100 protein-coding genes, 1 tRNA gene, 1 other RNA gene and 2 riboswitches (2 of these 104 cut by a window edge) are annotated in these 115,343 nt (G+C 46.4%); of the genes, 14 read left to right on the top strand and 88 right to left on the bottom strand.

Features of this window, described 5'->3' with window-relative positions:
- Positions 1–166, bottom strand: partial view of a LysE family transporter gene (locus tag LCM10_RS10655; protein WP_224876243.1) — the 5' portion only. Its footprint begins 464 nt before the window's first position; the window shows 166 of its 630 coding nt (coding positions 1–166); its start codon is at positions 164–166; its stop codon lies beyond the left edge, outside the window.
- A 168-nt stretch (positions 167–334) separates the two neighbouring features.
- On the opposite strand from LCM10_RS10655, the gene LCM10_RS10650 reads away from it, so the two are divergent.
- Complete coding sequence (locus tag LCM10_RS10650; protein ID WP_412103387.1) at positions 335–973, top strand: spore coat protein; 639 nt, start codon at positions 335–337, stop codon at positions 971–973.
- Positions 974–1,011: 38 nt separating this feature from the next.
- On the opposite strand, the gene LCM10_RS10645 is transcribed toward LCM10_RS10650, so the two are convergent.
- From LCM10_RS10645 to LCM10_RS10610, 8 genes are all read right to left on the bottom strand, one after another.
- Positions 1,012–2,301: an MFS transporter gene (locus LCM10_RS10645; RefSeq protein WP_224876242.1), complete on the bottom strand. Its 1,290-nt coding sequence runs from the start codon at positions 2,299–2,301 to the stop codon at positions 1,012–1,014.
- On the bottom strand, positions 2,298–2,918 hold the full coding sequence (locus tag LCM10_RS10640; protein ID WP_224876241.1) for a TetR/AcrR family transcriptional regulator: 621 nt from the start codon (positions 2,916–2,918) through the stop codon (positions 2,298–2,300). Before LCM10_RS10640 ends, LCM10_RS10645 begins: the two co-directional genes overlap by 4 nt.
- Positions 2,919–3,218: 300 nt before the next feature.
- Positions 3,219–3,512, bottom strand: coding sequence for a cytochrome aa3 quinol oxidase subunit IV (qoxD, locus tag LCM10_RS10635; RefSeq protein WP_224876240.1), 294 nt, complete (start codon positions 3,510–3,512; stop codon positions 3,219–3,221).
- Positions 3,512–4,123: a cytochrome aa3 quinol oxidase subunit III gene (gene qoxC, locus LCM10_RS10630; RefSeq protein WP_224876239.1), complete on the bottom strand. Its 612-nt coding sequence runs from the start codon at positions 4,121–4,123 to the stop codon at positions 3,512–3,514. Before qoxC ends, qoxD begins: the two co-directional genes overlap by 1 nt.
- Before the next feature lie 2 nt (positions 4,124–4,125).
- Positions 4,126–6,093, bottom strand: a complete 1,968-nt coding sequence (gene qoxB, locus LCM10_RS10625; RefSeq protein ID WP_224876238.1) for a cytochrome aa3 quinol oxidase subunit I — start codon at positions 6,091–6,093, stop codon at positions 4,126–4,128.
- A gap of 18 nt (positions 6,094–6,111) precedes the next feature.
- Positions 6,112–7,131 carry a cytochrome aa3 quinol oxidase subunit II gene (gene qoxA / locus LCM10_RS10620; protein ID WP_224876237.1) on the bottom strand — a complete coding sequence of 340 codons (1,020 nt, stop codon included), beginning with the start codon at positions 7,129–7,131 and terminating at the stop codon, positions 6,112–6,114.
- Positions 7,132–8,210: 1,079 nt separating this feature from the next.
- Positions 8,211–10,316, bottom strand: a complete 2,106-nt coding sequence (locus LCM10_RS10615; RefSeq protein WP_224876236.1) for a heavy metal translocating P-type ATPase — start codon at positions 10,314–10,316, stop codon at positions 8,211–8,213.
- Between the two features lie 15 nt (positions 10,317–10,331).
- Complete coding sequence (locus tag LCM10_RS10610; protein ID WP_224876235.1) at positions 10,332–10,694, bottom strand: ArsR/SmtB family transcription factor; 363 nt, start codon at positions 10,692–10,694, stop codon at positions 10,332–10,334.
- A 157-nt stretch (positions 10,695–10,851) separates the two neighbouring features.
- On the opposite strand from LCM10_RS10610, the gene LCM10_RS10605 reads away from it, so the two are divergent.
- Positions 10,852–11,769: a YIEGIA family protein gene (locus LCM10_RS10605; RefSeq protein ID WP_224876234.1), complete on the top strand. Its 918-nt coding sequence runs from the start codon at positions 10,852–10,854 to the stop codon at positions 11,767–11,769.
- A gap of 6 nt (positions 11,770–11,775) precedes the next feature.
- The gene (locus tag LCM10_RS10600) at positions 11,776–11,982 is read left to right on the top strand and encodes a capping complex subunit for YIEGIA (protein ID WP_224876233.1); all 207 of its coding nucleotides are present in this window, start codon (positions 11,776–11,778) and stop codon (positions 11,980–11,982) included.
- Between the two features lie 54 nt (positions 11,983–12,036).
- On the opposite strand, the gene aspA is transcribed toward LCM10_RS10600, so the two are convergent.
- From aspA to LCM10_RS10560, 8 genes are all read right to left on the bottom strand, one after another.
- Positions 12,037–13,467 (bottom strand): aspartate ammonia-lyase, encoded by a 1,431-nt coding sequence (aspA, locus tag LCM10_RS10595; protein WP_224876232.1) that lies wholly within the window; start codon positions 13,465–13,467, stop codon positions 12,037–12,039.
- Positions 13,468–13,623: 156 nt separating this feature from the next.
- A complete protein-coding gene (locus LCM10_RS10590; RefSeq protein ID WP_224876231.1) occupies positions 13,624–14,415 on the bottom strand; it encodes a LysM peptidoglycan-binding domain-containing protein in 792 nt (263 codons plus the stop codon).
- Between the two features lie 135 nt (positions 14,416–14,550).
- The gene (locus tag LCM10_RS10585) at positions 14,551–15,198 is read right to left on the bottom strand and encodes a glycosyltransferase (RefSeq protein WP_224876230.1); all 648 of its coding nucleotides are present in this window, start codon (positions 15,196–15,198) and stop codon (positions 14,551–14,553) included.
- Positions 15,199–15,243: 45 nt separating this feature from the next.
- Positions 15,244–16,104, bottom strand: coding sequence for a dTDP-4-dehydrorhamnose reductase family protein (locus LCM10_RS10580; protein ID WP_224876229.1), 861 nt, complete (start codon positions 16,102–16,104; stop codon positions 15,244–15,246).
- Positions 16,101–17,093 carry a polysaccharide biosynthesis protein gene (locus LCM10_RS10575; RefSeq protein WP_224876228.1) on the bottom strand — a complete coding sequence of 331 codons (993 nt, stop codon included), beginning with the start codon at positions 17,091–17,093 and terminating at the stop codon, positions 16,101–16,103. The genes LCM10_RS10580 and LCM10_RS10575 overlap by 4 nt, the downstream gene beginning before the upstream one ends.
- 174 nt (positions 17,094–17,267) lie before the next feature.
- On the bottom strand, positions 17,268–17,579 hold the full coding sequence (locus LCM10_RS10570; RefSeq protein ID WP_224876227.1) for a hypothetical protein: 312 nt from the start codon (positions 17,577–17,579) through the stop codon (positions 17,268–17,270).
- A gap of 172 nt (positions 17,580–17,751) precedes the next feature.
- On the bottom strand, positions 17,752–18,072 hold the full coding sequence (locus tag LCM10_RS10565) for a hypothetical protein (protein ID WP_224876226.1): 321 nt from the start codon (positions 18,070–18,072) through the stop codon (positions 17,752–17,754).
- 95 nt (positions 18,073–18,167) lie between these two features.
- Positions 18,168–19,358 (bottom strand): glycosyltransferase, encoded by a 1,191-nt coding sequence (locus LCM10_RS10560; RefSeq protein WP_224876225.1) that lies wholly within the window; start codon positions 19,356–19,358, stop codon positions 18,168–18,170.
- A 145-nt stretch (positions 19,359–19,503) separates the two neighbouring features.
- Here LCM10_RS10560 and LCM10_RS10555 point away from each other — a divergent pair, with 145 nt between their 5' ends.
- Positions 19,504–20,787, top strand: a complete 1,284-nt coding sequence (locus tag LCM10_RS10555) for a glycosyltransferase (RefSeq protein WP_224876224.1) — start codon at positions 19,504–19,506, stop codon at positions 20,785–20,787.
- Positions 20,788–20,884: 97 nt separating this feature from the next.
- On the opposite strand, the gene LCM10_RS10550 is transcribed toward LCM10_RS10555, so the two are convergent.
- Positions 20,885–22,783 carry a hypothetical protein gene (locus LCM10_RS10550; protein ID WP_224876223.1) on the bottom strand — a complete coding sequence of 633 codons (1,899 nt, stop codon included), beginning with the start codon at positions 22,781–22,783 and terminating at the stop codon, positions 20,885–20,887.
- 259 nt (positions 22,784–23,042) lie between these two features.
- Here LCM10_RS10550 and LCM10_RS10545 point away from each other — a divergent pair, with 259 nt between their 5' ends.
- A complete protein-coding gene (locus LCM10_RS10545) occupies positions 23,043–23,366 on the top strand; it encodes a hypothetical protein (RefSeq protein WP_224876222.1) in 324 nt (107 codons plus the stop codon).
- Positions 23,367–23,820: 454 nt separating this feature from the next.
- On the opposite strand, the gene LCM10_RS10540 is transcribed toward LCM10_RS10545, so the two are convergent.
- The 5 genes from LCM10_RS10540 to LCM10_RS10520 form a co-directional block, all read right to left on the bottom strand.
- A complete protein-coding gene (locus LCM10_RS10540; protein WP_412103386.1) occupies positions 23,821–24,168 on the bottom strand; it encodes a hypothetical protein in 348 nt (115 codons plus the stop codon).
- Positions 24,169–24,452: 284 nt separating this feature from the next.
- Positions 24,453–24,713: a hypothetical protein gene (locus tag LCM10_RS10535; protein ID WP_224876220.1), complete on the bottom strand. Its 261-nt coding sequence runs from the start codon at positions 24,711–24,713 to the stop codon at positions 24,453–24,455.
- A 16-nt stretch (positions 24,714–24,729) separates the two neighbouring features.
- Positions 24,730–25,953 carry a helix-turn-helix domain-containing protein gene (locus LCM10_RS10530; RefSeq protein WP_224876219.1) on the bottom strand — a complete coding sequence of 408 codons (1,224 nt, stop codon included), beginning with the start codon at positions 25,951–25,953 and terminating at the stop codon, positions 24,730–24,732.
- A 324-nt stretch (positions 25,954–26,277) separates the two neighbouring features.
- On the bottom strand, positions 26,278–30,456 hold the full coding sequence (locus LCM10_RS10525; RefSeq protein WP_224876218.1) for a S8 family serine peptidase: 4,179 nt from the start codon (positions 30,454–30,456) through the stop codon (positions 26,278–26,280).
- 320 nt (positions 30,457–30,776) lie between these two features.
- Positions 30,777–32,036, bottom strand: a complete 1,260-nt coding sequence (locus LCM10_RS10520) for a helix-turn-helix transcriptional regulator (protein ID WP_224876217.1) — start codon at positions 32,034–32,036, stop codon at positions 30,777–30,779.
- Between the two features lie 309 nt (positions 32,037–32,345).
- On the opposite strand from LCM10_RS10520, the gene LCM10_RS10515 reads away from it, so the two are divergent.
- On the top strand, positions 32,346–32,753 hold the full coding sequence (locus LCM10_RS10515; RefSeq protein WP_224876216.1) for an LAGLIDADG family homing endonuclease: 408 nt from the start codon (positions 32,346–32,348) through the stop codon (positions 32,751–32,753).
- A gap of 358 nt (positions 32,754–33,111) precedes the next feature.
- On the opposite strand, the gene ssrA is transcribed toward LCM10_RS10515, so the two are convergent.
- The 4 genes from ssrA to LCM10_RS10495 all read right to left on the bottom strand — a co-directional run bounded on the left by ssrA (position 33,112) and on the right by LCM10_RS10495 (position 37,552).
- Positions 33,112–33,452, bottom strand: a transfer-messenger RNA (tmRNA) gene (gene ssrA, locus LCM10_RS10510).
- Positions 33,453–33,597: 145 nt separating this feature from the next.
- A complete protein-coding gene (smpB, locus tag LCM10_RS10505; RefSeq protein WP_224876215.1) occupies positions 33,598–34,071 on the bottom strand; it encodes an SsrA-binding protein SmpB in 474 nt (157 codons plus the stop codon).
- Between the two features lie 346 nt (positions 34,072–34,417).
- A complete protein-coding gene (gene rnr / locus LCM10_RS10500) occupies positions 34,418–36,778 on the bottom strand; it encodes a ribonuclease R (RefSeq protein WP_224876214.1) in 2,361 nt (786 codons plus the stop codon).
- A 27-nt stretch (positions 36,779–36,805) separates the two neighbouring features.
- The gene (locus LCM10_RS10495) at positions 36,806–37,552 is read right to left on the bottom strand and encodes an alpha/beta hydrolase (RefSeq protein WP_224876213.1); all 747 of its coding nucleotides are present in this window, start codon (positions 37,550–37,552) and stop codon (positions 36,806–36,808) included.
- A gap of 283 nt (positions 37,553–37,835) precedes the next feature.
- On the opposite strand from LCM10_RS10495, the gene LCM10_RS10490 reads away from it, so the two are divergent.
- On the top strand, positions 37,836–37,985 hold the full coding sequence (locus LCM10_RS10490) for a hypothetical protein (RefSeq protein WP_224876212.1): 150 nt from the start codon (positions 37,836–37,838) through the stop codon (positions 37,983–37,985).
- 33 nt (positions 37,986–38,018) lie between these two features.
- On the opposite strand, the gene secG is transcribed toward LCM10_RS10490, so the two are convergent.
- From secG to LCM10_RS10440, 10 genes are all read right to left on the bottom strand, one after another.
- Positions 38,019–38,246: a preprotein translocase subunit SecG gene (secG, locus tag LCM10_RS10485; protein ID WP_071619674.1), complete on the bottom strand. Its 228-nt coding sequence runs from the start codon at positions 38,244–38,246 to the stop codon at positions 38,019–38,021.
- A gap of 765 nt (positions 38,247–39,011) precedes the next feature.
- The gene (gene eno, locus LCM10_RS10480; RefSeq protein ID WP_224876211.1) at positions 39,012–40,304 is read right to left on the bottom strand and encodes a phosphopyruvate hydratase; all 1,293 of its coding nucleotides are present in this window, start codon (positions 40,302–40,304) and stop codon (positions 39,012–39,014) included.
- A 330-nt stretch (positions 40,305–40,634) separates the two neighbouring features.
- On the bottom strand, positions 40,635–42,170 hold the full coding sequence (gpmI, locus tag LCM10_RS10475; protein WP_224876210.1) for a 2,3-bisphosphoglycerate-independent phosphoglycerate mutase: 1,536 nt from the start codon (positions 42,168–42,170) through the stop codon (positions 40,635–40,637).
- Positions 42,163–42,924, bottom strand: coding sequence for a triose-phosphate isomerase (gene tpiA / locus LCM10_RS10470; protein ID WP_224876209.1), 762 nt, complete (start codon positions 42,922–42,924; stop codon positions 42,163–42,165). The genes gpmI and tpiA overlap by 8 nt, the downstream gene beginning before the upstream one ends.
- A 35-nt stretch (positions 42,925–42,959) precedes the next feature.
- Positions 42,960–44,144: a phosphoglycerate kinase gene (locus tag LCM10_RS10465; RefSeq protein ID WP_224876208.1), complete on the bottom strand. Its 1,185-nt coding sequence runs from the start codon at positions 44,142–44,144 to the stop codon at positions 42,960–42,962.
- 157 nt (positions 44,145–44,301) lie between these two features.
- Complete coding sequence (gene gap / locus LCM10_RS10460; protein WP_224876207.1) at positions 44,302–45,309, bottom strand: type I glyceraldehyde-3-phosphate dehydrogenase; 1,008 nt, start codon at positions 45,307–45,309, stop codon at positions 44,302–44,304.
- 57 nt (positions 45,310–45,366) lie between these two features.
- Positions 45,367–46,389: a sugar-binding transcriptional regulator gene (locus LCM10_RS10455; protein ID WP_224876206.1), complete on the bottom strand. Its 1,023-nt coding sequence runs from the start codon at positions 46,387–46,389 to the stop codon at positions 45,367–45,369.
- 161 nt (positions 46,390–46,550) lie between these two features.
- Positions 46,551–46,796: a glutaredoxin family protein gene (locus LCM10_RS10450; RefSeq protein ID WP_224876205.1), complete on the bottom strand. Its 246-nt coding sequence runs from the start codon at positions 46,794–46,796 to the stop codon at positions 46,551–46,553.
- A gap of 171 nt (positions 46,797–46,967) precedes the next feature.
- Positions 46,968–48,290 (bottom strand): RNA polymerase factor sigma-54, encoded by a 1,323-nt coding sequence (gene rpoN, locus LCM10_RS10445; RefSeq protein ID WP_224876204.1) that lies wholly within the window; start codon positions 48,288–48,290, stop codon positions 46,968–46,970.
- Positions 48,291–48,547: 257 nt separating this feature from the next.
- A tRNA-Arg gene (locus tag LCM10_RS10440) sits at positions 48,548–48,619 on the bottom strand.
- A gap of 244 nt (positions 48,620–48,863) precedes the next feature.
- Between LCM10_RS10440 and clpP the strand changes: the two genes are divergently transcribed.
- Complete coding sequence (gene clpP / locus LCM10_RS10435) at positions 48,864–49,460, top strand: ATP-dependent Clp endopeptidase proteolytic subunit ClpP (protein ID WP_224876203.1); 597 nt, start codon at positions 48,864–48,866, stop codon at positions 49,458–49,460.
- Between the two features lie 435 nt (positions 49,461–49,895).
- Here the strand turns inward: clpP and LCM10_RS10430 are convergent, their stop codons facing one another.
- The 15 genes from LCM10_RS10430 to LCM10_RS10360 all read right to left on the bottom strand — a co-directional run bounded on the left by LCM10_RS10430 (position 49,896) and on the right by LCM10_RS10360 (position 68,668).
- Positions 49,896–52,757 (bottom strand): ATP-binding protein, encoded by a 2,862-nt coding sequence (locus LCM10_RS10430; RefSeq protein WP_224876202.1) that lies wholly within the window; start codon positions 52,755–52,757, stop codon positions 49,896–49,898.
- On the bottom strand, positions 52,744–53,115 hold the full coding sequence (locus tag LCM10_RS10425; RefSeq protein ID WP_224876201.1) for a response regulator transcription factor: 372 nt from the start codon (positions 53,113–53,115) through the stop codon (positions 52,744–52,746). Before LCM10_RS10425 ends, LCM10_RS10430 begins: the two co-directional genes overlap by 14 nt.
- Position 53,116: 1 nt before the next feature.
- A complete protein-coding gene (locus LCM10_RS10420; protein ID WP_224876200.1) occupies positions 53,117–56,347 on the bottom strand; it encodes a hypothetical protein in 3,231 nt (1,076 codons plus the stop codon).
- Complete coding sequence (locus tag LCM10_RS10415; RefSeq protein ID WP_224876398.1) at positions 56,344–57,756, bottom strand: glycosyltransferase family 2 protein; 1,413 nt, start codon at positions 57,754–57,756, stop codon at positions 56,344–56,346. Before LCM10_RS10415 ends, LCM10_RS10420 begins: the two co-directional genes overlap by 4 nt.
- Positions 57,756–58,796 (bottom strand): HEAT repeat domain-containing protein, encoded by a 1,041-nt coding sequence (locus tag LCM10_RS20770; protein ID WP_224876198.1) that lies wholly within the window; start codon positions 58,794–58,796, stop codon positions 57,756–57,758. Before LCM10_RS20770 ends, LCM10_RS10415 begins: the two co-directional genes overlap by 1 nt.
- Positions 58,797–58,800: 4 nt before the next feature.
- Positions 58,801–60,411: a diguanylate cyclase gene (locus LCM10_RS10405; RefSeq protein ID WP_224876197.1), complete on the bottom strand. Its 1,611-nt coding sequence runs from the start codon at positions 60,409–60,411 to the stop codon at positions 58,801–58,803.
- 332 nt (positions 60,412–60,743) lie between these two features.
- Complete coding sequence (locus tag LCM10_RS10400) at positions 60,744–61,001, bottom strand: HPr family phosphocarrier protein (protein WP_224876195.1); 258 nt, start codon at positions 60,999–61,001, stop codon at positions 60,744–60,746.
- Between the two features lie 24 nt (positions 61,002–61,025).
- Positions 61,026–61,973: a DNA-binding protein WhiA gene (gene whiA, locus LCM10_RS10395; protein ID WP_224876194.1), complete on the bottom strand. Its 948-nt coding sequence runs from the start codon at positions 61,971–61,973 to the stop codon at positions 61,026–61,028.
- Between the two features lie 56 nt (positions 61,974–62,029).
- Positions 62,030–62,983: a YvcK family protein gene (locus LCM10_RS10390; RefSeq protein WP_318247486.1), complete on the bottom strand. Its 954-nt coding sequence runs from the start codon at positions 62,981–62,983 to the stop codon at positions 62,030–62,032.
- A gap of 5 nt (positions 62,984–62,988) precedes the next feature.
- The gene (rapZ, locus tag LCM10_RS10385; RefSeq protein WP_224876192.1) at positions 62,989–63,885 is read right to left on the bottom strand and encodes an RNase adapter RapZ; all 897 of its coding nucleotides are present in this window, start codon (positions 63,883–63,885) and stop codon (positions 62,989–62,991) included.
- 103 nt (positions 63,886–63,988) lie between these two features.
- Positions 63,989–64,447 carry an 8-oxo-dGTP diphosphatase gene (locus LCM10_RS10380; protein WP_224876191.1) on the bottom strand — a complete coding sequence of 153 codons (459 nt, stop codon included), beginning with the start codon at positions 64,445–64,447 and terminating at the stop codon, positions 63,989–63,991.
- Positions 64,448–64,897: 450 nt separating this feature from the next.
- Positions 64,898–65,614 carry a GDSL-type esterase/lipase family protein gene (locus LCM10_RS10375; RefSeq protein WP_224876189.1) on the bottom strand — a complete coding sequence of 239 codons (717 nt, stop codon included), beginning with the start codon at positions 65,612–65,614 and terminating at the stop codon, positions 64,898–64,900.
- Between the two features lie 187 nt (positions 65,615–65,801).
- Complete coding sequence (locus tag LCM10_RS10370) at positions 65,802–67,172, bottom strand: glycosyltransferase family 2 protein (RefSeq protein WP_224876188.1); 1,371 nt, start codon at positions 67,170–67,172, stop codon at positions 65,802–65,804.
- A 4-nt stretch (positions 67,173–67,176) separates the two neighbouring features.
- Positions 67,177–68,007 carry a family 16 glycosylhydrolase gene (locus LCM10_RS10365; protein WP_224876186.1) on the bottom strand — a complete coding sequence of 277 codons (831 nt, stop codon included), beginning with the start codon at positions 68,005–68,007 and terminating at the stop codon, positions 67,177–67,179.
- Between the two features lie 346 nt (positions 68,008–68,353).
- A complete protein-coding gene (locus LCM10_RS10360; RefSeq protein ID WP_224876185.1) occupies positions 68,354–68,668 on the bottom strand; it encodes a MerR family transcriptional regulator in 315 nt (104 codons plus the stop codon).
- Between the two features lie 169 nt (positions 68,669–68,837).
- Here LCM10_RS10360 and LCM10_RS10355 point away from each other — a divergent pair, with 169 nt between their 5' ends.
- On the top strand, positions 68,838–68,984 hold the full coding sequence (locus LCM10_RS10355; RefSeq protein WP_224876184.1) for a hypothetical protein: 147 nt from the start codon (positions 68,838–68,840) through the stop codon (positions 68,982–68,984).
- A 38-nt stretch (positions 68,985–69,022) separates the two neighbouring features.
- Here LCM10_RS10355 and trxB read toward each other — a convergent pair whose 3' ends face one another.
- The 34 genes from trxB to serC form a co-directional block, all read right to left on the bottom strand.
- Entirely contained in the window at positions 69,023–69,970 is a 948-nt protein-coding gene (gene trxB, locus LCM10_RS10350; protein ID WP_224876183.1) for a thioredoxin-disulfide reductase, read from the bottom strand.
- 115 nt (positions 69,971–70,085) lie between these two features.
- On the bottom strand, positions 70,086–71,594 hold the full coding sequence (locus tag LCM10_RS10345) for a tetratricopeptide repeat protein (RefSeq protein WP_224876182.1): 1,509 nt from the start codon (positions 71,592–71,594) through the stop codon (positions 70,086–70,088).
- Positions 71,595–72,162: 568 nt separating this feature from the next.
- Positions 72,163–72,801: a bifunctional phosphoribosyl-AMP cyclohydrolase/phosphoribosyl-ATP diphosphatase HisIE gene (hisIE, locus tag LCM10_RS10340; RefSeq protein ID WP_224876177.1), complete on the bottom strand. Its 639-nt coding sequence runs from the start codon at positions 72,799–72,801 to the stop codon at positions 72,163–72,165.
- A complete protein-coding gene (gene hisF / locus LCM10_RS10335) occupies positions 72,798–73,556 on the bottom strand; it encodes an imidazole glycerol phosphate synthase subunit HisF (RefSeq protein ID WP_224876176.1) in 759 nt (252 codons plus the stop codon). The genes hisIE and hisF overlap by 4 nt, the downstream gene beginning before the upstream one ends.
- Positions 73,550–74,290, bottom strand: a complete 741-nt coding sequence (gene hisA, locus LCM10_RS10330; protein WP_224876175.1) for a 1-(5-phosphoribosyl)-5-[(5-phosphoribosylamino)methylideneamino]imidazole-4-carboxamide isomerase — start codon at positions 74,288–74,290, stop codon at positions 73,550–73,552. The genes hisF and hisA overlap by 7 nt, the downstream gene beginning before the upstream one ends.
- The gene (hisH, locus tag LCM10_RS10325; RefSeq protein WP_224876173.1) at positions 74,287–74,925 is read right to left on the bottom strand and encodes an imidazole glycerol phosphate synthase subunit HisH; all 639 of its coding nucleotides are present in this window, start codon (positions 74,923–74,925) and stop codon (positions 74,287–74,289) included. Before hisH ends, hisA begins: the two co-directional genes overlap by 4 nt.
- Positions 74,926–74,928: 3 nt before the next feature.
- Positions 74,929–75,516 (bottom strand): imidazoleglycerol-phosphate dehydratase HisB, encoded by a 588-nt coding sequence (gene hisB, locus LCM10_RS10320; RefSeq protein ID WP_224876172.1) that lies wholly within the window; start codon positions 75,514–75,516, stop codon positions 74,929–74,931.
- A 62-nt stretch (positions 75,517–75,578) separates the two neighbouring features.
- On the bottom strand, positions 75,579–76,853 hold the full coding sequence (gene hisD, locus LCM10_RS10315) for a histidinol dehydrogenase (protein ID WP_224876171.1): 1,275 nt from the start codon (positions 76,851–76,853) through the stop codon (positions 75,579–75,581).
- Between the two features lie 33 nt (positions 76,854–76,886).
- Positions 76,887–77,513 (bottom strand): ATP phosphoribosyltransferase, encoded by a 627-nt coding sequence (gene hisG / locus LCM10_RS10310; RefSeq protein ID WP_224876170.1) that lies wholly within the window; start codon positions 77,511–77,513, stop codon positions 76,887–76,889.
- A complete protein-coding gene (locus LCM10_RS10305; protein ID WP_224876169.1) occupies positions 77,510–78,703 on the bottom strand; it encodes an ATP phosphoribosyltransferase regulatory subunit in 1,194 nt (397 codons plus the stop codon). Before LCM10_RS10305 ends, hisG begins: the two co-directional genes overlap by 4 nt.
- Positions 78,704–79,224: 521 nt before the next feature.
- The gene (locus tag LCM10_RS10300; protein ID WP_224876168.1) at positions 79,225–80,403 is read right to left on the bottom strand and encodes a MalY/PatB family protein; all 1,179 of its coding nucleotides are present in this window, start codon (positions 80,401–80,403) and stop codon (positions 79,225–79,227) included.
- 233 nt (positions 80,404–80,636) lie between these two features.
- The gene (locus LCM10_RS10295) at positions 80,637–81,176 is read right to left on the bottom strand and encodes an acyltransferase (protein ID WP_224876167.1); all 540 of its coding nucleotides are present in this window, start codon (positions 81,174–81,176) and stop codon (positions 80,637–80,639) included.
- Complete coding sequence (ppaX, locus tag LCM10_RS10290; protein WP_224876165.1) at positions 81,173–81,823, bottom strand: pyrophosphatase PpaX; 651 nt, start codon at positions 81,821–81,823, stop codon at positions 81,173–81,175. Before ppaX ends, LCM10_RS10295 begins: the two co-directional genes overlap by 4 nt.
- Positions 81,795–82,760: a nucleoside recognition domain-containing protein gene (locus LCM10_RS10285; RefSeq protein WP_224876163.1), complete on the bottom strand. Its 966-nt coding sequence runs from the start codon at positions 82,758–82,760 to the stop codon at positions 81,795–81,797. Before LCM10_RS10285 ends, ppaX begins: the two co-directional genes overlap by 29 nt.
- A gap of 115 nt (positions 82,761–82,875) precedes the next feature.
- Positions 82,876–83,712, bottom strand: a complete 837-nt coding sequence (lgt, locus tag LCM10_RS10280) for a prolipoprotein diacylglyceryl transferase (protein ID WP_224876162.1) — start codon at positions 83,710–83,712, stop codon at positions 82,876–82,878.
- 119 nt (positions 83,713–83,831) lie between these two features.
- Complete coding sequence (hprK, locus tag LCM10_RS10275; RefSeq protein WP_224876160.1) at positions 83,832–84,767, bottom strand: HPr(Ser) kinase/phosphatase; 936 nt, start codon at positions 84,765–84,767, stop codon at positions 83,832–83,834.
- Positions 84,768–85,117: 350 nt separating this feature from the next.
- On the bottom strand, positions 85,118–85,771 hold the full coding sequence (locus tag LCM10_RS10270; protein ID WP_224876158.1) for an alpha/beta hydrolase: 654 nt from the start codon (positions 85,769–85,771) through the stop codon (positions 85,118–85,120).
- Between the two features lie 112 nt (positions 85,772–85,883).
- Complete coding sequence (locus tag LCM10_RS10265; protein WP_224876157.1) at positions 85,884–86,240, bottom strand: phage holin family protein; 357 nt, start codon at positions 86,238–86,240, stop codon at positions 85,884–85,886.
- Positions 86,240–86,443: a PspC domain-containing protein gene (locus tag LCM10_RS10260; RefSeq protein ID WP_224876156.1), complete on the bottom strand. Its 204-nt coding sequence runs from the start codon at positions 86,441–86,443 to the stop codon at positions 86,240–86,242. Before LCM10_RS10260 ends, LCM10_RS10265 begins: the two co-directional genes overlap by 1 nt.
- 177 nt (positions 86,444–86,620) lie before the next feature.
- Positions 86,621–87,736 carry a DUF4097 family beta strand repeat-containing protein gene (locus tag LCM10_RS10255; protein ID WP_224876154.1) on the bottom strand — a complete coding sequence of 372 codons (1,116 nt, stop codon included), beginning with the start codon at positions 87,734–87,736 and terminating at the stop codon, positions 86,621–86,623.
- A gap of 88 nt (positions 87,737–87,824) precedes the next feature.
- The gene (locus LCM10_RS10250; RefSeq protein WP_224876153.1) at positions 87,825–88,139 is read right to left on the bottom strand and encodes a DUF4870 domain-containing protein; all 315 of its coding nucleotides are present in this window, start codon (positions 88,137–88,139) and stop codon (positions 87,825–87,827) included.
- A 409-nt stretch (positions 88,140–88,548) separates the two neighbouring features.
- Positions 88,549–88,980, bottom strand: a complete 432-nt coding sequence (locus LCM10_RS10245) for a hypothetical protein (protein ID WP_224876152.1) — start codon at positions 88,978–88,980, stop codon at positions 88,549–88,551.
- Positions 88,981–89,142: 162 nt separating this feature from the next.
- Positions 89,143–93,726, bottom strand: coding sequence for an FtsX-like permease family protein (locus LCM10_RS10240; protein ID WP_224876151.1), 4,584 nt, complete (start codon positions 93,724–93,726; stop codon positions 89,143–89,145).
- Positions 93,723–94,415 (bottom strand): ABC transporter ATP-binding protein, encoded by a 693-nt coding sequence (locus tag LCM10_RS10235; protein ID WP_224876150.1) that lies wholly within the window; start codon positions 94,413–94,415, stop codon positions 93,723–93,725. The genes LCM10_RS10240 and LCM10_RS10235 overlap by 4 nt, the downstream gene beginning before the upstream one ends.
- A 580-nt stretch (positions 94,416–94,995) precedes the next feature.
- On the bottom strand, positions 94,996–96,198 hold the full coding sequence (locus LCM10_RS10230; RefSeq protein ID WP_224876149.1) for a M20 family metallopeptidase: 1,203 nt from the start codon (positions 96,196–96,198) through the stop codon (positions 94,996–94,998).
- Positions 96,199–96,211: 13 nt separating this feature from the next.
- Positions 96,212–97,048, bottom strand: a complete 837-nt coding sequence (locus LCM10_RS10225; protein WP_224876147.1) for a MetQ/NlpA family ABC transporter substrate-binding protein — start codon at positions 97,046–97,048, stop codon at positions 96,212–96,214.
- 11 nt (positions 97,049–97,059) lie between these two features.
- Positions 97,060–97,722, bottom strand: coding sequence for a methionine ABC transporter permease (locus LCM10_RS10220; protein ID WP_224876146.1), 663 nt, complete (start codon positions 97,720–97,722; stop codon positions 97,060–97,062).
- Positions 97,712–98,737, bottom strand: coding sequence for a methionine ABC transporter ATP-binding protein (locus tag LCM10_RS10215; RefSeq protein WP_224876145.1), 1,026 nt, complete (start codon positions 98,735–98,737; stop codon positions 97,712–97,714). Before LCM10_RS10215 ends, LCM10_RS10220 begins: the two co-directional genes overlap by 11 nt.
- Before the next feature lie 121 nt (positions 98,738–98,858).
- Positions 98,859–98,963: riboswitch (SAM riboswitch) on the bottom strand.
- A 353-nt stretch (positions 98,964–99,316) separates the two neighbouring features.
- A complete protein-coding gene (gene uvrA, locus LCM10_RS10210; RefSeq protein WP_224876143.1) occupies positions 99,317–102,190 on the bottom strand; it encodes an excinuclease ABC subunit UvrA in 2,874 nt (957 codons plus the stop codon).
- Positions 102,191–102,197: 7 nt separating this feature from the next.
- Entirely contained in the window at positions 102,198–104,180 is a 1,983-nt protein-coding gene (gene uvrB / locus LCM10_RS10205) for an excinuclease ABC subunit UvrB (protein WP_224876142.1), read from the bottom strand.
- A 445-nt stretch (positions 104,181–104,625) separates the two neighbouring features.
- Positions 104,626–104,889 (bottom strand): CsbA family protein, encoded by a 264-nt coding sequence (locus tag LCM10_RS10200; protein WP_224876140.1) that lies wholly within the window; start codon positions 104,887–104,889, stop codon positions 104,626–104,628.
- 40 nt (positions 104,890–104,929) lie between these two features.
- Positions 104,930–105,568 (bottom strand): HD domain-containing protein, encoded by a 639-nt coding sequence (locus LCM10_RS10195; protein ID WP_224876139.1) that lies wholly within the window; start codon positions 105,566–105,568, stop codon positions 104,930–104,932.
- A gap of 204 nt (positions 105,569–105,772) precedes the next feature.
- Positions 105,773–106,945 carry a phosphoglycerate dehydrogenase gene (locus LCM10_RS10190; RefSeq protein WP_224876138.1) on the bottom strand — a complete coding sequence of 391 codons (1,173 nt, stop codon included), beginning with the start codon at positions 106,943–106,945 and terminating at the stop codon, positions 105,773–105,775.
- Between the two features lie 89 nt (positions 106,946–107,034).
- Positions 107,035–108,111: a 3-phosphoserine/phosphohydroxythreonine transaminase gene (serC, locus tag LCM10_RS10185; protein WP_224876136.1), complete on the bottom strand. Its 1,077-nt coding sequence runs from the start codon at positions 108,109–108,111 to the stop codon at positions 107,035–107,037.
- A gap of 331 nt (positions 108,112–108,442) precedes the next feature.
- Here serC and LCM10_RS10180 point away from each other — a divergent pair, with 331 nt between their 5' ends.
- Genes LCM10_RS10180 through LCM10_RS10170 form a run of 3 tightly spaced genes read left to right on the top strand, consistent with a single transcriptional unit; the run spans position 108,443 to position 110,974 of the window.
- The gene (locus LCM10_RS10180; RefSeq protein WP_224876134.1) at positions 108,443–109,330 is read left to right on the top strand and encodes an ABC transporter permease subunit; all 888 of its coding nucleotides are present in this window, start codon (positions 108,443–108,445) and stop codon (positions 109,328–109,330) included.
- Complete coding sequence (locus tag LCM10_RS10175) at positions 109,327–110,367, top strand: ABC transporter permease subunit (RefSeq protein ID WP_224876133.1); 1,041 nt, start codon at positions 109,327–109,329, stop codon at positions 110,365–110,367. Before LCM10_RS10180 ends, LCM10_RS10175 begins: the two co-directional genes overlap by 4 nt.
- Positions 110,360–110,974 (top strand): hypothetical protein, encoded by a 615-nt coding sequence (locus tag LCM10_RS10170; protein WP_224876132.1) that lies wholly within the window; start codon positions 110,360–110,362, stop codon positions 110,972–110,974. Before LCM10_RS10175 ends, LCM10_RS10170 begins: the two co-directional genes overlap by 8 nt.
- Positions 110,975–111,015: 41 nt before the next feature.
- Here the strand turns inward: LCM10_RS10170 and LCM10_RS10165 are convergent, their stop codons facing one another.
- Positions 111,016–112,338 carry a TrkH family potassium uptake protein gene (locus tag LCM10_RS10165; protein ID WP_224876131.1) on the bottom strand — a complete coding sequence of 441 codons (1,323 nt, stop codon included), beginning with the start codon at positions 112,336–112,338 and terminating at the stop codon, positions 111,016–111,018.
- 3 nt (positions 112,339–112,341) lie between these two features.
- The gene (locus tag LCM10_RS10160; RefSeq protein ID WP_224876130.1) at positions 112,342–112,998 is read right to left on the bottom strand and encodes a potassium channel family protein; all 657 of its coding nucleotides are present in this window, start codon (positions 112,996–112,998) and stop codon (positions 112,342–112,344) included.
- Positions 112,999–113,196: 198 nt separating this feature from the next.
- Positions 113,197–113,396, bottom strand: a riboswitch (cyclic di-AMP (ydaO/yuaA leader).
- 714 nt (positions 113,397–114,110) lie between these two features.
- Between LCM10_RS10160 and LCM10_RS10155 the strand changes: the two genes are divergently transcribed.
- Together LCM10_RS10155 and LCM10_RS10150 are read left to right on the top strand one after the other, a co-directional pair.
- Positions 114,111–114,968 carry a DUF1206 domain-containing protein gene (locus LCM10_RS10155; protein WP_224876129.1) on the top strand — a complete coding sequence of 286 codons (858 nt, stop codon included), beginning with the start codon at positions 114,111–114,113 and terminating at the stop codon, positions 114,966–114,968.
- A 152-nt stretch (positions 114,969–115,120) separates the two neighbouring features.
- Positions 115,121–115,343 carry the 5' portion of a cell wall-binding repeat-containing protein gene (locus LCM10_RS10150; RefSeq protein ID WP_224876127.1) on the top strand. It continues 1,064 nt past the right edge of the window, so 223 of the gene's 1,287 nt are visible here — the first part of the coding sequence; the start codon lies at positions 115,121–115,123; the stop codon falls past the right edge of the window.

The following is a 115,343-nucleotide window of genomic DNA, read 5'->3' as shown; positions in this document are numbered from 1 at the left end:
AGATCAGGAGCATGAAGACGGCGTCCGCTGCCATGCCGCCTACGCCTACGAGCCAGGCATGCCAGAATCCGAACCGTATGCCCTTGTCCAATTGCAGGGCGTTGATTGGTCCCATCGGTGCCGACAGCGATAACCCCAACAGAATATAACTGATGAATACACTCATTTTTTAACCACCTCACGGATTTCTCCCCCTATTATATTCGGACTGTCCCTGATGTATTAAAGTCAATCTCAATCCCATCAACTTTTTTCCATGGGCAAGACGTACATGAATCATCTTCAAAAGGGGATTCTAACTACGATGTCAACGACTATTTAGGAGGGAAACATCATGTTCAATCAGCAAAATCAACCACAACAGCCAGGAAATCAAATGGCCAATAAACAAGCCTATGGGATGAATCAGAACCATGGCGGACACGAATTATTCGATGCCCACGAAATCATTGCAGGCATCATCAGCATGCTGGATCAATATCAAATGTATGATCAACATATAAAGGACCCGGAATTGAAAGACATCGTCAAGCGCCAGACCGATTTCGTGACAACGATGTACAATACGATCGTCGGAACCTTTTCGACAGGACAAGACCCACAGGTACCGACACAACAATATAAAATGAACCAAAACAACGATGCCGTATATGGAATCAAACCGGGGCAACCGAAAAAACCGAACCAATCGGTCAATGAACTGTCAGACAAAGGCCTTTCCGCTTATATGCTGGGGCAGACCAAGTCACTCGCGACGCTCCTTGCGATGACCGCCCTGGAAATGACCAATCCCATCCTGCGTCGGGTCGTCGCAGACAGTGTGCCGAATTTCATCGAGATGAGCTACGAAATATTCCTGTATCAGAATAAGCACGGCTACTATCAAGTACCGCAGTTGAATAATCAGGATATGACGGCGATGCTGCAAAGCTACACAACAGTCCCGCAACCACCTGGGAACATGCCACATTAACGTTGAGAAGACGCGAGGACATCCCCCCGCGTCTTTTTTTACGATGAAACCGACGTTTTCACTTCAGTTACTGCAGGTGTACCGGATTGCAGTGATTTCGTAATGAGATAGTACAAGAATGAGCCCGTGACTCCGAAGAACAGGAGGATGCCACCCATCATGACCGGACTGATCCATTCTCCGATGATGATCAATAGGGACGCGATGATCATCGCCCCGTAAAAGGTGAGGCTGTAAAACGCCATATACGTGCTGCGGGCGTTCGCCGGAGCCAAATCCCCGATCATCGCCTGCTTGATCGGCACATACATCAACTCTCCGATCGTCCCCACAAAGATCAGGATAAAGAGTAGGATGATACTGTTTGTAAACGCAAGTGCAGCGAAACAAACCGAGAAGACCATCATTCCTGTGACGAGCGTCCAGCGGTCCTTCCATTTTTTAAATAGGAATAACACAACCGTGGACAGTAGGACAACGAGCAGCGTGTTTTCTGTTTTCAGGAATCCAAGCATCTTCGTTCCGTCCAGGGTAAAATCAAAGCCCAATAAGGAAGCGCTTTGTTCGGGAATATCCCTTTCAAGGCGAATCCCAACATAATTGGACAATGATTGCTCCAAGGTGAAGATGAAAATGGCCCCTACGATATAGAACATGAATAGCTTATCTTTCAATACGGCCACGTAGCCGTGAAGCATGCCTCGTGATGAAGTGGCGGATGGAGCGGTCGAGCGGCTGGTAGAAGGCTCGGGTGTGTAGGTCTCGGTGATGAAGTAAAGAGTGACCAGGACGGATAGAAGTGATATGAATGATACCCCGATGAATAGTTCAAATAGATAGGATTTAAATAGAAATGCCCCGATGATGCCTCCGAGGGCGGTCGCAAGATTTCCAAGCCAATAGCTGATGGTGAACACAAGCTTTCTTGATTCGGAGTCCGTCACATCAATGATCATCGCCTGTGCCGCAGGCTGGAACATCCCGCCACAGAACATATTGATGACAAAGAAGGCGGCGGAAACATAAGGGAGATCGAACCAAGGTGAGTTACAGAGTGCAATCAGGATATATGAAGCCGCTATTCCTGCCTCTGCATAGATCATGATCTTCCTCCGACCCACTCGGTCCGAGATATGCCCGCCTAGAAATCCCCCGATCACCCCGCTGACGACAATCAAGATGAGGATGATCCCGGTCGCAGTCGACCCGATTTTCCCTGCAAAGTAGATGGCAAGGAACGGGATGACCGCCATTGTGATAAGTCCTCCAAGGAATTGCATCACGAGCCTCAATTTGATATTAGGATGAATCTCTCTCAGTTTCATCATGATTCCTCCCATTCATTATGTGCAGGACCAAAGAGTCTCAGCGCCTGGATCTTCATATCCATCCAGAATAGATTGGTGTATTCGTCGATGAATGTCAGCCTCATTCCGTTGATCAGGGAAAGATAGGACTGTGCGATGAGGGCAGGTGAACCTTTGTAAAAGACGCCTTCCTCCTGCCCCTTTATGATGATGGGAGCGAGACGGTCAATGAACACATTCACAAAGTCATCGAGTTCCTTGAAGAGATCGGGATATCGATCGGGCCTTGCCAGTACCTGCTGAATGAGGCGCAAATATTCTTTTCTCTTGGAAAACAGCTCGACCTGGCAGAGAATCATTCCCTTTACCTTCTCCAATGGGCTGCCGCTATAACGCTCTTCTATGTCGTAAAAATAAGGCTTGATTTCTTCGAGTGGTTCCAAGATGGTAGCATGGAAAAGCACTTCCTTTGTTTCAAAGTACGTAAACACGGTCCCAAAGCTGACTCCAGCCTCTTTGGCAATGGCAGCGACAGGCGTTTCAGCGAAGCCATTCTCACTGAATAATTTCACCGCCGCTTGAAGGATCGCGGTTCTTTTTCGTTTCTTTTTTTCATGGACTGAAAGTGAAGCAGGCATGTTGTTGACCCCCAATTCAAAATTGATTGATTAATCAATCATTATTTTATTGTAAGTTTATTCCAACGTCAATCACTTTTTTCTCCTAAGATTCGACATGAGCCCGCTGATTTCGTTGAATATGGAATATAACCATCTAATTGGATCTGTATGTACGATGGGCTTACTAAATAATTATTGAATAGACGATCCTTATGGAATAAAACCCTCTTCAACTAAAAAAGGAAGCTTCCCTTTTTGGAAGCTTCCTTTTCATATTCTGTATCACTGGGACAGTGAACCTGTCCCCATGTCCCACTCTTAGTGCATGCTGCTCATGACCCAGACGGATCCGGCTACGATGACGATGGCGATGAAGCTTGCTGAAAGCATCTTCCCTACCTGCCATTTGCCTTCTCCTTCTGTTACGTGCATGAACATAAACAACTGGATTGCCGCTTGCAGGAAAGCAAGGACGAAGACAATCGCGACGATCGTACCGTACGCAAGATCTGTGTAAAGTCCCCACCAGACAGCAAGGAACGTCAATCCTACCGACAAAATAAATCCAATGACTTGAGTCCAAGGTATACGGCTGTGGTTGTTATGTGACATTATCCCACCATCCCTAGTAAGTACACGCTTGTAAACACGAAAATCCAGACGAAGTCAAGGAAGTGCCAGTACAAGCTGGATACAAATAGTTTTTTAGCAGTATCAGGGTTCAATCCCTGTTTCTTCACTTGGAACATCACAAGTAAGATCCACATGATCCCCATAGATACGTGAAGTCCGTGCGTACCTGTCAACAGATAGAACGATGACCAGTATGCGTTGGTCCCCATGGCAGCTCCTTCATGGATCAAGTGGATGAACTCCGAGATCTCCATGTAAAGGAACCCTGCGCCGAAGAGCAATGTGATGATCAACCAGACCATCATCCCTTTGACGTTTCTTCTTCTTAATTCATTGATCGATAAACCAGACGTAAAACTACTGATCAATAGTAGCATCGTCATGATGATCGTATTCGTAAGATCAAACACTTCACCAGGCATCGGTCCGTCGACGTTTCCACCTTTTAAGGCGAAGAATGTCGCGAAAATGGTCGCGAACAGCGCCATTTCCGCTCCGAGGAAGATCCAGAAGCCGAAGATGTTCAGCTTCCCGATTTCCGATTGATATTCCAGTGGCGTGTTTGGATCTACATTTGTGCTATGTGCCATATTCACGCCTCCCTCTTAAAGCGATTTTCAGTTTCTTCGATTTCTTCCACGCTTACATAGTACCCTTTATCGTATTCGTGTGAAGTGAGTGAGCGCTGAGCCATCGTTCCAAGGATACCGATTAGGCCAAGGATCGCCATCCACCATAATTCGAATACGAGTCCGAATCCTGCGACAAAGAAGAAGCCGGACATGATGAATGGTGCCCCCGCATTGTGCGGCATATGGATTGGCTTATAATCAGCCTTCTCACTGCTTTTAGCCGTATCTTTTCGTTCTTGCTTCATGTAATAGAAAGCATCGACACTCTTCACCTCAGGCACATGCGCGAAGTTGTAGTGAGGCGGAATCGCTGAGCTAGTCGCCCATTCAAGTGTGCGTCCGTCCCAAGCGTCGCCAGACACTTCTCTTTCAGAGTAACGGTAGCTGTAGTACACGTTGTAGACGATGACCATGAATCCGATACCCATCGCTGCCGCTCCGACAGATGAGATGACATTGAGTGCTGTCCATCCATCTTCAGGACCATACGTGTACACACGTCTTGGCATACCCGCAAAACCTAATACGAATTGCGGAAGGAAACATACGTTGAATCCGATTGAGAATAACCAGAATGCCCATTTTCCGATGCGTTCGTTCATCTTGATACCGAACATCTTCGGATACCAGTAGACAAGACCTGCGAAGCAGGCAAATACGACACCGGCAATCAGCGTATAGTGGAAGTGAGCCACTAGGAAATAGTTATTGTGATATTGGAAGTCAGCTGCGGCCATACCTAGCATGACCCCAGTCACCCCACCGATCAGGAATGTCGGGATGAATGCGACCGACCACATCATAGGGGTCGTGAATTCGATCCTTCCCTTATACAGGGTCCCGAGCCAGTTGAATATCTTGATCCCGGTCGGTATGGCGATCGCCATGGTCGTGATCGAGAATACACTGTTCACTGCAGCACTTCCGCCCATCGTGAAGAAGTGGTGGACCCACACGACGAAGCTTAGTAGTGAAATGGCAGCAAGTGAGATGATCATAGATTTATAACCAAATAATGTCTTTCTTGCAAATGTAGCAATGATCTCTGAGAAAATACCGAAAGCAGGCAAGATGACGATATATACTTCCGGATGTCCCCATAACCAGAAAAGGTTCGACCAAAGCATGGCGTTCCCGCCGTCCGTCAGCGTGAAGAAATGCGTTCCGAACAAACGGTCAAATGACATAAGAGCAAGTGTTACTGTCAAGATCGGGAAAGCAAACACGATGATGAACGCCGTGATCAATGTCGTCCATGTGAACATCGGCATGCGAAGAAGCGTCATGCCTGGTGCACGCATCTTGATGATGGTTACGACAAAGTTGATCCCCGTCATCAGCGTACCGATCCCTGAGATCTGCAGACCAAGCAGGTAATAGTTGATTCCAGGTCCAGGGCTTCCTTCGACTGCAAGCGGTGCGTAGTTCGTCCAGCCGGCATCCGGTGAGCCACCGAATACGAATGACATATTGAACAAGATCGCACCGAACATGAACGACCAGAAGCTCAGGTTATTCAAGTACGGGAAGGCAACGTCCCTCGCACCGATTTGCAATGGTACGACAACGTTCATCAATCCGATCAAGAATGGCATCGCCATGAACAGGATCATGATCGTACCATGAGTCGTAAAGATTTCATTGTAGTGATGCGATGTTAAGAACTCGTTATTCGGGACCGTTAATTGGGCCCTCATCAGTAATGCATCGACCCCTCCACGGAAGAGCATGATCAATGCGGCAATGATATACATGATACCTATCTTTTTATGGTCAACACTCGTGATCCAGTCGTTCCAGAGCCATTTCCATTTCTTGAAGTACGTCAGGGACGCGACAATCGCGATGACGGTAAAGACGATGGAAATATTCGCCCCGATGATCAATGGATCATTGAGAATGAGATTATCTTTAATGAAATCAAACATGTTGAATGCCCTCCTTTCTTAGTGGTCATGTCCTTCGTTGGATTCATGTTGCTCGTGGCTATCTTCATGGTCCTTATCCATATCATGACCTTCGTGGCTTCCGTGGTCACCGTGTCCGCTATGGCCTGATTCTGCATTCACATCAGCACCATGGGATTTTTCAGTGACACCGTATTTATCACGGATCGCATAAGCGTATTCTGGATTCTTTCCGTGATCCACGATGGAAAGATGCGTGGATGAGAAGGTCATTTTTTCAACAGTGCCAGGGAGCATCAGCTTTTCATACGTCTTTTCATCGAGCTTCGGCTCACTGTCCTGGACGTCTTCCACCCAGTCTTCATACTTTCCTTCTTCCATCGCCACGAAATCGAACTTCTGGTGCGTCATGCCTTCACCCGTGAAGTTGGAGTTTCGCCCAGCATACGTACCAGGCTCATCAGCCTGTAAGTATAAGTCGTTGACCATGCCCGGCATTCCATAGATCTGGCCTCCGATCTGAGGAACCCAGAATGATGCCATCGAATCGGCAGCGGTCACTTTGAACAGAATCGGATGATCTTCAGGGACATTGACATAGTTCACCGTCTCGATCCCCTCTTCCGGATAACTGAAGATCCACTTCCAGTCGACCGCAGTCGCATGGATCACAATCGGATCTTTATGCGCAGTCGCCTTAGGGGCTTCCCTCAACTCATAAAGAGCCTTCGTGTTCGGGATTGATAAAGCGATGACGATCAATACAGGAATCAGCGTCCAGATGATCTCAAGCTTCGTACTACCGTGCATTTCCGGTTTGTAATCCCCATTCCGGCTGCTGCGATATTTTAATAGAATAAATGTAAAGAATGCTAAGACGACAACCATTATGCCGATCATGTAATAAATCGACAACATGATAAGGTCTTTCTGAACAGCTCCGACTGGTCCTTTTGGATCTAGGATGATCATGTCACTTCCAGAGCTGAAAATGATGATGAAAAATAATGAAACCAAACTGATCAACACAATCAAGTATGGCTTAAATTTATTAAACACAGGCGTTCACCTTCCTTTATGCGGAGAAATATCGTGTAGACCCATACTATCAAATTCTTATAGAAACGTACCCCTCTTTAATGCAACTGTAAACTGATTTTCGAAATTTAGACGAAGTTTATTCACAAAACGGTAACAATGTTGGAAAGATTTCCTCGTTCGACAAAAAAATAACTCCCGACGTTATACTTTGATAACATTGGGAGCGCTTTACGGTCCGATTATTCAGAATAATAATGGAATTGATATAATCTTTGTGACAAGTGATCATTAAAATTTTGTAAATTTTTTAGAGGGGTTGTTCGTTTTTTTGACAATATTTTAGGAAAATAAAATTGGGGTGTGTGGTTGTAATGCGGTGTATGTAGTGGAGAGGTTGTAATGGGGTGTGCGCGGTGGTTTCCTTAAATGGGTTAGAGTGGAGGTTGCACATTGATGATTATTCATAAAAGGGTCACTTTTAAATTGAATGTAGCGAAAAAATGATTAGTTTGAGCAGCCCGAGGGCTGTTTTGGTTGGGATGTGGTTGAAACGGTGTTTTGGGGAAAATCTGGCAAGGGTTTATGCGGGATTTGTGGAGGAGGGAGTTGGGATTTGCTCTTAATTTGGGGTTTATGCTCCTAATTGGGGAGTTATGCTCCTAATCGGGGATTTATGCTCCTAATTGGCGGTTTATGCTCCTAATCGGGGATTTATGCTCCTAACTTGAAATTTATGCTCCTAATCAGCGGTTTATGCTCCTAACTGGACATTTATGCTCCTAATCAACGGTTTAGCCTCTTAACTGGACAGTTTTGCTGCGAATTAGCAGGTTTATGCTCCTATCTGGACATTTATGCTCCTAATCAGCCGGTTAGCCTACTAACTGAACATTTATGCTCCTAATCAACGGGTTTATGCTCCTAACTGGACATTTATGCTCCTAACCAGCGTTTTATGCTCCTATCTGGACATTTATGCTCCTAATCAGAAATATATGCTCCTATAAGAATGATTCTAAATAAAGCCCCATCTCTAACCACCAGCGCCCAACCAAACAAAAGGAGCAGACGATCCCATCTGCTCCTTTTCCAAACCTTTATGCCGTTTTTTTCTTCTTCTCCCCGATCATGACGGTCAGGCTGATCAAGGTGACCAGGATGGTTGCACCCATGTCGGAAAGGATTGCGATCCATAGGGTCAATAAGCCTGGGATTGTGAGGAGTAGGGCGATCAGTTTCAGGCCGAGTGCCAGTGAGATATTGAGTTTGATGATCTTGTTCACTCTTTTGGCGATGGAGATGGCCGAAGGGAGTTTCCCCAGGTGATCTTGCATCAGCACGATGTCCGCCGTCTCGATGGCGCTGTCCGTTCCTTTCCCCATGGCGATCCCAAGGTCCGCTGTCGCCAGGGCGGGAGCGTCATTGATCCCGTCTCCGACCATGGCGGTCTTGCCTTTTGCCGTCAGCTCCTTTACCTTTTCAACTTTTTCGTTAGGTAACAGGCTGGAATAATAATCTGTCAATCCGACTTGCTTTGCGACTTTTTCCGCTGTCTTGTCATGGTCGCCGGTCAGCATGACGGCATTCTTGATGCCGGCCGCATACAGTTCCCCGATAATGGCCCTGCTTTCTTCGCGGATCTCATCGGTGACCCCGAATATTCCTAGCACTTCACTTTCACTTGATACGATCACCAGTGTGTAGCCCCCGGCCTTCAGCTCTGCGATATGCTGGGAAACTTCTTCAGCTGGTGGGAATCCGATGCTTTTTTCGTTTCCGACCCGATAAGTCTTCCCGTCCAGGACCGCTGTGACTCCCTGACCGGAGACTGTGTTGATTTCTTCGGGTTCGCGATATGACACGTCTTCGGTTGCCAGCTTTTCGATGACTGCCCTGGCAATCGGGTGGGAAGAGGATTTCTCGATGGAACCTGCCACCTCAAAGAATTCTTCCTTTTTATAGACGAACATCTTCTCGACGTAAGGGTGTCCTTTCGTCAGTGTCCCGGTCTTATCGAATGCGATGGTGTCGATTTTCCCGAGCTGTTCGAGGAACACGCCGCCTTTGACAAGGATGCCGTTCTTCGCGTTCCTGGCGATACCGGAAACGATCGCGATCGGTGAAGACAGAATCAAGGCGCATGGGCAGCCGACGATCAGGACGGCAAGCCCTTGATAGAACCAGGAGCCCCAGTCTCCGTTAAAAAGGAGCGGTGGTACAAGCATGACGAGACCCGATATCGCCATGATGAGTGGCGTATAATAGCCAGCAAATTTATTGATGAATTGCTCTGTCGGCGTCTTCGTTTCCTGCGCTTCTTCGACGAGGTGGAGGATCTTTGCCAGTGAGGAGTCTTGGTACGCCTTGCTGATCCGTACTTTCAGGACTCCTTCGTTGTTGATGCTCCCCCCGTAGACTATCTCGCCCATTTCCTTCTCGACCGGCATGGCCTCCCCGGTGATGGCGGCCTCATTGACCGAGCTTTTCCCGGATTCGACGACTCCGTCGGAAGGTATTTTCTCCCCGGACTTAACGAGCACCAGGTCGCCAATATCAAGCGAGCCGATCGGGACGATCCGTTCTTTGCCGCCACTGATCAGTACGGCTTCCTTCGGGGCGACCTTCAGCAGCTCCTCCATGGACTTCCTTGCTTTCTCCATGCCCATTCCTTCAAGGAGCTCGTTGACACCGAACAAGATCGCGACCAATGTGCCCTCTTTCCATTCCCCAATGGAAAATGCACCGACCAAGGCGATTGTCATCAACGTGTCGATATTGAATTTCAGTTTAAGCAGATTTTTTGCCCCTTTGATGAACGTCGGGTATCCACTCGTTGCCGCAGCGGTCAGGTACATGAAGACCGGTAGCAGGCTGGTCGTTTGTGTGTCCACGTAGATGGCAGAACCGAAAATGATGACTGAGAGCCCGAGCAGGATTTTCATCCGCATATTGTCCCCATGCCCATGGGAATGGTCATGGGCGTGTCCGTGTGCATGATCATCATGCTGATTCTTTACGATCGCTGCGCCGTCAGCGGTCAGGATCTTTTCGACAGATTTCATGTCCACTCCGTCTGAAAGCACCAGTTTACTGCTGTTATAAAGGATCCTGGAGCCTTCTCCGTTCTCTAATTTATTGATTTCTTCTTCCATCTCCCGTGCACAATTCCCGCATGAAAGACCTTGAAGTTTGTATTCATTCATACTATCCCCCATTCCTTAATGATGTCTGGCATGGTGTATGGTCTGCTGAAGCATATTCATGACGTGATCATCATCAGCAGAGTAATACAGGGTGGTGCCTTCGCGTCTATACTTCACCAGGCGCAAGTTCTTCAAGAATCTCAACTGGTGGGATACGGTCGTCTGAAGCAATGATAATTTTTCCGCGATATCATTGACTGAGTGTTCTTTCTGCGCAAGCAGGTGAAGGATTTTCACCCTTGTAGGCTCTGACAATGCCTTGAACGTCTGGGTCACGATGAACAGTGTCTCTTCGTCAATCTCGACACAAGGCTCTTCTTTTCCTTCCTTCTCCTTGTTCACTCTCACTAACTCCTCTTCATTATTACTTTTTCCCATGCTGACACTCCTATTCTATTTCAATATATGACAATGTGTTCATGTATTATAATATAAATGATAAAAAAAGACGGGGTGGATGTCAAACGGAATAATCCAATCATTCCCTTCTCATACTAAAGGGGATATTCACTGTAAAGCTGAGGTGATTTACTCAATGGAGACAGCTTCACTGAGTTCGTATGAATTATTTTCGATTTCCAGCGCGATCCTGATTGGAACACTTGCCAGGATTTTGACCATCAAGGAAGATTTCCGGCAATATCCAAGTTACCCGAACGGCCTTCTCATCCACCTGATCACAGGCTTTGTCGCTGCTTCACTCGGAGCAGTCGCCATTCCCGCCTTATTATCAAAAAATTTCGTGGCCGTGACCTTTCTTACATTGGCCATCCAGCAATTCAGGGATGTGAGGAAGATGGAGAAGGAAAGTTTAAGTGACTTGGAAGAAACAGAATACACAGTCAGGGGAAAGGCATACATCGATGGGATCGCTAAAACGTTTGAATCCAGGAATTATATCGCCTTCATCGTCTCACTCACGACATCGATCAGCATTTCGTTCCTACATAATCCCCTCAAGATCGGAAACCTTTATGTTTGCTTGGCCGGAGGTGCACTGATCGGCTTTGCTCTTTTTTACTATTTGAAAAGATTTACAAAAGGAAAGACGATCGGGGATATAGCCGAAGTAAAGGAAGGAAAAGTGGAAGTCAAGGACTCTTCCCTCTTTGTGGATGGGATGTATGTCAGTAATCTTCTTGGAACTGATAACGCGGAAAAGCTATTCTCTGAGGAAGGAATGGCTGTCGTCATTTATCCGAATGAGAACCATTTCAGGATCAACCTGGACAATTTTGGTCAGCGACAGGCTGCACTGTTCGAAGCATGCCGGGCCTTGGGCGTGAAGCGGTATCAGTTCACGCGGAAGGACTATGAGGAAGGACGGGTCATGATCGCGCTTGTCCCGATCAAACGTGATATCGATGCTTTCATTGAATCGGTGAAAAAGTGTCCTTTGCTTGAAAGCACCAAAAAATCGCATGCGGTCATGCAAACCAATTTGAAAGGGTGAGAATCTATGGGAAGGGAAAGCTCCATGAAGCCTCCTTATCAAATACTCGCATACTTGACCTCGGACCGCGACAGGGTCATAAGCGGTGGCCCGCTGCTATTATACAGCGATGACAAAGAAGCATTGAAACAGATGACCGTCGATATCGCAAAAGGGATGAAAGCGGACGTTGTTCAAATGACCAATGGGGATTACCTGGTCATCCGATTATAAAAGATTGATAAAAGAGCCCTGTCATCCCAAGCGGCAATGACAGGGCTCTTATTTTTATTCACGGTCGAACAGCAATTTCCCGGCAATCCCCGGGTTCGTCATTTCAAACGGATTCAAAATCAAGTCAAGTTCCTCTTCTGTCAGGACATCATATTCGAGACAAAGTTCCCTTACTGATTTTCCTTTCAAAATCGCTTCGCGTGCAATCCTTGATACGACTTCATAACCAAGGTGCGGATTGACGGCCGTGATGATGCCGACGCTCTTCTCCACATATTCCTTCATGCGGTCTTCGTTCGCTTCGATTCCGCTCAGGCAGTTATCGGTGAAGCTTCTGAAGGCGTTGTTCATGATGCTGATGGATTGCAGGAGATTGAAGACGAGCACGGGCTCCATGACGTTCAGTTCAAGCTGTCCTGCTTCTGATGCAAGTGAAATGGTCTGGTCGTTCCCGATGACCTGGAATGCGACCTGGTTGATCAGTTCAGGCATGACCGGATTCACTTTACCAGGCATGATGGATGAACCAGGCTGTCTTGCGGGAAGCGAAATCTCGCCCAGTCCGGCACGTGGCCCAGATGCCATCAAGCGCAAATCATTTGCGATCTTGGACATATTGGTCATGCATACCTTCAAAGTAGAAGAAACCTCTGTGTATGCATCCGTATTCTGGGTCGCATCGACAAGGTGCTCCGCTCCCGTGAGAGGCAACCCGCTGATTTCAGCCAGATGCTTCACGACACTTTCTATATAAGCAGGGTCTGCATTCAATCCGGTCCCTACTGCCGTCGCTCCCATGTTCACTTCATACAGGTGCTCACGTGTGCGGCCGATCCGCTTGATGTCACGCTCAACCACACGGCTGTATGCTTCAAATTCCTGACCCAGTCTGATCGGTACAGCGTCCTGAAGGTGGGTGCGTCCCATTTTGATGACGTGATCAAATTCCTGTGCTTTCTTTCTGAAAACACTCAGCATATCTTCCATTGTGACCAAAAGCTTGTCCAACAATTTCAGGGTTGAAATGTGGATGACCGTCGGGAAGACGTCATTGGTCGATTGCGCCATATTCACGTGGCTGTTCGGGCTGACTTTCCCGTACTCACCCTTCTCATGGGAAAGCAGCTCCAGGGCACGATTGGCGATGACTTCGTTCGCGTTCATGTTGATCGATGTCCCCGCGCCTCCCTGGATCGGGTCTACGATGAAATAGTCATGCAGCTTCCCTTCAAGGATTTCGTCACAGGCCTTCACGATCGCCTGTCCGATTCCATCATAAAGACGCGTTGTTTCCATATTCGCAAGTGCTGCCGCTTTCTTGACGACCGCCAGTGCATCGATCATTTCTTTATGAATTTTATAACCCGTCACAGGGAAGTTCTCGACTGCCCTGAGCGTCTGGATTCCATAATATACATGCTCAGGCACTTCTTTTTGCCCGAGGAAATCTTTTTCTACTCTGTAGCCTTTAGTAGCCGTTGTCATGTCTCTACCCCTCTTGTTCGATTTGAGTACTACCATTCGAGATTCTATCAATTTATGGGGGAGTAAGCAATGTTTTTCGGCTGGCTGATCAGGAAAAAATCGCCCTGTTCCACTAATAGAAAAAGCGCACTTCCTCAATGAAATGCGCTTTTCCATTTAGTTGACTGAAATGACGGCCCCATTCTTATGGATGACTGTCACCAACTGTCCTGATTTCTTCTGATACGATTCAGCTGTTCCATAAGGGACCTTCAAGACAAATTCCTCTTTGTCATCTTTGAATTCAACCGAAAAACTGTCCACCGCTCCGATGATGGCAGCCTGTGATACTTCTGCCTCTCCTGGTATGAATAAGTTCTGTCCGATCAAGACCATATCCAGTTGCAGTCCATTGGCTTTGGCGACTGATTCAGGCTTGAGCCCATAGCGATGAGAGATCCCCCAGAGCGTGTCGCCCGGCAAGACCGTATAAAACTCACCCACTTCACTGGATGATTGTCCTGCTGGCAAGGATAGATCCTCACCAATCTTGATTTGATCGCTGGCCTTTTTATTAAGATACGTGATTTCCTCGACTGTCATCCCGTGTTGTTTAGCAAGACTGTAAAGGGTGTCCCCTCTTTTGACCGTATAGGAAAATAGTTCATTATGATTGGGTTTGTCTGGAACAAGCAATTGCTGTCCGGCCATGATCTTATCGGATGCCAAGGCGTTTGCTTCCATCAATTGCTCGACCGTCACTTCATATTTTTTTGCCAAGCTATATAATGTATCATTCTTCTTGACTGTGTATTCTGTACTGCACGCGCCGGCTTTTCCGTTGGCGAGAAGGAGTGCGGTGATCGTGCCGGCTGCGGTTGCCGCGACGATCTTTTTATTTCTCGACCTGGCTTTCTGTTTACGAGCGTCTGCTATTCTGTGTTTTCGTTTCATTGTGATTGCAGTCAATTTTACATCCCCCAATGTGATCGTTAAAATGTCTTCAACCCTATATCATTCGAACGTAGGAGGTCTTTTTGAGGGTGTAAGATAAAAATGTTCCTTCAAAACCATTTATATCCTTTTAGAAAGGGAAGGTTAGCATCACTTTGAACGAAACCAATTCGCAACTGAAAGGTTCCTTCCATGTATATGCCAGATAAAGTTATTTGCGTTATCAACATTATGGTCTTTTAATCCGTTCTTAGACCATGCCTCTCTCCACTGAATATCATCAATATTGGTATTATCTTGGATGTTCAGTAGGATTTCATACGCTTTACGGCTAAAAGCAAGCGTCCCCGGCATCAGGAAATGATGTCCTGGAAAATCACCACCTAGACTCCCGTATTTACCTTTTGACATGAAATGATTATTCAGTTGATATCCTGCGTATGAACTAAGGATGTCACACTGATTCCCTTGGAAGTAATCAACGATTGTTTTGACATAATCTTTTTTGTAGATGTCATCATCATCCATTTTAACGTAAAGATCATATGATGATGGACATTGTGAGATGGTCGTGATGGCATTCGTATGGGTGCTTGAATTTTTATGGTATTGGACGACAAATCGTTGATCGATGATGTCTTCAAATAATGCCTCGTAGTTAGCGATGTCAGATTCGTTGTCATACATAATCCCTATAGAGTGGGTTAGATCTGTATAAGACTGATTCTTCGTATTAAGCATGCACTGACGAAGCATGTACGGTCTTTGGTACGAAGGTGTGAATAATAAGACTTTCATAATGAACCCCTTTCTTTATTCCATTTCTATTGATGTTGCGATTTTTCAACCTTGAGAATATGCAGTGTAAAGACGCTTGTGCTCTTTCATCCATTGGTTAAGCTCCATGAGCATGTCATGATAATCGGGGACCATGTACTTGAAGTCACTCCGAGTATTCACAAGGGACTTATCGACCCTTTGGACAGATCTTCGGACAATTTTGACATCCTTTTTGTCAAACACGTCCTTCACCATCATGAGCAAATCATATTTGGATACCTTCCTTTCACTGGCCAAATGAAGCAATCCACTCATATCACGTTGGATGATCCAATCAATTGCTTTTGCCAGTTCAAGCGTTGTGACACCGTTCCAAAATGCATTGTCAAAACCCTGGACTGTTCCAGTTTGAGTCATGAACCAGTTAAAGAGCCCGATGCCATCCTCCTTCAATTCAGGTCCGATGATCGAAGTTCTGATCGTGACATGTTGATCACCAGTTACTTCCCCTAAATTTTTTGTCATGGCATAGATTGAAAGTCCATCTTTAAGATCATCCTCAGTGTAGTTACCGGCTTGTCCTGAGAAGACACAATCGGTACTGATGTGAAGCAGCTTGTACCCCAGTTCATTCCCGTAATTCGCTAATTTGTGAGGTAACAAACCATTTATATAGATCGATTCTTCCAGTCTGATACTTGCATCTTCATTTAAGATTCCAACAGCATTGATCACGATATCTGGTCTGATTTCATTTAATAGTTGGTACGTTTCATCATCTTCAGTTACATCTAACGCAAACGCGTTTTTTTCATCACTTTGTTGACGTGTGGTAAAAAACAGTTCATACAGTGGATTTCCCTTTAAGTAATGGAGAATTAAATGACCAGCCATCCCCCTCCCGCCAAGCACCAAAATCTTCATGACAAGAATCCTCCTTTAAGAAGTAATTCCTTTATTTCTGCTTTGTTCATTAAGTCCAAGTTGGATTCATATTTTTGAATTTTCACCTTTGGGAGATGACTGTATTTATGTTGGAGTGGCTCTGAAGCATTTGCTGGGAGAATGATGTAATAATCTTGGCTATATTCATAGCTAGTGGAGGACTCATGTTCAGATATGAGGACTTCATTTATTTTCTCTCCTGGACGAATACCGACATCTACTAGGGATAGAGACTCTTTTGAAAGACTGTCGATCATGACCTCTGCAAGGTCTACAATCTTACAGGCCTTCATTTTCATCACAAATGTTTCACCACCGATGGAATCCATTGCAGCAGTGAACAGTAATTGAATCGCATCTTCAATGGTCAGGAAAAACCTTGTCATTTCTTTTGATGTAATCGGGATATCTTTTCCGTTTTCTATCAACTCTTTAAAGAAAGGCACAACACTTCCATTTGTCCCTAACACATTACCACCACGTATACAGACGAATTTTGTGCCACTCGAGGATTGATTCGCGGATACTATTAATTTTTCTCCGATTGCTTTCGTCATCCCGTACAAATTATTAGGACTTACTGCTTTATCACTTGAAACATCTATTACTTTTTTTACCCCTTGCGTCATACTGGCTCGAATGACGTTTTCGGTTCCCGTTACATTGGTCTTAAGCGCTTCTAAAGGCTGCTCTTCACAAATCGGCACACTTTTTAACGCAGCCAGGTGGAACACATAGTCGACATCCTTGCACGCTTCTAAAAGTGAGTGATAATCCCGAACATCCCCAATGGTGAATGTAAGTTTTTGTTGTTGATGTTGAAAGAGTCTTTTCATCTTTACTTGAGCGTATTCATTCCTTGAGAACAGGCGTACTTCTTTGGGATCGAAACGTAACAATTGCCTCACTAGTTCATATCCCCATGAACCCGTCGCTCCAGTAACGAGTATGATCATATCCTTAAACATTACGGTGCCCCCTTCTTCTCCAAGAAAACAATTTATACTATACTATGCATGGAATTTAATAATGTATAGGACATGTCCCAAATGATTATAAAAAGGCACTAGGTTGTTGATCAATCATGAAAAAAAGGACAGTTCCTTTAGAAGAAATGCCCTTTTCGAACTCTCCACGCTATATTAAGAATTTTGTGATGGCGGTATATCCAATACATCTTCTAGTTTGAATTGCAGTAACATTTGTGTTTTCAGTGCAGTCTTTAACGTTTTGTTAACGGAATCGTTCACATCCATTAGATCACAGATATTTTTTGCCACCACTCCTGAACCCGGTAAAGTACCCAGGACCGCTTGGATTTTTTCAGCCTCGGCATTAATGATATGGGCTAAACCAAGCTCTTCAAACGCGATTGAAGCTAACAATAGATTAATGACATCTTCACGATCGATATCAATGGAAGGTGTTACATTGGGGATATTAGGAAAAGACATTCATTTCAACTCCCTTTTGTTTATTCTATGTACCATATTCCAAAAATCACGATAAGTTCTAGGCGAATCCCCAATTTCCCCCCCTGATTTCACCAAGGGGCAATATCTCCTAAAAACGCCAATAGGACATTGCTGAACAGCAATGTCCTATCTTTTCCAATTATTTTCATCTTTATGGAATTGGAATAATAGGCGTTTCTGGAATTTCCAACACGTCTTCTAGTTTGAATTGCAGTAACATCTGTGTCTTCAATGCCGTTTTCAACGTACTGTTCACAGAATCATTCACTTCCAATAACTCATCAATCGTAGTGGCACGAACCTGAGTAGTCGGTAATGTACCAATCACAGCTTGAATCTTTTCAGCTTCAGCATTGATGATATGGGCAAGTCCAAGCTCTTCAAATGCAATAGAAGCCAACAATAAATTAATGACATCTTCACGATCGATATCAATGGAAGGTGTTACATTGGGGATATTAGGAAAAGACATTCATTTCAACTCCTTTCTGTTTATATTAAATACTATATTCAAGGCGACAAGGGGATGTTTAGACAGGCACCTACTTTTGTCGCCCTTACTATGACCTATTTTTCATCAAACTCTCCGATTACTCTATTAATTATCTGTTGTTCCTCTGGATGAAGCTTTCGAATGGTGGTATCGATTTCCCTTTGGTCACAAGTATCGATCATATCTGCGAGGTTCTCCATTGCATCTTTATAGTGAGGCGCAACACATAAAGACTTCATCATGGACAACATGGCATCTTCCTTTTGACCGGACTCCCGTTCACAAAGACCGATATAATACCATGCTCTAAAAGAGCCGGCTCCTTTTAGAATCAAATGAGCCACATTGTCTTCCCCCATCTTTATACATTCATGAAAGCACTGAATGGAAGCTTCATAGCTTTCAAGATGGTATAAAATGATACCTTTGAGAAAGGTTAAATCTACATAATCAGGATACATCCTGATGGCTTTATCAATTCCATGCAAAGCAAGGTCGAACCTACCCATTGCGATTAAGATGGAATACTTCAATTTATATACCATGGATGGGGGTAGCGTCTTATTCTGAAGGAAGGATAGTATTGATAAGTTAGTACGCTCTAGAGCTTCATTGTATTGCTTCCCGTTATAATGTTCCAAGGCTAGGTAATAGTGAGCCCAGTAAACATTTTCCCCACTGTCGATTTGGGCCTCCAGCATGCTTATATTCCGTTTCGCTTTTTCTTTTTTTTCTATTACGGAATTGAGATAACCATAATGATAGACGTTGATACCCAAGTAACCCACCCGATCCTTAGGAATACTAGTAAGATCTAAACGTTCATGCATCTTATTCACAAAAAGGATGCCGCTATTCTTGAACAGTCTCGTATGAGCAATTTCGCTCGTATTATTCTCATCGATGGTATCTCCATGGTAATTGATTAAACGTACATTTAAAGCGTCATAGTTTTGGTCATCTATGCATCCTTTAAGTTCCTTTTTATCTATTTGTTCTAACTCCTCATCAGCATCCAGCCAGATGATCCAATCCCCTGAAGCCTGTTTGATTCCATGGTTCCTGGCTTCTGCGAAGCTGCCGTTCCATTCATATGCAAGAACCTTTGCATCGTATGCTTCACATATTTCGACTGTTCGATCTGAAGAACCTGTATCAACGATGATCATTTCATCTACTATATCCTTTACACTTTCTAAACAACGAGCGATAGATTCTTCCTCATTTTTAACGATCATGCACAATGTTAATTGAATTTCATGCAAAATCTTTCCCACCTTTCGATTCTCTATACTGTAGTATATTAAGTTCGCATATTTATTCTATGGGCATCTCGGTAAAATAATTAGGCCATCATTTATCGGTGCGCGGAATATAATACAATAAGTATCCAAGAATGGAGGAACCTTAATGAAAGTAGCATTACTGACCATGTTTAATGGGTTAGGAAGCACTTATTCACTAGTTAATATTGTTGCCGAACAATTAAAGATGCTTCTTGATAATGAAATCGAAGTCAAACTGTTAGTAAGTCAACACTGTCCGGAACGTGATAAATACGGAGTATTCCTGGATGATAGGATAGAATGGGTGAAAATAGTCAATGAGATGGATGGTGAGATCATTCACTGGGGGGATTACTCTAGCCCCGAGGGAGAAGTTCATGAGACATTCTTTCAAGAAGCAGACGTTATAGCGGCAGATTTTGTTAAGAAATTAGCAGATGTGGATGTCTGTATCATGCATGATATTCATTTCCAAGGTTGGCATTTGGTCCATAACGTTGCCATACGGAAAGCTCAGGAACAACTTCCTCACTGTAAGTTCATCGCTTTTACTCATTCAGCACCGGCAAACCGTCCTCTTAAAGTGGAGTGGCCATTTTCCGCTCGATATAGCCCTATGCCCAATACCACCTACGTTTACCCCACCCAATCAGGAATTACTGCGCTTGCTAAACAATACAATGTACCCGAAGGCAAATGCAGAGTTGTAAGTAATAGCCTGAACTTGACCGCATTCATAAGCGAAGAGGTTCATACAGTCATAAAAGACTTTGATTTCTTATCGTCCGACATTTTCGTCGTATATCCCGGTCGGTTAACCACGGGAAAGAAGTTCGAAAAAGTTGCTGCACTATGCGGAGCCATCAAGAAAGCAAGCGAACAAGATGTGAAAGTACTATTCTGCGATTTCCCATCAAGGGATATTGATTCCGAAAAGTACAAAACGTTGATTCAATTTGAGGGATGCAGAAGTGGTCTTGACTATCGTGATATGGCGTTCACCTCGGATCTCGGATTCAAACATGGCTTTCCAAGAAGAGGGGTCTTGGATCTATTATCTCTATCAAATCTATTCATCTGTCCGTCATTTTCCGAGTCATTTGGCCTTACGGTGCTAGAAGCTGCCAGTAAAGGAAACTTGCTCGTACTGAATGAAGCAGTCCCTGCCCTCGAGGAATTAGGAAAAAAATTGAATGGATATTTCATGAGATGGGATGCCCGAAATTTCGGATTTAATACAAAGGAACATTATAAACCTTCAGAACAGGCTTATTATGAGGAGCACGCAACAAAAATCATCAGTATGATGAGGGGAAACCCTGTCCTGCATGCTAAAACGATCGCCAGGCAACGGTTTTCTCCTGAATGGGTTTGGCATCATCAGTTGGAACCAATGTTAAGAGATTAGGTGGCTTGCTGAATGAATTGCTAGTAAAAAACAAAAAAAGGATGTCATCGACATCCTTTTTTCGTTTATCTCAGAGGGCATTAAATCAATATTCTACTTAAAACCCTTCTGCAATAAATTGGTACACTCCTCCTGGATTCAGAAGAGGTATATTTCCTATTGGTCCAACTTCATTATCCGCAATCGTGACATTCTCTAAAGGTACATCACCATTGTTTGTGACAGTGTATCTGAACCAAGGTTTATCTCCGGGGTTAAGGAATGGACCGACAGGAATATTCGCGTCATTCCATGTAACTCCCCCATCGGTTGATACTTCCTTCACAATCGTGATGGATGGGGTTCCTAACGTTTCAGGGGTTGGCGAGACATAAACTCCACTTGTACCAGAAGTCATGCTGAAATCAGTCGTAAGCGTGTACCAACCACCAACAAATATTCCATTACTCAATGGCTGTGTAGCGCCGATCAATAGACCACCAGGACCAGCGATCGAAGGAGCTCCTGTTGTCAACCAATACCCTGTAAAGTAGCCTCCACCACTAAAATCGCTCCCCCCTTGAATCAGCGCACCATTACCATCATCAAAGCGAGGGCCTTGCGGGTATGGTGGTAATGGGGTTGTACCGCCACCAGAAGAGTTAATATCGCCAGCAACATGAATAAAGTTTGAAGGAGTCAGTCCTCCTTGTGGAATGATGGCACCTCCACTTTGGAACTTTACTTGTCCCTGGTAACCATTCAGTGGATTAGCATCGGTATCCCAACGAAGAATGAACACATCACCCGGATCTCCCGTAATATTAATGGTACTGGAAACGGTAAATCCTGAAGTGATATTGATGACAAAGACCTCATCTATATTATTTTGGGTGTTGAGGCCATCAAGTGACGTCGATGCAACACTTGCGTAGCCCGGTGAAGCAGGAAGCGCATTAATTTGTTGAAACGCCGTTACTAGATCCGTCTCTAAACCGTTAATTAACCCGACATTGCCGGTTGAACCAAATGCTTGAGCAGGCACAACTTCCGGCGGATCATTTTGATCGACTATTCCTTGCCATGCATCTAACGTGACATCATTTGTAAAGATGGTACCCGCATAAGGCACACCACCTGATGTCCTCTCATCTGCTTGTATACCGTCAACAGCTACATCACCTACGAAACCTTTCGTGGCACCTTGCCAGTTTGCATCATTTCGTCCATCTGCGAAGAGGAACAAGTAGTTTGGAAGTTCACCTAAATTCACTCCTCCAATGACAATATCAGTTGAACCAGGCGCTAATTGTGCATTATTTAAGTTATATCCTGAAATCGCTGGAACCACTGTACTATTGAAGAACGCATTGTCAGTGTCTGAATAGAATTCATTGTTGAACGTTCCGACGGCTGCTGCTGTGTTTTCAAAGATCAATTGCTGTGATGTGGTTGTTGTCGTAGTTTCTGTTGTAGAAGTAGTAGTTTCCGTAGTCGTTGTTGTCGTCGTCTCGGTCGTTGTTGTAGAGGTAGTAGTAGTCGTTGAAGTTGTAGTAGTTTCTGTCGTCGATGTTGTTGTGGTTTCTGTTGTCGATGTTGTTGTGGTTTCTGTTGTCGATGATGTTGTAGTTTCTGTTGTTGATGTTGTGGTTTCTGTTGTTGTGGATGTTGTAGTAGTCGTTGTCGATGTTGTGGTGGATGTAGTCGATGTGGTCGTTTCGGTTATTAAATCTGATACATCTTCTAATTTAAATTGAAGCAGCATCTGTGTTTTTAACGCTGTCTTTAATACTTTGTTCACACTCTCATTCGTAGCTAATAACTCTACTAGATTTTCTGCTGCCAAATCTGTACCAGGTAATGTCCCGACAACAGCTTGTATTTTTTCCGCTTCCGCATTGATAATATGCGCAAGCCCGAGCTCTTCGAACGCAATCGATGCTAATAATAGATTGATCACATCTTCTCTCGACAAATCAATGGTCGGTGTGACATTAGGGATATTTGGAAAACTCATTTATTTTCACCTCTTTTCAAGTATTTGTATTTATTCTATGAGATGAAAGATAATATGAAAGGTATAATTGCCCAATCTTGTCCGTTTACATAAAAAAAGGCTAATAGATATAGTGTATATTGCTATTCTAGTAACTTTATATCACTTCTCTGACTAATGACAATCCAAATACTATAAAACAATCTAAACAGAAAATTTGTATTAGGACGTACCATCGGTTACATATACTTAACATGAAAAAACAGGAGGTGGATTTTTCATGTCAATGCCTAACATACCGGATATAAAACCGGATATTGAATTAAAGCGGAGAGATGTCATTAACTTATTATTGGCTTCCATTGCACTAGAAGAAATCGGCTTATCTCATATACTTAATGCTGAGGGAGAAAAGTTACAAAAAGCGATCCAATTGGCAACTTGTTTTGATGAACTACTCGATGCAAACAGAAGTGCCGAAAGGATGTTAAGATCCGTCATTAAGCAGGAAATGCTTTTGCAGTTCAAGTTGGAGGACGTATTGGAAATACCAGATTATCATCATGATCGGAAACATAAGAACAACTCCTCAAAGCAGTCATAAATACACATAAACTCCCCACATGTAGGCAATGACAAATTTCATTTCCTGTCTTGTGGGGAGTATCTTATCTTCTCATCATTCATTATGATTATCTCAACGTTCTTTTATAGAAAAACATATTGCCATTATTCTCTTTGATAGTCGTCTTTGATCGGGAGTTATTCAATGAATGATAAAGCCGTTGCAAATAAACGGATCGAAACGAATCGTGGAGGGATAATTGTTGTAATTTCTTTAATTGTAGAGTGTGCAATTCATATAGGGTTTCTTTCATCATTTCCGCACTGTGAACCCCCCTTAAATTCCCTTTACTTTCATTGAACCTTTTCTGTTCAAATGTACTTACTAATTTATTGATCGCGTTTTCATAATCTTGGAGGGACTGCTTTTTTTTTTAAACGTCTTCTCATATTTGTTTTGTAACTTTTCATCCATTCTTTACACACCCTCGAATTTATTCCCCATCTCTAAATGAATCTGACCTATCTTTATGTTTATGTTCAAGCTTGAACTTTTCCAATAAAAGCAAGACGGTTTCAAGTTTTTTTAGAAGCAGCCATTCCTTCATTGAAATGGACTCCATGACTCGATGTGTAGATTGATTAAAGGACACGATCTCTTGGTTTGTAGGGGATGTCGGGAAGTCTAAGCCTTTTCCAACAAAAGCATTGATTTTATCGGCTTCAGATGAAATCAGGTTAGAGAGAGCCATCTCTTCATCCACGATCGATTCCATAAGTTTTGCCAATACTTCTTCATTCGTTGGAGGGTTCTTGCCTTGAAAAAGATCTTCTATAATCACACTCATTACCCCTTTAGATAAATGATGTCATTATCATTATATGAGGACAACCGAAGAGTATTATTGATTTTTAACAAATTGTCCAAATAGGTATATTCTTTCCTGATATCATTCTGGACAAGTTAATCGTTTGATGAATAAATCGTTTCAGACTTGCAAGGGATAAGATTTGAACAATCCTTTCATGCTCTCCCTAAAGAAACCTCCCAACGCCTTGATTAAATCCGTAAGTATCAAGATGAACAAAAACGCTCTTTCAATAAGAAAGAGCGTTTCTCACATACTCAAATCCACGTTTCTACGATTCGTAAGTCCTCTTGCCCGGAATTTGGAACCCTTGAAAATCTTTCAGGAATTTCGCTTCTGATTGCCTCCAATGTCGGCCTCATCAAGATGTGATAAGTCGGTGTCTCCACATTGAAGATCCTCGCTACATACATCCCTTTGTAGTCTTCAGGACTGCGATATATACAAATGATCGGCATCTTGAAATCACTGAAGACGATTTCATCAAACGTATTGAGTAAACGATCCGGATTATCCAACTTCTTTCCCTCCTTTTTAGTACACTGCCATTTTCGGTGCCGGACAGCCATTGGTTTTCATATAATTCGATACTTCTTTCATATACTTGTCGCTTTCAGCGTACCTTCCCTCTTTTGTCAGCAGTGGGATGACGATGTCTTTGATGAATTGTATGTAGGCATACTCTCCTTCCGTCAACCGTCGCTTTACCATCCTCAAAAGGGTAAGTCGATACGCATCCCTTATTTTCTCTGCAAAATAAATCCCTTCATTCACCATGCCGAGATTACGCTCTTTCTCCCGATGTTCATCTAGTAGAATGGAACTTTCTACTACCCCTAATATGCTTTCAAGATAATCAACGGAATCGGGATTCGCCTTTAATAATTGATAGGACTTGATGTACGAGTCTTCTGCCAGTTGATACTCTTCATAGAATGCATACTCTTCTCCAAGATTGATATAGAGCATCGCTTTTCGTTTGTCATCCTGAAGTTGTTCACAGCGCTGCAACAAACGGTCATATTTCTTCTCCACTGTCGCAAGATCTTGGTTTCCCTGCTTCCCTTCTGCTTGCAATTGTAAAATGGACGCATCCATCATCCGGCTAAAATTATTTGTTTCCTGAAAATAGTTCAAGGAGATTTCTATCGATTGGGATGCGAGATCATTCTTGTTGCTTTCGTGATAGGCATATGAAAGATGAAGGTAGTATTCCTTAATGGGGTATTCTTCCTCATCGATTTTCCCGAGCCACTCCAACGCTTTCCTTGAATTCCCTTTCGAGAGTTCAAGCATCCCCCTTACATGGTAATACAATTGATAATCAAAACTTGACATGTAGAAAGCGATTCGCTTATTCAGAAATTGCTTGAGATAGGATTCTGCTTCCGGCAAATTCCCTTTCATGATCCAATATCTTGCCTTTAACAGCTTGTACGTTCCGTTAATCGTTTCAATCTGGATCAACTGATTCTGCTCGATGATTTCTCTTAACAATTCGATTTCCCCAGTGATTTCCTTGACCATGACATCGAGCCATAACTCTAGCTCCATCTGCCATTTCCGGTAGGAACGCTGCATCGTTTCAATATCCATCTTCAGTTTTTTTCCGACTTTCATGATCATTTCGTTCGAGACAACATGTTCTCCACTTTCGATCCTGCTAATATGCCCAGGGGTGCAGATCCCTTCGCTGATGTCTTTTTGGGTCATCCCCCTGAAGATTCGACAATACTTGATGAGTGTTCCGGTATTCATTTTGTTTGACCTCCACGAATGAAATCGCAATCGTTGTATCTACGACTATTATACCAAGAGACACTCCTTACAAAATTGGGTTAATAACTAGCTTCGACACCCTTCACTAAAGGACTATTCACCTATTAAAATTACCCTTCCCAGCCTTCCTTCCAATGGAGGAAATGGCGTTTTACAGGAAGATGAATGGACTATGTCCATGTCATACGTTTCTGTCACTCACCACGAAGCATGACTTTAGTCCTTTAAAACTTTCCCAATTTCACGGTTCGATTCTTCAATAAAAAGAAAGAACCGCCCATTGACGATTCTTTCTCCTGCTTCTTATTCAGTTGGTTCCAATCCCATTTCATTTAAGTAATGGGTCAGATCTTTTTTCCCGTTTGTTTCCTTTGGTGATTTCCCTTTAGGTGCATCCGGTCCTTTGGTCAAGAAGTTCTTTTCGATGAATCGGACGTCCGTCTCGTTGACGACACCATCTTGATTCACGTCGAAAGTCGGGATTTCAGGGTTCTCTTTACCATAGTACTCAACGATGTCACGGACATCCTTGATATCGATCAAGCTGTCACTGTTCACATCTCCAGCAAGACTGATTTTGGTTCCTGCTAAAATGAACCTTCCATAGTCTTCACCCTTCAATTCAAATCCAGGTATGAATGGCGTATAGGTCTTTAAATGTCCTGGGATTTCCACTACGACATTGTATGTTTCACGCGAAGCCGGAACACCGTAGATGGTGTATTTACCATTAGAAGCGATGCTGCCTTCATATTTTTGACCATCCGGTGATAAGGCGTATACCTTCGCTCCGATCTTTTGAGCTACACCGTTTGGTAAAAATAGATTGCCACTAAAACTTTTCTGCAAAAATGCTTCCGGTTTAATGTTGCCTTCCACTCTTGAATGTTTGGACAAGAAATCATAGGATGAAGTGCTGTAATATGGAAGAGTTACAGCCTTATCTTCACCAGCCTTCCAGTAGCTTGACTTTGTGACATCAAGTTTGTCAGATCCATAAAACCAGTCATCTTTAGTGATTTTGAACGTAACGTCCATTAAAGACATGTCACCACTTAAACCAGCGTACCCTTCCCCATTCAAGGTAGCACCCACCGTTACGTTCTGGTAATATCCAGTGCCGCTTACAACAGGATCTTTAAGAGTTGCTTGAAGTTCGTTTTCTTCTGCATAGGCTTTAAATTCATCATTCAGCTTTGCCGATTCGAATGAGTACATTTCCCCTTTATACTGAATCGTGTACTCTCCTGACATAAGATTTTTTACGTTATTCAAGCTCAGCGTCATGGTCACAGTATCACCTAACCCGACTTCTTTCTTGTTGTAATCGGACGTTAGATACTCCGTGCCTTCTTGAAGGAAGATATATCTTTGGTAATTAACGTTTGCTGCAATATCAGTAGCTGCCAGGCTTAACTTTAATGGTTCGTCTGCAATATCTGAAGGCTCTATTCCAAACTCAGTATCCCCTTTAGAATCCGCTGGTGGAAAACAACAATTAAAGTACTCACGGAAGCCGGTTGCTATCAAGAATTTGTTCGAAGATTGATCATAATCCATTCCTTTTGATTGCAGAACGCCCACTGTTTCATCCTGCACATTCCCGTGGATCCAGAATGCTTTCTTTCCAAACTCTTCTGTGTACATTTCTTCATTGATTTCATACACACCAGGAGCTTTATCAAATTCCACTTCTGGTTTTGTATTATCAACGATGACAGGAGTGTCGATCGTATACGTTTTTCCTTCTTCATCATACCCGATGAACTCCATTTCATAGTCCCCTTCAGGCAGATCAACGTACTGCTCGGAAATCGGATTTTGTTCATCATTTGTAAATGGATAAACGACTCCAGCAAAAACACCAGGAATGTAATATCTGAAGTCAGCCATTGCATTCGCTTGTCTCAGGGAAGCAATGAATCCGATAGCATCACCTGATTGTCCATCTTTCATTACTACATCTATCCTCGTCAGCGGGTTTTTCATTTGAAAGGCTGCTGAGATGAACGGATTGTAGTACTGCCACTTAGGTGTATTATTTGCTAGTGCCGGCCGGTCTGTTTCAAGATAGTCGAACCCTTTTCCTGTGACTCGGATGGCAAACGGAACCTGATACGTTTCACTCGCATCACTTGCATTTTTCAGGTGAATATATCCTTCATATCGCCCTTCTTCTGCATCTTCCGGAACCGTGATTGCTGGGGAAAGTTGTTTCGTTCCTCCAGCGGAGACCGCTACACTCGTTGGTACGTCTAAAACAATACCGTTTTCGGCTGAATCCTTGATACCCGGACGTTCACCATGGTATTCGACTTCTACCTGGAATGACTTTTCTTCCTCACCGTTGTTCTCGATGATCATGCTGCTGTCTGCTTTGATTCCATCATCTTCTTTATAGTGGCTTCCGAACGAGATGCTAGCCGTCTCTTCATCAATCTCTTCCTCTTCACCACGCTCATTAAGATTGATGGTTTTATCCATCACTTTGATGGATACATCTGCATGCACCGCATCATAAGCATCAACGCGACCTGCCCCTTGTTCGAATACGGAGACGTCACCGTTCAAGTCTTCTGCAGTATTCATCAGCGCTGCTTTTACATCAAATGCATCATATCCCTCTTCACCAGCATGCTGTTGAAGCATCAAGGCCGCTACACCTGCCACATGCGGGGTTGCCATCGATGTTCCCTGCAGTCGGGCATATGATGAAGAATAGTCGATCCCATCTTCCGGACTGTTGATATATTCAGGAATCATCGAGAAGATGGCTACCCCTGGTGCTACAACGTCCGGTTTGATATCATAGCTTCCGGCGACAGGTCCCCTGGAACTGAATCCAGCCAAGTTGTCACCCTCTGTTCGGGAGCTTTCCAGGTTTCCGTATGTAAGTTTCGCGTTGTCTCCCAATCCTTTCAAACGCTCTCCATCCGCTTTTGTCATCCGGAACGTCGGGATATATTCTGCCCCTTCCCCTAAATAAGCGGGAATGTTTCCGTCTACATTATTGTAGATGATGACCGCTTCTGCCCCTGCAGCTTTTGCATGCTTCATTTTATCAACGAATGTGATCTCCCCGCGTTGAATCAGCGCGATTTTGCCCGTTAAGTCTTTCCCTTTGAAATCAGCTTCATAACCAAGTCCGGCAAAGACCACTTGTTTGGATTGACCTTGAAGAGCGGATAAATCATCGGAGAAGTTCTTCCCGAATAATAAAACATCTTCAAATGTTTCCCCATCTACAGTTATGGATTGGAAGGAAGGGATTTCCATCGCAAAATCACTTGCCCCGACCGTAATACCAAGCGCAGCTGCTCCTGGCGCTCCAAGTGTCCCTTCACTCGGACCACTGTTCCCGGCCGCCACTACTGCTACGACTCCGGACAGCATGGCGTTGTTGACTGCTACGGAAGTTGGATATAATGGATTGTTCGTTGACGCGCCCAATGAAAGGTTGATGACATCCATTCCATCACTTACTGCTTTATCGATCCCTGCAAGAATCCCTGCTGTCGCTCCAGATCCATAGGGTCCAAGCACACGATAGCCATAAAGTTCTACGTCTGGCGCTACTCCTTTTACGGCATAATCAACTTCGTTACTTGGGCTTCCGGCAATCGTTCCTGATACGTGTGTCCCGTGCTCTGTATAATAAGCAGAACCTGAATTGGGGTTGATTTCAGGCAGTCCGGAGTTTTTCCAGTCTTCGTAGGTTGTTTCCATAGGGTCCTCATCGTTATCAACGAAATCATACCCGCCTCTATAAGACCCCTTCAAATCAGGGTGGTTATAATCGATCCCTGTGTCGAGTACCCCTACTTTGATACCAGTTCCGGTTACATTTTCAGCATGAAGCTTGTCCACATTGATTTGTGGGATACTATCCATCATTTTCGATTCTGTTGCCGTTTCTTCCATATCAGGCAGATCAAGCTCTACCGTTTCATCCTTCCAAACGCGCTTCACCACTCCTGAATCCAGCAAACTCTCAATCTCGTTTCCAGGTATCGTCATTGCGACACCGACGATTGCAGAGCGGTATTCCCTCGTGACTTTCACTTCTTTTAATTCAGGGCTGGCACTCTTCTTGTTTTTAAGAGAGTCAACACTTTGTTTAAATGCACTATGCGCTTTTTCCACTTTTAACGAGGCATCCTTTGCAGAGGTGCGGAGTCCCTTTGCCGCCTGCTTCATCACTTCGACCTTGGCTGGAGCCTGCTTGAATTCAACGATGATGTCTACCATGCCTTCACTTTCTGTATTTATGTTCGGAGCGATTGTAAAATCGGGCTGTGCTTCTATTTGTTTAAGGGCCTTTCGTTGTTCATCTGTTAGATTCATCAGCACTTCTTCTGCATTTTTCACTTGTTTGATCACAGGCTGAGTTTCAGCCATCACATTAAACGGGATACTCGATGTCCCTAATAGACTTGCGGCCAATGCTGCGGTCATTAGTTTAAAAGAACGCTTCTTATTCATACTTTTCCCCCTCTTTCAATATCACTAGAGTTATGCGATTGATTACAACTTTGATGATATCCCTTCGCCAGAAGTCTGTTAATTGGGAAAATTCCGCACAATTTTTGACTTCCTTAATTTTACTGGACTGGTGTAAACACATGTTTTGATCAGTCAACGCTTAAAATAAGTGGGAAAGTTGGGAAAGTTTCTTGAGGGAAAGTCAATATACCTAATAATCTTACTTCGACACTCTCGCAATTAGGTATAATTGACTAAATGAAAAAAGTCGGATTCAATAAAAAAACAAGCACCTGAGAACGGTTGCTTGTTTTTTTCTTTCACCTTGGTTGTGGATGGTTGAAGAGTAATTTTTTAAACAGTTCATTTGATAAACGCAAATATTGATTGGAAGTGAGGAGATCTCCCTTTTTATTATAATAATCGGCTAGTTTCTCAGAATATTTTATGGCCTTATACAGGTCATGCTGCTCCATCATCGGCAGCCCATAATCGATTATATACTCGGCCAACCGCTTTTCATCTTGTATCGCCTCTAAATACAGCACCATCAATTCAATATATTTACTCGACTGCTCTTCCTTAAAATCACTCAGTACATCTTTTAAAAGACTTTCTACCTGTTTATTCTCCTTCAGTTCCAACATGACTTGTCCCATTTCAATCAACGTACCGTAATAGCTTGCTGTATGCTTTTTCTTCAGATTGAGGGATTGAGAGAAATACTCCAAGGACTCTTGAAGCATCCCTTTTTTATTGTACAATAAGCCGAAATTATGAAGCGCGGTAATCTTCGTCTCGTGATCCTTCAACATTTCAGCATCGTTCAAGGCTGTATGCAGCATCACTTCCGCCCGATCAAGGTCATTGATGTAGATCAAGTTCGCAGATAAACCTATTTTCACATGTAAGATGCGTAAGATATTCCCTGTGTTCTGAAAGATCCTCAACGCCTTATGGGAGTAATGAAGGGACATCGTAAAATGCTTTAACAGTCCATGATTGGCGGCTTTATAATAATAGAAATCCGTCACTTTCTCACTGAAGAATTCCGCTTTATCCTCTATCTTGCCCAGTGTAGAGATCGCTTTGGCGTACTGTTGTTTCTGACCATAATAGATTCCCTGGAAAAATTCCCATAGATACTGTTCAAAGGATGAAAATTTACTCATATTCTTCTTCAATGCAAGCGATACCCGTTCATACTCGGTCAGGTTATTGTTGAATAACAGATAGCGGAGCATATAAAGTTCATAAAGATACACCATTTCCGTACATTGTATGTATTCTCCATGCTTCTCCAATTCCCCATGAAGCCTTTCAGCATGATCCCGATGAAGCCTCTCCATCGCTTCGTAGAATTGCGAGAGCTGTCGTTTTAGATACAGCGTTTTCTTCGTTTCCTCTTCAATCGATACCCCAAGTCGTTTACAGAGCAACTCCAATGTCTCCAGGTTTCCCTCTTTCGAACTATTTTCAATCTTACTTAGATGAGTGGTCGAACAAATCCCCCTGCACAGCTGTTCTTGTGTCTTGTTCTGCTTCTTGCGATGATAGTAAATAATCCTGCCGATCGACATGCTCTTACTCCCCCCTTGTATATATCTATCATTATACATAGGAAATTGGGTTCTTATAAGCTATTAAATGTAGGGATTTATTCACAGTAATTGGATATAAATCATCGAGGTTACATTAATATACATTTTTTGTATTTATTAGGTGTGTTTTGGTATGAATAGCCTACTCTATTTACTCGAGCCGTTTTTTTGCATAGAAGTCATTCTCACTTTAATATGACGAAATTTCTTTTCCAACATAAAATTGGGTTCACAATTGTCTTTGAAGGGAATGGTGGTTTTAAGAAGAGAAAACAAGGAGGGATTTTATTGAAGGAATGGGAAGCCGCTTATTTAGCAGGGATAGTCGACGGGGAAGGTTCAATCACATTGACTCGGATGCATGAGAATGAGCATCGAAGACCTTGTATTTCTGTTGCATCGACCGATAGGGAACTTCTAGAATATCTCCAGGACTTAACCAATGGGCATATCTCTAAAAAGAAAAACTACAATCCTACCCGTCATTTAAATTCATATTCATTTACAATTAAGAACAAAACAGATGTATTAAGCATTTTAAAAGAAATTACTCCCTATTTGAGAGTAGAAAAAAAGAAAAAACGCGCGACTTGGATTCTAAAATATTATGACAAAGTGACAAAAAGAAACGGTAAGTATAGCGCTGAATGTTTAAAACGCAAGTTGGAGTTTGAGGAGGATTTTTTCAGTTTATAAAAACCACGCTTAGGAGTTATGAATGTTATTTAGAAAAAAACCAAAATAAAAACCACCAAATATGTATTTGGTGGAGACGGTGGGACGTGCTGTTCCATGCTTTCGACATGGCACTGACTATATCTTGAACCTGTAGCTTTAGGTCCTTTGGCGTATTATGCGAAATATAGATTTATCTGAAGTTCAGATAGGATCCCGCATCCTAGTACTGCCATGGTGGCAGCCTATAAGTCGATACACGGCTGTTGGATTGCTCCACATACCGCTCGGCATTGCCATATCACACGTTGTGTGACTTAGGTTTCACCGATAAAGCCAAATTTTCACTTATGTGTTACCACATAAGGCGACTATTCACTAATCGAACCCACGTCCAGAAATATCGGCACTTAAGCGTCTACGAGCGTAGTCGATATATTCGCGATTTCACTGCTGCTTCTGCCTATCGACGGGCGTCCGCGCAGCTAGTCTGGTTATTCTCTTCCTTCATCCTCAGACGGTGGAATCCGGCGTAGCCCACTAAGAGTGAGTCCCTGACCTTACCACATGGGCGATGGAAGGAGGAACAGCTAAAGCGCTATTACGCAGCTAAAGCTAGGTTATTGTTAGTTTTGCCAGTTATTATTGGCTTTGGCGTTTTAACGTAGACGACCCCTACGGCTCGCAACCCAAGCTCGAACTATCCCTGTCGAATCCGTAACGTCCCCATGATAAAAGGGAAGAACGGGAAAGAATAAGTTCAATCTGGTTACTTATTCAATTGTTCTTACAGCCGCTTGATTACCTCGCGACATTTACTATTATAACAAATCTACAGCAGAATGCAATTGTAAGATTCCGGAAATCAGTACATACCCTTCTGTCTTTGCGCCAGTTCACGCTGGATTGAACGGTTTGCTTCCTTGCGCTTCAGATCTTCACGCTTATCATATTTCTTCTTACCTTTTGCGAGCCCGATCAAAAGTTTTGCGACTCCGTTTTTAATATACAGCTTCAATGGAACGAGTGAATATCCTGCCTCTTTCGTATCCCCGATCAGCTTGCTGATTTGCTTTTTGTGAAGCAATAGCTTTCTGGTCCTTAAAGGTTCGTGATTGTACCGATTTCCTTGTTCGTAAGGGCTGATGTGCATGTTGTGAACGAAGACTTCGCCGTTTCTGATTCGTGCGAATGAGTCTTTCAGGTTTACGCGTCCGGCACGGATGGCTTTGATTTCGGTACCTTGCAGTACTAAGCCCGCTTCGTATGTTTCTTCGATTGTGTAGTCATGGCGTGCTTTTTTGTTTTGGGCAATGAGTTTGCCTTCTCCCTTTGGCATGTGATCCCCTCTTTTCTCTTTCTGTCGAGTGTATTTATTATTATCTCATATTTTGATGAAAAATTGTATGAAAAGGAAAGGAGCAAAGGATTAGCTCTGCTCCTGGCCTTAAAAGTATCAGCTTTCTAATACCGCTTTTGATTTCCGTGCAAGACTTCGCTTTCCGCGGGCGGTTGGTGAGCCTCCTCGTCGCTCTCGCTCCTGCGGGGTCTCACCTAACTCGCTTCTCCCGCAGGAGTCTTCGTCTTGCACTCCAATCAAAAGCTGGCATCAGCTTAAATCGGACATTTGATTCAAAACCGCCTTTACGCAAACCTGGCATACCAATTTCACACAAGAAAACAGCCTACTTTTTCTTTTTACGTTTGCTTCTTGGGGCGTTTTCGAAGTATTTTTTGTTTTTCTTTTTCTTTTTGTTGTTTTTGGGTGGTCTTGTGGACCATTCGCCGTCTTCTTTTTTGCGGGAAGTTGACTTTCCTTGGCTTTGGCTTTTGCTTCTGCCTTTCCCTTGGCCTTTCCCGCTGTCTGAGCGGAAGGTGCGGGGTTCGGAACGTTCCCTGCGGTTGTTCTTCATGCCGACGATTTCGAAGTCGATGGCACGCTCGTCCTTGTTGACGCTGACGACACGGATCGTGATTTCGTCACCGATTCGGAAGACGTTACCTGTCCGCTCACCGATCATGGCGAGGTGACGCTCATCAAATCGGTAGTAATCGTCGGTCATATAGCTGACATGGACAAGACCTTCGATCGTATTAGGGAGTTCGACGAACATACCGAAATTCGTGACGGACGAGATGATCCCGTCGTACTCTTCGCCGACCTTGTCTTCCATATACTCCGCTTTTTTCAGCTCATCCGTTTCGCGTTCCGCATCGACGGCACGGCGTTCGCGGCTTGATGTATGCTGCGCGATATTGCCCATCTGAGCTCCCCATTTATCGCGAGTTGCTTGATCAATCTTCCCTTCGATCAGGTACGTTCTGATCAAACGGTGGACGATTAAGTCAGGATAACGGCGGATCGGAGACGTAAAGTGCGTGTAGAACTCTGTCGCCAGTCCGAAGTGACCGAGACTTTCAGGGTCATATTTCGCCTGCTGCATGGAACGTAGCATCATCGTGGAGACGACCATCTCCTCCGATTTCCCTTGAACATCCTCAATGATTTCCTGAAGGGCACGTGGATGGACGGAATTGGCCGTCCCTTTGACGATCAAGCCGAAGTTCGTAATGAACTCGAAGAAGCGCTGAAGCTTGTCTTCTTTCGGATCTTCGTGGATACGGTAAATGAACGGTACTTCCATCCAGTGGAAATGTTCCGCGACCGTTTCATTGGCAACGAGCATAAATTCCTCAATAAGCTTCTCCGCAACCGAGCGTTCACGAAGGACGACATCGGTCGGTTCCCCTTCGTCATCGACAAGGACTTTTGCTTCTTTAAAATCGAAGTCGATGGCACCGCGCTTCATCCGCTTTGTACGAAGGATCTGGGCCAGGTCTTCCATCTGCTCGAACATCTGCACCAATGGTTCGTAGCGCTTCCGGAGCTCCTCATCTTTATCGATCAGTATCTTATTTACATCAGAGTAGGTCATTCGTTCATTCGTCTTGATCACACTTTGGAAGATTTCGTGCTTGACGACATCCCCTTCAGGTGAAATTTCCATATCACACGAAAGCGTAAGACGATCGACCTGCGGATTCAATGAGCAGATCCCGTTCGACAAACGATGCGGAATCATCGGGATCACACGGTCGACAAGATACACACTTGTTCCTCGATCAAATGCTTCCTGATCGATCGGGGAGCTTTCCTTTACGTAATATGTAACGTCCGCGATATGTACCCCCAGCTTGTAATTGCCGTTGTCGAGCTTTGTCACCGTGACCGCATCATCAAGGTCTTTCGCGTCCGCTCCATCAATCGTCACGATTGTCTGATCACGAAGATCCCTTCTGTTCGGAATCTCGGATTCATCGATCGTATCCGGTACATGGTTCGCTTGTTCCATCACTTCTTCCGGGAACTCGACCGTGATGCCATGCTTATGGATGATCGACAGGATATCGACTCCCGGATCATTTTTATGACCGAGGATTTCGACGACTTCCCCTTCCGCACTCTTTCGTCCTTCTGGGTACGAAGTCAATTTCACTACGACTTTATGTCCTTCGGTCGCTCCCTTTTGGGCAGACTTCGGAATGAAGATGTCGCTCGCAAACTTCTTATCATCAGGTATGACAAATCCGAAATGCTTGCTTTGTGTGAACGTCCCGACGATTTGGTCGACACCGCGCTCGACGATCCGTACAATCGTCCCTTCACGCCTCGAACCGGACGTATTGGAGGACACACGTACAAGCACGATGTCACCATGCATCGCATTATTCGTTTCATTCGGAGGGATGAAGATATCATCCATACCTGATTCCTCAGGAATGACGAAAGCAAACCCTTTAGCATGGGCGGATACCTTTCCTCTTACTAGATTCATTTTTTCCGGCAGACCATAACGGTTGCTGCGGGTCCTTACGACAAGGCCCTTTTCTTCCATGACGACGAGCGCCTTTACAAAATCCTTGAAATTGGTCGAGCCCTCGATACCGAACGCTTCTTCAAGCTCCTGCACCGTCAGTGGCTTGTAGGCCTCTTCTTTCATGTAGGAAAGGAGTTTATCCACATGCTCTTTAATATTTTCGTCCATGACAATCCCTCCTGATCATGCTATTCGTTACACAGTCCAATCTAATTTTTCCAAGAAATTGAACACATCTTCATGAAGCTGTTCCTTTTCCTTATCAAGCGTGATCACATGGCCGGACTCTTCGTACCACTTCAGATCCTTCATGTCGGATTCGACACTCTCATAAATGATGTTCGCAGAGTCTGTGTTGATCATGTGGTCATGCCTTGCCTGGACGACGAATGTCGGTGAATAGATCATGTCGACATTGTCCCGTACATCGGCAATCAGTTCCTGAAGAGCTTTCAATGTGTTCATCGGAGTCTTCTTGAACTCTTCTATTTCTTTTTCAATTTGATCTTCCTGTTTTCCTTCAAATTTCTTAAATTCGCGGGCGTATTCCACGACCCCTTTATACATGACTTCTTCACTCTTTATATACATCGGCGCGCACATGGGTACAATACCCTTTACAGGTACAGTGTAACCTAATTTCAAGGAAAATACCCCACCTAACGAAAGACCAGCAACGGCGATTTCCTCATAGCCTTTATCCTTCAGATGCTGATATCCCTCCATGACATCCTGCCACCAATCTTCCGGGCCTGTATGAACCAATTCTTCCGGTGGTACACCATGACCCTTGTAGTGAGGAGCATGTGACGAATAACCTTTCTTCTCTAAATAACGGCCCAGCATCCTTACATCTGCAGAATTCCCTGTGAATCCGTGCAGCAATAGAACGGCTCTCGGACCGGCTTCGAAGGTAAATGGTTTCGGTAATACTGTCTTCATTTATATGAACTCCTTTTCTACTGATTTAAACAAACGTTTGATTAACACCGGCGATTGTTGATTCGGACGGGCTTAATCAGTTTAAACGATTGTTTAAATAGTTTGTATATGTATTGGGATTCTGATTATATTTTTTAAACAAACGTTTGATTAAGGATGGCGAACCCTTGGTACGTAAAGGTTCTGCGTATTAAACGATCGTTTAAATGGTTTACTCTTTATTTTTAGCAAAGATGATGGTTATAATCCAATATTTCGCTTTTAGATCAAGGCGGAAATATTCTTGATTGGAGTGCAAGGCGAAGACTCCTGCGGCAAGAGAAGCTTATATGATACCCCGCAGCTCATTGATGCGCCGGGATGGCTAACGGGTGACCCGCGGGAAGCGAAGCCCTGCACGGAAATCAATAGCGGTATTTCAGTGGAAAAATAAAAAAACCTGACCCTATTAAGATCAGGTTTTGTATTATATAGCTACGATTGCAGTTGTTAGTACAAAGAATAAAACAGCAAGTACGATCGTGATTCGGTGAAGTACCAAGTCGATACCACGTGCTTTCTGTTTACCGAAAAGCTGTTCTGCACCACCAGAGATGGCCCCTGAAAGTCCAGCACTCTTACCTGATTGAAGTAAAACAATAGCGATTAGTGCGATTGAATCAATGATAAGTAAAGTGACTAATAAAGCGTGCATGAGTCCCACCTCCTGATACGAACATTACAACATTCTTAGTTTACCATAGGGAAATGGTACGGACAAGGCAATATTCGCATAATTGTGGAAAGTGATGGATGGAATGGGTGTTTTGGGTGGTGCGGGTCCTTCGATTGGGCGGGATTTTTTAGTCATGAGCGATGTGTAGGGGTATTTAGTTGGGGTAAAATTCAAAATTACGCATATATCAATAAAATTACGCATAAAATGAAATTTTCGCGCACAAATTCAAATAATGGCGCATAAATCCAAATTATTGCGCGTAAAAACAAAAAAACACGCACAAATCAGTCGTTTTGCGTCACTATACACAGCGGGGTATGTTGTAAAACCGGATGAGAGACTAGTACATAAAGATCCAGGACAGTTAAAACAGACAAATAGAAGGTTTGGTCAGTATAAAATGATTCTGAATAGCACGTAAAACGGGAAAGTGGTTTGTATTTGGTGAAAATTGCTTGTAACTCTTATAAGTGGCATACAAATATGAGATTTAGCTTGCTGCATGATGAATTTCTCCCCCATTTGCCCCTGTGCAGAGTCCCTCCTTCTAAATGTTAAGGATTAGCTTGTCTTTTTTAGCTAAAATCAAGACTTACCAAATGATTTTGCGAAGGTTTTGTTAGAGATGGCTCTCAAAAAATCTTCACCCTTCCCTGACCGAGCGCTCAGTCAAGCGACCAACCATCACCCCATAAAAAAACAGCCCCGTCATCACGGGGCTGTTTTCATCACTACATTCAATTAGCGCTTAACGTTATAGAACGTGTTCACGCCAAGGTATTGTGCAGTGTGAGCCAATTGGTCTTCGATGCGAAGCAATTGGTTGTATTTCGCAACGCGGTCTGTACGAGAAGGAGCACCTGTCTTGATTTGACCAGCGTTTGTCGCAACTGCGATGTCAGCAATTGTGCTGTCTTCTGTTTCACCAGAACGGTGAGAGATGACTGCAGTGTAACCTGCGCGCTTCGCCATTTCGATTGCGTCGAATGTTTCAGTAAGTGTACCGATTTGGTTCACTTTGATAAGGATTGAGTTACCGATTCCTTGCTCGATTCCTTGAGCAAGCTTGTTTGTGTTTGTTACGAATAGGTCATCCCCTACTAATTGAACTTTGTTACCGATGCGCTCAGTCAGTAGTTTGAAACCATCCCAGTCGTTCTCGTCAAGACCGTCTTCGATTGAGATGATTGGGTATTTGTTGCACATTTCTTCGTACCAATCAACCATTTCTGCAGACGTACGAACAACGCCTTCTCCAGAAAGATGGTATTTACCGTCTTCTTTGTTGTAGATTTCAGAAGCTGCAACGTCCATTGCAAGAAGGACTTCTTCACCCGGCTTGTAGCCAGCTTTTTCGATAGCTTCGATGATTGTAGATAGTGCTTCTTCGTTTGACTTAAGGTTAGGAGCGAATCCACCTTCGTCACCTACAGCTGTGTTGTAGCCTTTAGATTTAAGAACTGCTTTCAGGCTGTGGAAGATTTCAGCACCCATACGAAGTCCTTCTTTGAAAGTAGGAGCTCCCACAGGCATGATCATGAATTCCTGGATGTCTACGTTGTTGTCAGCGTGCTCTCCGCCGTTAACGATGTTCATCATTGGAACTGGAAGCTGCTTGGAGTTGAATCCGCCAAGGTATTGGTATAATTCCACTCCGAAGAAGTCAGCAGCAGCGCGTGCAACAGCCATGGATACACCAAGGATTGCGTTCGCACCTAGTTTACCTTTGTTTTCTGTACCGTCTAGCGCGATCATCGCTTGGTCGATTGCTACTTGTTCAGTAACGTCGAATCCGATGATTTCTTCAGCGATTTCGTTGTTAACGTTGTCGACAGCTTTTTGGACACCTTTACCAAGGTAGCGGTCTTTGTCACCGTCACGAAGTTCTACTGCTTCGTATTCGCCAGTGGATGCTCCGGATGGAACTAGTGCGCGTCCGAAAGCGCCTGATTGAGTGTAAACTTCTACTTCGATTGTTGGGTTACCGCGTGAATCTAGTACTTCACGAGCGTATACGTCTGTAATGAATGGCATAAGAATAACTCTCCTTTATTGTTGGGTTTTTATTAAAAATGTACCTCGTAACTCCGCATTTGATTTCCGTGCAAGACTTCGCTTTCCGCGGGTAGCCCGTGAGCCTCCTCGGCTTTCGCCTGCGGGAAGAAAAGCGGAAGGGCTTTGCACAGAGGCGGGTGGCATAAGGCGAATCGGCCACGAAGGCGGTCTTTGCCTTCTTGGACGAGTTGACTTATGACATGTGCCTCTAAGCCCTGGAGCTGGACACGTCTCACCTATCCCGCATATCCCGCAGGAGTCGAGTGCCTTCCGCTCCAATCAACTGCTGGAACTTCTACGAACTATAGATTACTTCTTAATCAACGTTTCCCCAGTCATTTCCTTTGGCTGATCTACGTTCAATAGATCAAGCATTGTAGGAGCTAGGTCTCCTAGGATTCCTCCGTCACGAAGTTGAACGCCTTCTTTTGTGACGATGACAGGAACTGGGTTGGTTGTGTGGGCGGTCATCGGTTTGCCTTCTTCGGTAAGGACTTCGTCCGCGTTACCGTGGTCGGCTGTGATGATGGCGGTACCGCCTTTTTTCTCGATGAGGTCGATGATTTTGCCTAGGCATTCATCGACTGTTTCGACCGCTTTGATCGTCGGCTCAAGCATGCCTGAGTGTCCGACCATATCAGGGTTTGCGAAGTTCAGGATGATGGCGTCCTGTTTGTCTGCTTCGATTTCTGCAAGCAGTGCGTCCGTTACTTCATACGCGCTCATCTCTGGCTGTAAGTCGTATGTCGCGACTTTAGGTGAATCGATCAGGATTCGCGTTTCGCCTGGGAATTCATCTTCACGACCGCCGCTCATGAAGAACGTGACGTGAGGATATTTTTCCGTTTCGGCGATGCGAAGCTGTTTCAAGCCGTTTTGGGAAAGCACTTCCCCAAGTGTGTTATCCAGGTTCGTCGGTTTGAAGGCAACGAAGCCGTCAACCGTTTCACTGAATTTTGTCAGGCACACAAAGTGAAGGTCCTTAGGGAACTTTTCACCGCGTTCGAATGAACGGAAATCCTGGTTCGCGAATGTATTCGAAATCTGGATGGCACGGTCTGGACGGAAGTTGTAGAAGATCACTGCATCTTCGTCTTTGATCGTCGCAACCGGCTCTCCGTTTTCTTTTGTGATGACAGAAGGAATCACGAATTCATCATAGATTCCATTTTCGTAGGAGTCGTTCACAAGCTCGATCGGGTCCTGGTAGCTAGGGCCTTCGCCGTATACCATGGCGCGATATGATTTCTCCACGCGTTCCCAGCGCTTGTCACGGTCCATTGAATAGTAGCGTCCGGAAATGGTAGCGAATTGACCGACACCGATTTCCTTCATTTTCGCTTCAGCGTCCTCGATATACTTCTTCGCCGTTTGCGGGCCGACGTCTCGGCCGTCAAGGAAGGCGTGGACATAGACATCCTTCATCCCTTCTTTGGCCGCTAAACCTAGAAGGGCGTAAAGATGCTCGATGTGGCTGTGTACGCCGCCATCGGATAATAGTCCGAAGATATGAAGGTTCGTGCCTTTTTCCTTCGCATGATTGATGGCATCAAGGAATGTCGTATTCTCTTCGAATTCCCCTTCACGGATCGCCATGTTCACGCGAGTGAGGCTTTGATAGACGATACGTCCTGCGCCGATGTTCAAATGGCCAACTTCAGAGTTCCCCATTTGTCCCTCAGGCAGTCCGACCGCTTCACCGCTTGCAGTCAAGTGACTGTGCGGGTACTTCTCCCAAAGGCGGTCGAAGTTCGGTTTGTTTGCTTGTGCAACAGCATTTCCTTCAGTTGTATTACGGCATGCAAAGCCATCCAAGATGATGAGGGCTGTTGGTTTCTTACTCATTGGAACCTGCCTCCAGCAATTGAAGGAATGATTGAGGTTCTAAGCTCGCACCGCCTACAAGAGCGCCATCGATATCGGATTGCGCCATATATTCCTTGATGTTGTTAGGCTTTACGCTTCCACCGTATTGAACACGCACAGCATCCGCAGCAGTTTGTGAGAATTCACTTGCCACGACTTGACGGATGTGGGCACATACTTCGTTCGCATCCTCTGAAGTGGAAGATTTGCCTGTACCAATCGCCCAGATCGGCTCATACGCGATGACCGTGTTCTTCACTTGCTCTTCCGTAAGACCGGCAAGCGCTTTTTTCACTTGAGATCCGACTAGTTCTTTTGTTTCATTGTTCTCACGCTGTTCCAATGTTTCACCTACACACACGATTGGAGTCAGGTTGTGCTTGAACGCAGCAAGAGTCTTCTTGTTGACGGACTCGTCTGTTTCATTGAACATTTCACGGCGTTCGGAGTGACCGATGATCACGTACTGAACACCCATATCAGAAAGGGCCACAGGGCTCACTTCACCAGTGAACGCTCCGCTTTCCTCGAAGTGCATGTTTTGGGCACCGATTGCCACTTTGCTGTCCTTCGTCTGTTCAACTAATTTTTCTAGGAATAGGGCTGGTGCACAGATGACAGAGTCAACTTTATCAGTATCCGGTACCATACCTTTTACTTCTTCGGTAAAAGATTTTGCCTCGGATGCCGTTTTGTTCATTTTCCAGTTTCCTGCAATGATCGGCTTACGCATATTGCTCATCCTTTCAAGCTTAATAATTGATGGTCTTACTTATCGTTAAGGGCTACAACACCTGGAAGCTCTTTACCTTCCATGAACTCAAGTGATGCGCCTCCACCTGTGGAGATATGGCTCATCTTGTCAGCATAGCCGAATTTCTCGACTGCTGCTGCAGAGTCTCCGCCGCCGATGACAGAGTATGTATCTGTCGCATCAGCCAACGCCTCAGCTACGGCTTTCGTTCCGTTTGCAAATGTATCCAATTCGAACACACCCATAGGTCCGTTCCAAATGACAAGCTTACTGTCCTTGATTGTAGCCTGGAACAATTCTCTTGTCTTAGGACCGATATCCAGTGCTTCCCAATCAGATGGAATGGAGTCGATATCGACTTCCTTTGTATTTGCATCGTTTGAGAAATCATCAGCAACGACTACATCTACAGGCATAAGGAAATTAACGCCTTTGTCTTCAGCTTTTTTCATGAATTGCTTTGCAAGATCGATTTTATCTTCTTCTAAAAGGGATTTCCCAACTTCGTAGCCTTTTGCTTTTACGAATGTGTAAGCAAGTCCGCCTCCGATGATCAGGTTGTCCACTTTATCTAAAAGGTTGTCGATGACACCGATTTTATCTTTTACCTTCGCTCCACCGATGATCGCCGTGAATGGACGTTCTGGAGTGGAAAGGGCTTTTCCAAGTACTTCAAGCTCTTTCTCCATCAGTAGTCCTGCAACAGCCGGAAGATGCTTTGCCACGCCTTCAGTTGAAGCATGAGCACGGTGGGCTGCACCGAATGCATCGTTCACGTAAAGATCGGCTAGTGCCGCGAATTCTTTCGCTAGCTCAGGATCGTTCTTCGTTTCACCTGCATAGAAACGCACGTTTTCAAGAACAAGTACATCACCGTCAGCCATTTCGCTGATTTTGGCTTGTACGTTTTCTCCATACGCTTCGTCCGCTTTAGCGACGTTTTTACCTAGCAGCTCGGAAAGCCTTTCCGCTACCGGAGTCAAACGAAGCTCTTCCACTACTTCACCCTTTGGGCGTCCCAAGTGGCTCGCCAGGATGACTTTTGCGCCGCCATCCACTAGATACTTGATCGTTGGAAGTGCAGCTTGGATACGGGTTTCATCCGTAATTTTGCCTTCTGACATCGGGACGTTGAAGTCCACACGGCAAAATACGCGTTTCCCTTTTACATCAACATCTTTGATTGATTTCTTATTCATCGTAAAAGGCCTCCTTTTGTGGTTCTTTCCCTATTTCAATGAGAAAAGGGAGTGGGGAATCTTCCCCGCTCCCCTTCATCCCATTCCATTATAGATGGTGGGACAAAATTTATCCATCCTCACCCTACTGATAATGTCAATTTACGTTAATGACGGATTAAAGACCTTTAGAAGCGATGTAATCAACAAGGTCAACTACACGGTTAGAGTATCCGCTCTCGTTGTCATACCAAGAGATGACTTTCACCATGCTGTCTTCCATTACCATTGTAGATAATGCATCGATTGTTGAAGAAGCTGGGCTTCCGTTATAGTCAGTAGATACTAGTGGCTCTTCGCTGTAAGCAAGAACTCCTTTAAGATCGCCTTCAGCAGCTTCTTTGAACGCAGCGTTCACTTCTTCAGCCGTTACGTTCTTGTCTAGTTCAGCAACAAGGTCAACTAGAGAAACGTTTGGAGTTGGAACACGTACAGCTCCACCGTTCAATTTACCTTTAAGTTCAGGAAGTACAAGTGATACAGCCTTCGCAGCACCCGTAGTTGTAGGGATGATGTTTTCAGCTGCCGCACGCGCACGACGGTAATCTTTGTGTGGAAGATCAAGGATTTGCTGATCGTTTGTGTAAGAGTGGATAGTTGTCATCATTCCACGCTTGATTCCAAACTTGTCGTTAAGGACTTTCGCGAATGGCGCTAAGCAGTTTGTCGTACAAGATGCGTTAGAGATTACGTTGTGGTTAGCCGCATCGTACTTGTCTTCGTTAACACCCATAACGATTGTGATGTCTTCATCAGATGCAGGAGCAGAGATGATGACTTTCTTCGCACCAGCTTCAAGGTGTTTCGCAGCGTCAGCACGCTTAGTGAAGCGTCCAGTAGATTCAACGACTACTTCTACACCAAGGTCTCCCCAACCAAGTTGAGCAGGATCGCGCTCTGCAAGTACTTTTACTTTTTTATCGCCGATCACAAGAGTGTCACCGTCAACAGTTACTTTCTCTGCAAGAGTTCCGTGAACTGTATCATATTGAAGTAAGTGAGCAAGCATGTTTGCATCAGTTAAATCGTTAACTGCCACTACCTCTACGTTATCGTTTTTAAGTGCTGCACGGAATACGTTACGTCCAATACGTCCAAATCCGTTAATACCAATTTTAGTTGCCATAATTCTATTTCCTCCTTTAGTGATTGTAAGGATGATTTTTTATATTTCAAAAGGCCTTTAGCCTTTTAAAAGCTCTTTCGCGGCCCCTTCGTCCGTGATCAGGATCGTCGAAGACGGGGCACTTTTCAAATACGCACGGATTGCTTTCGCTTTCGAACTGCCGCCAGCCACGGCAAATACGTGCTTGATGTCTTTCAGGTCTTCGAGCTGGAGACCAATGGTCGGTACTTTATGTACTACCTCTCCCGACTCATTGAAGTAATAACCGAATGCTTCACCGACAGCGTGCCCGGCAGTGATCTTTTCGAAATCGCCCGGTGACGTCTTGCGTCTTTCTGCCATTGTAATAGCATCTCCAATTCCATGAAGAACCATGTTAGCGGACTGAATTAAATTCAAGACCTCTTTGATCATCGGTTCTTTCAGGAAGGACTTATAAACCTCTTTACTCACCTGATCCGGTACATACAGTACGCGGTGGCGCATCCCTGTGTGTTCTGCCATCTTTGCGCAGATCGTGTTGGCCTGATTCTTCACATCTTCCCCGATGCCGCCCCTTGCCGGAACGAACAACGTATCGGACGTGGAAAAATCCGGTGTCAGCATTTCCGCGACAGCGGCCATCGTCGACCCGCCAGTCACAGCGATGATATTATTCCCCTCAAGATACTGTTTCATACTCGAAGCGGATGCTCTCCCCAATTCTTCTTTTACCCAAGGAGACTCATCACTATTCCCGGGAACGATGACAATTTCATTAAGATTGAGTAAAGACTGTAATCTTTTCTCCATTTCGTTGATTCCCGAAATCTCTCTCATCATGTTTTCAATCTTATCCAAGAGCTTCATGCCATCTCCGGTCATGATCATCCCGGACGTCTTGATTTCAATGAGATCCTGATTTTTCAGGAATTCCACTTCGCTTCTCAACACCCGTTCCGTCAGTCCGAGGTTTTGAGCAAGGCTCCTGCGGCCGACCGGCTGTAAGAATTGAATCGAACGGAGAATCTGATGCCGTTTTTGCATAACTTCAAGCAGGTCGGGTAATAATCGCTTTTGTATATCAATAATGGATTCCATCGGTAAAAGCTCCTTACATGGAGTGAGTGAATGTCTGTCGTTTTTAGTATGGACCGAAAAAGTCCCACGTAGACATATTATGTCCCACTTCCTCCAAAAAAAATTCATCCCTGCTTTCATCGTTTATTCTAACAGGGTAGAAATCGTAATTCAACTAGAAACTACCGAGTTTTTTCATGTAAACGCTTGCTGAGTGTAAAATAGTCAATTTGCCCGTATTGGATGATTTCACCCTCATATTCCACCACCGGGATCATGAGTCCGAAACGCTCCGTTAACTCGTCACTTTCGTCGATATCCTTCTCGAGGATCTCGAATTTCAGATCATCCTGGACGAGTTTGAGATTGAGTTTTGCGTCCGTGCAGAGGTGGCATTGGTTTCTTGTGTAGAAAATGACTGGGTTCATTGGTTGTGTCCTCCGTTGGGTTTGTTGGGGTTGTTTGTACCTGGTACAGATTGCATTAATTGTACCAGGTACACTTTAGGTTCATTGTACCTGGTACAATTGATAGTACTATATATGCTCGTATGTTGGAAATGTCACGGGCATTCGTCCATTTTCAAGAAAGATGTTTTCTCATTCATAGCGCTTTCTCATTGTAGAAGAAGAGATGCCAAGCTGATCGCGGTATTTCGCAATGGTCCGGCGCGATACATCATATCCCTTATCAATCAGCATATTGACGATTTTCTGATCGGACAGCGGCTTTTTCTTATCCTCTTCCTCGACGAGTCGTTGAATTTCATTTTTGATCGAGGTTGATGAAGCGGCCCCATCGGCTTCTGAGTGTACGGATTTGATGGCTGCACTGAAGAAGTATTTCATTTCGAAGATGCCATAAGGCGTTTGCATGTATTTCCCCTTCACGGCACGGCTGATGGTCGATTCGTGGAGACCGGCTTCTTGGGCGACTTCCTTCAATGTCAACGGCTGGATGAAAGCAGGACCTTTTAGAAAGAAAGACTTCTGCTTTTTAACAATCAGTTTCCCCACTTTCAACATTGTCTGCTTACGCTGTTGAAGGCTTTGAAGCAGCCACTGGAATTCCTGTTCCTTCTCCCTTAGATACCGTTTGACTTCCTCATCTGGGTGATGTTCAAGAAAATCCTGATACTCTTCATTATAGTTCACTTTGATGGTCGTCCCGTCAAATAATGAAACCTTCACCTCTTCAGGTCCAATGATCTTCACGATTAATTCAGGGACGATATAATGGCACTCTCCATTAGTATATTCTGCCCCCGGTCGCGGATTGCATTGCTGGATAAGATCTGAGGCAAGTTGGATCTCCTTCAGGCCAACATTCAGTTGCTTCGCAATTCCCTTCCATTTTTTCATCGCAAAATCATTGAAGTGATCTTCGACAATCGTGATTGCCAATCCTGAGTCGCGCTTTCTCCATAATTGAAGCAGGATGCATTCCTGAAGGGAACGTGCCCCCACCCCGGCAGGCTCCAATTCCTGAAGTCTATCAATATAGTCATACAAGCGGGACTTCTGAACATTCGCCCTCTTGATGAATTCTTCTTCCTCTATGTGTAAGTAACCGTTTTCATCCAAGCTGTACAATAGCTCTTTCATGATTCTCAAGTCTTCAGAAGAAAGCGATTTCATATCTAATTGTAGAAAAAGGTGATCCACAAGCGTTTCCTTTGACGCCGATACAAACTCTGTAAAATCCTTCTTTTCTTTCGTTTTATAAGAATATGACTCTCCTCGATGAGGGATGTCCATTATGGGGTCTTCTAATTGTATGAGGGGATTCTCCAATGCTTTCGATGTCAGAAAAGCATTCAGCTCCATCGTGGAATATTGGAGGATGGTGATGGCTTGGGATAGTTGTTGAGTCATTTGAAGTTTCATCTGTTGCTTTTGCCATAATCCAGTGTTTAAATTCATCCTTCTAACCTCCTCCCTCCATTTTACATGAAAATGGTGGTTTCGTTAATGGGAATTGTTTGGAAGACTGGTTGTTTAGTAGAATTTTATGAATATAGCATGTGGTTGATACCTATTATATATAGATTTAGGTACTACTTCGACCGTGCCTTTCCGCGGGGAGGAAGCTGAATGCGGAAAGCGAATTCCTGCACGATGATAGAACTGAACATAAAAAAATACCACTGCGTTTTAAATAACGCAGCGGCATCTTGGTACGCCCTCGGAGGGAATCGAACCCCCATTTTAAGAACCGGAATCTTACGTGCTATCCGTTGCACCACGAGGGCATGTATGTAATGGAAGAAAAACTATCGTACGAAAGTATATTATAATGTACTTTTTTAAGGAATGCAATACGTTTTCTCTGTTTAAAAAAGGAATGGATGGGTATGATGTAGAAAGGATTACATAGTGTAAGAATCGCTGATGCGTCAGGTTTGACCTTTATTGACCAACAGTGTATGATTACAGTACAAAGTGAATATGTATTAAATACAAATAAAAAAAGTGTACCTTAAGGAGGAACGAAGGATGAACTTAATTCCTACAGTTATTGAACAAACGAACCGCGGCGAACGCGCATATGACATCTATTCACGCTTGTTGAAAGACCGTGTCATCATGCTTGGAAGCGCCATCGATGATAATGTGGCGAACTCCATTGTAGCACAACTTCTATTCTTGGAGTCTGAAAACCCTGAGAAAGATATCTCCATCTACATCAACTCCCCTGGCGGAAGTATCACGGCTGGTATGGCAATCTATGATACAATCCAATACATCAAGCCAGATGTACAGACGATCTGTATCGGTATGGCCGCTTCCATGGGTGCATTCCTACTAGCTGCAGGTGCTGAAGGCAAGCGTCTTGCCCTTCCGAACGCAGAAGTGATGATTCACCAACCACTTGGCGGAGCACAAGGTCAAGCGACGGAAATCGAGATCGCCGCGAAGCGTATCCTCTTCCTTCGTGAGAAGCTGAACCAAATCCTTGCTGACCGCACTGGACAGCCACTTGAAGTGATCGCGAAGGATACGGACCGTGACAACTTCATGACGGCAGAGCGCGCGAAGGAATACGGTTTGATCGACCGCATCATCACGCGTAATGAAATGAATAAAAAGTAATTTTGTTTGTGGAATTGATTGAGCCCCGTCGGCGTTTAGCCGGCGGGGTTTTTGTTTTTGTTTTTGGCTTAGGGATAGGGTGTTTTCTTAGGTTCGAACAGCGATGGGGTTTGTCGAAAAATCGGTAGCTCGCACTTATATGTTGGATTTCGCACATATCCTGGAGATTTCGCTCTTATATCAGGAAATTCGCACTTAAATCCTCATTTCCGCACTTAAACTCAAAATTTCGCACTTAAACGAGACGGACCTGATCTTCCCGTACGTACATACTAGAGCCAAAATCATCTCCCCTCCAAGAAAGAAACGACCCACTCATTGCAGCTTCTCTCCATCTTAATCACTACAACGATTAACGAAACGCCCCATAAAAATAGAAGGTACGTCCCTCAACGCATTAACGCGATGAGGGACGTACCTTCAAGTCTTGTTTTTTTATTCTTTTTTGAATGGGATGAGCACTTCTCCGTTTCTGCCGTTTCTTAAGAGCAGGTGGAGGATGGTTTTGGATAGGTCACTAGGGTGATAGGGTTTGACCAGGTAATCCACTGCACCGAGTGTGATCCCTTTTTCTTTTTCATCCAAGGCCGATGAGATGACGATCGGGATGTTACACAGCTCTTCATCTGCCTTGAGGGTTTCGAGTACGTCCCAGCCTGTCATGCTTCCTTCGAGCATGATGTCGAGGACGATGGCGTCCGGTTTTGTCTCGCCGATTTTCTCGATGGCGGCTTCGCCTGTCTTCGCCTGTCTGACATTGAACCCGCTACCCGATAGTTCTGCTGTCAGCAGGGAGGCGAGGTTGATATCATCCTCGATGACCATGATCTTCATGCCTTCACCGCTGCTCTCTTCTTCTTTGAAGTTTTGGAGCGTCACCATCGGAAGGCTGATCGTGAATGTACTTCCTTTCCCGAGCTCGGAAGCGACCCTGATGCTGCCATCATGGTTTTCGATGATTTCCTTGACGATCGTCAAGCCCAAGCCGGTTCCGCCAATCCTCCTGCGGTCCGAATTATCGACGCGATAGAATTTCGTGAACAGCTTCGGAAAGGCATCGCTCGGGATCCCTAGTCCTTCATCGATGATATTGATGAAGACCATATCATGCTTCTCATACACGCGTGCGGTGATATTCCCTCCGTCAGGCGAGTATTTGATGGCATTGCTGATCAGGTTCGTGAATGCCTGGGACAGCTTATCCTTATCACCGAGGATCATCGTGCAGTCCGTTTCCTTCTCGATCGTGAATGTGTGGGCTGGTGCATTGACCTTCTGCGTGCTGATTACATTCTCGATGATCGGTACGATGTCCTCATATTTCTTCTCGAAGGTCTGCCTGCCTGATTCCATCCGCTGGACATCAAGGAAGTCATTGATGAGTGATGTCAGGCGTTTCGCTTCCTGATAAATCGTCGTCAAGTATTTCTTCGTTCTCTCAGGCTTCAAGTCCTTGGTGAGCATCAATTCCGTGAAGCCAAGGACACTCGACAGCGGTGTGCGCAGTTCATGGCTGACGGTTGAGACGAATTCGGATTTCATTTGATCGACTTCGAATTCCTTGGTGATATCACGGTGCACAAAGATGGTCCCCACATGTTCATCTCCGCGGTAGAGGGCTTCGGAATAAACTTGATAAACCGTTTGCCCCTCTTCCAGATGGTACGTATGAAGATGCCTTCCGGTAGCTCCGCGTTCAATCACCGTTTCATAATACTGGTTGAGCCCTTTTTTATCCTTTACCTGATTCAGAAGCGCTTCTTTCCACTCAGCAAATGGGGCGCGCTGGAGGGCACAAAGCTCGCCTTTGATGATTTTCGACAGTTTCGTATTCATCAACAGGCTGTTTCCGTCATTGTCGACTAGCTGGATCCCTTCCTGGATGTTGTTCAGGATCTCCTGGTTCATATGGCGGTCCTTTTCCGTTTCTTCGAAAAGGTAGATCTTCTGCAGCGAAATCGAGATTTGCTTGCTCAGGCTTCTGTATTCTTCTACTTCTTCCGTTTTGAAATCCTCTGCAAAGCGGCTGAAGACCATGATGGCTTCCACTTCTTTTTCAGGAGATAGAACCGGGATGAATAGATCATAGGAGAACATCGTCTCCACATGGTATCCTTTTTCCGATTCCACCAGCTCACGCTTAGCCGAGAATGGTTCTTTCTTTTCAAAAAGGCGCTGATGCAGGCCGTTATACATGTAATTCATGAACTGCATCGCACCTTGTTCGGAAATCCCGAATGCAGCATGGGATTTCTGCTCATCCATGAGGACAATCATGCCACGCGATGCCCCCATGACGCCGCACATCGATTCCACGATGCTGTCGAGCACTTCCTGTTTATGCAGGGAGTATGAAATCCCGTTGATGAAATCATTGCGTCTCTCCAATTGCAGTTCGCGAATTTTTGCGACGTTAAGGAGGTGTTCGAGCTTGGCTTGCTGTGATTCCAGCTCATCCTGCTGCGCGACAAGCTCCTCGTTATGAGCCATAAGATCTTCTTCCTTCAACTGGATCCTCTGAATCATCTTTTCAAACGCACGCGAAACCTTCCCGATCTCATCTTTGCGGTTATTCTCAAATGACCAGCGCTGATACGTTTCATCTTCTGCAATCTTCTCAGCCGCCGTTGCGACTTGGTTGAGGGGAGATCCGATCTGCTTCGCTAGCATCCGCATAATCCTCATGAGTACAAGGAGCATCAGGAAGATGAACAGGATGAAGGCTCCTTGACTGAAAGTTTGTTTCTTCTTCACGTCTCCATAAGCCACATCCCTGTCTTGTTCGATCCGATTGATGTAGTTCCTCATCTGACTTTGAAAGGTATCAATCCTAGCGGTTGCTCCGTCTGCAGACGCGGTCTTGACTGCTTCTATATCCCCATTTTCAAAATTGATGATCGCATTGGCCACCAACTGATTGAAATAAATAGATGAAAATTCTTCTACGTCCTTGATGAAGAGTTCATCCTCCGGCTCGGTCGCGACCGTCCTTAATTTCTCAACAGCATTCTTGACTTCGATTTCCTGGCGATAGATGCTCTCTTTGAATATTTCTCTATCGAAAAGGAAATAACCCCTCGCGTCAAAAAAGGCCTGATTGAACGCTCGATCCAGACGTTGCGCGGCATCTTCCTTCTCTGAAAGCAGGCTCCTTTGTTCCTGATACGCATTTGTGATGAATTGATTATAGAAAAACAAACATGCAGCACCCACTAGAAAAATCAGGATGAACGTGCTCATCACCCCGATGAATTGATTCCGCAGGCTTGTTTGAAAGAACTCCCTAATTCTTTTCATTCAGGATGTCCTCGATTCGCTTGACTAAATCCATCGGGCTGTAAGGTTTTGCGATGAAATAATCAGCACCGCCCGCGAGTACCCGTTCTTGATCGGCTTGTTGGCTTTTCGCCGATACCATCATGATCTTCACATCTTTTTTCTCCGGGATGGCCCGGACTTTCTCGATGACTTCAAGGCCCGTGTAAATGGGCATCATGAAATCGAGCAGAATCAAATCATAGTCATTCTCCATGATGCTTGTGATCGCTTCTTCGCCGTCCGCTGCTTCGTCCAAATCGTGTCCTTCATCCTCGAGCGTGTCCACGACAAGCATCCTTAGGACATCTTCATCCTCTGCAACCAAAATTTTTGCCATGTTATTCCCCTCCTTTTTCATAGGCCTCCTGCATTTCATAGTAGGACTGTTTCAATCGTTCATGATATGTCGGCTGTTCCCATGTTTCCCATGTGTAATGATAGAACCCTTTTGGATCCATCAGATTTCCTTGTTTTGAAGGATACGAGAATGAATCTTCCCCATCCGTCTCGTAGAGTCCGATATTGATGCCATCGATGATCCTGTCGGCTTCAAGCCCTTCTTTCCATAGATCCCCCATCGCTTCTCGCTGACTTGGGTCCTTGATGTTCAGGAGCTGCCATGGGATGCGGATTTCATACCGGTCTTTCGACGGACTGACACTGATATCCGTGAGAGAATCATAGTCTTCATCTTTCTGGTTTGCCGTACCGAATGTCATGACGCCGGTTTCATAGGAATCAAACGGCAGCACCTTGCCATCTATGGTCAATTCCTTATTCAGCGTCAAGCGTATTCCGTGATAGTTCCCGTTGTCTTTCTTCGACGCATAGTCATTGAGTGGGATCATATCGAGTACTTCCCCGTAGTGATAATAAAACGTATCGTAGTAGCTATCGACGAGGAGGCGTGCCTTCTCCTCCCCTTGGATGTGAAGGGCAAAATCCACTCCGGATGTTCGGACCCCCGAGACATCAGGCAAGGTGGATTCACCTTGACCATCCACGGTATCAAATAAGAGGTATGTGTCTTTTCCAGGTGTGATCCCATCTGTATCCACCCTCACATACACGTACCGTTCATCACTCGTGACATACATGGAATGATCGCCGTCAGAAAATGCAGGTGAGATGTCTTTCACTACCCAATCTTCAGGACGTCCATCCACTTGGATCATCGACGATTCACTTTCACCCGGATCGAAGCTCAGCATGCCGAATTGCTGCTCGTTCGTCTGCGCATTCGACCAGAACGGACGTCGATCTGGATCATCATAGTCCATCGTATTCCACGTGCGTTTGAACCACTCGTCCTGCCAAGCAAAGACAAGTCCTCCCGCTGCTTTCTCTTCTACGATATCCTCAAAAAGCCGGGCGTTGATCTCACCCTGTTCCTTCTCGGAATGATGTCCTTGATCCATGCCGGAGACGTTTCTGTGTGTGAGGCCACGTGAACCCGGCACCCCGAATTCCGCCACCAGGAGAGGCATCGTATGGGCCTTTTTCATATCGTTCAGATACCCCGCGTAATTATTCTTCTCCCCGCGGTGATCGATATAGTTTACATATTCCGGCTCATAATTCAAGAAGTCAGGATAATAAGGGTAAATATGATACGAAGCGAAAAGTCCGCCATGGAATTTTTCAGTGCCTGTCATGACGTTCGGATCGACGGTTACCAAGTCTTCCGTTTCCGACGGCTCGCTCGGATGTTCGAGCAGGTCCGTTGTCACCCAGTTCGTGAAGCTGACCGGACGCTGCCATTTGTATTCCTTCGTCTCATAGGCAATGCCTTCCTCCATCATTTCTGAAAGCCAGATCTCAAACGGCTCTGCGCCTTTAGTGGTTAAGTATTCACCTTTGAAGTCTTCAAGGTCCTTATGCTTTTCGTTCGTTGAGAGGACGACTTCAGGATCCCACTCGACTCCGAAAATCCAGCCGAGCACGTAAGGCGAAATATCAAAGCTGTATGTGCCGGATGCGTGCCCTTTTCGTTCAGGGAGCTTGGCGTTTCCATGAACAAGGTCGATGGTGCGCTTGATTTCCGCTTGAAATTCCTCTGTATTTTCCTTGGCGAAGGCATCGTTCGTTTCAAGGAAGATCTCCTCGTTCACCCACACGCCGTGGAAGAGGTACAGTGGCTTTTCCGCCATTCGGTTGTACTCGTAAAACGCTTCATAAAAGGCCGGTGGATGGATGGTGTAAACGCGGATGCTGTTCGCGTTCATCGCCCCGATCTGTTTGAACCACCGTAAATATTCCTCTTTTGTGATGGCCGTTTCTCCAGGGAATGCACCGGGTTTCGCGATCCCCATGTTCACGCCTTTAATGATGAGGTCATTCCACTTTCCGTCTTGATTGACTTGAATATAATCGCTTCCTGTTTTACCTGCCACCTTCAGGCCATCTTCCATTTTGATGTCGAGGCTGCTGACAGCAGCGGGATCAGGATCTTTTTGTTCATGGATTCTGTCGAGGATCTTTGTCATCATCGGTACATAGGCTTTCCAGTAGAAAGCGGATGCGTTATTCGGATTCGATGCTTCGGTCCATTTTCTCCACGTTGAGAATCCTGTTGTTTGATAAAGGCTCGGTACATCCGGGTGATCGGCGAAATCACCGCTGAAGTAATAGGTTTCGAACAATTGATTATCGCCATGGACCACGGCAGGGAATGTAACCGGAAGACCCAGTGACTTCATCGTCTTCTTCCCGCTTTCCGAAAGCGACAACGTGTAGGTTGCCATCACATCTTCCCCATCGACCGGTTCGACGACATCAAACCAATAAGAATAAGGAACGTTCAGTTCTTGACCGAACTGCTTTTCCCCGGCTGGTGTCGTGGAGAACACCACACCTTCCTTTCCTACATCATGCTTGTCGAGGATGACGAGTTTGTCGTCCTTTCCGACCAATACATACCCCTTGCCGGTAAAGGAATAAGATTTCCCGTATTGGTCCTTATAATTGGTCCTTACCCATTCCGGTACCTCGTTGCTTGAAAGATCAGGGAAGTAGCGACCGATCCAGCCAGACCACTCCAAATTGAATAAGGAATAAAAGGATTGCCTTACCTCTTCAGTCGTCGGATGAGCCATCGTGTTGAATTCGGCAATGAGCGTCTTCCCATCTTTCATGCCCATTTCCTTCAAGGCATTGATATCTTCTTGCGTCATACCGCCATAAATCTTTGAAGACCGGCGACCGGTCGTGTTCTTATTGTCGATATCATCCTCATACACCCCGTACGTATCTGCAACATAAACAGCATCGTATTGTTCAAATGAAGATGGCAGGACCCTCTCGTAGTCACTTCCGGCGTCCGGGATATAGCCTGCATAATCTTTATCCAGCTCGTAAACCGAGCCGTCTTTTTGTGTATATTTTTGCTGATTCAACAGCCACATCAGACCCGTATGTTCGCGGTACGAAGTGTCAGGGACCGTCTTATCGATGATCAGAAGGTCCAATTGTTTCTTATCCTTCAATTGCCATAACCAGAACGGCGAGGAAATGGCAAGTACAATTCCAATGATTAGTAGAAGAAAGCCATACAGTTTCAGCTTTGTCATTTTGATACTCCTTTTCTTGCCATTTCTCCCCAGCCGGTTTTGCGGCGGAGGACATCCAAGATCCCTTCACATCGCCAGATCACCGTCAACGGTCTGTACCAGAGCGTTTCGGTCAGGGAATAGAAAAATAAGCGGGTGATGTCGGTCGCTTTCGGATACTTCCTGATCGTCCATTCCTCGAGGAGGACGGATGCCATGGAAAGGATCGAGCCATATAACACAGAAAGCAAGAATAATAGAATCGCAAATTCGAGATAGACCCCTCCCAGGAAAATCGAGAGGATCATCACCATGTATCCCATCAGTTCGACTACCGGTCCTAAGAACTCGATGATCAGGAAATAAGGGATCGATACCATCCCGATGGATCCGTATTTCGGATTGAAGATCAGCTTCCGGTGGATCCATAGGCTCTCAAACAGTCCACGGTGCCATCTTCTTCTCTGCCTGCGCAGATACTTCAGTGATTCAGGCGCTTCCGTCCAGCTGACGGGATCAGGTACATATACAATCTTCTTATCCGCCTCTTGTTCTTTCACATAACGATGAAGACGGACTACAAGCTCCATATCTTCCCCGACCGTGTGGGAATATCCACCGGCTTCGACGACCCAGCGCTTCGAGAAAACGCCGAATGCCCCCGACACGATAAGAAGGAGGTTATGACGGCTAAGGCCGATCCTTCCCATCAGGAATGCCCGCAAGTACTCGATCACCTGCATGGTGACGATTGGCGAACGGGACAGTCCCACTTTGACGATTTCACCGCTCTCGATCTCACAGCCATTCGCGATCCGGATACTGCCGCCGGATGCGATGACCTCACCGTCCGATTCAATGATCGGCTTCATGACCTTTAAAAAGGCTGATCGTTCCAATACGGAATCGCCGTCGATTGAACAGAAATAAGGATAATTGGAGACATTGATGCCAGCGTTCAAGGCATCCGCCTTCCCTCCATTCTCCTTATCGATGACCAGGAGGTTCTTATAGATTTTCGATTGATAGACTGCCTTTACTTGTTTCGTTTTCAATTGTTGACGGATGACCCATTTGATCTTGACCAATTGAAAGGATTCAATCAGCTTTTCAAGCGAGTCGTCCGTTGATCCATCATTGATGATGATGATTTCATACTCAGGATATTCGATGCTGAGCAGCGAACGGACCGTCGCCATGATCCCGACCGATTCATTGTAAGCCGGTACGAGGATGGATACAGGCTTTGTTTGATGCAAGTGAAGCAATTCCTCATATGGTTCGCGATCATCTAGCTGATAACTCCTTCTAAGCTGGACGAAGGAGATAACGAGCATGATGGAATAAAACGAAACGACGAGGATCATATAAATCAGGACCGCCCATCCGATCACCATCAGGAATGTCCCCCACCCAGAAGTTACATCCATCATACAGACCCCCTTTCCAACCACTGTTCCGCCATGTCCCTGGCATAGGTATCTTCCCTTGTGGCAGCGACCTGCCTTAATAGTTCCTTGCCGGAATCCAGCCTCAACAATGCTTGGGCCGCCTGTGAACGCACATAAAACGATTGATCACCGATAAGGTCCTCCAAATAGCTTAGAAGTTCGGGACTCCTGATGAATTCACACGCCTTGATGGCCATCAGGCGCTCCTGCCAGGAGGATGAAACAAGGTGCTTCGTCAACAAGGTAGGCGCCAGATAATACTCCATTTCCACAATCGCCTTCAACGCACGTATGCGGATCTCGACGGACTGGTCGTCAAGGAGACCTTGGAGGAACGGACTGTCTGATTGCCTTCCCCTAATGCCAATCGATTCGATCAACGCATACCTGATCATCAACGGAAGCTCTTCGAATAAACCGATGAACCGGTCGAGCTGCTGTCCACTCATTGATTGGAACAACGAGCCATAATCGAACTCCGTCAATGGATGCCGGGGATCGATCAGCTTTTTTGGAATGTCGGCATCATCATTCATGATATAAATCTTCAAAAGCTGTACTTCTTCACTTTTTGTCAATTTTGCAGAATCATAGAGTCGAGTTAGAGGGACCGTCATGTTCCTCATATTGAATTCTTCGATCCAATAGAGGGCATTCATCCTTATGCTCCAGCGCCTATGAGTCAATCCTTTAAAAATGTAAGACTGAAAGCGCGTTTCAGCAAACTCCCTGATCCGTTCACGGACGGCGTCGCCCCCAAGTACTTTCGCAAATCCCGATGTCAGCTCGAGCAACGCTTTCACTTCAAGCGGTGACCGGAAGTTGACCGGAAACTCATCTCTTTCTTCTTTTAAATACTGGAAAAGAGCGAGCCGATAGTCTTCTTTCAATTTCTCTACCCTCGCTCTCCTGTTATTTTCCGTCAACTTCCTGATGAGCAAATAACTGAACAACAAAAGCAAGATGAGAAGCAGACTGACCAGCACCACCGAGAAATAAAAAATTTCGTCCCCAAACACGTGTTTACCTCATCCTTTTCAAAATTTGCCCTAACCGTGCTTCCAGCTCGAGCAATTTAAATGGTTTCGTCATATAATCATCGGCACCCAGCTGCAAGGAACGGGATATATCCTTTTCACTGCTGCGGGACGTAAGCATGAGGACCTTGTATTGGTCCGAGTCCTTCTGCCTGCGGAGCCGTTCAAGGACCTCAAGTCCATCCATCTTCGGCATCACCCCGTCCAGGATCACGAGGCAAAGCGAGTCCCGATGCCAGTCTGATTCCATGAATAGTGCGCCATCTTTGAAGCTCTTGATTTCATATTGGATGTTCTGTTCTGTAGGCAGCTTGGATACGATGTCCCTCATCACTGTACGAATGATCGGATCATCGTCGACAATGGCGACTTTAATGACCTTGTTATGTTGTATATCGGTTGAGTCCGAATCGATTTCAACCTTGTTCCTGCCCTTCTCCTTCGCTTCATAGAGGGCTTGATCCGCTTTGCTGAGCCACTCTTCCAGTGGTTTCGCCGGGTCTGTGATCTCAGTGAGTCCCGCTGAAAACGTACAGGAGAATGGTGTGTTCTCCTTGAACACACGTTCACTGAATTCTTCACGCCAGGCATCAAGGAAGGAATGGGCATCCTGCACGTTCGTGTTTTGGAAGATGATGACAAACTCTTCACCGCCATATCGGACCAACAGATCCTGCACCCTTGCCTTTTCTTTCAGGAACTTTGCAAATCCGACCAATACTTTATCTCCGACCAAGTGTCCATATCGATCATTCACCTTTTTGAAATGGTCGATATCAATGACGGCGATGGACGATGGTTCCTTTCGGCGGTCCCAGCCGTTTTTCACCTGTTCATAGGCTTGAGTCAAAAACTTACGGTTGTATACATGCGTCAATTCGTCAATCAAAATCAACTCTTCAAACTGTTTTTTCCGCTGCATCTGCCGCTTGACGCGAATAATGAATTCATCAAGTTCGAACGGCTTCTGAATGAAATCATCGGCACCTAACTCATAACTCTTCATCCTGACGTCCTTGCGACCATCCACACTGACCATGACCATGGGAATGAACGGCTGTTTCAGCTTGTGTTTGAAGAAATCAAGCACCTCAAACCCATTTGATTCATCCATATGAATGTCGATGATGGCGCAATCGGGGCGCACATCATAGAACGTGTTCACGGCTTTCTCGGGATTCGCAATCGGGACGACATACCAACCGATGTTCTCCAGTTCTTCTTTCATATACATCAGGAAAGAGGTATCATCGTCGATTACGAGGACGACCGGTTCCTCTCCGTCCCTACCTTTTTTTCCTTTGAATTCAGTGACCACCGTCGCTTCCTCGAGTCGATAATACGCCTCGATGATTTCATACAGTGTGGCCTTAAGTTCAGCATTGGTCCATAGACGCTCTTCCTCTTCATCCATACGATCCATCAGCTTTCTTGCAAGATCGCCGATTCGATCAAGACCAAGTGTGGAGGCGGTCCCTGCCAGGGAGTGAACAAACCGGTACACTTCCTTATGCTCCACCTCCTGCTTCGCTTCCCACTCTTCAAGCTTTTTTCGAAAATTATTTAAAAAATGCTTTTGATATTTTTCCATCTGCATCTTCTGCCTTCTAATAAGATTTTTTGGTTGTGTTCATTTCATATGCTTGCGACTCAAACCATATGACGGTTTTCAGTGACGATACCGGTTCAACGAAACTTGAACAATAGTCCTTTACCAAAATCATCTCCTGAAACACTAATGTAACAAAAAATCCCAGACTCATCTATCTTTATTTCAAACCCGATATGTTGGTGCACCTATAAATAGTATGCAACCAGAACTAGTCCGTGATGGTCACGTCAACTCCACGATCGAATCGACCTCAAATGAATAAAAAAAGCCGGCAACACCTATGGCGTTACCAGCTTTAGTAGAGATGTGAAGTTGACTTATGCTTCTTTCCCGACAAACGTCTCAAGCGCAGCGAGTGCTTCTTCTTCATCGCTTCCGTCCGCTGCCAATGTGATATCAGAGCCTGTGCTGATTGCAAGGCTCATCAGTCCCATGATGCTCTTCGCATTCACTTTCTTTCCGTCTTTTTCCAAGAAGATCTCGGATGAGAAGCGGTTGGCTTCCTGGACGAATAGTGCTGCAGGGCGTGCTTGAAGGCCCGTTTTCAATTTTACTTGGACTTGTTTTTCTACCATTGTCATTTCTCCCCTTTGTTCGGTTTATTTACTTATTTTCTCTCCCGCTCTGATCTTCTCGGCTATTTGATCGATTTTCCGTAAGCGGTGGTTGATTCCCGATTTACTGATGGTTCCGCCTGAAACCATTTCCCCCAGTTCCTTCAGCGTGACGTCCTGATAGTTCACTCTAAGCTCCGCAATTTCACGCAGTTTGTCTGGAAGCACCTGTAATCCTACATGCTTTTCAATAAACTTTATGTTCTCAACCTGCCTTAAGGCGGCACCGATTGTTTTGTTCAAGTTCGCCGTCTCGCAGTTTACGAGCCGGTTGACGGAATTCCTCATATCCCTGACGATCCGAACATCCTCGAATCGAAGCAGGGAGCTATGGGCCCCGACGATATTGAGGAACTCGGTGATCTTCTCGGCTTCTTTCAGATAGGTGATGAATCCTTTCTTCCTCTCCAGTGTCTTACTGTTCAGCCCGAAAGTGTTCATCAACTCCGACAACGCTTCGTTGTGTTCGGCATAGAGAGAGAAGATTTCAAGATGGTAGGATGAGGTTTCCGGGTTATTGACCGATCCCCCTGCTAGGAATGCCCCTCTTAAATAGGAACGTTTACAGCATTTCTTCTTGATCAGACTCTCGGAGATGTCATGGATGAAGGTGAACCCTTCACCAAGGATCTTCAAGTCCTCGAGTATCATCCTCGTATCTTCTTTGATCCGCACAATGTATACGTTATTTTTCTTCAGACGCATTTTTTTCCGTACCAAAAGCTCTACCGGGGTGTCGTATCCCTTTTTGATCAATGTATAAATCCTTCTAGCTATCGCGGCATTTTCAGTTTGTATATTGACGACTAGCATCTGATTTGAAAAGGAAAGCGACCCATTCATCCTGATGAGAGCGGACAATTCAGCATTGGCACAGCAATCCTTGACTTCAATATTCGTTAGTTCTTTCTTTGTTTCCGACGCAAACGACATCCCGATCACCTCCTAGCAAACGCTTGCACAACCTTATACAAAAGAAATTTCTTTCTTTATTTATCGGATGATTCCAAATAGGAATAAATGATTTTTGCTACTATTTCCGTATTATGACGTACCAGTCCATTATTATATGAGAGAATATCCTCTGCGAGAACCTCGAATCCCATCGCATTCAAGCGATCGATATCAAACAGCACCGGACGTGCCTGTTCCTTGTCATAACGTGCCTGGATCTCATCAGGGACCTGCCTGTTATTGACGAGGATCGCATCGATGCACGAAGAATCCATATGCTCAGACAAAGCCTTCACATGATCGCTTGCCGTGTATCCAAGCGTCTCACCCATCTGCGTCATGATGTTGCAGATGTATAGCTTCTTCGCTTTGGACTTGCAGACCGCTTCCCCGATACCCGGAACAAGAAGATTCGGGATGATGCTTGTATAAAGGCTCCCGGGTCCCATGACAATCAAATCCGCTTCCTTGATGACGCGAAGTGTCTCCGTCAACGGCTTGATGTCATCCGGTTTCAAAAAGACCCTCTTGATCTTTTTCCCGGCCTTCGGGATGGACGATTCACCAGACACGATTGTCCCGTCCTCCATCTCGGCATTCAATATGACGCTTTGATTGGCAGACGGAAGGACCTTCCCCTTCACATTCAATACGCGGCTCATCTCCTGGATTGCATGGACAAAATCCCCAGTGATCGACGCAAGTGCGGCAATGATCAAGTTCCCGAGCGCATGGCCTGCAAGTTCATTCTCTGTCTCGAATCGGTGCTGGAACATCTGCTCCACCAGGGGCTCAACCTCCGAAAGTGCAGCGAGCACATTCCGGATGTCCCCCGGAGGAGGAATATCGAGCGAATCCCTCAGCCGCCCTGAACTTCCGCCGTCATCCGCAACGGTGACAATCGCTGAAATATCGATCGGATGACGCTTCAGTCCGCGCAGGAGGACCGGAAGACCCGTTCCCCCTCCGATGACGACAACTTTAGGCATGATGGTCATGGCTTCTGGACTGCCTTTCTCTTCTCGATATCACGATGAGTCACCTTCGTTTGATAATCCTCTTTAAAATGATTCCCGATGTGCTCCGCCAAGGCAACCGAACGATGCTGCCCGCCGGTACAGCCGATGGCCACGACCAGCTGGCTCTTTCCTTCGCGCTTATAATGCGGAAGCATAAATGAAAGCAGATCCGTTACCTTATCCAGGAACTTATGAGTCTCATTCCACTTCAGTACATACGTGGAGACCTCTTCATCAAGCCCCGTTTTCGGACGCATATGATCGATATAATGAGGATTCGGCAGGAACCTCACATCGAATACGAGGTCCGCATCGATCGGGATCCCGTGCTTGAATCCGAAAGACATGACATTCACCGTAAAGATCGATTTCTTATTCACAGAGAACTCGGTCAGGATCTTCTCACGGAGTTCCCTCGGCTTCATCGCCGACGTTGTGTAAATCAATTGCGCGCGTCCCTTCAGCTCCTGAAGCAGCTCGCGTTCCTGTCGGATCCCTTCAAGAGGAAGGCCTGACGGGGCAAGCGGATGGGAACGGCGTGTTTCCTTATATCGTCTGACAAGGGACGAATCGTCCGCATCCAGGTAAAGGATCTGCGGCGTCACCCACGACGTTTCCGCGAGTTCATCAAGCGCCTTGAAAAGATGATCGAAAAATTCCCTTCCGCGAAGGTCCATGACGAGTGCAACCTTATTCATCTTATTACCTGACTCTTTCATCAGTTCAAGGAATTTAGGCAGAAGAGTCGGCGGTAAATTATCTACGCAGAAAAAACCTAAATCTTCGAAACTTTGGATGGCGACCGTCTTCCCGGCTCCGCTCATTCCCGTAATGATCACCAATTGTACGTCGTTCGTAGAACCTGTACTCATACCCTTCCCCCGCTTTGATTTAGAATTTTATGTTCGGCTGTGTAAAGCCACAGTTGATTTCCGGGCAACTGCTAGAACATTCCTAATGTATTTGTATTTTCTATCAGCTCGGATCCAAACGGTATGATAACAGCTTGAAATCCGGTGTATACGTAAATGTGCCATAGATGGTTTTCTTTCCGTGCAGGAGATAGTCAAGGATATGATGATCTCCTTCGGCCATCGGCAGGTTTTTGATGTCTTCGAATTTATGCCACTGTAGCTTTCCTTCTTCCGATTCCTGAAGGTTCACTCCATCTGCCTCTGTAGCAAAGAAGGAAAACATCATCCACTCAGAGACCACTTCATCCCCATCCTTGATGATGAAGGTGAAGACCCCTTTCAAATCCGGATTTTTCAAATAGATTCCTGTCTCTTCACGGTACTCGCGTATGACTGCATCGCGGATCGATTCGCCGGGCTCCATCTTACCGCCCGGTGCCACCCACCAATTCCTGCGCGGTTTTTGGAGAAGGAGTACTTCGTCTCCATTCAGATATAAGCAATTTGTGACACGCTGCACGTCCTTCACCTCTACTCTAGTTCATTTGGACAAATGACCGTCCTTTCTCATTCCTTATATTATACTATGATTGTTGACAAGCCACAATGTCTCTGCTCCTTCAAGGAATAATTGTCGATTAGTCTTCACTAAAATGAGACAGACTTCCTCAATTTTCGAGTGATACAACTCACTATTCCCCACTATAACAGGAAAAATGGCAAAAAAAATAGACACAGGCGAGTCCTGTGTCGTCAACGGGATTTATTACTTAAAAAGGGGGTCAATTTCTTACTTTCTATATTACCCGATAATTGTTTCACTAGTGTTACAACAGATTTAAAACGTTATTACGGAATTGTTAATATTGACGAATGTTTATTAGATTCCTATCGATTTTTGTAGGAATTTGTCTAACAAGCATTGAATCTATATTCATCACCATGAATAATTAATCTCCGTTGAGTATATTCAGAATGAATATGTCTTCATGATCTGCTTGGCCATAATCTCATATCCTTTGCCATTCGGGTGCAGGGAATCGTGGAAAACCGACTCTTTCTTCTTTCCCTTGAATAAAGGATTGGTCGATACATATTTAACATTCCCGTGCTTCTTCACCTCGTTCATGATCGTCTGATTCCAATCATCGACATACGCTTCGATTTCGTCGCTGTCGCGGTCAGGATAAGGGTTATACAGTCCGATGACCAGGATATCCGCATCTTCATTCGTTGCTTCGAGCGTATCGAGGATGAAATTAAAGTGATCTACGTATTCCTTCTTCGCTTCCATGATTTTATCATGATGCAGAGGAACCAAATCCCCTCCATTGCTTTTGATCAAATCATTGGTTCCGATGTTGACGATGAACAAATCTGCTTCTGTCAGGTCTTCTGCCACACTGGGTTTCAGCAGCTGCTTTTGAAGACCGGATGATTTCTGTCCCGGAATCCCCAGGTTTTGAAACCGATAGCTCTCCTCTGTTTCCTTCTCGTTCACCTTTTGTTCCAGACGGCCGATATAGCCTTCGTCCTCCTTATCCCCATATCCGTAAGTCAGGGAATCACCCAGCGCGATGACTCGCTTTTGCGACTGTGACTTACTTTCTTCTGCAAAAAAGTTGAAATACATAACGGGTATAAGGGCGATGATCATGATGGTGATCATCATCTTCCATTTTGTCATACGTGATCATACCTTCCTGGTCTATGCTGCGGTTCATGGAGTGTGTATTCCCGTTTGCCAGGAATGTAATCCTGTTTATTTCTGGTTATTACGTTTGAACTCACTTAACTGAATGTTTTAACTAATAACCAACGATCATGAAGTTCTTAATAAAGAACGTTATTCCGAAAATAAAAATCACTCCTATTTACGAATGATTAGCTGCTTTTTTCTTAATTTCATAAACCCTTCCCGACCTTGATACTTTGTTCCAATCATGATGATTGATAAAGTATGCTAAACTCCCAATAATTACAATTAGTAAGTTCATAAATCTGAAAAAAAATAAGTCTAAAACGATAGTTAAGGAGAGTCTAATTATTTCGGTCTTGGAATAACCATGACCGTAGTCGGTGGAAATCTTAATGGAAACTAGTATATAAAGTAGATTTACTACGAAGGAAGTGATTAGATAAAAGACTAATACTTCAGACGGCAAAGTTGGTATAAAGATAAAAAGGGTAACAATGAAAAAGACAGTAAAATATGAAGCTACAATTCCTGCAAGGAATGAATCGACAATGAAGAAGAAAGAAATTTTATTTGAAAAGATACTTTTCATGAAAACCTGAAAGTATAAAACGAAACAGTCGATAAATGCCTTTTGCCACCGTATCCTTTGGTTATAAAGGTCTCTCCATGATTCAGGCACTTCCGTATAACATATAGCTTCCGGTATAAATAATACCTTTCCAGCTTTTCTCTTGAGGATCGCATTCTGAACTCTAAGAGTAATATCAATGTCTTCACCTAGCGTTTTTCGATACCCTCCCACTTCTAACAGTATCTCTTTTTTAAATGCACCAAATGCTCCTGATATAATGGACAATGCATTCGATTTTGCAAGGGAAAATTTGAAAACATAAAAACCGCGAATGTATTCAAGAATCTGCAACTTAACTATACTCTTTAGTCCACTGAATGTTGGTGTCCAAGTATCATTCAGCCAATGCTGTCCCTGTAATACATGTACATTTCCACCTACAGCTATGACGTCTGGATCTGAAAATGCTTGATTGAGCATAGATAGCGCCTGTGAATCTAACACACTATCTGCATCCAAAGTGATTACGATATCCTTTTCTGCAAGTGCTATCCCTGCATTTAAAGAATCAGCTTTTCCCCCGTTCATTTTATCTATTACTTTAATGAACGGATACTTTCGAGATTTGTATACAGCTTTTATTGGTACGAAAGAAAGGTCTGATTGATGAAATGAATCATACACCTCAAATAGTTCAAGTAGTTTATCTAATACATTAAGGGTATCATCTGTTGAACCATCATTAATATAAATTAATTCGAAATTACTGTAAGTTAAAGATTGAACTCCTTTTAAAGAAGTGTGGAGAATATCTTCCTCATTAAAACAAGGAACCAATATACTCATCCCCGCCTCTTTGGTGACATTAGTCGCTAAATAATGAGGGGTTTTACGAGTTCCCCAGTAGGCATTTATTGTGTGATAAAGTGGAAATGCAAGACTCAAAATAAATAAAACACTTGAGATAAGTATCATCAGGTCATCTCCTTAAAGATTCATATATTTTCACACTGTCTATCTCAAATGTTGAAGGAAAACTTGTGGATTCATCTGGATTTCCTGGCCAATTTCCTCCTACCGCTAAGTTTAAAATCAAATACATCGGTTCATGAGGGACCCCCTTTCTATTAGAAAAATAAAGCACATTATCGATATACCAATTCAATTCACTCTTATTCCATTCCAAGGTATACGTATGGAACTGTTCATTATCCTGAACTTCGATCATTTGATGATTAGTGGTGTATTGGTTAGGTTCTCCAAAGTGATTCACCATATAGACCTTCTTTGGTTCTTGTCCAATCGCTTCCATAATATCCACTTCTGGCAACGTTTTTGAGTCATCAGCTGGAAGTAACCAAATGGCAGGGAATAATCCTTTCCCTCCATCGTATCTTGCTCTAATTTCAATCTTTCCATAATGAACTTCTAGTTTTGATTTTGTATTAATTTGCGCGGATGTATATGTATGACCTTTATACTCTTCCTTTTTGGCATTCAATTTTAAAGAACCATCACCTACCTGAATATTTTCTTTCCTATAATATTGGAGCTCATTATTGTAATTCCAACCTTTATTAATCCCATTCCATGCATCTTCATTAAAAGAATCAGTATCAAAATCATCTTGAAAGATCAATTTCCATTCCTCGTTTGAAACAGTGGTTAATCCTTTATTGAACCGCACTTCATCTACACTTGTGTCATAGTTAAGATTCAGAGCATTTTTAGTTGAAATAGTTGAGGTTTCATAAGAAGATGTAAGGATAAAACCACATGAAATTACTAATAAAACAAAAATGCGCTTCATATTAATTCCTCTCTTCTCACCATTTGTTCTTTATAGTGAATTATTGTACTTATTATAGAACAAACATCCCCAAACTTTAAAAGGCCAAATCAACTCAAAAAGCTCACTTTAATGAACTAAATCTCTTGAATCCATATTAATACTTGATTTATCTAACCTTTTTGTTCTTTTTAAAGAACAAAAAGGTTAGTCTTCTCCAATCGACGGTTACTTAAATAGCTTATATACTCACTGGGGCTTTCCCCTTGGTAGTTCCTTTTCCATCTTATATATACCGGACCCAAATACATATAACCAACACAAAAAAAGGCATACTCACCAAAGGAGTTTGCCTTTTAATAATTTATCAATTCTTCTGAATCCCGAAGCGCGCATTGATCTGCCCCGTGATCATTTTCTGCTTCGCTTCCTGTCTCTCTTTTTTGGTCAATTCATACTTGATTTCCTTGGTTGTGACGCCTTCTTCTCTATGGTCCGCAATTTCCATTAACCGCTCGACGTCGTTAAAGGAATATTTGCGGTATCCCCGGTTGGTCCGTTCCGGGAAGATCAGTTTCTTTTCTTCGTAGTACCTGATTTTTCTTTCTGTCAGGCCAGTTAATTCGCTGACTATTCCGATTGAGATCACTTTTTTGTCTTTATAGGAAGATTCCTGTCCCACACTACCCTCCTCCTCTTTCTTCCATTATACATAGCTTTTGGGGGCTCTAGGGATTTATGTAAGAAAGTCTGACAAACATTCTTTTTCTTGGAAGGAAAGCTTACAAGGTTGCGGTAAGTGGAGGGAAAAGGATTTAAAATGAAGGAAATCGACTAAAGGAGTGAAGGCAATGCCGTTTTTACGTGAAGCTGTCCAGAAACAGCGGGAGCATTTCATACGTCTGATCGTGCAGAACGGAGTGGCGGAAGGTCCGGAAGTGGAAAAGTGGACGCTGACTGAATTGATTGCGATGTATGATAAGTATTTGCGGAAATAGAAAAAGCCTTGGGATCCGTGATCCCAAGGCTTTATTCATTAACCGTTCTTGACTTTTTCTTTTAATTCTTCTACATAATGCTGAGCTGCCTGTGCAGCGATGCTTCCGTCGCCTGTTGCCGTTACGATTTGGCGAAGTTCTTTCTCACGCACATCGCCAGCCGCGAAGATGCCAGGGACTTTCGTTTCCATTTGTTCGTTGGTCACGATGTAGCCCATGTCGTTTGTGATGCCAAGGTTGGCAAATGGCTTCGTTAACGGGATCATCCCGATGTAGATGAAGACACCGTCGGCTGCGAAATCCGTTTCTTCTCCATTTTCAGTTGAAACGAGCGTGACGCTTCCCACTTTACCTTCTTTTTCATTGATTTCTTTCACTGTGTGGTTCCAGATGAAATCAACCTTTTCGTTGTCGAAGGCACGTTGTTGAAGGATCTTCTGTGCACGAAGTTCATCCCTGCGGTGAACGATCGTCACTTTGTTGGCAAAGCGTGTCAAGTAGACACCTTCTTCAACCGCAGAATCCCCACCGCCTACGACGACAAGGTCTTTTCCTTTGAAGAATGCTCCGTCACATACGGCACAGTAGGATACTCCGCGTCCGCCCAGTTCCTTCTCACCAGGTACGCCGATTTTCTTATATTCGGCTCCCGTTGAAAGGATCACGGCACGCGCTTTGTATTCCTTCGATCCGGCTTTGATCAGCTTGTATTCGCCTTCGTCGACGATTTCCTTGATGTCTCCGTATGCGTATTCCGCACCGAATTTCTTCGCATGATCGAACATTTTATTGGACAGATCCGGACCAAGGATATGGTCGAAGCCTGGATAGTTTTCCACTTCTTCAGTGTTGGCCATCTGGCCGCCCGGCACACCTCTTTCAAGCATCAGCGTTGAAAGACTTGCACGGGACGTATATACAGCCGCTGTCATTCCGGCAGGACCGGCACCGGCGATGATCACATCATAGATCTTTTCTTCTGACATAGTGATATTCTCCTTCCAGAAACGTGTTTATCTCATGTTTCATTGTATTCCCCATATAGTATTGACTATCTATCATTATCCTATAAAAAACAGGGTTCATCGTCCAAATATATGCTCATGGAAGATAGCTTTCCACCACGGCAATATATTTAGTCAGCGTGCTTGCCGAAACATTGTATCGATCGCACATCTGCTTCTTTGTCACCTTGTCATTCCGCAGGCGGTTCCACACGAAGTCCGCAGCCGCTGCAAAAGCTTTTGTATTCTTGAATGATTCACGCTCTTTCAGGCCGCGGTACGCAATGGTGAACCACGTCAAGAACAAGCCGGAATCGACGCTCGAGATCGGATGATGGCAATCATATAGATGAAGGGCGACTTCATGCATGTTCTTGATTTCCTGATTCACTTTCATCGAACCGTTCCCGTTGGTGTTCAGTACATGTGCCAGATATACCTTTTCCACAATGGAAAGCTCCTCCACTTCACAGAAATCGGCATGTGTCAGCACAGCCCGCTGATGTTCCGAAACGGAAGTGAGGAACAGACCGAACAGCTTCTCTTCCATGTATTCACTTTGCAATTTCTTCAGGATCGAGGTGATATGATTTTCGAATCCTTCCGACTTGTTATCATTCCAAGGCTCGCTTCCCTCTTTTTCGGGATTGAGCTCGACAACCTTCTTCCAGGCGTTGCGGGCAGTCTGCTCGTGGCCGGTTTCGTATGCAGAATGGGACAGCCAGTAATAATAGCTCGCATCCCCTTCAAAGCCGATCTTCTGCAGTGACTTCAGCCATTCATAAGCCTTGTCTGAATGACCGACCAACGCGAACGTCGCCCCAAGCTTGAAGCGGTGCTCATGCAATAACGGACGGACCTTCTCAAGTCCTTCAATCAGCTGATCCAGCTCATCCTGTCTCTTTTGATAAAAATAAAACACAGCCGTGTTACAAAGAGCGTGAAGATTTCCTGGATTCTTCTCAAGCACTTCTTCCAGCGTAGCCGATGCCTTCTCCACTTCACCTAAATAGAAATAAGCAAGGGCCAGATTGTTGTAAGCAGACCAGAATTCAGGATATTCTTCTATCACTTTCTTCAACGTGTCCACGGCTTTTTGGAAATGGCCCGACTCCAATAAGTCCTTCGCCTTCTCCTGCTGGACGATCAGATCATCGTGCTCATACAAGTCTTCCACCGATAGGTCCGAATCGAGTTCGAGCAACTCGAGCAAATCTTCGGCATCCTCTTGGAATTCCCCATCTTCCTCTTTATCCAAATACACGCTCACATGTTCATACGCTTCTTTAAACAAGCCCAGGTGTGCGTAATTATTGGCCAAGAAGTAATGACATTCCGTCATGCGTGGATCGAGGTTCCCAAGGACGTCATGCAGCAGCTCATTGGCACGCTTGAAATCGCCCATTTCTGTATAGACAATCGACAACTGACACGCAATCATCGGCTCTAAAGGTTCCAATTGGAACGCCCTATTCAAATATTTTAACGCTCGCTTAAGCTCCCGGCGCTGATAGGCCTTCATCCCTTTATTGAAATAATACTCTCCAGTCGGGACGAACGACAGCACCTTCGCCTGCTCGCTTCTTGCTTTTGACCCTTTTCTCATCAAAGTCCTCCGAAACGTTCATAGTATATCCAGGCTCTTTTCCCTCACCTATCTTTGTACGATTAACTCGCAGCATGTGTATGGTTGAGTTGGAAAGAGCACATACAGGCAGTTCATTTATCTATAAAAATAATTGCACGGTAAATAACCTATAACTAGGATAGTATAACACACAACGAAGATTGACTGAACTACCATATTTTGATGGGACTGGGGTTGCTGCTTTACTGGAGGAGTGACTGTTGGAGATGGTTGGGTTGGGTGACAACGAATCTTTGTGGTGAAGGGCGTAATGATCGGAATGAAGGGGGGAATTAATTCGATGAAGGGTGTAATGATCGGAATGAAGGGTAGAATTAGTTCGATGAAGGGTGTAATGATCGGAATGAAGGGGGTAATCGCTCCATTCAGAGGGGAAAGTTATCAAACATAAGGCGGTAATCACTTCATTTAGAGGGTGAATTATCGAAAATAAGGGCGTAATCATTCTAAAATCAACTCAAATTCATTTAAAATTGGGCAAATAAAAAGAGACGGACCTCCAAAGAGACCGTCCCACATGCATTCATTACTTATTATGCCTCTCAACAAGGACCCCGAGTACGTCTTCAAGCGGCAATCCCTGTTCTCGGAGCAGGACCAATACGTGGTAGAACAGATCCGCCACTTCCCATTTCAGCTCTTCTGCATCCCGATTCTTCGCGGCGATGATCACTTCCGATGCTTCCTCCCCGACCTTCTTCAGGATCTTGTCGATTCCTTTTTCAAACAGGTAGGTCGTGTAGGCGCCTTCCGGACGTTCCTTTTCGCGGTCGGCGATCAGTGCTTCTAGCGTCAGCAGGATGTTCTCCTCTGAAGCGAGGGATCCACTCTTTTCGCCGGCAACCGTTTCGTGGAAACAGCTTTCCTCCCCCTTATGGCAGGCAGGCCCTTCTTTATCGACGAGGACGAGCAGCGCATCACGATCGCAATCCCAGGTGATGCTCTTCACTGTCTGCGTGTTCCCGCTTGTCGCGCCTTTGTGCCAGAGTTCCTGACGAGAGCGTGAGTAGAACCAGGTTTCACCCGTTTCAAGCGTCTTCGCCAAGGATGTTTCATTCATATAGGCCAGGGTCAGCACGTCCTTTGTGCCTGCATCCTGGACAATCGCGGGGACAAGCCCCTTCTCGTCGTATTTCACATCTGCAACCCAGTCATATTTGGTCATCGTACGTGCACCTCCTGATCTTTCAAGTAGTTCTTCACTTCTTCAACGCTCGTTTCTTTATAGTGGAAAATGGATGCGGCTAGTGCGGCATCAGCTTTTCCATTCGTAAATACTTCTTTAAAATGTTCCGCATTACCGGCTCCGCCCGACGCGATGACCGGAATCGAGACGGCCTCACTCACTGCTTTCGTCAGTGACACATTGAAGCCTTTCTTCTCGCCGTCGCTGTCCATGGACGTCAGGAGGATTTCCCCTGCTCCAAGCGCTTCGACCGTCTTCGCCCATTCGACTGCATCGAGGTCCCGAAGCTTGCGACCGCCGTGAGTGTAGACCTTCCAGCCGCCGCTTTCTTCATCATACTTTGCGTCGATCGCCACCACGATGCATTGGGATCCGAAGTACTGAGCGCCTTCACGCACCAGTTCCGGGCGCAGGACTGCTGCCGTGTTCAAGGAAACCTTGTCGGCACCAGCTCTCAGGATGGCCTTCATATCCTCGACGGCATTGATGCCACCACCGACGGTGAACGGGATGGCGAGCTCCGCCGCCACATGGCGGACGACTTCGACCATCGTTTTCCGGCCTTCATGAGATGCCGAAATATCTAAAAAGACCAACTCGTCCGCACCCTGCTCGTCATATATTTTCGCAAGCTCGACCGGATCACCGGCGTCCCTCAGCTCAACGAATTGCACCCCTTTCACGACACGTCCGTCCTTCACATCAAGGCAGGGAATGATCCGTTTCGTCAGCATGATCCCTTCACCTCTTTCAACGCCTCTGCAACCGTGAACTTCCCGGTGTACAAGGACTTCCCGCAAATCGCACCGGATACGCCCTTGTCACAATATTCTTTTAGCTGAGCCAGGTCCTCAAGTGAACTCACACCACCGGATGCGATCACTTCTTTACCTGTTTCACGGGCAAGTTCGACAACCGCTTCGATATTCGGCCCGGAGAGCATCCCGTCCGTTGCGATATCGGTGAAAATGAACGTTTCCGCTCCGGCATCGGCCAGTTCCTTCCCAAGGTCCACCGCCTTCAGGGAAGACGTTTCAATCCAGCCGTGAGTGGCGACATAGCCGTCCTTCGCATCGAGTCCGATGGCAATCTTCTCACCGCCATACTTGCGAAGCCATTCCTTCACCAATTCCGTATTCGACACGGCGATGCTGCCGATGATGACGCGGTCGACACCACGGTTCAAATAATGCTCGATATCGTCCGCCGTGCGGATGCCTCCACCGATCTGCACCTTGCTATCCAGTTTTTCAGCAACGGCAAGGACGAATTCATCATTGATCCTTGAGCCCTCTTTCGCGCCGTCGAGGTCGACCATGTGGATCCATTCCGCCCCTTCATCCGCGAATTTTTTTGCCATATCAAAAGGAGAATCGCCGTATACCGTCTCCTGATTATAGTCTCCCTGGATCAATCGTACACATTTTCCCCCGCGCATATCGATGGCGGGATAGATTGTAAAACTCATGAAACTACCTCCGATTCTTTCACTCGTTTTGTGAAGTTTTCCAGTAGCTGCATGCCAAGCTCCCCACTCTTTTCAGGGTGGAATTGCATGCCGTAAACATTGCCCTTGCCGACGACTGCCGGGATGATGACACCAGCATATCCTGAAGTCGCGGTCAGCACGTCGTCAGATCCTTTTACATAATAAGAGTGGACGAAATAGACGTAGCCTTCTGTCAGGCCCTCAAGAAGGTCGGATTCCTTCTGGAATGCAAGCTGATTCCAGCCCATATGCGGGACCTTATATTCGTTTCCTTCGTCGTCACGCTTCGGGATCCGGATGACTTCGCCAGGAAGCAGGCCGAGCCCAGGAGTCACACCGTTTTCTTCACTTTTTTCAAAAAGGAGCTGCATCCCGAGGCAAATGCCGAGAAGCGGCTTACCAGCCTGCGCAAAGTCGAGGATCGTCGTTTTCAGATGAGTGGATTCCAAGAGATCCATCGCATCCTTGAATGCACCGACTCCAGGAAGGATCAGACCGTCCGCCTCAAGAAGCTGTTCACGGTCGTCACTGATGAAATAAGGGACGCCGAGGCGTTCCAGTGCCTTGCTGACGGAGAAAAGATTCCCCATTCCGTAATCTGCGATGCCGATCATGATTTACAACATCCCCTTTGTGGACGGGATTCCTTTGACCCTAGGGTCGATGGTCGTCGCTTCATCAAGGGCACGTCCGAGTGCCTTGAAGATCGCTTCGATGATGTGATGCGTATTGTGGCCGTAGTGGACGATGACGTGAAGATTCATCCTCGCTTCGAGGGCCAGCTTCCAAAGAAATTCATGAACATTCTCGGTATCGAACGTCCCGACCTTCTGGCTCGGAAGGTCTGACCTGAATTCAAGATGCGGGCGGTTGCTCAAGTCGACCACGACCGTTGCCAGCGCCTCATCCATCGGGACCATCGCCGATCCGTAGCGCTTGATGCCTTTTTTGTCGCCAAGTGCTTTGACGAGCGCCTGCCCTAGGCAGATGCCGATATCCTCCGTTGTGTGGTGGTCATCCACCTCCGTATCTCCATTCGCATCGATCTTGCAGTCGAACTGTCCATGCTTCGTGAACAAGTCCAGCATATGACTCATGAACGGTACACCCGTCTCGATCTCCGAATTCCCTTCACCATCGATCCCAAAACGCAAAGAAATCTCCGTCTCATTCGTCTTCCTCACAATCTCCGCACTTCTCTCCATCGTTGCTTCACTCCTTTAAAGTACCGAGGGACGTACGTTTAGCGGTTTATCACGCTAAAGCATCAACCCTTCTTGTTCAATCGTATTTCAACTGCTCGGGCATGGGCTTCTAGTCCTTCAAGCCGTGCAAATGCCGCTATTTTATCTCCATTTTCCTTCAGTGCTTTTTCACTGTAGGAAATGATGCTTGATTTTTTCATGAATTCATCCACGTTCAATGGACTCGAGAATCGTGCCGTCCCGTTTGTCGGCAGTACGTGATTCGGGCCTGCGAAATAATCCCCGACAGGCTCCGAGCTGTACCTCCCCAAGAAAATCGCACCGGCATGGCGGATCCCCGCCATCGTCTCGAACGGATTCGCGGTCAAAATCTCAAGATGCTCGGGTGCGAGACTATTGACCAGCTCCACGCCCTTGTCGAGGTCCTCGACAACATAGATGGCACCGTACTCATTGATGGATTCTCGGGCGATGCTTTCACGAGGCAGCGTGGACAGCTGTCGTTCCACTTCCTCTGCCACGTTTCCGGCAAGCACTTCGCATGTAGTCACCAGGACCGCTGATGCACGTGCATCGTGCTCCGCCTGCGACAACAGGTCGGCTGCGATTTCGTCCGCGTGCTGCTCTCCGTCCGCCAACACGACGATTTCACTCGGTCCTGCGATCATGTCGATATCCACATCGCCGAACACCTCGCGTTTGGCTAGCGCCACGTAGATATTTCCGGGGCCGGTGATTTTATCGACGGGAGCGATCGTTTCGGTCCCATACGCCAATGCTGCAACCGCCTGGGCGCCGCCTACCTTGTAAATCTCTTCAACCCCTGCGATCTTTGCAGCGACGAGTACGCCTGCTGAGAGCTTGCCGTCTTTTCCGGGAGGGGAAACCATCGTGATCCGTCCGACCCCTGCCACTTTTGCAGGCATCACGTTCATCAATACGGAAGACGGATAAGCCGCCGTCCCGCCCGGTACATACACACCGACCGAATCAAGCGGTGTCAGCTTCTGCCCGAGCATCGTCCCGTCCGGCTGTGTCGTGAACCAGGAGGACTGCTTCTGCTTTTCATGAAACGTGCGGATATTGTCTGCCGCCTCCGCGATGATATTGATCATTTCGGTGTCCAGCACCTCAAACGCTTCAGCGATTTCCTCTTCTGTCACCTTGAGTTCATCGATGAGGACCCCATCGAATTTCTCCGTGTACATCGTGAGGGCGGCGTTCCCCCGTTCACGCACAGTTGCGATGATCTCCTGAACGGCTTTCCGCTGCTCTTCGGTTCCGCTGTCGACCGAGCGCTTAATCGACGCCTCCTCGACCTCTCTGATAATCTTCATTCCATCCACCAGCCTTCTCTATAAAAAAGTTCCTCACCCTTCGATGATCCGTGTCAGTCTTGCCACAAGGTCCTCGATTTTCTCATCCTTCATCCGGTAACTGACCGGGTTCACGATCAAGCGCGATGTGATATCCACAATCGTCTCGTATTCAACGAGACCGTTCTCCTTCAGCGTCCGCCCAGTGGAGACGATATCGACGATCCTGTCAGCGAGTCCGATCAGCGGTGCAAGCTCGATTGATCCGTTGAGCTTGATGATCTCCACCTGTTCCCCTTGCTCCCTGAAGTAAGATGAGGCCACGTTCGGATATTTGGTCGCGATCTTCGGAGCGACGTCATTCATCTTTGTATCGGGAAGTCCTGCAACAGCCAGGTAACAGCCGCTGATCTTCAGGTCCAGCAGTTCATAAACGTCTCGCTCTTCTTCGAGCATCACGTCTTTTCCGGCAATCCCGAGGTCTGCCACGCCATGCTCAACATACGTCGGCACATCCATCGGCTTTGCTAAAATAAACCTGAGATCCTCCTGCGGCACTTCGATGATCAGTTTTCTTGAATCATCGAATTCCGGAGGCAGATCATAGTCCGCTTTTCTTAATAGTTCAACCGCTTCTTCAAAAATCCTGCCTTTAGGCATCGCAATCGTCAAACTGCTCATCGATTTTCACCACCATTTCCGTTCCGGTCCTGTCCCACGACAAAGTGAACATTCGTGAACCCTTTTGTAAATTCATCCACGTCCCCGACACCCTTCCAGTTCTGAAGGACCACTTCCTTCCCTTCGTCCCTGAGTTCTGATGCGAGCGTGATTGCTTCCTTCCGTCGTTCGTCACTGAACAGCACGCACTCCTGCTCGGATGAAGATAATTCGATGTTCATCGCTTCGAGGACATAATCGAGGCGCAGTCCGAATCCCGTCGCCCCGGACGTTTTGCCGAACTTCTCGAGAAGCTTGTCGTAGCGTCCGCCATTCCCGATCGCAAATCCGACGTTTTCGCCATACACCTCGAACAGGATGCCGGAGTAGTAACTCATATGACTGACAAGGCTCAGATCGAATTTGATATATTGTTCAACCCCATAGTCTTGTAGGATGCTCCATAGTTCCTTTAATTGTTGAAGCGCCCCAAGTCCTTGTTCGCCTTCCAGGAGCGAGTGGGCTTCAGCGAATACATTGTCTGATCCCCTCAATGTCAAAAAGCTGAACAATCGCTGTTTATCGATTGATGATAAAGTCAGTTCATTCACATGCTGGCGATATCCCACGTAATTTTTCTCGTAGAGGAATCTTCGTAGCGTATCCGCCCGTTCTTTCGTACCGACAATCTGGGTGAAAAGCTCCTGCACGAAGCCGATATGCCCGATTGAAATTTTGAAATGCTCAAGGCCTGCTTCTTTTAGTACAGATACCATGAGGGCAATCACTTCTGCGTCGGCACTGACGGAGTCGTCACCGATGCACTCAATGCCGACCTGCTCGAATTCCGCCGGACGCCCTCCTTCCCGCTGTTGCGCACGGAACACGCTGTTTGAGTAGGCAAGCCTTAGAGGCGTCCGGTCCTTCAGTAGCTTCGATGCCGCAATGCGTGCGATCGGAGCCGTCATATCTGGACGGAGTACAAGCGTGTGTCCCTGCTGGTCCAGCAGTTTGAACAGCTGCTGATCGAGGATCGCGGATGCGTCCCCCACCGTTTCGTAATATTCTAGCGTTGGCGTCTCGATGAATTTGTAGCCCCAGCGCTTCATCGCACCTTCCATTTTCTTTTTCGTTCCATCTTTTATCTCATATAAATCAGGAAATGTATCTCTCATTCCCAACGGCTTCTCGAACATGAATAGCTTCGTCATAAGAACCACCTTTGACATTGGATATTGATTTATTTTCCCCCAGGATAGAGGGATTACTATTAGTTGATTATTCCGAAATCCTTTAGTTCGCTAATGTGCTAATAAAATAAAGTTATTAGTTAGTTTAGCTTTTCTTCCGGTATTCGTCAACCGGTAAGCGGGGATTTTTCCGGGATGGTTGCTGCTTATTTTAGGGATGGGATGATTGATTTGCGGGTGGATGGCGTGGCGGGGAGAAGATAATGTTGAATCTGGTGCAATAAGATGAAAGCGGGTGCGAGGTTGACGGGTTCGGGGCGATTACTCCTAGGAGGTTGCAATTCTGGCTCGACCGGTTCAATTATCCCAAAACAGGTGCAATGACCATTTCACTACATCCCCAAAGCGGCCACGACCTGTCCCACTCTCACTTCCCCAGCGATATATCCCCAATCATCGCCTTTCTCCAATTAAAAAAAGACAGAAAAAGAACCTACACGCTCTTTTTCTGTCTTTTCCCTGAATTTATGGTGTTCAATCCATCATGTTGCCGATTGCCGAGTCTTTCGATGCTCCAGGACAGCATGGTTCATTCTCCTGAGCGCCTGGTCGACCCGTTCTTTCGGGCAGGCGATGTTCATGCGGACAAATGAGCGGCCGCCATCCCCGAACTTGAAGCCTTCATCGAATTTGACGCGGGCTTTTTTCAGGAAGAATGTGCAAAGTTCTTCGCCTTCCATCCCAAGTTCACTGCAGTCGATCCAGATCAGATGGGTCGCCTGCGGCACGATGGCCTTCAGTTCCGGCAGATGCTGATGGAGATAGTTGAGGACGTACTGCTTGTTGTCTTGGAGTACCATGAGCAGTTCATTCAACCAAGGCTCGCCTTCTTCGTAGGCGGCGATGGTCCCTTCGATCCCGAATACGTTCGGCCTCATGAGTCCGAATCCTGTCAGTTTCTGATTATACTTCTCTCGTAGTTCCTTGTTGGGAATGAGGAGGATCGAGGTTTGAAGTCCTGCGATATTGAACGTTTTACTCGGTGCCGCACAAAGGATGCTGTTTTCCAGCAGGCTTTCGTCGACTTTAAAGAGCGGCAGGTGCTCATGCCCTTCGTACACTAAGTCGCCATGCATTTCATCCGAAATGATCCACAAGCCATGACGCTCCGCAATCTCGCCGATCCTCTCCAGTTCATCGCGGGTCCAAACCCTCCCCACCGGGTTATGAGGGCTGCAAAGAATGAGCAGTTTATTTTCCGGTCGGCGTGCTTTCTCTTCCAGATCATCAAAGTCGATCGAATACGTGCCATCATGGTAGCGAAGAGAATTGGTGACCACGCTGCATCCATTGTTTTCGATCGTGCTATAAAACGGATAGTAGACGGGATCCTGGATGATGACCCCGTCCCCCGGCTCAGTCAATACGGACAAGAGTACGTTGATTCCCGGTATGATCCCGGGGCTGAAACAGATCCAGTCTTTATCGATTCTCACCCCAAAACGCCTGTCCCACCAAGAAACGATTGAATCAAAATATCGGTCACTGAACGTGGTGTATCCGTAAATGCCATGCTGCGCCTTTTGATTCAGTGCCTTTACAATGGCCGGTGCTACCTGAAAATCCATATCCGCAATACACATCGGTATGACATCTTCTTCAGGAAACGACCATTTTACAGAGTGCGTGTTGTTCCTCTCGATGCAATCATTCCAATTCATATCCCTTGCCCCCTAGGTTTGTCTATCGTCTATATTCTTACTTTATACCAGATCGGCGCTAGTTTAAATGGCATAATATTGGGGGATTTTTTCTTCAAACCCTTCGTTAACGCCGCTTTTGATTCCGTGCAAGACTTTTCTTTCCACGAATGACCCGTGAGCCCCTTTAAATCAACCCAAACCTTTTCATAAAAAAAGACAAAAGTAGATCTTCCCCACTTTTGTCTTCTTTCCTATTCTTCAGCTTTCAAGCCATATATTTCATCTTCCCGCCAGCGCTCGGCAAGCTGTTCTTTACTGTAGATGATACGCATCGGGTTTCCTCCGACAAATGCTCCCGGGGGAACGTCTTTGTGGACGAGGGTGCCTGCTGATACGATGGCTCCGTCCCCGATCTCGACACCCGGCAGGATGGTCGTATTGGCGCCGATCATGACCTCGGACCCGATCTTCACTTCACCGAGCCGGTATTCCTTGATCAGGTATTCATGGGCGAGGATCGTGGTGTTGTAGCCGATGACCGTGTTGCGGCCAACAGAGATTTTTTCAGGAAACATGACATCGAGCATGACCATGAGGGCGAAGGATGTCTGTTCGCCGATCTTCATCCCAAGGAACGTCTTGTACAGCCTGTTCTTCAACCCGAGGAAAGGCGTGTACCGTGCGGTCTGGATGACGACGAAGTTCTTAACCACTTTCCAGAACGGCACGGTTTTATACACGTGCCAAAGCGAATTGGCGCCTGTCACCCTGTAGCGTGTCGTTCTCCTCATGCAGTCGGTTCCCCCACCACCTTGAGTAGGTCTGGCATCGTTTCAAGCATCACGTCCGGTTCATACTGCTCTAGATGCTCGCGTCCTTTTGCACTCCACGCGACACCCGCTGCGAGGACACCCGCATTTTTCCCAGCAAGGATGTCGTGGTGGTTGTCCCCTACCATGATGGCTTCACCAGGTTCAGAGCCGAGTGCTTCCAACGCTTTATTGATTGGTTCCGGATCGGGCTTTGCGTTTTCGACTTCATCGAGGGTGATGACAACGTCGAAGAACGGTCTGAGCTTCATCAAATCCAATCCTTTCAGGACCACATCGCGGACCTTTGTCGACACGATGGCAAGCTTGTATCCCTTCTTATAGAGTTCTTCCACCGTCTCGTATACCCCTTCGAATTCCGTGACGAGTTCATCGTGGTGCTCATGGTTGAATGCACGGTAGTGGGTACACATTTCTTCCACTTTATCAGGGTTCAACTCCCCGAACGATTCCTCAAGTGGCGGTCCCATGAAACGGAGCACATCTTTTTCCTCATACTGACCGGGATAGTAATGGTTCAGTGTGTGGAGGAAGGAAGAAATAATCAGATCATTTGTATTGATCAATGTTCCGTCCAGGTCAAATAATACTGTTGTAATTTTGCTCATATTGCTTCTTCCTTTCTTTTTTTCGATCGATTCTGTTCCAACTATACGCGATGATCATCGTCAATACGACGGCCGTGACAAGGCGGATGATCAAGAGCGGGAGGACAGGGATTCCAAGTGGGACGAAGATGAGCGTATCCTCAACGACCGCGTGACAGGCTACGAGGAAGATAAAGGCGATGGTGACGTCCTTCTTGCTCACTCCATCTTCTTTGACAGCCTGGATCATCACACCTGCTCCATAAGCAAGGCCAATGACGAGACCGGCCACCATCGTCGCCGACGTATTGGCATTCATGCCCAGAGCCTTTGTAAACGGCGCCATCCAGCGAGTGAAGACCTCCATCCATCCAAGATCTCTCATGATCTGGATGATCACCATAAGCGGGATGACGATCAGCGCCAGCTGCAGCACTCCGTAACCTGCTTTCTCCAACCCGAGCAGAAGGATTCCCCCCCATCCTTCTGGATCTGCCTGCTGAGGGGGCATCATGCCGTATTGCGCCACCTCGGACCCGCCCTTCCAGACGAGGTTAATGACGATCGCCGAAATGAGGGCCAACCCGATCCGGACCGTGACAATCAGCCAGATTTTCACACCGACTTTGGAGGCGACCGTCGATTCAATCAATAGATTATGGGAAAAAGACAGCATCACTGCGATGATGAACACTTCTTTCACCGTCAAATCGAGCGATAGGATCCCGGCGATTCCTGCGTATAAATTGAGGAAATTGCCGAGGACAAGCGGGATGGCGGCGTCACCGGACAAACCGAGCAGCCTCATCAATGGCGTTATTTTCTCCATCACCCAAGGTAGCACAGGTGTGTATTGCAATACGAATACAATCAATGTGATGGGAAAGATGACTTTCCCGAGTGACCACGTTGTCTTAAGACCGGACATGCCGCCCTTTTTGACCGATAGCATCCACATGTTCTCTTCTTCCCTTCTCCCAATAGTGAAGAATCCGCTCCCTTCTTGAACGCAAACGGGCCAACCGGCACTTGTTCACTTCAAAAATCACGCGGATTCTTCAGCCTTTTTCTCTTTACATGTTTACTTCTTCATTGCTTTTATCATGATAAGCGTGCTTTGCCATTCCCGATTTCCTTCTGAAGACGATCAGCACGGCAGCCACTGCGATCAGGACAAGTGAAATGACCTGTGCCATCCGTAAATATTCCGTCAGCATCAGGCTGTCCGTCCTCATTCCTTCAACGAAGAAGCGGCCGATCGAATACCAGATGACATACGTAAGGAATAGTTCGCCACGGCGCAAGTTCACTTTTCTGCGAAGAACGAGCAGCAGGATGAAGCCGGCGATATTCCACAGTGATTCATACAGGAATGTCGGATGATAGTACGCACCGTTAATGTACATCTGGTCAATGATGAATTGCGGAAGATGAAGGTTTTCCAAAAATGCACGGGTCACTTCCCCGCCGTGCGCTTCCTGGTTCATGAAATTCCCCCAGCGACCGATCGCCTGGCCGAGGATGATGCTCGGCGCCGCGATATCGGCGAGCTTCCAGAAGGAAATCCCCTTCCTCTTTGCGAAAACGAGCGCCGTGATGACGGAGCCGATCAAGGCTCCATGAATGGCGATCCCGCCGTTCCAAACTTTAATGATATCCCCTGGATTCTGGGAATAGTAATCCCATTCAAAGAGGACATAGTAGGCCCTTGCCGATAGGATGGCGATCGGGATTGCCCATACAAGTAAATCGACAAACGTATCAGGATGAAGCCCGAGACGCTTGCTTTCCGATATCGCTAAATACAATCCGAGTGCAATTCCGACTCCGATGATGACGCCGTACCAGTGTACCTGAAGCGGCCCAAGCTGGAATGCGATCGGATCGATGGGTGTGATCGACTGGTTCATTGTTTCGCTCCTTTTTTCAAGGTTCATTCCTCATCCGTTCTTCAAAATACCAAAAGGCTCTCACCCCTCGAAAGGGGCAATATTCAAGACCGGATGATTGGAATCCCCATTAGTTCTAATCAGATGTCTTCGTTTACTCCGTCTTCAATGACGTCCGAAAGGCGGTGGGTAAATTGTTCAGCGGCATTGACGCCCATCCGCTTGAGGCGGAAGTTCATGGCAGCCACTTCGATGATGACCGCCAAGTTTCGTCCTGGACGGACAGGGATGGTCATCTTCGTGATGTCCGTATCGATGATTTTCATTTTCTCTTCCTCAAGACCCAGTCGGTCATACTGCTTCGTTTTGTCCCAAATCTCGAGATTGATACAAAGAGTAATGCGCTTATAATTGCGGACAGCCCCCGCACCAAACAGGGTCATCACATTGATGATGCCGACTCCACGGATCTCGAGGAGATGCTCGATCAGTTCCGGCGAGCTTCCGATCAGCGTATCGGTATCTTCCTGACGGATTTCAACGCAGTCATCAGCTACGAGACGGTGACCCCGTTTCACCAGTTCGAGTGCGGTTTCACTTTTACCGACACCGCTCTTTCCTGTGATGAGGACCCCGACTCCGTAAATATCGACGAGCACACCATGCACGGCCGTTGTCGGAGCGAGCTTACTTTCAAGGTAGTTGGTCAGCCTTGAAGAGAAACGGGTCGTTTTCATGGAAGAACGCATGACCGGGACGGATGAACGGTTCGCTGCTTCCACTAATTCGCCAGGGATTTCCAGGTCGCGGGAGATGATGATCCCCGGCGTGATGTCCGTGCAAAGCGCCTCCATTCTCCGATTTCGTTCCGCTACGTCCAGAAGTTCCAAAAAGGATAGCTCCGTTTTACCTAAAAGCTGGATCCGTTCTGCAGGATAATAGTTGAAATAGCCGGCCATTTCGAGCCCCGGCCGTGATATATCACTTGTTGTAATCGGTCTATGTAATCCTTCTTCACCGCCCACAAGCTCCAAGTTGAATTTTTCCAGTATATCTTTCGTTCGCACCTTTGCCAAAGCAAGCTCCTCCTTCGATGCAGTAAGCATTTCGTATCTTTTCTACTCTTCCCTATTTTAGCAATAATGAAGAAAAGCGCAAGCGCGCCGGTTGTGATGAGCGATGCTAAGGTTAAATATAGGAAGACCCTATAAAACCGCTTTTGATTTCCGTGCAAGACTTCGCTTTCCGCGGGCGGTTGATGAGCCTCCTCGTCGCTTACGCTGCTGGTTTTCACCTAACTCGCTATACCCGCAGGAGTCTTCGTCTTGCACTCCAATCAACGCTGGAATGAACTTTTTAAGGTATCGCCATTCTTCGTAGCAGTGACGCTCTTCGCGAGATAAAAATATAAAAGAAGCGTAGCCCACTACGCTTCTTTTATGAATCTTTCGATTGCCGTCATGATGCTCTTATGGATGTCGATTGATTTCAGGACGTGAAAATCATGTTCGAGGCTGTGATTGGCGCGTGGGATCAAGTGAAGCTGTAGGTCCGGATTGCTGGCGAGTTCCCCGAATCTTCCTTCATCGTAGTGACGATCATGGTCCCCGATGAAAAGGATCCCTTTATGGCCGCGTTCCTTCATTGCAGCATGTACGCTGTCCACTTTGTGTAAGGGGGTGAGCCAGATGACATTCGCATCTTTGAAGCATTCCCGCTGTAGCTCGTTGCCCATGGGGATTGTACCGACGGATTTACCGATCAGGGAATAGGCATCGTATGCTCTTTTTTCCAACACAGCATCAATCACGTTTTGACAATCATCCTTCATTACCTCATCGAACTCATCATCACTGAGTTCTTTCACATCGTCCGAGTGATAGTGATAATTGATATGCAGGACATCCCAGCCCTCGTTCAGGAATATGCCCGTCGGGTAGTGCAGGAGCGGCCCCATGACCGAATACCCCATTCCCGGGAAGAAAATGGCGAGTCCCCGTGGATGCTCGGTTGTCGTCAGCAGGTTATAAGGGACCTGCTTGCCCTTGAATCCGGTAACACTGGATGATGTGGATTTCATTGGTGACTCCTCCTCTTCGTTTCCAACTATTTCTAGTTCAACAAGGAAAATCCCTTCTTTCTGCAGTCGAAATTTGAACGCAAAAAAACCCCAGTCTTCCATCGACTGGAGTTCACTTCTCTTTCTTTGGTTCCAACACAGCTTTCTGGATGATCAGATTGGCAAGTGACAGGATGATCGATGCCAGCAGGGCCATTCCGAAACCGGATAGTTCGAACGCATCCCCCATGATCCCGTCAGTGAGGAGCAGGGTGATGGCATTGATGACGAACAAGAATAATCCGAGTGTCAAAATGGTCACTGGCAGCGTCAAAAGGATCAGGATCGGACGGATCAAACCATTGAGGATCGCAAGGATGAAGCTCGCGATGACCGCCGCCCCGAAGCCTGATACATTGAACCCGTCGAAAAAGCCTGCCAATGCGATGAAAATCACTGCATTGATTAGAATTCCGACAATCCATCTCATTATCTGATGGCTTCCTCCTTATTCGGCAGCACGAAGGCCAATAAACCGTACACGACGACGAGCGGGAAGAACCCTGTCGGAATCAATAGAATGATGAAAATGACGCGTAGAATCGTCGCATCGATCCCGATAAAGCGGGCTAACCCACCAAGCACCCCGGCAAACTTCCGGTCGGACCTTGATCGCGCTAATTGTTTTTTCATACTAACCCTTCTTTCTCATCTTATGCGTTGTCCTTCTTAACATTCTTCTCCCCGTCCTTTTTTATGAGGAAAGAACGTTTTTTATCCGCAAAAGATGGAGAGAGATGATGCGCAGAAGGACAACCTCCTTACACGCTTCCCCCTCTCGGTCATGTCTAAACGACGAAGAGGGGCACATTACACAGAATCGGTGTTCCTGTCCGCTGCCTTCTTGATGATGACAGAACCCGCCTTCGTTTCTGCAAACAGGTGCAGCTTTTCGGCTGAGTCCGTTTTCCGATTGAAGCGGATATGCTTCTGGACGACATCATTCTTTTCCTCGACAACATCGATCCCTTGGAGTTCCACCTTGAAATTTCCTAGGTTGGACTTGGCTTCACCGACGATGTTGATGGCTTCCGGGACATAAAGATCGATACTGCCCGTCACTGTCTTCGCATGCACCGTATCGGCTTTTTGGCCCGTGATGCTACAGATGATGTTTCCATTCAATGATTGGACATCGGCATAGTGGATATCCCCTTCAACCTGCACCTTCCCGTTGATCGATTCCGCTTCGACCTTTTCGGCTTTCGCATTCAAGATCGTAATGGCACCGTTCGATGTTTCAACCTCTGCTTTCTTACTTGTGAGTTGATTGATCTGGATCTTTCCGTTAGCTGATTTTGCCCGGAAATCGTCGGCTTCAATCCCATCCGCCTTCAAGCCTCCATTGAACAATCGCACCGAGATCTTCTCATACTGATGCTTCGGGATATATAATTTCGAGTCCACTTTCATCCATTTCAACTGTGTGGAGAAATAGAGAGATTTCTCATCAACAGCGAATGACGTGTTCTCCATGAACTGCTTGCGGGCCTCTTCACGATCTTCGGTACGGTATACCTTCGCCTGACACTCGACCCTCACCTCTCCGCCGTCCCATGGGATCAGTTCGACTTTCCCGTTGGCGACGTCGATGTCCACCTTTGTGAATTCGGTATTCGGCTGCTGAAATACGTGGGAAACCTCGACCGACTGATTCCACTGAAAATCGAAGTCAAAATTCTTTATTTTTGAAAAAGCGGTGTTCATGAAGTCAAGGATCTTATCCTTCGTTTTATCGGATTTGTACCCATGATCGTCTTTCTTTTCGTCTTGAAAAATGGACACAAACTCATCGAGGAAATCCTTTTCCTTCTTTCCGGATGGTTCGGTTGTTTTATCGAGTGCTTCTAAAAGGGTCAATGCTTCCTGTGCCGTTATCGTACCTTTTTCCACCATATCGAGAATCCGTTTACGTTCTTCGTTCATCTTCCTTCATCCCCTTATCGTTTGATGGTTCTGCCTGCAAGCCGTGGCCTGATGGATCGCTTGACAGAGGCTCTAGGCAGGGTCTAATTTAGATCAACACTTTGATTCCTTTATATACATTCCAAATGACAATGATGATATTGATCAATATGAATAAACCGATCATCAGTAGGAAAAACACTGGAATTCCCGAGCCCGTTGCGAAGATCCCGATATCCAAAAAGATGCCTGCAAAAATGAACGGGATGCAGATCAATGGGATGATATGCGAAATCAGCGCCGATTTGGCATCCTTCTTCACATGGGGGTGATCGGTGATGAAATACACAATGACCGGAAAAATGAACCCTGCGAAAAATATACTAAAATAGCAAAGTGCTGATAATATCTTGTTGGTTTCCATCTTCATCATCTCCTTTACTATTATTTACGATACGTCTCTTAAAAGGTTTCATTCTTGTGAATTTCCTTCTGAGATTATTTTCTCACAGGACAATTCGTCCTTTACTCCATCCCTGGTCTGATTTTTTGTCGGTACGGGGATGTGTTTTGTACTCGTGTGGAATTTTACCTACCTCCTGGCCGATTCCGTGCAGAACTTCTCTTTCCGCGGGCGAGAGTGGCGCCTCCTCGGCTGGCCAATTGGGTCCCCACTGCTTCGCTTTTCCGAGGGAGTCTTCGTTTTGCATCCCGATTAACAGTTGGAAAAACATAAACAATTTATAAAACACCAAAAAACCCGAACTAATTGGAATGAATATAGTCCGGATTTCAACTACTATGTTTCGTACCAAAACCTTTCCCTCATTCAATTATTCTTCTTCCATCTCCTTATCCTTCAGGTGCTTCTCCACTTGTTGGATCGATTTAAATTCGTTGACATCGGTGACTTCCAATCCGTCCGTCTCTACTGCAACGAATCCGCCGGATGATTGAAGGATGTTTGCTTTGATTTCCTTATTACCGGGCAGGTTGTATTTTTTGAGGAGGGTCGTCTCCCCTTTCTCTTCCATTGCCGTCAGCTCAGCCGCATAGGCATCGATATCCATCCCAGGTTGGATCCGCTCCTGCAGCTTCCCGCTTCCAAGCAGCTCTCCTCCTTTGTCAGTCGCTTCCCCTTGCTCGTCCATTTCCATTGTATCCGCGTTTGCGTTTTCTCCCATTTCCCCTTCATCATCCGATCCACACGCAGCAAGCAGCGGGAAGGTGAAGGAAAGGGTCAACGCCATAATAATTTTTTTCATGGAACGCTCCTTTCTATTTGATGGTTCACGTTACAGTCTGTCACTACTTATTTATCCACTGTGCCTTTTGTTAAACATTGGAATCGTCTGTGAAGTGAATTTGAACCAATATAAAAAGCCACAGTTCCAATCCCCCAATGGGATTCGGACTGTGGCCTTCGGTTATTCCTTCAGGTCAATCCATTCATCCAGGAATCCTTCTTGATCCCCTTCTACGTGATTTTCAAAGAAAGCGGCAAAGATCCTACTGTCCACTTCATTGAATTGATAGTCGGTGTAATAGGCGGAAAGGAAGTTTAGTGCTTCGCTTTTGCCACCATGTTCACTGAAATAATCATGTAAGATGAGCGGGACTTTCCCATATACGAGTGAATGGTACTCATCACCATATTCATCGAGTCTCCTGTTCACGTTGTCTCTAGAATTGCTTTGTTGGAATATCCCTTCGGCGAACGAGTAGCCTTTTCCTTCGTCCTCATAATAATTCGATAAAAAGAGCGACGCGGCAAGCTCTGACATCCCTTCATCGAGCCAGGCATCCTCAATCGGGTCATTCGAAACCAAGTAATAAAACCATTGATGGGCAAGTTCATGGGCGATCGTATGCTGATACCCATCCGCTTCATGTGATACTTCGACAACGTTCGGATACTCCATATTCCCCATGTTGGCGACAATATCCAATTCCTTGAACGGGTAAGACCCTATATTCGTATTAAAATATTCGAATGCTTCCTGTGCAAATGAAAGCATTTCCCCGCCCGACTTCCCTTTTCCTTTCGGGAGGAACAAGCGCAAGTCCGATTTGGCATACATCCCCGTGCTCGCCTCGATGGACTTCCCTTCCCATTCATCCGGGTCCAGGAGAGCCAGATAGAAGTCTTTACTAGTAGCTGCCTCGATCGTCGTATCTGTTACTGGCTCGAATCCAAGATCCCTACCGGAACTTGCAATGTGGTAATCACGAGGAAGACTCACATTGATTGTGTAGTCGCCGTATGTCGTGTGATAGGATTCTCCCTTCGGATTGAACGCCTCAAGCTTCCAGCCTTTTTCATAAGGGGCAAGCATCGGGTACCATTGTGCGAGGAAGAAACTATTCCCCTTCCTGGAGAGCCTTAGTCCATCCTCCGGTACCTTCAATGTATAGTTGAACGTGATCCACTTCTTCTCCCCAGGAGGCAGCTTCTCGTCTAACGTAACAACCAGTTTGTCATTCTCCAACGAATATTCGAGGTCTGTATCCGAGCTTTTCACGGATGAGATGGCCGTTTGGACGGAACCCTTTACGGATGCCGGCTTCTCCGCGTCGGTCAAGGCGTTCGGGATGAAATAGAATCCAACATCCTTCCACTCATCATCCGATTGATTGTTAACAACCGCCGTTGCTTCGATCGTGAAAGTGTCATCTTCACCGAGTGACACATCCATCATGTAGTTCGCCCTTGTATTCGAAAGTGTACCGAGGTGGATACTCGGGACGTAGGCTTCCCGGTCCGCATCCACATCTTCCGGGGTGATCTCGACCGCAAACGGTCCAGGCTGATTTGCCTTCCCTCCCTTAAAGAGAAAGTGTTCGAACTTCTCTGGCACTTCAAAAGTAAGTAGCGCACTCACAACGGCCGGCATCTTCAGTTTTCCTGCGCTGTAGTTCCGGGAGGTCGGTATTTGTACATCAACCGCGTCATAGCTCGTATATTCTTCATCGATCAGCTGAAACATGTTCGGATTGTATCGATCATTCCCATATTCCGAAAAGAGGAACTCCGCCTCGACCGGTATGGTGATGAGTCGGTGGCCCTTTTTCGGTTTTTTGACATTTTCAGGCGTCTTGACCAATTTTCCAAAGTGATAATGTTCTTCATTCATCAGGATGCTCTCTCCCAGCATGGCAGCCCGGTAGGCTAATTCCTTCTGACTGGAAAAGACTAAAGAGGCACTATCCGAAGTGGTATCATCGTCCGTCTTCTCCTGTTCTTCTTTCTCTTTCTTTTCATACTGGTCGACCGTTTCTCCCTCGGTCCCTTTTTCCATTTCCGGTGATGCGAGACTTACCGTTTCGGTATGCTCGATTGAAGAGACGGCATGGGTGATGAGGGACGCGACTCCGAGGAACAGTGCGATCCCTGCTGCCGACAGGATGATTTTGAATTGTTTTTCGGTCTTTTTGCTATTCTGGACGCCTCCGTTCAGCCCTTGATAAGGTGTAATCCTCGCAGCCTTCTGCGCCGGCAGGATACTGGCAAGCGTACCCGTGACCATCGGGATCAGCATGGTGAGGACATATAACCAAATCTGCTCATAAGGAAGCTCTCCATACATGCTCCAGATCAACAGGAAGGCACAGAATAAACCAAGCACACCTGCAAATAATCCTGAGATCGCCCCTTCCATCATCACGAGTCCCCTGATCGTCTGATTCCTCCAGCCAAGCGCTTTCAGCACCGCGATTTCCGGTTGCCTTTCCGATACGTTCTGCCAAATGATTTCCGCGGTGGTCAGGATCGCGATCAAGAGGGCGATCCCCATCGCCACGTAATGCATCGTGCTCACTTCCATCGCCACGTATTCCCCGAGCCAGGTCGTGAACATGACTCCTTTCAACCTGAACGTAATAAATAGGAAGAATAATAGCATCCCGCTCGGCAGCCCCATGGAAAATACCGACAGACCGGTCCGCTTCCACTTGGATAACAGTCCGTTAAGCGCCATTCCGACGACGTTGTGCGATTTTACGACTCTCCGCTGCCTGTTGGAGATCTCCCCGGATTTCATGGTTTCATAAGGTTCTATTTTCCTGACAAGTACGGCAGGGATCAAGGCCCCCAGCAGATAGATCAGTAGACCAAGTAGGCCGATGAGGAATACCCTGAGTCCCGATGTTTCAACCGGGGACGTGTACATGAACCACCCCAGGATCATCCAGCTGATCAAGGAGACGGTCAGCCCAAGGACAGCCGCTTCAAGCAACAACAGCTTGGATAGCTGCCCAGGCCTCCATCCTAGCGAAAGGAATACGGCAAATTCCTTCTTCCTGCCATACATCATGATCAAGTTGGAGGAAAACACATACACAATTGCCACTGCGACCACGCTGCCGACGACTCCGCTTATCCCCAGTTTCGCTTCCTTGAAGATCGTCATGGAGGAACCGATCTTGATCCACGGCTGCTCGATCCAACCAACGCTCTTTTCCCCATCGATGCCCGGAATATGTGTAAGGGCAGGCTGCGGGGAAGAACCGAGCGTCACATCCACGATCAGACCGGTTTCCTTTTCAATCTTATCTGCAACCTGCTGCAATCGAGCTTCACTTTCTTCGTTAAACTGTTCCACTCCCGTCACATTGACACGGATGGCGGAAATCGGATCTTTTCCGATGATCTTGGAAGCCGCTTCAAGCGTCGTCAGCATAAGCGGAGGCTTTGTGAGATAACCGTACGGATTATTCGTCGGTTTCATCGCGACGGGTGGATTCACTGGTTCTTCATCGCGATCCAGCACCCAGCTCGCGCTCGAAGGAAAATAAGTCTCAACAGGAAGCTCATTCAAGGGATCTTTCGAAATGTTGAGCTTACCTGGATCGAATACACCTAGAACATCGAGCCTCAGCCTCGGCCACTGTGCAGATTTTTCACCGTACAATTCTACAGGCCGATAAGACTGATCTGCCGCCAGTAGTGAATCCTCCAGAATGTCGTATGGAGTCACTTCATAACTGTATGCCCAGCGGTCAGGAAATGGACTACTGACCGGACGGTACTCCACAGGCGTCGGTTTGAACAACATCCACCTCATGCCAACCGATCCCGACCCGGTCATGTAGCTTGGATTCATCACTTGATCCACCGTTTTCTTATGAGCTTCTTGAGTTGTATACGTATATTCTTTTACAACCGTCCCATTGACGGTCTTCAGGAATTCCTCCCCTCCTTTTTTCTTCACGTCTTCCATCGTGCTGCTCTGTTCATCTGCTGCAAAAGGTAGATCAAGCTTTTCAAAAACATAGTTCATTTCACCATCGATGAATTCTTGGTTGCTCATGATGACCGGGATCCTTGTGTCGACCAGCCCGTCGCCAATAGGAAACTCTTCAGGCTTATCGCTTTCCTTGAAATATCGGCCCGACTTGCCTACAAGCATTGCCTCATCAATCCCCACAAGCTTTGCTTCCTGCTCCGGATCAATCCCCGCCACCAGGATTTCCGTCCCGTAGCTCATCTTTCCGTCAAACACGACCACTCCATATTCCATGCCTGCACTCATGGCATCCCAACCGCCGACAGTGAAATAGGCGTCTCCTTCCGATACATCCTTTCCTGCACCTGTATCGACCGTTTCGATTGTCTTTATCCGGTAGACACCAGGCTCCGTAATTTCCGCCTTTCCTAAGTCAACATAATTGCCGACAGAACCGATCATGGAAATCGGGGCTGCAATGCTGACATCATCCATCCCTTTGATGGTTTCATACTGTTCCATGGTAATCCCGCCATGCAGGCCACTCAAATAATTCGGTTCCAATAGATTCATCTCTTCCGTCACACTGCGCGACCCTTCCGGACGGACAACAAGGTGGTAGGAGGACTTCCATCTCTTTTGAAGCTCGTTGACGATCGTCCCGTTATTGGATTGAGTCACGCCGACCAGATAACTGAGTCCGACACTGAGCAGCAGGACACCGATGATCAGCAGGATGAACCGGTCCTTATTCCTCCACCAGGAATTCCAGATAAACCGGATCATATCGTCGATCCCTCCCGGTCAGCGACAATGACGCCGTCTTTCATCTCGATCATCCTCGCTGCCTTCGCTGCAAGGGAGGGATCATGGGTGACAAAGATGACCCCGCACCCCTTTTCCTGGTTCAAGGAAGACAATGTGGAGAAGATCAATTCACCCGTCGCTGTATCGAGGTTCCCGGTCGGTTCATCTGCAAGCAGCCACTTCGGTTCATGGACGAGTGCCCTTGCGATTGCCACACGCTGCTGCTGTCCGCCGGATAATTGTGATGGCAGGGAGTTGAATTTATCCCCCAGTCCGACTTTATCAAGTAATTCTTGTGCACGTTTCTTCTTGTCGTAGGGGACTTTTCGAGAAAATAGGGGAGCCATGACATTTTCAATGGCCGTCATCGTGGGGATCAAATGGAATTGTTGAAAAATGAAGCCGATGTTTTCAAAGCGAAAATCTGCCAATTGTTTTTGATTCATCTTGTTGATGCTGACCGAGTCGTAAAGGATTTCTCCGCTGGTGGAGCGGTCCAATGTGCCGATGAGACTGAGGAGGGTCGACTTGCCGGACCCGGATGAGCCCACAACGGATACAAATTCACCACTTTTGAATTCTACCGAAACGTCGGAAAGGGCGTGCGTCTCCACCCCCTCTCCCTTGAATGTCTTTGTTACCTGTTTCATTACAATTGATTGACTCACTTTACAAATCACCCCGAATTATAAGAATATTGTTATAATTATAACAAATAGATTACAAATATGTGGGTTATTTGGAAAATATAGTTTTATAGAGTACGAGTGTGTTTGTGTGTCTCTGAATGGTGCTGTTGATTTCCGTGCAAAACTTCGCTTTTTGCGGGCGAGCGTGGAGCCTCCTGATATGAACGAAACCGTCAAGATACTCACCCTACACTGACTTTGGATTTGTTTTTAGGCAATACCCTAAATACGGAAGCTTATTTTGACTTCTCAACTTATATGATTCCATTCATCACCGCTAATGATTTCCGTGCAAAACTTCGCTTTCCGCGGGCGGTTGGTAAGCCTCCTCGTCGCATTCGCTCCTGCGGGGTCTCACCTAACTCGCTTTTCCCGCAGGAGTCTTCGTTTTGCACTCCAATCAACCGCTGGAATCGTTTTAGATGTAATTTTACTTTAATATAAGAACACAGCACGTGGCTTATCTAAAACCCACAATTCACTTGTATATGTACTAAAAATAAATAGAAGCTCGCACACCAACATCTTATCCTTGGCTGGTGCACAAGCTTCCTTCTATTTATATTCGTTGCCTTTCTTCGAATTCTTGCCGGATCTCGTTTAGAACCTTTCGATCGGTCAGCAGCTGTAAGCCGGTAAGGGCGAGTGCTTTGGCCCCTGTAAGAAGTGCCCGGTCGCCTTCCGGGGATTTTGCTGCTTCCCTGAATTCATTCGTGTGGACAACGAGCGATTCCTGACCGATTTTAATGTAGGGATGGATGGTCGGCACGACCCTGCTGACATTACCTGCATCCGTTGAGCCCAGTCCCTTGCGTTCGGTTTCATCAAAGGATTCACCAAGTGATTCGATCGCTTCCTGAAAGACCTTGTCAAAGCGGCGATTCAATTGAAAGTGATCCACTTCATTTTGGATCTTGATGATATTGATCTCTGTTCCTGTAGAAAGTGCCGCTCCTTCAGCAACGGCTTTTACTTTTTTTGTGACCTCGTTGCAAGCTTCACGTGTGGCCGCCCGGATGTAAAAGCGTGCTTTCGCATAGTCTGGGACAATATTCGGAGCATCCCCTCCATGGGTGATGATACCATGGATCCTTACGTCTTCTGTCAGGTGCTGACGAAGGGCGTTGATGCCGTTGAACAATTGGATGACACCATCCAACGCGTTGATGCCGTCTTCGGGAGAAGCTGCGGCATGTGCGGAGCGTCCCCTGAATTCAAAGTCAAGCGGATCGACGGCAAGTGTACTGCCAGTCTTTGTTGTGCGATTGTATGGATGGACCATCAAGCATGCATCCACCCCCTCGAACAATCCCGCTTTTACAAAGCTTCCTTTCGCGCTGCCGTTTGGCCCACCTTCCTCTGCAGGAGTCCCGAACACGACCACTTCCCCGCCTGTTTCCTCAAGGACGGACGAAAGGGCGATGGCCGCCCCGCAGCTTGCCGTCCCGATGATGTTATGACCGCACGCATGCCCGAGTCCAGGCAGCGCATCATATTCAGCGAGGTATCCGACGACCGGTCCTTCCTTGCCTGAACTTTTGCGGGCTACAAAAGAAGTCTCATGTCCTGCAACTCCTCTTTGGACTGAAAAACCATTCTGTGATAACAGCGAGGTCAACGTATCCGAAGCAAAGAATTCCTCATTGCCGATTTCCGGATTGTCATGGATTTGATGGCTGATGGAAATAAGAGTGGATGATTGTTCTTCCACTGCAGCCGTCAGTTGATGCCTGACCTCTGGCTTATTCACTGTCTTACTCATGAAGCATCACCTCCTATTGGATTTCACTCAGCGGTACGAATGTTGGGATCAATGAATTTTTATATGTTTTCTTGATATGTTCAGCCACATCATCCTGCTGGTAAATCTCTACGATCTTTTGATACGTTTCATTGTCCTTATCCTTCGCCTGTGCAGCAATGATATTGATGTATGGCGTTGACTCCGAGCCTTCGATGTAGATGCTGTCATCCACCGGGATAAAGCCGGCTTCCACCGCGACACCGTTATTGATGACCGACGCCGCTACATCTGGCAGTACACGCGGAGTCTGGGCAGCGACGACCGGTGTGAGTTCAAGATTCTTCGGATTTTCTTTGACGGCATCAAGTCCCTGGGACTGTTCAAAACCTTTTTCAAGCTTGATCAAACCTGCTTCCTGCAAAAGAAGAAGGGCACGGCCCATGTTCGTTGCTTCTTGAGGGACGGCGACTTTACTTCCTTCTGAAATTTCCTCAATGGACTTATATTTATCAGAGTAGATACCCATCGGCGCGATGAGTGTTGTCCCGATTGGTGCAAGATCCAGGTCATGCTCTTTGATGAAAGAATCAAAATAAGAAATTGTCTGGAACGCATTCAAGTCGATATCTCCATCGGCTAGCGCCTGATTCGGTCTCACGTAGTCGGCGAACTCGACAAGTTCGATTTCAATGCCTTCTTTTGCGGCCTTCTCTTTGATGTATTCCCAGATCGGAACCCCTGACCCATTCAAACCGACTTTCACAACTTCCTTTTCATCCGAACCATTGGCTTTGTCGCCTGAGCATCCACTCAGAACAAGGGTAAACAAAAGGACTGCTAAACTTAATAGACTGATTGATTTTTTCATGCTATTCTCTCCTATCTTCTTCTGATCATTTTCGATAATGTATTTCCTGCAGTCTGAAGGCCTTGAACCATCACGACTAAAATAATGACGGTCACAATCATGACCGAAGTTTCAAATCGCTGATAACCATAAGCGATGGCAAGATCCCCAAGACCTCCGCCTCCGACTGCCCCTGCCATGGCTGATGCACCCACCAGTCCGATGGTGGCAATCGTGATATTCAGTACAAGCGTGCTCAATGCTTCAGGGATGAGAATCCCGTAGATGATCTGCCAAGGTCCAGCACCCATCGATTCAGCCGCTTCAATGACCCCCGGCTCCACTTCCAGGAGCGAACTTTCTACTAACCTTGCAATATACGGGGCTGCAAATACTACAAGCGGAACTACGGCTGCTGCCGTCCCGATAGACGTCCCCACTACCAATCTTGTAAAAGGGATGATTGCCACCATCAGGATGATGAACGGAATCGAACGGAATACGTTGATGATACTGCTCAGTACAGAAAAGATGGCTTTATTTTCAAGTAAGTGCCCCTTCCTCGTCACAACGACGATGATGCCGAGCGGCAGTCCGATCAGTGTTGCAAACAATAATGAGAATGACACCATGGCGACCGTATCCCACGTGGCTTCAATGATTTTCGGCCAAAATAATTCCCAGTTAACTTGCACGTTTCTCCACCTCGCTTACGAATAGTCTGTGCTGCCAATACGTTAGTACATCTTCGGTTTCCTTGTCGCTCCCGATGATTTGTACAATTAGATTCCCAAACGGCTTTCCCTGAAGCTCTGTAATCTGACCAAATAATACGTTAATATGGGCATTGAATTTTTTTGCCGTCTCGGAAAGAATCGGTGCCCCGGTTGAATCTCCTTTGAAAATCAGGCGGCAGATGCGTCCTTGCCTGCTGTCATTCAGTTTATCGAGTACCGACTGAGGAAGCTGATCGTTCATGACGCTTTTCACGAAATTTTTTGTGGTCGGTGTCTGCGGATTGGAGAAGATATCAAAGACACTTCCTTCTTCCACGATTTCCCCGTTTTCCATTACCGCCACTTTGTCACAAATCTCCCTGATCACCTGCATTTCATGGGTGATCATCACGATCGTGATCCCGTATTCTGCGTTGATTTTCTTCAACAAGGTCAAAATCGACTCCGTTGTCTGCGGATCAAGTGCGGATGTTGCTTCGTCACACAGCAGGATGGATGGTGACGTCGCAAGTGCCCTTGCAATGCCCACTCTCTGCTTCTGGCCTCCCGATAGTTCATCCGGATAATGTTGCGCCTTATCTTCCAAGCCAACGAATTCCAACAATTCGTTTACTCTCCTTTTGATTTTTTCTTTCGGCCATTTTGCCAGTTTAAGAGGGTACGCAATGTTCCCGGCAACAGTGCGGGATTGAAACAAATTGAAGTGTTGAAAAATCATCCCGATTCGATGACGTTCTTTCCTAAGCTCGACCCTTGTCTGATCTTTCAGGCTTCTCCCTTCGATGAAGATGTCGCCCGATGTCGGTTTTTCCAAATAATTGAGGCAGCGGACAAGCGTACTTTTACCCGCTCCGCTGAATCCGATGACTCCGTAGATTTCCCCTTTATCAACCTCAAAGGATACATTGTTCAATGCCGTGAACGGTCCATCCTTCGTGTCAAATAATTTCGTAACATTCTGAACTTTGATCATATGGGACTTGCTCCTTTCTTCGCTATGTATCATTTTCTGTGATGAGTTCCTAGGACAAGAATGAAAATAAAAAGTGCCCCCCTTCATAAGAAGAGAGGCACAAAATGTATATGTCCCGCTCTTCTCATCTTTCAAGTCACATGACTTGATGGAATTGGCACGGTATTCATAAGAACCCGTTGCCGAGGTTTCGCAGGGCCAGTCCCTCCACCTCTCTGGATAAGAAGATATCGCTTTATTAAATTATATGATGGTGCGTTTAAGCATTAGGGTAATGTTATAAGATTTCCAGTGGGTTGTCAATCCTGTATTTGAAAATTTTCACCTTGGCATTCCACTAATGATTTCCTCGCAAGACATGGACCATTCCTTTACACTCCGGACATTTGCTTTCAACAGGGAAGTAGTCGAGCCTCCCCGACGACTGCAGAGGTCTAGACTCTTCCTCTTCCCCTCGGAGTCAATTGCCTTCCGCCCCAATCCACCCGTGTCTCATAAATAATGCTAGAAGGATCAATCATGCCTAAAGTCAAAAAAGAGGACCAAGAAAATGGCCCTCTCTGTTAATCCAATTCAGATTTAACTCGTTACCTCTTCCTTCTCACGGATTCGCTTCTTCATGCGCTCGCGGTCGCGGTCGAGGATCGGTTTCAGGTATTTGCCTGTGTAGGATCCTTTGGCTTCTGCGACTTTTTCAGGGGTTCCGCTGGCGATGATGGTTCCGCCTTTGTCGCCGCCTTCAGGTCCGAGGTCGACGATGTAGTCGGCCGCTTTGATGACGTCGAGGTTGTGTTCAATGACGAGCACGGTGTCGCCGTTTTCCACTAAACGTTGCAGGACGGTCAATAAGCGGGCGATGTCATCGACATGGAGTCCGGTTGTCGGTTCATCCAGGATGTAGAGGGACCGGCCGGTTGATCGGCGATGGAGCTCGGAAGCGAGCTTCACACGCTGGGCTTCCCCACCGGATAGGGTGGTCGCCGGCTGACCGAGCGTGATGTAACCGAGCCCGACATCTTCGATCGTCTGCAGCTTCCGTTTGATCTTCGGGATATTTTCGAAGAACTTCACTGCATCCTCCACGGTCATCTCGAGGACATCCGAAATGTTCTTATCTTTATATTTCACTTCAAGCGTTTCACGGTTATAACGTTTTCCATGGCAGACTTCACATGGTACATACACATCAGGCAGGAAGTGCATTTCGATCTTGATGATCCCGTCACCGCGGCACGCTTCGCATCTTCCGCCCTTCACATTGAAGCTGAAGCGCCCTTTCTTATATCCACGCACCTTTGCTTCATTGGTCGTTGCAAAAACATCGCGGATATCATCGAATACGCCGGTATAAGTGGCCGGATTCGATCTCGGCGTGCGTCCGATCGGTGACTGGTCGATATCGATGACCTTATCGAGGTGATCGATTCCCTTTACTTCTTTATGCTCACCAGGCTTGGTCTTGGCATTGTGAAGCTTTTGAGCCAGTGATTTATGAAGGATTTCATTGATGAGCGTACTCTTTCCGGAACCGGAAACACCCGTAACGGCCGTAAAGACACCAAGAGGGAATTTCACCTTGACGTTGTTCAGGTTATTTTCCTTCGCACCCACCACTTCAAGGTATCGCCCATCCGGCTTTCTTCGTTCCTGCGGCAGCGGAATGAATTTCTTTCCTGATAGATACTGGCCCGTCAATGAGTTCTTGTCTTCCATCACTTCGTCCGGGGTACCCGCAGAGACGACCTCCCCGCCGTGCACGCCTGCTCCCGGTCCGATGTCGATGAGGTAGTCGGCAGCAAGCATCGTGTCTTCATCATGCTCGACCACGATCAATGTGTTGCCGATATCCCTCATATTCTTGAGCGTATCGATCAAGCGATCATTGTCCCGCTGATGGAGACCGATGGATGGCTCATCCAGTATATAGAGGACGCCTGTCAGACGCGATCCGATCTGGGTAGCGAGGCGGATCCGCTGCGCTTCCCCACCGGAAAGGGTCCCTGCCGCACGGCTTAATGTCAGATAATCAAGGCCGACGTTCACAAGGAAACCAAGCCGTTCCCGGATCTCCCTCAGGATGAGGCGGGCAATCTTCATATCCTTCTCGGACAACTCGAGACGGGCGAAGAAATCATCCGCTTCCTCGATCGAGAATGCCGTGACTTCACCGATGTGAAGGGAATCCACTTTCACCGCCAGGCTTTCTTCCTTCAGACGGTGGCCGTGACAAGTCGGGCAGTCCTGCTGCGCCATATATTTCTCCATCTGTTCCCGTATATAGTCCGAGCTCGTTTCACGGTATCTGCGTTCGATATTTTTCATGACCCCTTCAAAGCGCAAGTAATTTTCACGCACTTGTCCGAAGTCGTTTTCATAGCGGAAATAAATTTCATCCTTACCAGACCCCTTGAGGATCTTATCCATCTTATCTTTCGGGATATCCTTCACCGGGATGTCCATCGGGATGCCGTAATGGTCACAGACCGCCTTCAAAAGGGATGGGTAATATTGAGAGCTTGTCGGTTCCCACGGGGCAATCGCGTGCTCATTCAGTGTGCGGTCCCAATTCGGGATGACGAGGTCTTTATCCACCTCTAGCTTCGTCCCGAGACCGTCACAGCTTGGACAAGCTCCGAAAGGACTGTTGAATGAGAACATCCGCGGTTCAAGCTCGGTGATCGAGAAGCCGCAATACGGACAGGCGTGGTGCTCGCTGAACAGGAGCTCTTCCTCTCCGATCACGTCGATGATGACCTGGCCTTCCGCCAGGCGGAGTGCCGTTTCAAGGGAATCCGATAACCGTGCGGATATTCCGTCTTTCACGACGATCCGGTCGATGATGACCTCGATCGTATGCTTTTTATTTTTTTCCAGATTGATTTCTTCTCCAAGATCCTGGACCTCACCGTCGACCCTGACACGGACGAATCCTTGCTTCTTGATGTCTTCGAAAACCTTGACATGCGTGCCTTTTCGCCCTGATACGACAGGGGCTAGGACCTGAAGCTTGGTACGTTCAGGATACTCCAGGATCCTGTCCACCATCTGCTCGATGGTCTGGGAGGAAATTTCAATTCCGTGATTCGGGCAGATCGGTTTTCCGACCCTTGCGAATAACAACCTGAGATAGTCATAAATCTCCGTGACCGTCCCGACTGTCGAACGGGGATTTTTGCTCGTCGTTTTCTGATCGATCGAGATCGCCGGTGACAATCCTTCAATGGAATCGACATCCGGTTTATCCATCTGACCCAAGAATTGACGTGCATACGCAGACAGCGATTCAACATAGCGGCGCTGTCCCTCTGCATAGATCGTATCGAATGCAAGGGATGATTTCCCCGATCCGGATAGACCGGTCAGGACGACCAGTTTATCTCTCGGAATTTCGATATCGACATTTTTCAGATTATGAGCTCTGGCTCCTTGTACGATAATTTGGTCTTTTGCCATTCCTGTTTCATCCTTCCGCCTTTAACTCGAGTATGGTGTCGCGAAGCTGGGCTGCACGTTCGAAGTCGAGTGCCTTGGCCGCTTCCTTCATTTCCACTTCTAAGCTGGCAATGAGTTTTTGCCGCTCCGGTTTGGACATATTTGATACTTTCGTTTCTTTCCCCTCATAAACGCCCGCTTCTTCTGCAGCATGTGTCGCACGGATGACATCCCTGATTTCCTTTTGGATCGTGGTCGGGGTGATGCCGTGCTTTTCATTATATTCTACCTGGATCTCACGACGGCGCTTCGTTTCGTCGATCGCTTTTTGCATCGAATCCGTCATCTTATCGGCGTACATGATGACCTTACCGTTCGAGTTACGGGCCGCCCGTCCGATTGTCTGGATCAAGGACCGCTCTGAACGAAGGAATCCTTCCTTATCTGCATCGAGGATCGATACCAATGATACTTCAGGGATATCGAGCCCCTCACGAAGCAGGTTGATCCCGACGAGGACGTCGAATTTTCCGAGGCGGAGATCACGGATGATCTCGATCCGTTCGAGCGTCTTGATTTCCGAATGCAGGTACTGTACCTTGATGCCGATTTCCTTTAAGTATGCCGTCAGATCCTCTGACATCTTCTTCGTCAATGTCGTGACGAGGACACGCTCATTCTTCTCGATGCGTTCATTGATTTCCCCTAGAAGGTCATCGATCTGCCCTTCGATCGGGCGCACTTCGATGATCGGGTCGAGAAGGCCTGTCGGACGGATGATCTGTTCGATCATTTCAGGGCTGTGTTCAAGCTCATATGGACCAGGTGTCGCGGATACATAGAGGAGCTGCTGTACTTTTTCTTCGAATTCCTCGAACCTGAGCGGTCTGTTATCCATTGCTGAAGGCAGGCGGAAACCGTGGTCGACAAGCACCTTTTTCCGTGCCTGGTCCCCGTTGAACATCCCCCTGATCTGCGGCAGTGTCACGTGGGACTCATCCACCACGATCATGAAATCATCCGGGAAGTAATCGAGTAATGTGTACGGTGTCGAGCCAGGAGGCCTTAGCGTCAAATGCCTGGAATAGTTCTCGATTCCTGAACAGAAGCCCATCTCCCTCATCATCTCGAGGTCATAGCGGGTCCGTTGTTCAAGTCTTTGCGCTTCGAGGAGCTTACCGTCTTCCTTCATGATTTTCAGCTGTTCCTCGAGCTCCTGTTCGATATTCTTGATGGCCACCTGCATCTTCTCTTCACGTGTTACGAAGTGGGAAGCCGGGAAGATCGCGACATGATCACGGTCACCCATGATTTCCCCAGTGAGTGCATCGACTTCACGGATGCGGTCGATCTCGTCCCCAAAGAACTCTACGCGCATGCAATGTTCATCGCGGGAAGCCGGGAAGATTTCAACTACATCGCCGCGTACGCGGAACGTCCCGCGCTGGAAGTCGATGTCGTTTCGTTCATATTGGATATCCACAAGCTTGCGGAGTAGCTGATTGCGTTCAATCTCCATCCCTGTCCTGAGGGAGAGCACAAGCTCACGGTATTCTTCCGGGTTACCCAACCCGTATATGCAAGAGACGGAAGCGATGATGATCACATCCCTCCGCTCAAACAAGGCCGAGGTAGCCGAGTGGCGAAGCTTATCGATTTCATCATTGATGCTCGCGTCTTTTTCTATGAATGTATCGGTTTGAGGAACATATGCCTCTGGCTGATAATAATCGTAGTAGCTGACGAAATATTCGACGGCATTATCGGGAAAAAAATCTTTGAATTCGCTGTAAAGCTGACCGGCAAGTGTCTTGTTGTGGGCAATAATCAATGTCGGTTTCTCGACTTTCTGAATCACGTTGGAAACGGTAAAGGTTTTACCGGTACCCGTTGCCCCCAGCAGCGTCTGATGACGTTTTCCCTCATTGACCCCTTTAACCAATCTATCAATCGCCTTCGGCTGATCGCCTTCCGGCTTGTATTTGGACTTTAATTGAAATTGTTCCTTCACCGTGAAACCTCCTGTACTTAAGGATCGGTACCTTGTTATTTACCTATTTATTCACAAACTAAACACAGTCCATTCATCTATACACATTCTACCACAAATCATACAGGAATAACCAACAAAAAGCGAACAAAAGTTCGTTCCAGTAATTCGTTAATGTGGATAACACGTGAAAGGTACGTCCCTCATCGCGTTAATGCGATGATGCATCGGGGGACGTACCTTCATATACACACAGGCTGTGAATAAGTTTGTGGGTAACTTTTATTTGATTGTGGAAAAGATTTAAGTTTATCCACAAATTTATTCATAAACTGTGAATAATGTGTATGAATGCGCATTCAGATTGTGAATAACCGGTGATTTTTAAGAGTTTACTCATAATTCTGATAAATTATCCACAAATCCACAGACAAAAAAGCCTGGACACTGCTATTATCCACAGTGTTCAGGCTTTTTTCTTTGCTTTGTTCATCATCTGATTGCTGTACCAGAATCCGACGGTCAGTGATGCGGCATCGACCACGATCAGCCACCATGAATCGGTGTATCCTTTTGAGACGGAAGCGGCAATCAGCGCTACGGTCAATATGAGTCCGACAATATGATTGTAGGTGACCCTTGTAAACAGGATCACAAGCAATCCAGGCAGGAAGATTCCAAGAATGAATTTCGACACGTTCGACTCTCCTCCAATGAAACGAATACCCATATTTTAACGAATAAGTTGCCTGGAGGAAAGGATTTTCTCTTTATCCACCGTCCCGGATCAAGCGCTCTGTCCGCTCCTTCAATTCGCTGTGGGGGATGAACTTCTCCGAGAGCATATCCGGCAAGATGAATTCGAGGAAGTATTGCACGCACTTCAGATCTTTGAATTTGACGATCGTCGACAGCGCCTCTTGATAAATTTCCATGAAGAGTGGTTCCGGATTCCCTTTTTGAATCTCACCGAATGATTCATAAAGGAGGTCGATTTTATCGGCAACCGACAGGATCCTGCCTTCAAGCGAACCATCCTTCCCTTCTTTGAACCGCTCTCTATACACCGCTTGGAACTCCGGCGGAATTTCGTTTGAGATGAATTTTTTGACCATCTCATCCTCCACTTGGCTGAACAGTTCGCGCAGTTCGGCGGAAGCATATTTCACCGGTGTTTTGATATCCCCCGTGAAAAGTTCGGCATAGTCATGGTTGATCGACTTCTCATATAGTGATTTCCAGTCGACCTCTTGTCCATCCTGTTCCTCGACCGTCCCAAGGAACTGAGCGATCTTCGTGACTTTGAAGGAATGGCTTGCTACATTGTGTTCATGATATTTGAATCGCCCCGGACAGCGCACCAGCGTCTCCAAGTCCGACAGACTTTTGAAATAGTGATGAATTCCCATTGCTGTGTGTCCTCCTCTCTACTTGTCCAAAAATGCCCCTACCCATTTTCACAAAGGAAGAAACAATCTATTCTTCCATGTGAGCCTGATCATAGGAGAGATAGAAACCTCCCTTAATCCGAGTATATCCATTACACATTGTTCTCGGGTTAAGGGAGTTCTAGTCAAAGATTCACTGATTCAGGGCAGCATTTGCTGCTCACCTTAAATCAGGCGGACGGACACGACGCCGTCGATGGCTTTCAATTTTGCCTTCACATCATTCTGATCAGACGGGGAAAGTTCCTGATCCAGGTCGATCATCGTATAGGCCCATGTGTTCTTGCTCCGGTTGATCATGTCGGCGATATTGACCGCGTAGCCTGAAAGAATCGTCGTGATGCCTCCGACCATATTCGGGATGTTCTTATGCATCACGGTCACCCTCATCTTCCCACTGTATGGAAGCTCGACGTCAGGGAGATTGACGGCATGTTTGATGTTCCCCGTCTCAAGATAGGTTTTCAGCTGTTTCGTCGCCATGACGGCACAGTTTTCCTCCGATTCCACGGTCGAGGCGCCAAGATGAGGGACCGGGATGACATGATCGTATTTCAATACTCTTTCATTCGGGAAGTCCGTGACATATTTTTTGACGATTCCTGACTTCAATGCTTCTCCGAGCGCGCTTTCCTCCACAAGTTCGCCCCTCGAGAAATTCAAGAGGGTGATGCCCTTTTTCATGCGCCTGAAGCCGTCATTATTCACAAAGTGCTTCGTCTGATCCGTAAGCGGCATATGGAATGTGATGAAATCGCATTGCGCCCATACATCCTCGATGTTATGCGCCCTTTTGACATCCTGCGATAGTCTCCAAGCGGCATCGACGGAAATGAATGGATCATAGGCGACAACGTCCATCCCTAGTGCCAGTGCATCGTTTGCAACGAGGACACCGATCGCGCCAAGGCCGACCACCCCTAGCTTTTTCCCCTTGATTTCCCTGCCGACAAACTCCTTTTTCCCAGCTTCCACAAGAGTGGATACATCTTCTTCGTTCCGAAGGGTCTGTGCCCAGCCAACAGCGGAATAGAGGTTCCGTGACGCCGCTATCAGGTTCGCCAGGACAAGTTCTTTGACCGCATTGGCATTAGCGCCAGGTGTGTTGAAGACAACAATCCCTTTCTCGGTACAGTCATCAACCGGGATATTATTGACGCCGGCCCCAGCCCGGGCAATCGCTTTAAGGGAAGGGGGGAATGAAAAGTCATGCAGATTTTTGGAGCGCACAAGAAGTCCATCGGGATCTCCCTCTCCATTCAGGTGATAATTGATGTCGTCCTCGATCAGTGAGAGGCCACGTTTGGCGATTGCATTGTACGTATTGATTGAAATCATGTAGATCCTCCTTAAGTACAGTATGTTCAAAAGTCGATCGGGCAGAAAGTTCATGACGGTCTTTCATCTATAAGAATAAGTACATCCTTTTAAAAATGCCGGCGTTCAAAATCCTTCATGAATTCGACTAGTGCTTCCACGCCTGATGGCTCCATGGCGTTATACAAACTAGCGCGCATGCCGCCGACGGATCGGTGTCCTTTCAGGAAATGAAAACCGGAATTCCCTGCTTCTTTTAAAAATTTGGCATTCAAGGCGTCATCATTCGTCGTGAACGGGATGTTCATCAGTGACCGATTTTCCATACAAACGGGATTGTCGAACAAGTTCGATTGATCGATATAAGAATAGAGATGGTCCGCCTTTTCTTTATTGCGTTCTTCCATTCCTTCTACGCCACCATTTTCCTTCACCCACTGAAGCACCAGTTTCAGTACATAAATCGAGAATGTAGGCGGGGTGTTGAACAATGAACCGTGTTTCACATACGTGCCGTAATCCAATAGTGATGGACAATGGGCAGGTGCTTCCCCAACGAGATCTTCTCGCACGATGGCAACGGTCACCCCTGAAGGGCCGAGGTTCTTCTGGGCACCGGCATAGATCAGACCGAACTTCGAGACATCGAGACGCTCGGATAGGATATGCGATGACATGTCCGCAATCAGCGGGATATCCCCGGTGTCGGGATAGTCACGATATCGTGTTCCTTCTATTGTATTATTCGAAGTGATATGTACATACCTGGCGTTTTCAGAGAAATCCGTCCTTGAATAGGAAGGGATCGGGCTAGTGAGATCATCAGCCTTGAGGATGTTGACGTTCCCCGTCTTTTCCGCTTCTTTCACTGCCTTCTTGGACCAGCTTCCAGTGACAATATAGTCGGCCGTGCCGCCAGCCTCGAGCAGATTGAGGGGAATCATCGAAAATTGCAGCGACGCCCCGCCTTGCATGAATATAACATGATAATTATCCGGGATGGATAACAAATCCCTGAGGAGTGCCTCTGCGTCGTCGATGATCCCTTGGAACGGCAGGGAACGATGGCTGAGTTCCATCACGGACATGCCGGTGTCTTCATAATCAAGCAATTCCTGCTGCACCTTCTGAAGAACCGGTTTCGGCAACACAGCCGGTCCGGCCGAAAAGTTGTAAACCTTATTCATCCTTAACACCACCCTTTAGAAAGTTCAGAATTTTTAACAAATTATAGTGAACGGCGCACATTTCGTCAATCTCCACCACCCGACATGTAAACGCTTAACATCCCCCTTTGCTTTCCCTTTCCAAATCCACCGTGTCCTTCCTTTAAGTTTTAAAATTTCAACAAAGGTACGTCCCTCATCGCTTTAAAGCGATGAGGGACGTACCTTCGCGCGGGACTTTGTCACTCTCTTGAAGGGATTTTATGGAAGTGTTATAGTTAGATGGGTAAATATTCTGAAATATTTGTAATCGCATTGTCATCAAGGTTTATAGAAAAAGGGGGAAAATACCTTGAGAAATCAACTTTTGTGGCTGCCGGTCCAGTTTACATTGACCTGCATCGGCCTGTTCCTTTTCAGTGGGGCAGCTTCCCTGCTCGCCTATGATCATGAGTTGATCATCCACATGGCCAACTATATCGACTCATTGAAAGGAGTTTCCTATGATATGCTCCATCCACAGTCGATCTTCATCACCCTTGAAGCGAACGGAAAAGCGTATCCGATCTTCCCGATGCTACTGCAGCTGTTCGGCTATTCGCTCGTCCTCTTACTTACGGCGTTCCTGATCAGCATCGTCAGCTCGGCGTTCATAAGCTATATGTCCATGCTGCTCCCTCGCCGTGCCCGGCGGACATTCCTAAAGGTGCTGGATCTCCTTGACTCCCTGCCTGATGTCCTGGTCGTGGTGCTGCTGCAATTGTTGATCATCTGGCTGTTCAAGAAAACCAATATCCTGTTCCTTGATATTTATAAAATAGGAGAAGAAAAGATTTATGTCCTTCCCATCGTATGCCTCGCCATCATGCCGATCGCATTCCTAGTGAAGAATTTCCTGTTTCAGCTCAGGGAAGAAGGGGACAAGCCCTATGTGGAATTCTCTTTCTCAAAAGGTTTCTCCAAGGCCTATACGGTATGGGTCCACCTATTCCGGAATGTTTGGATCAGCTTCTATTATCATATCAAGCCGATCTTTCTAATGATGCTTTCGAATCTATTGATCATCGAAATCCTTTTTAATATCAACGGCTTCATGGTCGCCTTGTTGTCGGTTGCCACCAGCAAGCCGAGTGCCTTTTTCATCGGGATGCTCATGATTTACATCCCATTCTTCATCGTATTCAGTGCGGGGCAGCTTTTGCTGACGAAAACGATTGGTGCCGGGGAGGTAGAAGCATGAGAGTACTGAAGTCCATACGGTTTTGGATCCCTTTCTTACTGTTGATTTCATTGATCATCGGAAGCTTTCTCGTCCCTGTCTTCATCCCTGATTTCCAGGAATCAGGTCCGTCCTATATGACCGATGAAGAAACCGGAAAAGTCATTGCAGCACCTCCCTACAGCATCTCTGAGATGCCACCGCTCGGAAGTGACAAACTGGGAAGGAATTTGTTCGTGATCCTTGTTGCTGGCGCAAAATACACACTGATTTCGGCGATTGTCATCGCCTTACTTCGAATGGCAGGGGGCTTCACCCTTGGGATCCTGTACGCCTTCCTTCCACGCTGGATCAGGAAAGGTAGCAAAGGAATATTGGATACATTCAACTTCATCCCGCTCGCCATTGTCGTCTACATCCTGCTATTTCCGCTACAGCAGGCATTTGTCGGCGGAGCACTCTCTTCATTTCAATTTTTGATCATTGAAGTGATCGTCATTTCGTTGATCGTCTTCCCTTCACTCGGCATGTATGTCGGGCAGGGGATGAATGATTTCCTGAGGCAGGATTTCATCTCGGTGTCGAGGACGATGGGTGCCACCAGGTTCCATCTGATCCGGAAGCACCTCTGGCCCCAATTCAGCCGCCAATCGATCGTCCTATTTTCCGAGCAGCTTTCCCAGACGCTTTTGCTTCTGGTCCAGCTTGGGATCTTGCACATCACCCTGGGTGGCCTGATGATGGTCAATTTCGGGATCTTGGAAACCATCCCGGAGTATTTCTCGGTCACGAATGAATGGGCTGCGACGATGAGCATCAACATCCAGCAGATTTTCAACAAGCCTCTTCTCCTGTTAGCACCGCTCTTGTTCTTTGCCGTTTCGATTTACTGTGTGAATGTGATCAGTTCAGTGCTGAGAAGTGTCTTAATTGAAGGGGAAGCTGTCCGTAAGAAGAAGCGCAGCAAGGTGAACACGGAGTCTCGGGCACAGACTAACGTCGGCAAGGAGCATTTCCAGTTCATGCAAACGGGGAAAAGGAGGGATCTTCATGGGTAAGCTGAAAGTGTTGGCCGCTCTCGTCAGCGTCCTCCTCCTACTGTCGGGGTGCCGCGTCATCTGGGTGAATCCGCCGCTTGAAGCAGCGGATGCGAAACCACAAGCCGATATCCCTGCAGCAGGAATTGAGCCGATCGACATACAGGCATATGTCCAATATGACAAACGGAAGATTGTTTTCCGAGGCGAAACAAATCTTCCTGAAGGAGCGGTCATTGAAGTTTCATTAACACAATTTCCTGAGGGAACAGACCCCTTGAACGTCACGAACGGAAGCGTCGATCCCCTTCCCGATACGAAAATCGGGGATACTGGCGAAGTCGCGGAAGACGGCACATACCTGATCGTTTTACAAAGGGATCCCGAGAAACAATACCAGATCTCCACCCAATTCAGGCCGGAACAGCAGCCTCCTCAAGTAAAAGAAACATATGGGGAAACGGGGGAAAACATCGGGAAGAGCGAAGGCCTTTCGGAGTATGAGGTGGACGGGACTTCATATAGAGGCATTGCACTGTACGCCCCTCTTAACAACGTGGATGAACCCGGCTACTATATGGGTAAATGGAACCTCAAGCCCGAGCAGAAAGACGCAAGGCCATATTAGTAAAAAAATAAACCTGTGCCGCAAGTAGGCACAGGTTTTGTTCATCCTGTCAATATATCTTCCTTCGGGTAACGAATTTTCTCCTTATCCGGGCGGGATAGGGAGAAAGCCAGCGTGAGTGGTCCCAGCTTCCCGATGAACATGACGACGATGAGCACACTTTTTCCGATATCGGTCAACGTGCCGGTGATGCCCATCGAGAGGCCGACGGTTCCGAATGCCGAGACGACTTCAAAGAGGATCGAAAGGAATGAAGCCCCTTTTTCCGAATTATTCATGATGAGCAACGAGAGAAAGATGAGAAAGATACTCATCATCGACACGGCAAGCGCTTTAAAGATATGCTTCTCATCGATGGTGCGGTGGAATACCCGGATCTCCCTTTTTTCCTTCAGGAAGGCAAAGGCGCTCATCGTGATCACAAGGAATGTGGTGAGCTTGATCCCGCCTCCCGTTGAAGCACTCCCCGCCCCGATGAACATGAGCAGGATCGTCAGGAGCAGGGTATCCCTCTCCATGCTTCCGTAGTCAAGCGTATTGAACCCGGCCGTCCTTGGGGTGACCGCTTGAAAATACGCCCCCTGGAGCTTATCGAACAGTGACAGTGGCGCCAATGTGCCTGGGTTGTTGTATTCAAGTAAGAAGATAAGGATCATGGCAGCCATATTGATGAACAGCGTCCCCCACACCATCAGCTTCGTATGCAGTGAGAACTTCTTGAACGACCTCGTCTGGTACAAATCAACCAGCACCGTGAACCCGAGTCCGCCGATGATGAATAAAGCCGAGATGACGATATTCACCAATGGGTCCCCTACATATCCCATCAAGCTATCCGACCAGACGGAAAAGCCTGCATTATTGAAAGCAGAGATGGAATGGAACAAGCTGACGTATAATCCCCTGCCCCATCCGTATTCAGGTACCCATTTGAAGGCGAGTAGCACCATGGCAGTCCCTTCGACGATGAACGAGAAGACGAAGAGATATTTGACCAGCTTGATGACTCCCCCGACAGAGGTTTGATTCAATGCCTGCTGGAGGAGAAGCCGTTCCTTGAAGCCGATTTTCTTTCCGAGCATCATGAAGATGAGACCGGCAAACGACATGATGCCGAGTCCGCCCACTTGGATCAGGATCATGATGACGACTTCACCGAACAGCGTGAACACGCTGCCTGTGTCCACGACGACAAGCCCCGTGACCGTCATCGCCGATACAGATGTGAACAATGCGTCGAGCATCGTGATGCCGTCCTCTGTCGCAAACGGGAGCTTCAACAGAAACATCCCGAGCGTACTGAAAAAGATGAACGTCACCACCAGCAGTTGCGGCGGGCTCAATCGAATGACTTTATCCTTCATCGTTTATACACCTTCTTTTTCAAAACGATTGATATCGCGGTTATGACCAATCACAATCAAGAGATCCTCCTTCTGGATGACTTCCTCTGCAGATGGTGAGACGATGACTTCGTCGCCGCGGTGGATGGCAATGATGTTGCATCCGTACTTCGCACGGACATCCACATCCAACAAGCTTTTGCCCGCCACTTTCTTCGTGGCCAGCACCTCGACGATACTATGTTCCTTTGATACTTCTATATAATCGATGATTTTCTCCGATGTGATATGATGGGCGATCCTTCTTGCCATATCACGCTCGGGATGGATGACCTTATCCGCCCCGATCCGGTCGAGAACCTTCTGATGGTAGGCATTCGATGCTTTGACCCACACTTCATTGACCCCGATTTCCTTTAGCTGCAGCGTCGTCAGGATACTCGCTTCGATATTCTCCCCGAAGGAGACGATGACATGATCGAAGTTGCGGAGACCGAGTGATTTCAATACCGATTCATCCATTGCATTCGCCTGGACGGCATGAGTCGCAACGTCCTGGAACTTCTGGACAACCTCATGATTGATATCGATTGCCAGCACTTCCACATTGAGTTCGGCAAGCTCCTGGACAAGGTTCCCTCCAAATCTTCCTAATCCGATGACGGCAAATTGTTTCTTCATGATGTACTACCTCCAAAAAACCTTTTTATTAGCTTAACCAATTCTAATTGGTATCGTCGCTGAATCTCCGCCTAAGAGCATATTCCCCCTTGGCGAAGTCACTCAAACGCGAAACGTTTCCCCCAGTCATACCGGAAAAAAAACACACAAAAAGACCACAAGGAATACACCCTGCGGTCATCGATTTTTGATCACAAGCATCATCCTCCATTACGCTTACGGGGTTAGCTGACGGATTCGGTCTATGAAAGTAGCCCTACCCTCTTTGCCCTCCTGCATCCCCGATCCACATGAGTCATAGCGACCATGCCATCTGGTTCAATCATAGGAAGAGCAAGAAGGATTCACCCCTATTACCCGGGTCCCCCGCTTCGAATTGAATTAAGCGATAAAGAATATTCATTTGATGATTGTTATCATACTCCTCGCCCCGATTGTTGTAAATAACTTTTTTTGAAAGCTCTTTTGTTGAGAATTTTTTGTATTACTTTGTTAAACACCGCTGCCCGATTCCCGTGCAAAACTTCGCTTTCCGCGGGCGGTTGGTGAGCCTCCTCTTCGCATTCGCTCCTGTGGGTTAGAAAAGCGGAAGTGGGCGTTTTGCTCCCTTTGAAAAATCTTCTTCGTCTTTAGAGGCGTTTTTCGCCTCAAAAGTCGAAGGTTAATTTTCAAACGGGAGCAGACCACTGGAGCTAGACACGTCTCACCTAACTCGCTTTTCCCGTAGGAGTCTTCGTTTTGCACTCCAATCAACCGCTGGAACCGGCATAAAATCTTCAAGATTCGTTAAGGGGGCATTATTTTAGTTAGCAACAAGGCTTGTTGTTTCATAAAAATATCATTATAGATCAAGGGCATCTTTACTATTAATCATGATGGGTAATCCTACCTTTAATAATAGGATTCGAGAAGGGATATGACATTTCTTTTTTATTGTCATAACACTACTTTATTTGTTGATTCTCGTTGCAGGTGTTCGACTCTGATTGTAAATAGAGACCTCTCAGGGCATTTGCCAAAATTTATATAGTCTCATGAGGTTTCCAAACCTGCTTGTCCGGGAAAAGCATACATAAGTTATATGAACGAAGTACTAGAAAGGACGAGTGTTTATGGCTGATTTTTCATCGATCGCATCTCAGGTGACAAGCAGTAAGAGCTCTTCTAAAGGAGAGGATATCAAGCCCTGGATCAGGGGATTCGCACGAGTGGGATATATCGCAAGGGGAAGTGTCTATATGATGATCGGGGCCCTCGCCCTGATGGCAGCATTCGGGGTCGGCGGGAGCATGTCCGATTCGAGCGGTGCATTCAGGGCGGTGGCACAGGCCCCGTTCGGCGAAGTATTGCTATGGATTGTCGGATTCAGCCTGATCGGGATCGTTTTATGGAGCTTCATCGAGGTAGTGAAGGATCCGGGTCACTCCGGCAGCAGCAAAGTGAAATCGACATTCAGGAGACTGTCCCACCTCTTTAGCGGCATCGCCTACGCTGTACTATCCTACAATGCTTTCATGATCGCGATGCATGCGAAAAGCGGCTCGGGATCAGGTAAACAAACGATGTCTGCAAAGCTCCTCTCCCAGCCTTTCGGTCAGTGGATCGTCGGGATCGTCGGGGCCGTCATCATCGGTTATGCCCTTTACGAAATCCATAAAGGATACTCAGAGAAGTACACGAAGTATTTCAAACGCCATAAAATGTCGGATAAAGAATGGCAATTAGGGAAAAAAGCCGGAAAGCTCGGGCTCTACTCCCGTGGCCTCGTCTTTCTCCTTGTCGGCTATTTCTTCATCCAGACGGCGATCACGGCAGATCCCGATCAGACAAAGGGACTTGACGGCGCGCTTTCGAAAATCGCGCAACAACCCTTTGGTCAATGGATCCTGGCCATTGTTGCGGCAGGTTTGTTCCTTTATGGGGTCTATCAGATCCTTAAGGGGAAGAACCGTCACCTCAGTATGTATTGATTTTTTCAATTGAAAAGGACAGAGCCCTCGGCTGATCAAGCGGGCTCTGTTTTTTTGTGTGAACAATTTAGTACAATAAAGGAGATTGCATAGATAATGCTTACTTAATGGATATAGTATGTTCTTACATAAGGTAGAAAGAAGGCTGAAAGATGAAAATACGTTTATCAATGATGGTGACGCTCGTCCTCTTGCTCGGGGCATGCAGCAATAACGATCAAGGAAATGAACATAGTGGTCATGATGAAACCCACCATGCGGAAAATGGCCACAACGATCACGGTGATCATGACCATAACGATGAGATCTTTGGTGAGCTCAACAAAACCAAAAGCTTTGACATCCCTGAATCAACCAACGAATCTTCCTCGGATC

This window comes from Rossellomorea aquimaris (assembly GCF_020171925.1).
Lineage (GTDB): Bacteria > Bacillota > Bacilli > Bacillales > Bacillaceae_B > Rossellomorea > Rossellomorea aquimaris_F.
The sequence above is the reverse complement of the archived record's forward strand: the minus strand, read 5'-3'. Positions and strand labels throughout refer to the sequence as shown.

Bases quoted from the DNA above. Each gene is read 5' to 3' on its own strand.
- LCM10_RS10650 (WP_412103387.1), top strand. From the start codon at position 335: ATGTTCAATCAGCAAAATCAACCACAACAGCCAGGAAATCAAATGGCC.
- LCM10_RS10645 (WP_224876242.1), bottom strand. From the start codon at position 2,301: ATGATGAAACTGAGAGAGATTCATCCTAATATCAAATTGAGGCTCGTG.
- LCM10_RS10640 (WP_224876241.1), bottom strand. From the start codon at position 2,918: ATGCCTGCTTCACTTTCAGTCCATGAAAAAAAGAAACGAAAAAGAACC.
- qoxD (WP_224876240.1), bottom strand. From the start codon at position 3,512: ATGTCACATAACAACCACAGCCGTATACCTTGGACTCAAGTCATTGGA.
- qoxC (WP_224876239.1), bottom strand. From the start codon at position 4,123: ATGGCACATAGCACAAATGTAGATCCAAACACGCCACTGGAATATCAA.
- qoxB (WP_224876238.1), bottom strand. From the start codon at position 6,093: ATGTTTGATTTCATTAAAGATAATCTCATTCTCAATGATCCATTGATC.
- LCM10_RS10615 (WP_224876236.1), bottom strand. From the start codon at position 10,316: ATGAATGAATACAAACTTCAAGGTCTTTCATGCGGGAATTGTGCACGG.
- LCM10_RS10610 (WP_224876235.1), bottom strand. From the start codon at position 10,694: ATGGGAAAAAGTAATAATGAAGAGGAGTTAGTGAGAGTGAACAAGGAG.
- LCM10_RS10605 (WP_224876234.1), top strand. From the start codon at position 10,852: ATGGAGACAGCTTCACTGAGTTCGTATGAATTATTTTCGATTTCCAGC.
- LCM10_RS10600 (WP_224876233.1), top strand. From the start codon at position 11,776: ATGGGAAGGGAAAGCTCCATGAAGCCTCCTTATCAAATACTCGCATAC.
- aspA (WP_224876232.1), bottom strand. From the start codon at position 13,467: ATGACAACGGCTACTAAAGGCTACAGAGTAGAAAAAGATTTCCTCGGG.
- LCM10_RS10585 (WP_224876230.1), bottom strand. From the start codon at position 15,198: ATGAAAGTCTTATTATTCACACCTTCGTACCAAAGACCGTACATGCTT.
- LCM10_RS10580 (WP_224876229.1), bottom strand. From the start codon at position 16,104: ATGAAGATTTTGGTGCTTGGCGGGAGGGGGATGGCTGGTCATTTAATT.
- LCM10_RS10575 (WP_224876228.1), bottom strand. From the start codon at position 17,093: ATGTTTAAGGATATGATCATACTCGTTACTGGAGCGACGGGTTCATGG.
- LCM10_RS10570 (WP_224876227.1), bottom strand. From the start codon at position 17,579: ATGTCTTTTCCTAATATCCCCAATGTAACACCTTCCATTGATATCGAT.
- LCM10_RS10565 (WP_224876226.1), bottom strand. From the start codon at position 18,072: ATGTCTTTTCCTAATATCCCCAATGTAACACCTTCCATTGATATCGAT.
- LCM10_RS10555 (WP_224876224.1), top strand. From the start codon at position 19,504: ATGAAAGTAGCATTACTGACCATGTTTAATGGGTTAGGAAGCACTTAT.
- LCM10_RS10550 (WP_224876223.1), bottom strand. From the start codon at position 22,783: ATGAGTTTTCCAAATATCCCTAATGTCACACCGACCATTGATTTGTCG.
- LCM10_RS10545 (WP_224876222.1), top strand. From the start codon at position 23,043: ATGTCAATGCCTAACATACCGGATATAAAACCGGATATTGAATTAAAG.
- LCM10_RS10530 (WP_224876219.1), bottom strand. From the start codon at position 25,953: ATGAATACCGGAACACTCATCAAGTATTGTCGAATCTTCAGGGGGATG.
- LCM10_RS10525 (WP_224876218.1), bottom strand. From the start codon at position 30,456: ATGAATAAGAAGCGTTCTTTTAAACTAATGACCGCAGCATTGGCCGCA.
- LCM10_RS10520 (WP_224876217.1), bottom strand. From the start codon at position 32,036: ATGTCGATCGGCAGGATTATTTACTATCATCGCAAGAAGCAGAACAAG.
- smpB (WP_224876215.1), bottom strand. From the start codon at position 34,071: ATGCCAAAGGGAGAAGGCAAACTCATTGCCCAAAACAAAAAAGCACGC.
- rnr (WP_224876214.1), bottom strand. From the start codon at position 36,778: ATGGACGAAAATATTAAAGAGCATGTGGATAAACTCCTTTCCTACATG.
- LCM10_RS10495 (WP_224876213.1), bottom strand. From the start codon at position 37,552: ATGAAGACAGTATTACCGAAACCATTTACCTTCGAAGCCGGTCCGAGA.
- secG (WP_071619674.1), bottom strand. From the start codon at position 38,246: ATGCACGCTTTATTAGTCACTTTACTTATCATTGATTCAATCGCACTA.
- eno (WP_224876211.1), bottom strand. From the start codon at position 40,304: ATGCCATTCATTACAGACGTATACGCTCGTGAAGTACTAGATTCACGC.
- gpmI (WP_224876210.1), bottom strand. From the start codon at position 42,170: ATGAGTAAGAAACCAACAGCCCTCATCATCTTGGATGGCTTTGCATGC.
- tpiA (WP_224876209.1), bottom strand. From the start codon at position 42,924: ATGCGTAAGCCGATCATTGCAGGAAACTGGAAAATGAACAAAACGGCA.
- LCM10_RS10465 (WP_224876208.1), bottom strand. From the start codon at position 44,144: ATGAATAAGAAATCAATCAAAGATGTTGATGTAAAAGGGAAACGCGTA.
- gap (WP_224876207.1), bottom strand. From the start codon at position 45,309: ATGGCAACTAAAATTGGTATTAACGGATTTGGACGTATTGGACGTAAC.
- LCM10_RS10455 (WP_224876206.1), bottom strand. From the start codon at position 46,389: ATGGAATCCATTATTGATATACAAAAGCGATTATTACCCGACCTGCTT.
- LCM10_RS10450 (WP_224876205.1), bottom strand. From the start codon at position 46,796: ATGAACCCAGTCATTTTCTACACAAGAAACCAATGCCACCTCTGCACG.
- rpoN (WP_224876204.1), bottom strand. From the start codon at position 48,290: ATGAATTTAAACACTGGATTATGGCAAAAGCAACAGATGAAACTTCAA.
- clpP (WP_224876203.1), top strand. From the start codon at position 48,864: ATGAACTTAATTCCTACAGTTATTGAACAAACGAACCGCGGCGAACGC.
- LCM10_RS10430 (WP_224876202.1), bottom strand. From the start codon at position 52,757: ATGAAAAGAATTAGGGAGTTCTTTCAAACAAGCCTGCGGAATCAATTC.
- LCM10_RS10425 (WP_224876201.1), bottom strand. From the start codon at position 53,115: ATGGCAAAAATTTTGGTTGCAGAGGATGAAGATGTCCTAAGGATGCTT.
- LCM10_RS10420 (WP_224876200.1), bottom strand. From the start codon at position 56,347: ATGACAAAGCTGAAACTGTATGGCTTTCTTCTACTAATCATTGGAATT.
- LCM10_RS10415 (WP_224876398.1), bottom strand. From the start codon at position 57,756: ATGGATGTAACTTCTGGGTGGGGGACATTCCTGATGGTGATCGGATGG.
- LCM10_RS10405 (WP_224876197.1), bottom strand. From the start codon at position 60,411: ATGCAGATGGAAAAATATCAAAAGCATTTTTTAAATAATTTTCGAAAA.
- LCM10_RS10400 (WP_224876195.1), bottom strand. From the start codon at position 61,001: ATGGTAGAAAAACAAGTCCAAGTAAAATTGAAAACGGGCCTTCAAGCA.
- whiA (WP_224876194.1), bottom strand. From the start codon at position 61,973: ATGTCGTTTGCGTCGGAAACAAAGAAAGAACTAACGAATATTGAAGTC.
- LCM10_RS10390 (WP_318247486.1), bottom strand. From the start codon at position 62,983: ATGCCTAAAGTTGTCGTCATCGGAGGGGGAACGGGTCTTCCGGTCCTC.
- rapZ (WP_224876192.1), bottom strand. From the start codon at position 63,885: ATGAGTACAGGTTCTACGAACGACGTACAATTGGTGATCATTACGGGA.
- LCM10_RS10375 (WP_224876189.1), bottom strand. From the start codon at position 65,614: ATGACAAAATGGAAGATGATGATCACCATCATGATCATCGCCCTTATA.
- LCM10_RS10370 (WP_224876188.1), bottom strand. From the start codon at position 67,172: ATGATACTTATCTCAAGTGTTTTATTTATTTTGAGTCTTGCATTTCCA.
- LCM10_RS10365 (WP_224876186.1), bottom strand. From the start codon at position 68,007: ATGAAGCGCATTTTTGTTTTATTAGTAATTTCATGTGGTTTTATCCTT.
- LCM10_RS10355 (WP_224876184.1), top strand. From the start codon at position 68,838: ATGCCGTTTTTACGTGAAGCTGTCCAGAAACAGCGGGAGCATTTCATA.
- trxB (WP_224876183.1), bottom strand. From the start codon at position 69,970: ATGTCAGAAGAAAAGATCTATGATGTGATCATCGCCGGTGCCGGTCCT.
- LCM10_RS10345 (WP_224876182.1), bottom strand. From the start codon at position 71,594: ATGAGAAAAGGGTCAAAAGCAAGAAGCGAGCAGGCGAAGGTGCTGTCG.
- hisIE (WP_224876177.1), bottom strand. From the start codon at position 72,801: ATGACCAAATATGACTGGGTTGCAGATGTGAAATACGACGAGAAGGGG.
- hisF (WP_224876176.1), bottom strand. From the start codon at position 73,556: ATGCTGACGAAACGGATCATTCCCTGCCTTGATGTGAAGGACGGACGT.
- hisA (WP_224876175.1), bottom strand. From the start codon at position 74,290: ATGAGTTTTACAATCTATCCCGCCATCGATATGCGCGGGGGAAAATGT.
- hisH (WP_224876173.1), bottom strand. From the start codon at position 74,925: ATGATCGGCATCGCAGATTACGGAATGGGGAATCTTTTCTCCGTCAGC.
- hisB (WP_224876172.1), bottom strand. From the start codon at position 75,516: ATGGAGAGAAGTGCGGAGATTGTGAGGAAGACGAATGAGACGGAGATT.
- hisD (WP_224876171.1), bottom strand. From the start codon at position 76,853: ATGAAGATTATCAGAGAGGTCGAGGAGGCGTCGATTAAGCGCTCGGTC.
- hisG (WP_224876170.1), bottom strand. From the start codon at position 77,513: ATGAGCAGTTTGACGATTGCGATGCCTAAAGGCAGGATTTTTGAAGAA.
- LCM10_RS10305 (WP_224876169.1), bottom strand. From the start codon at position 78,703: ATGACGAAGCTATTCATGTTCGAGAAGCCGTTGGGAATGAGAGATACA.
- LCM10_RS10300 (WP_224876168.1), bottom strand. From the start codon at position 80,403: ATGAATTGGAATGATTGCATCGAGAGGAACAACACGCACTCTGTAAAA.
- LCM10_RS10295 (WP_224876167.1), bottom strand. From the start codon at position 81,176: ATGAGGAGAACGACACGCTACAGGGTGACAGGCGCCAATTCGCTTTGG.
- ppaX (WP_224876165.1), bottom strand. From the start codon at position 81,823: ATGAGCAAAATTACAACAGTATTATTTGACCTGGACGGAACATTGATC.
- LCM10_RS10285 (WP_224876163.1), bottom strand. From the start codon at position 82,760: ATGTGGATGCTATCGGTCAAAAAGGGCGGCATGTCCGGTCTTAAGACA.
- lgt (WP_224876162.1), bottom strand. From the start codon at position 83,712: ATGAACCAGTCGATCACACCCATCGATCCGATCGCATTCCAGCTTGGG.
- LCM10_RS10270 (WP_224876158.1), bottom strand. From the start codon at position 85,771: ATGAAATCCACATCATCCAGTGTTACCGGATTCAAGGGCAAGCAGGTC.
- LCM10_RS10265 (WP_224876157.1), bottom strand. From the start codon at position 86,240: ATGAGATGGATTGTCGGAATTCTAATCAATGCAGTGATTTTCATCGCA.
- LCM10_RS10260 (WP_224876156.1), bottom strand. From the start codon at position 86,443: ATGAAAAAACAATTAGCGCGATCAAGGTCCGACCGGAAGTTTGCCGGG.
- LCM10_RS10255 (WP_224876154.1), bottom strand. From the start codon at position 87,736: ATGAACGAAGAACGTAAACGGATTCTCGATATGGTGGAAAAAGGTACG.
- LCM10_RS10250 (WP_224876153.1), bottom strand. From the start codon at position 88,139: ATGGAAACCAACAAGATATTATCAGCACTTTGCTATTTTAGTATATTT.
- LCM10_RS10245 (WP_224876152.1), bottom strand. From the start codon at position 88,980: ATGAAAAAAATTATTATGGCGTTGACCCTTTCCTTCACCTTCCCGCTG.
- LCM10_RS10240 (WP_224876151.1), bottom strand. From the start codon at position 93,726: ATGATCCGGTTTATCTGGAATTCCTGGTGGAGGAATAAGGACCGGTTC.
- LCM10_RS10230 (WP_224876149.1), bottom strand. From the start codon at position 96,198: ATGAGTAAGACAGTGAATAAGCCAGAGGTCAGGCATCAACTGACGGCT.
- LCM10_RS10225 (WP_224876147.1), bottom strand. From the start codon at position 97,048: ATGAAAAAATCAATCAGTCTATTAAGTTTAGCAGTCCTTTTGTTTACC.
- LCM10_RS10215 (WP_224876145.1), bottom strand. From the start codon at position 98,737: ATGATCAAAGTTCAGAATGTTACGAAATTATTTGACACGAAGGATGGA.
- uvrA (WP_224876143.1), bottom strand. From the start codon at position 102,190: ATGGCAAAAGACCAAATTATCGTACAAGGAGCCAGAGCTCATAATCTG.
- LCM10_RS10200 (WP_224876140.1), bottom strand. From the start codon at position 104,889: ATGGGTATTCGTTTCATTGGAGGAGAGTCGAACGTGTCGAAATTCATT.
- LCM10_RS10195 (WP_224876139.1), bottom strand. From the start codon at position 105,568: ATGGGAATTCATCACTATTTCAAAAGTCTGTCGGACTTGGAGACGCTG.
- LCM10_RS10190 (WP_224876138.1), bottom strand. From the start codon at position 106,945: ATGATTTCAATCAATACGTACAATGCAATCGCCAAACGTGGCCTCTCA.
- serC (WP_224876136.1), bottom strand. From the start codon at position 108,111: ATGAATAAGGTTTACAACTTTTCGGCCGGACCGGCTGTGTTGCCGAAA.
- LCM10_RS10175 (WP_224876133.1), top strand. From the start codon at position 109,327: ATGAGAGTACTGAAGTCCATACGGTTTTGGATCCCTTTCTTACTGTTG.
- LCM10_RS10170 (WP_224876132.1), top strand. From the start codon at position 110,360: ATGGGTAAGCTGAAAGTGTTGGCCGCTCTCGTCAGCGTCCTCCTCCTA.
- LCM10_RS10165 (WP_224876131.1), bottom strand. From the start codon at position 112,338: ATGAAGGATAAAGTCATTCGATTGAGCCCGCCGCAACTGCTGGTGGTG.
- LCM10_RS10160 (WP_224876130.1), bottom strand. From the start codon at position 112,998: ATGAAGAAACAATTTGCCGTCATCGGATTAGGAAGATTTGGAGGGAAC.
- LCM10_RS10155 (WP_224876129.1), top strand. From the start codon at position 114,111: ATGGCTGATTTTTCATCGATCGCATCTCAGGTGACAAGCAGTAAGAGC.